Annotated in this window: 102 protein-coding genes and 1 other RNA gene (1 of these 103 running past the window's edge); 40 read left to right on the top strand and 63 right to left on the bottom strand. The window is 61.3% G+C overall.

Going from position 1 to position 115,343, the window contains the following annotated elements:
* The 7 genes from PSV40_RS10610 to PSV40_RS10580 form a co-directional block, all read right to left on the bottom strand.
* On the bottom strand, positions 1-287 hold the 5' portion of the coding sequence (locus tag PSV40_RS10610; protein ID WP_300537421.1) for a Na+/H+ antiporter subunit E. The gene continues 205 nt to the left of window position 1, outside the view; the window shows 287 of its 492 coding nt (coding positions 1-287); its start codon is at positions 285-287; its stop codon lies off the left edge, out of view.
* Positions 287-1,984 carry a monovalent cation/H+ antiporter subunit D gene (locus PSV40_RS10605; protein ID WP_300537241.1) on the bottom strand — a complete coding sequence of 566 codons (1,698 nt, stop codon included), beginning with the start codon at positions 1,982-1,984 and terminating at the stop codon, positions 287-289. Before PSV40_RS10605 ends, PSV40_RS10610 begins: the two co-directional genes overlap by 1 nt.
* Entirely contained in the window at positions 1,981-2,361 is a 381-nt protein-coding gene (locus PSV40_RS10600; protein WP_300537239.1) for a Na+/H+ antiporter subunit C, read from the bottom strand. Before PSV40_RS10600 ends, PSV40_RS10605 begins: the two co-directional genes overlap by 4 nt.
* A complete protein-coding gene (locus PSV40_RS10595) occupies positions 2,361-5,480 on the bottom strand; it encodes a monovalent cation/H+ antiporter subunit A (protein WP_300537237.1) in 3,120 nt (1,039 codons plus the stop codon). Before PSV40_RS10595 ends, PSV40_RS10600 begins: the two co-directional genes overlap by 1 nt.
* Positions 5,481-5,562: 82 nt before the next feature.
* Entirely contained in the window at positions 5,563-6,864 is a 1,302-nt protein-coding gene (locus tag PSV40_RS10590; protein WP_300537235.1) for a TRAP transporter large permease subunit, read from the bottom strand.
* Positions 6,865-6,871: 7 nt separating this feature from the next.
* The gene (locus tag PSV40_RS10585) at positions 6,872-7,381 is read right to left on the bottom strand and encodes a TRAP transporter small permease (protein ID WP_300537234.1); all 510 of its coding nucleotides are present in this window, start codon (positions 7,379-7,381) and stop codon (positions 6,872-6,874) included.
* A 9-nt stretch (positions 7,382-7,390) separates the two neighbouring features.
* Complete coding sequence (locus tag PSV40_RS10580) at positions 7,391-8,359, bottom strand: TRAP transporter substrate-binding protein (protein WP_300537233.1); 969 nt, start codon at positions 8,357-8,359, stop codon at positions 7,391-7,393.
* A gap of 158 nt (positions 8,360-8,517) precedes the next feature.
* Here PSV40_RS10580 and PSV40_RS10575 point away from each other — a divergent pair, with 158 nt between their 5' ends.
* The 3 genes from PSV40_RS10575 (at position 8,518) to PSV40_RS10565 (ending at position 13,407) form a co-directional block, all read left to right on the top strand.
* Positions 8,518-9,057 (top strand): winged helix DNA-binding protein, encoded by a 540-nt coding sequence (locus PSV40_RS10575; protein WP_300537231.1) that lies wholly within the window; start codon positions 8,518-8,520, stop codon positions 9,055-9,057.
* A 21-nt stretch (positions 9,058-9,078) separates the two neighbouring features.
* On the top strand, positions 9,079-12,771 hold the full coding sequence (locus PSV40_RS10570; protein ID WP_300537229.1) for a hydantoinase B/oxoprolinase family protein: 3,693 nt from the start codon (positions 9,079-9,081) through the stop codon (positions 12,769-12,771).
* 90 nt (positions 12,772-12,861) lie between these two features.
* The gene (locus PSV40_RS10565; RefSeq protein ID WP_300537227.1) at positions 12,862-13,407 is read left to right on the top strand and encodes a DinB family protein; all 546 of its coding nucleotides are present in this window, start codon (positions 12,862-12,864) and stop codon (positions 13,405-13,407) included.
* A 112-nt stretch (positions 13,408-13,519) separates the two neighbouring features.
* On the opposite strand, the gene PSV40_RS10560 is transcribed toward PSV40_RS10565, so the two are convergent.
* The 6 genes from PSV40_RS10560 to mtnP form a co-directional block, all read right to left on the bottom strand.
* The gene (locus PSV40_RS10560; protein ID WP_300537226.1) at positions 13,520-14,458 is read right to left on the bottom strand and encodes a succinylglutamate desuccinylase/aspartoacylase family protein; all 939 of its coding nucleotides are present in this window, start codon (positions 14,456-14,458) and stop codon (positions 13,520-13,522) included.
* Between the two features lie 260 nt (positions 14,459-14,718).
* Complete coding sequence (locus tag PSV40_RS10555) at positions 14,719-15,801, bottom strand: methyltransferase domain-containing protein (protein ID WP_300537224.1); 1,083 nt, start codon at positions 15,799-15,801, stop codon at positions 14,719-14,721.
* 33 nt (positions 15,802-15,834) lie between these two features.
* Positions 15,835-16,500 (bottom strand): TIGR04282 family arsenosugar biosynthesis glycosyltransferase, encoded by a 666-nt coding sequence (locus PSV40_RS10550; protein WP_300537222.1) that lies wholly within the window; start codon positions 16,498-16,500, stop codon positions 15,835-15,837.
* Positions 16,501-16,507: 7 nt separating this feature from the next.
* A complete protein-coding gene (locus tag PSV40_RS10545) occupies positions 16,508-17,191 on the bottom strand; it encodes a TIGR04283 family arsenosugar biosynthesis glycosyltransferase (protein WP_300537220.1) in 684 nt (227 codons plus the stop codon).
* A gap of 11 nt (positions 17,192-17,202) precedes the next feature.
* Positions 17,203-18,165, bottom strand: coding sequence for an arsenosugar biosynthesis radical SAM (seleno)protein ArsS (gene arsS / locus PSV40_RS10540; RefSeq protein WP_300537218.1), 963 nt, complete (start codon positions 18,163-18,165; stop codon positions 17,203-17,205).
* A gap of 19 nt (positions 18,166-18,184) precedes the next feature.
* Positions 18,185-19,063 (bottom strand): S-methyl-5'-thioadenosine phosphorylase, encoded by an 879-nt coding sequence (gene mtnP, locus PSV40_RS10535; protein ID WP_300537216.1) that lies wholly within the window; start codon positions 19,061-19,063, stop codon positions 18,185-18,187.
* Positions 19,064-19,293: 230 nt separating this feature from the next.
* On the opposite strand from mtnP, the gene PSV40_RS10530 reads away from it, so the two are divergent.
* The 3 genes from PSV40_RS10530 to PSV40_RS10520 are packed head-to-tail and all read left to right on the top strand — an operon-like array spanning position 19,294 to position 23,370.
* Entirely contained in the window at positions 19,294-21,456 is a 2,163-nt protein-coding gene (locus tag PSV40_RS10530; RefSeq protein WP_300537214.1) for an FAD-dependent oxidoreductase, read from the top strand.
* A gap of 19 nt (positions 21,457-21,475) precedes the next feature.
* Positions 21,476-22,219: a DUF3047 domain-containing protein gene (locus PSV40_RS10525; protein ID WP_300537212.1), complete on the top strand. Its 744-nt coding sequence runs from the start codon at positions 21,476-21,478 to the stop codon at positions 22,217-22,219.
* Positions 22,216-23,370 carry an FAD-dependent oxidoreductase gene (locus tag PSV40_RS10520; RefSeq protein ID WP_300537210.1) on the top strand — a complete coding sequence of 385 codons (1,155 nt, stop codon included), beginning with the start codon at positions 22,216-22,218 and terminating at the stop codon, positions 23,368-23,370. Before PSV40_RS10525 ends, PSV40_RS10520 begins: the two co-directional genes overlap by 4 nt.
* A 123-nt stretch (positions 23,371-23,493) precedes the next feature.
* Here the strand turns inward: PSV40_RS10520 and PSV40_RS10515 are convergent, their stop codons facing one another.
* Complete coding sequence (locus PSV40_RS10515) at positions 23,494-23,985, bottom strand: helix-hairpin-helix domain-containing protein (protein WP_300537208.1); 492 nt, start codon at positions 23,983-23,985, stop codon at positions 23,494-23,496.
* Between the two features lie 197 nt (positions 23,986-24,182).
* On the opposite strand from PSV40_RS10515, the gene PSV40_RS10510 reads away from it, so the two are divergent.
* Complete coding sequence (locus PSV40_RS10510) at positions 24,183-24,635, top strand: CBS domain-containing protein (RefSeq protein ID WP_300537206.1); 453 nt, start codon at positions 24,183-24,185, stop codon at positions 24,633-24,635.
* A 10-nt stretch (positions 24,636-24,645) separates the two neighbouring features.
* The gene (locus tag PSV40_RS10505; protein ID WP_300537204.1) at positions 24,646-24,996 is read left to right on the top strand and encodes a cytochrome C; all 351 of its coding nucleotides are present in this window, start codon (positions 24,646-24,648) and stop codon (positions 24,994-24,996) included.
* Positions 24,997-25,019: 23 nt separating this feature from the next.
* Here the strand turns inward: PSV40_RS10505 and rfaD are convergent, their stop codons facing one another.
* The 11 genes from rfaD to gyrA form a co-directional block, all read right to left on the bottom strand.
* Positions 25,020-26,036, bottom strand: coding sequence for an ADP-glyceromanno-heptose 6-epimerase (rfaD, locus tag PSV40_RS10500; RefSeq protein ID WP_300537202.1), 1,017 nt, complete (start codon positions 26,034-26,036; stop codon positions 25,020-25,022).
* A 16-nt stretch (positions 26,037-26,052) separates the two neighbouring features.
* Entirely contained in the window at positions 26,053-27,000 is a 948-nt protein-coding gene (gene rfaE1, locus PSV40_RS10495; RefSeq protein ID WP_300537200.1) for a D-glycero-beta-D-manno-heptose-7-phosphate kinase, read from the bottom strand.
* Positions 27,001-27,105: 105 nt separating this feature from the next.
* Positions 27,106-28,251, bottom strand: a complete 1,146-nt coding sequence (gene lapB, locus PSV40_RS10490) for a lipopolysaccharide assembly protein LapB (protein WP_300537198.1) — start codon at positions 28,249-28,251, stop codon at positions 27,106-27,108.
* On the bottom strand, positions 28,241-28,513 hold the full coding sequence (locus PSV40_RS10485; protein ID WP_300537196.1) for a lipopolysaccharide assembly LapA domain-containing protein: 273 nt from the start codon (positions 28,511-28,513) through the stop codon (positions 28,241-28,243). The genes lapB and PSV40_RS10485 overlap by 11 nt, the downstream gene beginning before the upstream one ends.
* Before the next feature lie 52 nt (positions 28,514-28,565).
* Positions 28,566-28,877, bottom strand: coding sequence for an integration host factor subunit beta (locus PSV40_RS10480; protein WP_300537193.1), 312 nt, complete (start codon positions 28,875-28,877; stop codon positions 28,566-28,568).
* 69 nt (positions 28,878-28,946) lie between these two features.
* The gene (rpsA, locus tag PSV40_RS10475; RefSeq protein WP_300516432.1) at positions 28,947-30,632 is read right to left on the bottom strand and encodes a 30S ribosomal protein S1; all 1,686 of its coding nucleotides are present in this window, start codon (positions 30,630-30,632) and stop codon (positions 28,947-28,949) included.
* A gap of 150 nt (positions 30,633-30,782) precedes the next feature.
* Positions 30,783-32,765 (bottom strand): bifunctional 3-phosphoshikimate 1-carboxyvinyltransferase/cytidylate kinase, encoded by a 1,983-nt coding sequence (locus PSV40_RS10470; protein WP_300537192.1) that lies wholly within the window; start codon positions 32,763-32,765, stop codon positions 30,783-30,785.
* Positions 32,766-32,775: 10 nt separating this feature from the next.
* Positions 32,776-33,654, bottom strand: a complete 879-nt coding sequence (locus tag PSV40_RS10465; RefSeq protein WP_300537190.1) for a prephenate dehydrogenase/arogenate dehydrogenase family protein — start codon at positions 33,652-33,654, stop codon at positions 32,776-32,778.
* A 38-nt stretch (positions 33,655-33,692) separates the two neighbouring features.
* Positions 33,693-34,775 carry a prephenate dehydratase gene (gene pheA, locus PSV40_RS10460; RefSeq protein ID WP_300537188.1) on the bottom strand — a complete coding sequence of 361 codons (1,083 nt, stop codon included), beginning with the start codon at positions 34,773-34,775 and terminating at the stop codon, positions 33,693-33,695.
* A gap of 83 nt (positions 34,776-34,858) precedes the next feature.
* Entirely contained in the window at positions 34,859-35,446 is a 588-nt protein-coding gene (locus PSV40_RS10455; protein ID WP_300537186.1) for a DUF2059 domain-containing protein, read from the bottom strand.
* Positions 35,446-38,094 (bottom strand): DNA gyrase subunit A, encoded by a 2,649-nt coding sequence (gyrA, locus tag PSV40_RS10450; protein ID WP_300537184.1) that lies wholly within the window; start codon positions 38,092-38,094, stop codon positions 35,446-35,448. Before gyrA ends, PSV40_RS10455 begins: the two co-directional genes overlap by 1 nt.
* Positions 38,095-38,347: 253 nt before the next feature.
* Between gyrA and ompA the strand changes: the two genes are divergently transcribed.
* The 6 genes from ompA to PSV40_RS10420 all read left to right on the top strand — a co-directional run bounded on the left by ompA (position 38,348) and on the right by PSV40_RS10420 (position 43,413).
* The gene (ompA, locus tag PSV40_RS10445; protein ID WP_300537182.1) at positions 38,348-38,983 is read left to right on the top strand and encodes an outer membrane protein OmpA; all 636 of its coding nucleotides are present in this window, start codon (positions 38,348-38,350) and stop codon (positions 38,981-38,983) included.
* A 69-nt stretch (positions 38,984-39,052) separates the two neighbouring features.
* Positions 39,053-39,760: a bifunctional 2-polyprenyl-6-hydroxyphenol methylase/3-demethylubiquinol 3-O-methyltransferase UbiG gene (gene ubiG / locus PSV40_RS10440; RefSeq protein ID WP_300537180.1), complete on the top strand. Its 708-nt coding sequence runs from the start codon at positions 39,053-39,055 to the stop codon at positions 39,758-39,760.
* Positions 39,761-39,773: 13 nt separating this feature from the next.
* Complete coding sequence (locus PSV40_RS10435; RefSeq protein ID WP_300537178.1) at positions 39,774-40,439, top strand: HAD-IA family hydrolase; 666 nt, start codon at positions 39,774-39,776, stop codon at positions 40,437-40,439.
* Between the two features lie 12 nt (positions 40,440-40,451).
* Positions 40,452-40,838, top strand: a transfer-messenger RNA (tmRNA) gene (gene ssrA / locus PSV40_RS10430).
* Between the two features lie 212 nt (positions 40,839-41,050).
* A complete protein-coding gene (locus PSV40_RS10425; RefSeq protein ID WP_300537176.1) occupies positions 41,051-42,295 on the top strand; it encodes a site-specific integrase in 1,245 nt (414 codons plus the stop codon).
* A 338-nt stretch (positions 42,296-42,633) separates the two neighbouring features.
* Positions 42,634-43,413, top strand: a complete 780-nt coding sequence (locus PSV40_RS10420) for a hypothetical protein (RefSeq protein ID WP_300537174.1) — start codon at positions 42,634-42,636, stop codon at positions 43,411-43,413.
* On the opposite strand, the gene PSV40_RS10415 is transcribed toward PSV40_RS10420, so the two are convergent.
* The 3 genes from PSV40_RS10415 to PSV40_RS10405 are packed head-to-tail and all read right to left on the bottom strand — an operon-like array spanning position 43,354 to position 45,491.
* Positions 43,354-44,577 carry a DUF4417 domain-containing protein gene (locus tag PSV40_RS10415; protein WP_300537173.1) on the bottom strand — a complete coding sequence of 408 codons (1,224 nt, stop codon included), beginning with the start codon at positions 44,575-44,577 and terminating at the stop codon, positions 43,354-43,356. The genes PSV40_RS10420 and PSV40_RS10415 overlap by 60 nt on opposite strands.
* A gap of 1 nt (position 44,578) precedes the next feature.
* Positions 44,579-44,926 carry a hypothetical protein gene (locus PSV40_RS10410; RefSeq protein ID WP_300537171.1) on the bottom strand — a complete coding sequence of 116 codons (348 nt, stop codon included), beginning with the start codon at positions 44,924-44,926 and terminating at the stop codon, positions 44,579-44,581.
* Positions 44,916-45,491 (bottom strand): hypothetical protein, encoded by a 576-nt coding sequence (locus PSV40_RS10405; RefSeq protein ID WP_300537169.1) that lies wholly within the window; start codon positions 45,489-45,491, stop codon positions 44,916-44,918. The genes PSV40_RS10410 and PSV40_RS10405 overlap by 11 nt, the downstream gene beginning before the upstream one ends.
* Positions 45,492-45,849: 358 nt before the next feature.
* Here PSV40_RS10405 and PSV40_RS10400 point away from each other — a divergent pair, with 358 nt between their 5' ends.
* The 6 genes from PSV40_RS10400 (at position 45,850) to PSV40_RS22835 (ending at position 50,127) form a co-directional block, all read left to right on the top strand.
* Positions 45,850-45,975: a hypothetical protein gene (locus PSV40_RS10400; protein WP_300537167.1), complete on the top strand. Its 126-nt coding sequence runs from the start codon at positions 45,850-45,852 to the stop codon at positions 45,973-45,975.
* Between the two features lie 63 nt (positions 45,976-46,038).
* The gene (locus tag PSV40_RS10395) at positions 46,039-46,374 is read left to right on the top strand and encodes a glycine zipper domain-containing protein (protein WP_300537165.1); all 336 of its coding nucleotides are present in this window, start codon (positions 46,039-46,041) and stop codon (positions 46,372-46,374) included.
* Between the two features lie 172 nt (positions 46,375-46,546).
* A complete protein-coding gene (locus PSV40_RS10390) occupies positions 46,547-47,515 on the top strand; it encodes a DUF932 domain-containing protein (protein ID WP_300537163.1) in 969 nt (322 codons plus the stop codon).
* A gap of 115 nt (positions 47,516-47,630) precedes the next feature.
* Positions 47,631-48,632 (top strand): lambda-exonuclease family protein, encoded by a 1,002-nt coding sequence (locus tag PSV40_RS10385; RefSeq protein WP_300537162.1) that lies wholly within the window; start codon positions 47,631-47,633, stop codon positions 48,630-48,632.
* A gap of 110 nt (positions 48,633-48,742) precedes the next feature.
* Positions 48,743-49,663 carry a hydrolase or metal-binding protein gene (locus tag PSV40_RS10380; protein ID WP_300537160.1) on the top strand — a complete coding sequence of 307 codons (921 nt, stop codon included), beginning with the start codon at positions 48,743-48,745 and terminating at the stop codon, positions 49,661-49,663.
* Positions 49,660-50,127, top strand: coding sequence for a thermonuclease family protein (locus tag PSV40_RS22835; protein WP_366915005.1), 468 nt, complete (start codon positions 49,660-49,662; stop codon positions 50,125-50,127). Before PSV40_RS10380 ends, PSV40_RS22835 begins: the two co-directional genes overlap by 4 nt.
* 190 nt (positions 50,128-50,317) lie before the next feature.
* On the opposite strand, the gene PSV40_RS10375 is transcribed toward PSV40_RS22835, so the two are convergent.
* From PSV40_RS10375 to PSV40_RS10365, 3 genes are read right to left on the bottom strand one after another with little or no spacing between them, the layout of a single operon-like run.
* A complete protein-coding gene (locus tag PSV40_RS10375; RefSeq protein ID WP_300537158.1) occupies positions 50,318-52,303 on the bottom strand; it encodes a PAS domain S-box protein in 1,986 nt (661 codons plus the stop codon).
* 19 nt (positions 52,304-52,322) lie between these two features.
* Entirely contained in the window at positions 52,323-53,024 is a 702-nt protein-coding gene (locus PSV40_RS10370; protein WP_300537156.1) for a response regulator, read from the bottom strand.
* On the bottom strand, positions 53,021-54,673 hold the full coding sequence (locus PSV40_RS10365; protein WP_300537154.1) for a PAS domain-containing hybrid sensor histidine kinase/response regulator: 1,653 nt from the start codon (positions 54,671-54,673) through the stop codon (positions 53,021-53,023). The genes PSV40_RS10370 and PSV40_RS10365 overlap by 4 nt, the downstream gene beginning before the upstream one ends.
* 178 nt (positions 54,674-54,851) lie before the next feature.
* On the opposite strand from PSV40_RS10365, the gene PSV40_RS10360 reads away from it, so the two are divergent.
* Entirely contained in the window at positions 54,852-55,331 is a 480-nt protein-coding gene (locus tag PSV40_RS10360) for a hypothetical protein (RefSeq protein ID WP_366914999.1), read from the top strand.
* 10 nt (positions 55,332-55,341) lie between these two features.
* Here the strand turns inward: PSV40_RS10360 and PSV40_RS10355 are convergent, their stop codons facing one another.
* Complete coding sequence (locus tag PSV40_RS10355) at positions 55,342-55,662, bottom strand: helix-turn-helix transcriptional regulator (RefSeq protein WP_300537152.1); 321 nt, start codon at positions 55,660-55,662, stop codon at positions 55,342-55,344.
* Positions 55,663-55,906: 244 nt separating this feature from the next.
* Here PSV40_RS10355 and PSV40_RS10350 point away from each other — a divergent pair, with 244 nt between their 5' ends.
* From PSV40_RS10350 to PSV40_RS10335, 4 genes are all read left to right on the top strand, one after another.
* The gene (locus tag PSV40_RS10350; RefSeq protein ID WP_300537151.1) at positions 55,907-56,350 is read left to right on the top strand and encodes a hypothetical protein; all 444 of its coding nucleotides are present in this window, start codon (positions 55,907-55,909) and stop codon (positions 56,348-56,350) included.
* Between the two features lie 69 nt (positions 56,351-56,419).
* A complete protein-coding gene (locus tag PSV40_RS10345; protein ID WP_300537149.1) occupies positions 56,420-56,755 on the top strand; it encodes a hypothetical protein in 336 nt (111 codons plus the stop codon).
* Positions 56,756-56,847: 92 nt separating this feature from the next.
* A complete protein-coding gene (locus PSV40_RS10340; protein ID WP_300537147.1) occupies positions 56,848-57,189 on the top strand; it encodes a hypothetical protein in 342 nt (113 codons plus the stop codon).
* Between the two features lie 7 nt (positions 57,190-57,196).
* Complete coding sequence (locus tag PSV40_RS10335) at positions 57,197-58,333, top strand: J domain-containing protein (RefSeq protein ID WP_300537145.1); 1,137 nt, start codon at positions 57,197-57,199, stop codon at positions 58,331-58,333.
* 313 nt (positions 58,334-58,646) lie between these two features.
* Here the strand turns inward: PSV40_RS10335 and PSV40_RS10330 are convergent, their stop codons facing one another.
* From PSV40_RS10330 to PSV40_RS10320, 3 genes are all read right to left on the bottom strand, one after another.
* Positions 58,647-59,126 (bottom strand): hypothetical protein, encoded by a 480-nt coding sequence (locus PSV40_RS10330; RefSeq protein ID WP_300537143.1) that lies wholly within the window; start codon positions 59,124-59,126, stop codon positions 58,647-58,649.
* Between the two features lie 62 nt (positions 59,127-59,188).
* A complete protein-coding gene (locus PSV40_RS10325; RefSeq protein WP_300537142.1) occupies positions 59,189-59,839 on the bottom strand; it encodes an EcsC family protein in 651 nt (216 codons plus the stop codon).
* Between the two features lie 268 nt (positions 59,840-60,107).
* Positions 60,108-60,548 carry a hypothetical protein gene (locus PSV40_RS10320; protein ID WP_300537140.1) on the bottom strand — a complete coding sequence of 147 codons (441 nt, stop codon included), beginning with the start codon at positions 60,546-60,548 and terminating at the stop codon, positions 60,108-60,110.
* On the opposite strand from PSV40_RS10320, the gene PSV40_RS10315 reads away from it, so the two are divergent.
* Positions 60,547-60,756 (top strand): hypothetical protein, encoded by a 210-nt coding sequence (locus tag PSV40_RS10315; RefSeq protein ID WP_300537138.1) that lies wholly within the window; start codon positions 60,547-60,549, stop codon positions 60,754-60,756. The two genes, PSV40_RS10320 and PSV40_RS10315, sit on opposite strands and share 2 nt — an antisense overlap.
* Positions 60,757-60,760: 4 nt before the next feature.
* Here PSV40_RS10315 and PSV40_RS10310 read toward each other — a convergent pair whose 3' ends face one another.
* Positions 60,761-61,498: an SOS response-associated peptidase family protein gene (locus tag PSV40_RS10310; protein WP_300537136.1), complete on the bottom strand. Its 738-nt coding sequence runs from the start codon at positions 61,496-61,498 to the stop codon at positions 60,761-60,763.
* 283 nt (positions 61,499-61,781) lie between these two features.
* On the opposite strand from PSV40_RS10310, the gene PSV40_RS10305 reads away from it, so the two are divergent.
* Positions 61,782-62,282, top strand: a complete 501-nt coding sequence (locus PSV40_RS10305) for a phospholipase D family protein (RefSeq protein ID WP_366915004.1) — start codon at positions 61,782-61,784, stop codon at positions 62,280-62,282.
* Here the strand turns inward: PSV40_RS10305 and PSV40_RS10300 are convergent.
* From PSV40_RS10300 to PSV40_RS10250, 11 genes are all read right to left on the bottom strand, one after another.
* Complete coding sequence (locus PSV40_RS10300; RefSeq protein ID WP_300537132.1) at positions 62,209-63,153, bottom strand: Sir2 family NAD-dependent protein deacetylase; 945 nt, start codon at positions 63,151-63,153, stop codon at positions 62,209-62,211. The two genes, PSV40_RS10305 and PSV40_RS10300, sit on opposite strands and share 74 nt — an antisense overlap.
* The gene (locus tag PSV40_RS10295; protein WP_300537130.1) at positions 63,150-64,025 is read right to left on the bottom strand and encodes a hypothetical protein; all 876 of its coding nucleotides are present in this window, start codon (positions 64,023-64,025) and stop codon (positions 63,150-63,152) included. Before PSV40_RS10295 ends, PSV40_RS10300 begins: the two co-directional genes overlap by 4 nt.
* Positions 64,026-64,156: 131 nt before the next feature.
* Complete coding sequence (locus tag PSV40_RS10290; protein WP_300537128.1) at positions 64,157-65,824, bottom strand: hypothetical protein; 1,668 nt, start codon at positions 65,822-65,824, stop codon at positions 64,157-64,159.
* A gap of 75 nt (positions 65,825-65,899) precedes the next feature.
* Positions 65,900-67,963: a DEAD/DEAH box helicase gene (locus PSV40_RS10285; protein ID WP_300537127.1), complete on the bottom strand. Its 2,064-nt coding sequence runs from the start codon at positions 67,961-67,963 to the stop codon at positions 65,900-65,902.
* Positions 67,960-69,270 (bottom strand): BREX system ATP-binding protein BrxD, encoded by a 1,311-nt coding sequence (gene brxD, locus PSV40_RS10280; RefSeq protein ID WP_300537125.1) that lies wholly within the window; start codon positions 69,268-69,270, stop codon positions 67,960-67,962. The genes PSV40_RS10285 and brxD overlap by 4 nt, the downstream gene beginning before the upstream one ends.
* The gene (gene pglZ / locus PSV40_RS10275; protein WP_300537123.1) at positions 69,267-71,981 is read right to left on the bottom strand and encodes a BREX-2 system phosphatase PglZ; all 2,715 of its coding nucleotides are present in this window, start codon (positions 71,979-71,981) and stop codon (positions 69,267-69,269) included. Before pglZ ends, brxD begins: the two co-directional genes overlap by 4 nt.
* Positions 71,982-71,983: 2 nt before the next feature.
* Positions 71,984-75,685 (bottom strand): phage resistance protein, encoded by a 3,702-nt coding sequence (locus PSV40_RS10270; protein WP_300537122.1) that lies wholly within the window; start codon positions 75,683-75,685, stop codon positions 71,984-71,986.
* 76 nt (positions 75,686-75,761) lie between these two features.
* Positions 75,762-77,000, bottom strand: a complete 1,239-nt coding sequence (locus PSV40_RS10265) for a DUF6161 domain-containing protein (RefSeq protein WP_300537121.1) — start codon at positions 76,998-77,000, stop codon at positions 75,762-75,764.
* Between the two features lie 28 nt (positions 77,001-77,028).
* A complete protein-coding gene (pglX, locus tag PSV40_RS10260) occupies positions 77,029-80,727 on the bottom strand; it encodes a BREX-2 system adenine-specific DNA-methyltransferase PglX (RefSeq protein WP_300537119.1) in 3,699 nt (1,232 codons plus the stop codon).
* Positions 80,728-80,822: 95 nt separating this feature from the next.
* On the bottom strand, positions 80,823-85,112 hold the full coding sequence (pglW, locus tag PSV40_RS10255) for a BREX system serine/threonine kinase PglW (protein WP_300537117.1): 4,290 nt from the start codon (positions 85,110-85,112) through the stop codon (positions 80,823-80,825).
* Between the two features lie 2 nt (positions 85,113-85,114).
* Complete coding sequence (locus PSV40_RS10250; RefSeq protein WP_300537116.1) at positions 85,115-85,336, bottom strand: helix-turn-helix transcriptional regulator; 222 nt, start codon at positions 85,334-85,336, stop codon at positions 85,115-85,117.
* A 452-nt stretch (positions 85,337-85,788) separates the two neighbouring features.
* Between PSV40_RS10250 and PSV40_RS10245 the strand changes: the two genes are divergently transcribed.
* On the top strand, positions 85,789-86,499 hold the full coding sequence (locus PSV40_RS10245) for a MobA/MobL family protein (protein ID WP_300537115.1): 711 nt from the start codon (positions 85,789-85,791) through the stop codon (positions 86,497-86,499).
* Positions 86,500-86,629: 130 nt separating this feature from the next.
* Here the strand turns inward: PSV40_RS10245 and PSV40_RS10240 are convergent, their stop codons facing one another.
* The 4 genes from PSV40_RS10240 to PSV40_RS10225 form a co-directional block, all read right to left on the bottom strand.
* A complete protein-coding gene (locus PSV40_RS10240) occupies positions 86,630-88,216 on the bottom strand; it encodes a YfjI family protein (protein ID WP_300537113.1) in 1,587 nt (528 codons plus the stop codon).
* A 500-nt stretch (positions 88,217-88,716) separates the two neighbouring features.
* A complete protein-coding gene (locus PSV40_RS10235; RefSeq protein ID WP_300537111.1) occupies positions 88,717-89,463 on the bottom strand; it encodes an AlpA family phage regulatory protein in 747 nt (248 codons plus the stop codon).
* Between the two features lie 509 nt (positions 89,464-89,972).
* Complete coding sequence (locus tag PSV40_RS10230; RefSeq protein WP_300537109.1) at positions 89,973-91,280, bottom strand: bacteriohemerythrin; 1,308 nt, start codon at positions 91,278-91,280, stop codon at positions 89,973-89,975.
* 152 nt (positions 91,281-91,432) lie between these two features.
* Positions 91,433-92,713, bottom strand: a complete 1,281-nt coding sequence (locus PSV40_RS10225) for a phospholipase D-like domain-containing protein (RefSeq protein WP_300537107.1) — start codon at positions 92,711-92,713, stop codon at positions 91,433-91,435.
* 180 nt (positions 92,714-92,893) lie between these two features.
* Between PSV40_RS10225 and PSV40_RS10220 the strand changes: the two genes are divergently transcribed.
* Positions 92,894-93,622, top strand: a complete 729-nt coding sequence (locus tag PSV40_RS10220) for a 16S rRNA pseudouridine(516) synthase (RefSeq protein WP_300537419.1) — start codon at positions 92,894-92,896, stop codon at positions 93,620-93,622.
* Positions 93,623-93,704: 82 nt separating this feature from the next.
* On the opposite strand, the gene PSV40_RS10215 is transcribed toward PSV40_RS10220, so the two are convergent.
* A complete protein-coding gene (locus PSV40_RS10215; RefSeq protein WP_300537105.1) occupies positions 93,705-94,484 on the bottom strand; it encodes an alpha/beta hydrolase in 780 nt (259 codons plus the stop codon).
* 127 nt (positions 94,485-94,611) lie between these two features.
* On the opposite strand from PSV40_RS10215, the gene PSV40_RS10210 reads away from it, so the two are divergent.
* From PSV40_RS10210 to PSV40_RS10165, 10 genes are all read left to right on the top strand, one after another.
* Positions 94,612-95,565: a YncE family protein gene (locus tag PSV40_RS10210; protein ID WP_366915003.1), complete on the top strand. Its 954-nt coding sequence runs from the start codon at positions 94,612-94,614 to the stop codon at positions 95,563-95,565.
* Positions 95,566-95,794: 229 nt separating this feature from the next.
* Positions 95,795-96,601, top strand: coding sequence for a polysaccharide deacetylase family protein (locus PSV40_RS10205; protein WP_300537416.1), 807 nt, complete (start codon positions 95,795-95,797; stop codon positions 96,599-96,601).
* A 4-nt stretch (positions 96,602-96,605) separates the two neighbouring features.
* Positions 96,606-97,574 (top strand): sterol desaturase family protein, encoded by a 969-nt coding sequence (locus PSV40_RS10200; protein ID WP_300537103.1) that lies wholly within the window; start codon positions 96,606-96,608, stop codon positions 97,572-97,574.
* 238 nt (positions 97,575-97,812) lie between these two features.
* Positions 97,813-98,739 carry an EI24 domain-containing protein gene (locus tag PSV40_RS10195; RefSeq protein ID WP_300537101.1) on the top strand — a complete coding sequence of 309 codons (927 nt, stop codon included), beginning with the start codon at positions 97,813-97,815 and terminating at the stop codon, positions 98,737-98,739.
* 16 nt (positions 98,740-98,755) lie between these two features.
* Positions 98,756-99,673 (top strand): molybdopterin-binding protein, encoded by a 918-nt coding sequence (locus tag PSV40_RS10190; protein WP_300537099.1) that lies wholly within the window; start codon positions 98,756-98,758, stop codon positions 99,671-99,673.
* Between the two features lie 234 nt (positions 99,674-99,907).
* Positions 99,908-101,323 (top strand): type I glutamate--ammonia ligase, encoded by a 1,416-nt coding sequence (glnA, locus tag PSV40_RS10185; protein ID WP_300537097.1) that lies wholly within the window; start codon positions 99,908-99,910, stop codon positions 101,321-101,323.
* Positions 101,324-101,471: 148 nt separating this feature from the next.
* Positions 101,472-101,993, top strand: a complete 522-nt coding sequence (locus PSV40_RS10180; RefSeq protein WP_300537096.1) for a hypothetical protein — start codon at positions 101,472-101,474, stop codon at positions 101,991-101,993.
* Between the two features lie 25 nt (positions 101,994-102,018).
* Positions 102,019-103,110, top strand: a complete 1,092-nt coding sequence (gene glnL / locus PSV40_RS10175) for a nitrogen regulation protein NR(II) (RefSeq protein WP_300537095.1) — start codon at positions 102,019-102,021, stop codon at positions 103,108-103,110.
* Positions 103,111-103,158: 48 nt separating this feature from the next.
* Entirely contained in the window at positions 103,159-104,703 is a 1,545-nt protein-coding gene (gene ntrC, locus PSV40_RS10170; protein WP_300537093.1) for a nitrogen regulation protein NR(I), read from the top strand.
* Between the two features lie 193 nt (positions 104,704-104,896).
* Positions 104,897-105,160 (top strand): HNH endonuclease signature motif containing protein, encoded by a 264-nt coding sequence (locus tag PSV40_RS10165; RefSeq protein WP_300537091.1) that lies wholly within the window; start codon positions 104,897-104,899, stop codon positions 105,158-105,160.
* A 41-nt stretch (positions 105,161-105,201) separates the two neighbouring features.
* Here the strand turns inward: PSV40_RS10165 and xth are convergent, their stop codons facing one another.
* The 10 genes from xth to PSV40_RS10115 all read right to left on the bottom strand — a co-directional run bounded on the left by xth (position 105,202) and on the right by PSV40_RS10115 (position 113,366).
* Positions 105,202-105,993: an exodeoxyribonuclease III gene (gene xth, locus PSV40_RS10160; protein WP_300537089.1), complete on the bottom strand. Its 792-nt coding sequence runs from the start codon at positions 105,991-105,993 to the stop codon at positions 105,202-105,204.
* 109 nt (positions 105,994-106,102) lie between these two features.
* Positions 106,103-107,707 (bottom strand): Na/Pi symporter, encoded by a 1,605-nt coding sequence (locus tag PSV40_RS10155; RefSeq protein ID WP_300537088.1) that lies wholly within the window; start codon positions 107,705-107,707, stop codon positions 106,103-106,105.
* A complete protein-coding gene (locus PSV40_RS10150; protein ID WP_300537086.1) occupies positions 107,698-109,038 on the bottom strand; it encodes a DASS family sodium-coupled anion symporter in 1,341 nt (446 codons plus the stop codon). The genes PSV40_RS10155 and PSV40_RS10150 overlap by 10 nt, the downstream gene beginning before the upstream one ends.
* Positions 109,039-109,132: 94 nt before the next feature.
* The gene (locus tag PSV40_RS10145; protein ID WP_300537084.1) at positions 109,133-109,627 is read right to left on the bottom strand and encodes a dihydrofolate reductase; all 495 of its coding nucleotides are present in this window, start codon (positions 109,625-109,627) and stop codon (positions 109,133-109,135) included.
* Positions 109,624-110,028 carry a FosX/FosE/FosI family fosfomycin resistance hydrolase gene (fosX, locus tag PSV40_RS10140; protein WP_300537082.1) on the bottom strand — a complete coding sequence of 135 codons (405 nt, stop codon included), beginning with the start codon at positions 110,026-110,028 and terminating at the stop codon, positions 109,624-109,626. Before fosX ends, PSV40_RS10145 begins: the two co-directional genes overlap by 4 nt.
* Before the next feature lie 112 nt (positions 110,029-110,140).
* The gene (locus tag PSV40_RS10135; RefSeq protein WP_300537080.1) at positions 110,141-110,974 is read right to left on the bottom strand and encodes a thymidylate synthase; all 834 of its coding nucleotides are present in this window, start codon (positions 110,972-110,974) and stop codon (positions 110,141-110,143) included.
* Between the two features lies 1 nt (position 110,975).
* Positions 110,976-111,290 carry a CcdB family protein gene (locus PSV40_RS10130; protein WP_300537079.1) on the bottom strand — a complete coding sequence of 105 codons (315 nt, stop codon included), beginning with the start codon at positions 111,288-111,290 and terminating at the stop codon, positions 110,976-110,978.
* Positions 111,291-111,292: 2 nt separating this feature from the next.
* Complete coding sequence (locus PSV40_RS10125; protein WP_300537077.1) at positions 111,293-111,532, bottom strand: type II toxin-antitoxin system CcdA family antitoxin; 240 nt, start codon at positions 111,530-111,532, stop codon at positions 111,293-111,295.
* 27 nt (positions 111,533-111,559) lie between these two features.
* A complete protein-coding gene (locus PSV40_RS10120) occupies positions 111,560-112,972 on the bottom strand; it encodes an FAD-binding oxidoreductase (RefSeq protein WP_300537076.1) in 1,413 nt (470 codons plus the stop codon).
* Between the two features lie 7 nt (positions 112,973-112,979).
* The gene (locus PSV40_RS10115; RefSeq protein ID WP_300537074.1) at positions 112,980-113,366 is read right to left on the bottom strand and encodes a DUF2069 domain-containing protein; all 387 of its coding nucleotides are present in this window, start codon (positions 113,364-113,366) and stop codon (positions 112,980-112,982) included.
* A 33-nt stretch (positions 113,367-113,399) separates the two neighbouring features.
* On the opposite strand from PSV40_RS10115, the gene PSV40_RS10110 reads away from it, so the two are divergent.
* On the top strand, positions 113,400-114,614 hold the full coding sequence (locus PSV40_RS10110; RefSeq protein ID WP_300537073.1) for a YhjD/YihY/BrkB family envelope integrity protein: 1,215 nt from the start codon (positions 113,400-113,402) through the stop codon (positions 114,612-114,614).
* 153 nt (positions 114,615-114,767) lie between these two features.
* Here the strand turns inward: PSV40_RS10110 and PSV40_RS10105 are convergent.
* A partial coding sequence (locus PSV40_RS10105; RefSeq protein ID WP_300537071.1) for a hypothetical protein occupies positions 114,768-115,343 on the bottom strand: 576 nt, incomplete at its 5' end.

The raw sequence follows: 115,343 nt of genomic DNA, 5'->3' as shown, positions 1-115,343 counted from the left end.
TCCACGAAGCGGGCCTCGATGTCCGCCGTGCGCCGCGTCAGCAGCAGCCGGGCGACCGTCAGTGCCGAATGCAGCAGGTCGCGCATCACCCGCACGCCCAGGCGCAGGGCGATGCCGGGTTTGCGCAGGCGCACGGTGGCGGGGCGCAGGCTGCGGGTCAGCAGCGGCACGACCACGGCAAGAAACGCTGCCATCAGCAAGGTGGCGGCATCGAGGGCCTGGTTCAGCAGCAGCCAGACGACGAACAGCGCCAGCGACAGCGGCGGCGAAGGCAACCAGCGCCGCATCATGGCGAGACCTTCAGGGCGGGCGGATTGGGCACCTGCCGGGCGCCCATCACGGCCTTGCGGTAGGCGGCTGGCCTGAACAGGTTTTGCGCCATTGCGTTGGCGTGCTGCATGACCGGGCCGGCCTCGACGCTCAGGGCGACGCTGGCGGCCAGCAGCGCGGCGACCGGCAAGACCTCGAGGGCGCGCAAGGCCGGCATACTGCTCACGGGCTGCGTCCAGAAGTAGCGGATGCCGGCGCGGCTCAACGCGACCAGCGTCAGAAAGCCGGACAGCAGCAGCAGCGCCAGAAAACTCCAGTTCGCCGGTGAAATCACCGGCGTGTCCAGCAGGGCCGACAGCATGGCGAACTTGCCGACAAAGCCTGACAGCGGCGGCAGGCCGGCCAGCAGCAGCGTGCAGACCACGAAAGACAGGCCGAGGAAGGCAATGCCGGCCGGTATGGCACGGCCGTAGAGCGCCTGCTGTTCGTCGTCGAGGTTCACGTTGTTGATGGCGGTCAGGTCTTCCGACAGAAAGGGCGCATTGCCTGCCTTTTCGTGGGGGGCGATGCTGGCGCCCGCATTGCGCCAGCGTTCGATCATGTCGATCAGCAGAAAGAAGGCGCTGGCGGCCAGCGTCGAGCTGAGCAGGTAATACAGTGCGCCGGCCCACACCGCCGGCTGCCCCAGGCCGATGGCGGTCAGCAGCGTGCCGGCCGAGATCAGCACGGCGTACCCGGCCAGGTGCGACAGGCGCTGCGTGCCGATGATGCCCAGCGCGCTGATAAACAGCGTGGACAGGCCGATGGCCAGCAGCACCTCCTGGCCAAACTGCGCCGACTCGCCGGTGTCCGGCGCGAACAGCACGGTCCACAGGCGCAGCACGGTGTAAATGCCCAGCTTGGTCAACAGCGCAAAGACCGCACTGACGGGCGCCACCGCCGCGCTATAGGCCGGTACCAGCCAGAAGTTCAGTGGCCAGGCGCCGGCCTTGGCAAAAAAGGCGGTGGCCAGAATGGCCGCGGCCGCATGCACCAGACCGCGGTCGGCCGCATCGAGGTTGGCAATGCGCAGGCCCAGGTCGGCCATGTTGAGCGTGCCGGTCACGCCGTAGAGCAGCGCCGCACCCACGAGAAACAGGAACGAGGCTGCCAGGTTGATGGCGATGTAGTGCAGGCCGGCGCCCACCCGCAAGCGCCCCGAGCCGTGCAGCAGCAGGCCGTAGGAGGCCGCCAGCATGACCTCGAAAAAGACGAACAGGTTGAACAGGTCGCCGGTCAGGAAGGCCCCGTTGAGCCCCATGAGCTGCAGCTGCAGCAGCGGGTGAAAATGCACCCCCGCACGGTCCCAGCGCGAGGTCGAATAAATCGACACGGCGAAGGCGATCACGCCGGTCAGCGCCACCATCAGCGTGGACAGGCGGTCGGCCACCAGCACGATGCCGAAGGGCGCGCGCCAGTTGCCCGGCAGGTAGACGCCAATGGAACCGGGCCCGGTGCCGGTGTCCACCGCATTGACCCAGCGCAGCAGCGCCAGCGCGGCCAGCAGGCCGATCAGGCCGGACACCACGGTCAGCGCTGCCTTGGTGCGGCGCCGGTGTTCACCCAGCAGCAGCATCAGCGCGGCGGTGAGCATGGGAACCAGAATGGGCACGGCCACCAGGTGCGGCATGGTGGCCTCGAGCAGGCGGTCCAGCCAGTGCAGGAGTTCGCTCATTCCGGCGCTCCCTTCACATGCACGCTGGTGTCATCTGCCGCGTCGTCCTGGCCGTCCACATGGTCGGTGCCGGCCAGGCCGCGCGAGGCCAGCATCACCACCAGGAACAGGGCCGTCATCGCGAAACCGATGACGATGGCTGTGAGCGTCAGCGATTGCGGCATCGGGTCAGCCGTGTTGGCCAGCGTGGCGGCGATGCCCGATACCAGCACCGGCTCGCTGTCGACCTTGAGGCGACCCATGCTGAAGATGAAGAGGTTGACCGCGTAAGAGATCAGGATCAGGCCCATGATCACCTGGAAGGTGCGCGGGCGCAGCAGCAGGTAGACGCCCGAGCTGGTGAGCACGCCGATGCCGAGGGCGAGGACAATTTCCATCAGGTCTTCTCCGCCGGATCGGTGTTTTTTTCGCCAGTGACATCGCGGATCCGGCTTTGCCGGTCCGCAGGTGTCGCCCCCTGCAGGGGGGAGGCGGCTACACGAAGTGAGCCCGCAGGGGGGGGGAGCGGTGGCTCCCGGCTTTGCCGGTCCGCAGGTGTCGCCCCCTGCAGGGGGGAGGCGGCTACACGCAGTGAGTCCGCAACGGGGGGGCGCCTTTTTTCGGCTTGTTCTTCGGCCCACCGGTGGCTGCGCACCGACTGGTGGGCCAGCGCCGTGAGGATCAGCATGGTGGAGCCCAGCACGATAGAAAACACGCCCAGGTCGAAAAACAGCGCGCTGGGCACATCGATGCTGCCGAGCAGCGGCAGGTGCAGGTGGGCGGTGTGGGTGGTCATGAAGGGGTAACCGAGCACCACCGCGCCGCCGCCGGTGGCCAGCGCAAGCAGCAGGCCGATGGCGATCCAGCGGCGCGGGTAGATGCGCAGGTGTTCTTCCACCCAATCGGTGCCGGAGACGATGTACTGCAGCAGCAGCGCGATCGACATCACCAGGCCGGCGACAAAACCGCCGCCCGGTGCGTTGTGGCCGCGCATGAAGAAATACGCGGACACCAGCACCGAGACCGGCAGCAGCAGGCGCACCAGCACAGCTGGCACCATCAGGTAGCCGACCGCGGTGTTCACCGCGCGGCGCGGGTTCAGCAGGTCGCTGCTGCCGTCGTCGACCTGCGCGCGCTGCTGCACCGGCAGGGCCATGGACTCGATCGCGGGCCGGAAGCGGCGCAGCAGCGCGTACACCGTGAGCGCCACCACGCCGAGCACGGTGATTTCGCCGAAAGTGTCAAAGCCGCGGAAGTCCACCAGCATGACGTTGACCACATTGGTGCCGCCGCCCTCGGTGAGCGCGCGCTTGAGAAAGAAGGGGGAAATGCTTTCCGGAAAACGCCGCGTCATCACCGTCCATGACAGGGCTGCCATGCCGGCGCCGGCCATGACGGCGATGGCCAGGTCGCGCCCGCGCCGGCCCCACAGCCGCAGGCGTGCCCGCATGGGCTGGATGGCCGCCTTGTTGCGCATGGGGAGCCAGCGCAGGCCCAGCAGCAGCAGCACGGTGGTGACGGTTTCCACGAGCAGCTGGGTCAGCGCCAGGTCGGGTGCGGAAAACCAGATGTAGGTGATGCAGCACACCAGGCCGGCGCCCGAGGCCAGCATCAGCGCGGCCAGGCGGTGGAACTTGGCCTGCCAGGCGGCGGCGACGGCACAGGCTGCGCCTATGACCCAGGTCATGGCAAACATCGGTGAGAAAGCCAGCAGCTCGCGCTGGCCGCGTTCGGTAGGCGTCAGCCACAACGAAGCCGCGGCACCAGCCAGCGCGATGACCAGCAGGAGCAGCAACTGCGACTGCAGGCGCCGCGTGCCCAGCAGGTAGCGGCTGCGCCGGCCGGCCTCGCTGACGCGCGCCAAGACGTTCTCGAAAATGCGCTGGCCGTCAAAGCGGTGCAGCAGCGGTGTGTGCGCCAGTTGGCCAAGCGCGCGGCCGCGGCGCTGCAGCAGGTAGAGCGCGGCGCCGCCGGCCATCGCGATAAAACTCATCAGCAGCGGCAGGTTGAAGCCGTGCCAGACCGCGAGGCTGTAGGCCGGCAGTGTGCCGCCAACCACCGGCCGGGCTGCTTCGTCCAGCAGCGGGCCCACCGACCAGTGCGGTGCCACACCCACAACCAGGCAGACCAGCACCAGCAGCTCCACCGGCACACGCATCCAGTGCGGCGGCTCGTGCGGTGTGCGCGGCACCCCGGGTCCGCAGGGCGGACCGAAAAACACGTCGAAAACAAAACGCGCCGAATAGGCCACGCTGAACATGCCCGCCACGGTCGCGATGATGGGCAGGCCCCAGTTGAGCCACCCTGTGGACTGGATGTAGACGGTTTCCGCAAAAAACATTTCCTTGGACAGAAAGCCGTTGAGCAGCGGCACGCCCGCCATCGAGGCGCTGGCAATCACCGCGAGCGTGCCGGTGATGGGCATCAGCCGCATCAGGCCGCTGAGCTTGCGGATGTCGCGCGTGCCGGTTTCGTGGTCGATGATGCCGGCCGCCATGAACAGCGAGGCCTTGAAGGTCGCATGGTTCATGATGTGGAAGACCGCGGCGACCGCGGCCAGCGGACTGTTCAGCCCCAGCAGCAGGGTGATGAGTCCGAGGTGCGAAATGGTCGAATACGCCAGCAAGGACTTGAGGTCGCGCTGGAACATGGCGATGAAGCCACCCAGCAGCAGCGTGATGGCGCCGGCGCCGCCGACCAGCCAGAACCATTCGCTGGTGCCGGAGAGCACCGGCCACAGGCGTGCCATCAGGAACACCCCGAGCTTGACCATGGTGGCCGAGTGCAGGTAGGCCGACACCGGCGTTGGTGCGGCCATCGCGCGCGGCAACCAGAAGTGAAACGGGAACTGCGCACTTTTGGTGAAGGCGCCCAGCAGCACCAGCACCAGCACCATGGTGTACAGCGGATGCGCCCGGATCTCGTCGCCCGAGGCCAGCACCAGGTCCAGGTCGTAGGTGCCGGTGATACGCCCTAGCACCAGCACACCGGCCAGCAGGCACAGGCCGCCTGCGCCGGTGACCGTCAGCGCCATGCGGGCACCGCGCCGCGCGTCGCGCCGGTGGTGCCAGTAACCGATGAGCAGGAAAGAAAACAGGCTGGTCAGTTCCCAGAACATCACCATCTGCACCAGGTTGCCGGACAACACCACGCCGATCATGGAGCCCATGAAGGCCAGGAAGAAGGAGAAAAAGCGGGGTACCGGGTCCGATGCCGACATGTAGTAACGCGCGTACAGCACGACCAGCGCACCGATGCCCAGCACCAGCATGCAGAACAGCCAGGCAAAACCGTCCATGCGCAGCACGAGGTTCAGGCCCAGCGCCGGCACCCACTCGATTTCCTCCCGGATCACATTGCCGCCGGCCAGCTGCGGGAACAGCCAGGCCGCCTGCAAGGCGCAGCCGAGCGCGACCAGCCCTGCCAGCGTCGATTCACGGTTGCGGGCGTTGGCGGGTAACAGGGCGGCCAGTACGCTGGCAATAAAGGGAAGGGCGAGGAGCAGGACGAGGGACATCGCGGCTGATTCTATAGAGCGGCCCCGGCGCAGGCCGCTGGCAAACCTCTGCGCTGTCCAAGGCCTTTGGCAGGCCAGCGTCCTATCGGCTCATCTGCTGCGGTAGCCAGGTGGCGATGCCCGGAAAGACATAGACCAGGGCAACGGCCGCGCTCATCAGGAAAAACATCGGCAAGGTGACCTTGGCAATCCAGGGCAACTCGCGGCCGGTCATGCCCTGCAGCACAAACAGGTTGAAGCCGACCGGCGGCGTGATCTGCGCCATCTCGACGACCAGCACGATGAAGATGCCGAACCAGATCGGGTCGATGCCGGCTTTCTGGATGGTGGGCATCAGCACGCCCATGGTCAGCACCACCATGGAGATGCCGTCGAGAAAGCAGCCGAGTACGATGAAGAAGAAGGTCAGCGCCAGGATCAGCTGGCCCTGGCTCAGGCCCAGCGAGGCAATCCATTCGGCCAGGTGGCGCGGCAGGCCGATGTAGCCCATGGACAGTGTCAGAAAGGCCGCACCGGCCAGGATCAGCGCGATCATGCAGTACAGCCGCGTGGCGCCCATCAGGGCTTCGCGGAAGGTGGTCCAGCTCATGGAACCTTGCAGCGCGGAGATGACCAGGGCGCCCACCACGCCGATGGCCGCCGCCTCGGTGGCGGTGGCAATGCCGGAGTAGATGGAGCCCAGCACCGAGGCGATCAGCACCACCACGGGAATCAGTGCGCGTGAGGCCGAGAGTTTTTGCAGAAAAGTCGTCTTGGCATCGGCCGGGGGGATCTGGCCGGGATTGCGCAGGGCCCAGACCACGATGTAGCCCGAAAACAGCAGGGCCAGCATCAGCCCGGGGAACACACCGGCGATGAACAGGCTGGCAATCGACACCTCGGCCGAGACGCCATACACAATCATGATGATGGACGGCGGGATCAAGAGGCCCAGGGTGCTGGCGCCGGCCAGCGTGCCGACAATCATGTGTTCGGGGTAACCGCGGCGCTTGAGTTCGGGCAAGGTCATCTTGCCGATGGTGGCGCAGGTCGCCGCGCTTGAGCCCGACACCGCTGCGAAAATGGTGCAACCCACCACGTTGGTGTGCAGCAAGCGCCCGGGCAGGGCCTGCATCCAGGGCGCCAGGCCCTTGAACATGTCCTGTGAGAGCCGGGTGCGAAACAGGATTTCGCCCATCCAGATGAACAGGGGCAGGGCGGTCAGCGTCCAGCTCGAAGCCGACCCCCAGATGGTGACGGCCATGGCGTCGCCGGCCACACGCGTGGTGAACAGCTGCATGCCTATCCAGGCCACGCCCGACAGGGTCAGGCCAATCCAGACGCCGGTGCCCAGGATGAAGAAGAGGGAGAGCACCAGCAGGGCCATGATAGTCAGGTCGTTCATGGGGTCCTTATTCGTTGCGCAGCGCTTCGCTGCTGGTCACGGCGGTTCGGCGGCCCCGGATCTCGAGCACCAGCTCGTCGATGAAGGCCATCACCAGGATGACCGCGCCAAAAGCCATGGCCAGTTGCGGAATCCACAGCGGCGTGGCGTCGCTGCCGGTGGAGATGTCGTTGAACACACGCGACTGCCAGGCCAGTTTGCAGCTGTAGGCGGCAAACAGCAGGGCCAGCAGCGTGGCCAGGCCCAGGGCCCAGAGCTCCAATGCCTTTTTCCAGCGGCCGCTGAGGGCGTTGACCAGCAGGGTGACGCGGATGTGTTCGCCGCGCTTGAGGGTATGCGCCAGTGCGAGGAAGCCGCTGGCGGCCATCAGGTAACCGGCGTAGGCATCGGTGCCCGGCACATGGAAATGCAGCTGCCGGCTCACGATGGACAGCAGCACCATGACCAGCAGGCCGATCAAAAAAAGCGCCGCCAGGGCGGCGGCGCTGTCGTAAATGCCGTCTAGCAGCTTGCGCATGTCGGCGGTTTACTTGCGGTAGGTATCTACGATGGCCTGGCCTTCAGGGCCGGCCTTGTCCAGCCACTCCTTGAGCATCACGTCGCCGACTTTTTTCATGTCGGCCTTGAGCGCGGCGGACGGCGGCAACACCTGCATGCCGTTGGTCTTGAGGGTTTCCAGCGTCTTGGTGTTGACGGCCTGGCTGGCTGCCCAGCCGCGGGTTTCGGCGTCTGCCGCTGCCTTGAGCACCGCCTGTTTGGTCGGGCTGTCCAGGGCGTCGAAAGCCGCCTTGTTGACGATCACCGCATTCTTGGGCAGCCAGGCCTGGGTGTCGTAGTAATACTTGAGGTGTTCATACAGTTTGCTGTCCACGCCGGTGGCACCGGAGGTCATGGTGGACTCGACCACGCCGGTCGCCAGCGCCTGAGAGAACTCGGCGGCCTGCACCGTCACGGGCTGGGCACCGACCAGTTCGGCGATACGTGCGGTGGCCGGGCTGTAGGCGCGCCACTTGATGCCCTTCAGGTCGGCAGCCGAGGCCACGGGCTTTTTGGAGTAGATACCCTGGGGTGGCCAGGCCACCGCATACAGCAACTGGATCCCCTGCTCGCCCAGTTTCTTTTGCAGCGCCGGCTTCTGGGCCTGGTAGAGCTTCATGGCGCTGGGGTAGCCGTCGGCCAGGAAGGGCAGGCCGTCCGTGCCGAAGATTGCCCACTCGTTCTGGAAGTTGGCCAGCAGGATTTCACCGGCCTGGGCCTGACCGCCCTGCACGGCGCGCTTGATCTCGGGCGCCTTGAACAGCGAGGCATTGGCATGCACCGTGATCTTGAGCTTGCCGCCGCTGGCCTTGTCCACGTCGTTGGCGAACTGCACCAGGTTTTCACTGTGGAAGTTGGTGGCCGGGTAGGCCGCGGGCAGGTCCCACTTGGTCTGGGCAAACGAGACGCCGGTGGCAAGGGCCAGGCTGGTGGCAAGGGTCAAGAGGCGAAGCTTCATGGTGACTCCATTGGTTGAATTGATGGAAAGGACTTTACGCGGCTAAACAGGGGATGGTGATGGGTGTTTCCCCTAAGTGTCAACAATTCGTTGATAAATTGTCATTCATCTGCCTACAATCTGCTGCATGCAACATCAATGCCAACAGGAGTGGTGCCATGTCAAAAAAGCCGCTGGATAAGGCTGCGGGCCCGGAGCGCTCGCCCATCGTTTCTTCTGCGCATCTGGTATCGCCACACAGCTCGGAGATGAGTGAGTTTGAATTCGGGCTGATCGTGGCGGGCAACGCCTTTCACCGGTGGATCGTGCACTGTATGAGTGCCGCCGGCCTCAAGGACCTGACGCCGCTCGATGTTCTGGTGCTCCACCATGTGACGCACCGTGCGAGAGACAAGCGGCTGGCGGACATCTGTTTCATCATGAACGTCGAAGACACGCACCTGATCAACTATTCGCTCAAGAAGCTGCTCAACCTGGGGGTGGTGGAGTCCAGCAAAAACGGCAAGGAGGTCACCTATGCCTCAACGGAAGCCGGCCGTTCCCATGTGCAGCGCTACCGCGAGATCCGTGAGTCCTGCCTGATTGATGCGATGAATGCAGATGACGGATTGAACCGCGATATTGGCGAGCTGGCGCGTCTGCTGCGCGTGCTCTCCGGCATGTATGACCAGGCGGCGCGGGCGGCAGCCTCCCTTTAAGAAACCCTCAAGGCAACGAACATGGCAACCGAAACGGCAACGGCAATGGAAAAGAAGCGCTGGCAGTTCTGGATAGACCGCGGCGGTACATTCACCGACATCGTGGCCAAACGCCCCGATGGTTCGCTGGTCACACACAAGCTGCTGTCGGAGAACCCCGAGCAGTACCGCGACGCGGCGGTCGCCGGTATCCGGCATCTGCTGGGGCTGAAGGCGGGCGAGGCCATTCGCGCCGACGTGGTGGACTGCGTGAAGATGGGCACCACGGTGGCCACCAATGCCTTGCTTGAACGCAAGGGTGAGCCGACGCTGCTGGTGACGACGCGCGGGTTTCGCGACGCCTTGCGCATTGCCTACCAGAACCGGCCGCGCCTGTTTGACCGCCACATCGTGCTGCCCGAGCTGCTCTATAGCGCCGTGGTCGAGGCCCAGGAGCGTATCGGCGCGCAGGGCGAGGTGCTGCAGGCGCTGGACGAAACGCTATTAGAACAGGAGCTGGTGGCGCACTACCAGAAAGGGCTGCGCAGTGTTGCCATCGTGTTCATGCATGGCTACCGCTATACCGCGCATGAAGCGGCCGCCAGCCGCATCGCCCGCGAGCTCGGCTTCACGCAGGTCAGCAGCTCGCATGAAACCAGCCCGATGATGAAGTTTGTCAGCCGCGGCGACACCACGGTGGTGGATGCCTACCTGTCGCCGATTTTGCGCCGTTATGTGGAACAGGTCGCCGGCGAGATGCCGGGCGTCAAGCTGTTTTTCATGCAGTCTTCGGGCGGCCTGACCGATGCCCATGTGTTCCAGGGCAAGGACGCGATTTTGAGCGGACCGGCCGGCGGCATCGTCGGCATGGCCCGCACCGCGGCGATTGCGGGGCACGCCAAGGTGATCGGCTTCGACATGGGCGGCACGTCCACCGACGTCTCGCACTACGCCGGTGAGTTCGAGCGCGAGTTTGAAACCCAGGTCGCCGGCGTTCGCATGCGTGCGCCCATGATGAGCATCCACACCGTCGCGGCCGGCGGCGGCTCCATCCTCAAGTTCGACGGTGAACGTTTTCGCGTCGGGCCGCAGAGCGCGGGCGCCAACCCCGGCCCAGCCAGCTACCGCCGTGGTGGACCGCTGGCCGTGACCGACGCCAATGTGATGGTGGGCAAGGTGCAGCCGCGTTATTTTCCCAGGGTGTTCGGTCCGAACGCCGACCAAGCCCTGAGCCACGAGGTGGTGCAGCACAAGTTCAATGCGCTGGCAGCGGAAACCGGACGCAGCGCAGAGGTCGTGGCCGAGGGTTTCATCAACATCGCGGTGCAGCAGATGGCCAATGCCATCAAGAAGATCTCGGTGGCGCGCGGCTACGATGTGACGCGTTACACGCTGCAGTGTTTCGGCGGCGCCGGCGGGCAGCACGCCTGCCTGGTGGCCGACGCGCTGGGCATGACCAAGGTGTTTGTGCACCCGCTGGCCGGTGTGCTGAGCGCCTACGGCATGGGCCTGGCCGACCAGAACGTGATTCGCGAGCAGGCGGTGGAGCTCAAGCTGTCGCCGGCGGCCCTGCTGGACGTGGCCGGCAAGCTCGACGCACTGGCTGCCACCGCGCAGGCCGAACTGCAGCGCCAGCAGGTCAGCACCGGCACCATCACCATGCACCGCCGTGTGCATGTTCGCTACGAGGGCAGCGACTCGGCGCTGGTCGTTCCCTTCGGTACGCTGGACCAGATCGAGGCCAGTTTTGAGTCCGCCTACCGCCAGCGTTTTGCCTTCCTGATGCAGGGCAAGGGCCTGGTGGTGGAGGCCGTGTCGGTCGAGGCCGTTGTTGCTGGAGATGCGCCGGCCGAGCCGCGCCACCCCACCCACGAGCCCCGCGAAGTGCCGCGCCGGGAAACGGTACGCATGTATTCGGGCGGCCAGTGGCACGACGCGGCGCTGGTGGTGCGGGAAGACCTGCAGCCCGGCGACATCATTACCGGCCCGGCCATCATTGCCGAGAAAAACGCGACCACGGTGGTTGAACCCGGCTGGGAGGCCGCGCTGACGGCACTGGACCACCTGGTGCTGGACCGGCGGGCGGAGCGTGCGATCAGGTTTGCAGCGGGTACCACCGTGGACCCGGTGCTGCTCGAAGTGTTCAACAACCTGTTCATGAACATCGCCGAGCAGATGGGGCTGCAGCTGCAGAACACCGCTTACTCGGTCAACATCAAGGAGCGGCTGGACTTCAGCTGCGCGCTGTTCGACACCGAAGGCAACCTGATTGCCAATGCGCCGCACATGCCGGTGCATCTGGGTTCCATGGGCGAAAGCATCAAGACGGTGATCCGCGAGAACACCGGAAAAATGCAGCCGGGCGACGTGTATGTGCTCAACGACCCCTACCACGGCGGCACGCACCTGCCCGACATCACGGTGATCACGCCGGTCTACCTGGGCGGGCAGCCCTCACCCCAACCCTCTCCCGGCGGGAGAGGGAGTAACCCGGATTCACTCCCTCCCCCGCTGGGGGAGGGCCGGGGTGAGGGCGGACCCCGTCCCCTCTTCTACGTGGGTTCCAGAGGCCACCACGCCGACATCGGCGGCACGACACCTGGCTCCATGCCGCCGTTTTCGACACGCATCGAGGAAGAGGGTGTGCAGATCAACAACGTCAAGCTGGTCGAACGCGGTGTGCTGCGCGAAGCCGAGATGGTCGCGCTGCTGAGCAGCGGCCAATACCCTTCGAGGAACCCGCAGCAGAACATGGCCGACCTGAAGGCGCAGATCGCCGCCAATGAAAAAGGCGTGCAGGAGCTGCGCAAGATGGTGGACACCTTCAGCCTGGAGGTGGTGCTGGCCTACATGCGCCATGTGCAGGACAACGCCGAGGAGTCGGTGCGCCGCGTGATCACGCAGCTCAAAGACGGCGCCTTCACGCTGCCGCTGGACAACGGTGCGCAGATCCAGGTGGCGATCCGCGTGGACACGAAAAAACGCAGCGCCGAGATCGACTTCACCGGCACCTCGCCCCAGCAGAGCAACAACTTCAACGCACCGACGGCGGTGTGCATGGCGGCGGTGCTGTATGTGTTCCGCACGCTGGTGGACGACGATATTCCACTCAACGCCGGATGCCTCAAACCGCTCAAGGTCATCATCCCGGCCGGCTCCATGCTGAACCCGAACCCGCCGGCCTCGGTGGTGGCAGGCAATGTGGAGACCTCCACCTGCATCACCAACGCACTGTACGGCGCACTCGGCGTGATGGCGGCCAGCCAGTGCACCATGAACAACTTCACCTTCGGCAACGCGCGGCACCAGTATTACGAAACCATTTCGGGCGGCAGCGGTGCCGGCGAGGGCTTCGACGGCACCTCGGTCGTGCAGACGCACATGACCAATTCGCGCCTGACCGATCCCGAGGTGCTGGAGTTCCGCTTCCCGGTGCGGCTGGAAAGTTACGAAATCCGCCAGGGTTCGGGCGGCGCCGGGCGCTGGACAGGTGGCAACGGCGGTGTGCGGCGTGTGCGTTTCCTCGAAGCCATGACCGCGAGCATTCTGTCGAACGGCCGCAAACACGGCGCCTTTGGCATGGCCGGCGGTGAGCCGGGCCAGGTCGGCCGCAATCTGGTGCTGCGCGCCAACGGGCAGACCGAGGCGCTGGACCACATCGGCCAGGCCGAGATGCGGCCTGGCGACGTGTTCGAGATCCACACGCCGGGCGGCGGGGGCTTCGGCAAGCCGTGAGGCGGTGCCCCCTTCACTGATCTGTGGTAAAAAACTCTTCCAGCCCTTATTCCACGGGCGCAAGCAGCTATCAATTCAGGAGCGATTGACATGGGCGCAGCATTCTCCGACAACTACCGCTTCCTGGCAAAGTACAACCGCTGGATGAACCAGCGCCTGTACGCGGCCTGCGACACGCTCGGCGACGAAGAACGCAAACGCGAGCGCGGCGCTTTTTTCGGCTCCCTTCACCGCACGCTCAACCACCTGGTGGTGGCTGACCAGATCTGGCTGCGGCGTTTTGCGCAGTGCGGCCTGGACCATGGCGTCACACTTACCAGCCTGAACGGGGCCGTGCTGGACCTGCCGCCGGGCAGCCAGCTGGACACCGTGCTGTTTGACGACTGGCCGGCCTTGCATGCCAAGCGCGAGCAGCTCGACGCCGCGATGGAGGCCTGGGTGGTGGACATGCCCGAGGGCTACCCGCAGTTCACCATGACCTACAGCAACACCAAGGGCGTGCAACGCGCCCACCCGGTCTGGCAGGCGATGACACATTTCTTTAACCACCAGACGCACCACCGCGGGCAGGCGACCACGCTGCTGACGCAGGCCGGTGTGGATGTGGGGGTGACGGACTTGATTGCGCTGGTGTAAGGAGGGACTCCTTCCACGTTGATGGCGTCTGCCGTCGTTCCCTGTGCTTTCGTGGCTTTCTGAAGTGGCGTTGTCCCGTCCGGGATTTTCTTCACGGGGTGGCCGGACCCCCTCAAATCGCCCGCGTCAAATACACCGCTTCGCGCCCGACAATCGGCTCCCGGGTCGGCATGAACACCGTGCAGCCGTCGCACGGCGAACGCACTTCTTCAGCGCTGCCGTCGGTGGCGATCAGCTCGCCCTTGTGAAAGGTCTCAAAACCGAGCAGGGGCTTGACGAAGCGGAACTCGCTCGTCAGCACCATGCGGGTTTGCAGCAGCTCGAAGCGGCGTTGCGCGGGCAACGCAGACGGCGCTGGGGTGGGTTCGATCAGGCCAAAATGGGCCAGAAAATCCAGCGTCACCTGGGTCGCCACATCGGCTGAACTTTGGGCGAAGTGCTGGCCGCATTCAACCACGAGCGCCGCGCCGGCGTTGCTGCCCGGTTGGCCATGGCGGCCGTGCTGGATCAGGGGTGTGCCTGAGCCCAAACCGTCCGGCATCACCAGGTGGACGACAGGCCGGCCTATGGCTTGCGCGACGGCCGCGTTACGTTCAAAGGCGGGGTAGACCCAGAAGGGCTCAACGGCGTGAGAGGTCGAGTGGATGTCCAGGATGTGGTCGGCCGCTGCAATCACCGGTCGCAACTCGCGTGCGCGGCGCAGCTCGGGGCTGTCTTCGGGGCCGTCCAGCCACTCGTCCGACCAGACGCGGTTGAGGTTGTGAACGACCTGGCGGTTGTCGTAGGGCTGGTCGGGGTTGAACGCGTTGTAGGCCTCGATATGCGCAAAGCTGACGGTGAGCGTGCCGATCAGCGGCCTGATGCCGGCATCCAGCAGATGCGTGGCCGCGACCATGCCGCAGATCTCGTTGCCGTGGGTCAGCGCGTTGACCAGCAGGTGCGGGCCCGGCCGGCCTGAGGTGAAGCGGTGAACGTAGTCGACGCCGGTGTTGCCCGCCCGGTAGGCGGACAGGTCGCGTGGAAGCACTTCGAGGGGCAGTTCAGAGGTCAATGGAGTCCTTGGGTGGTGGAGGTGGCTGGCGCTTTGCGGCGATAAATGCTACATAAATAATAGCTGAATATCGCGTATGGGCTGGCGCGACGGGGCTGCTTTTTTCATCAGGAATGGCTTGTTGCGCAGGCCCCGTGCGACCGCCGGGGTGTTCCTCGGCATGGGTGCAAACACCTCGGGGCAGGCGCCTGCAGGACTGTCGTTGCCGAGGTCAGAAACAGGGCGACGGCGATCAGCAGGTTCCCGTGGCTTGAAGCAAATCAGCAGCAGCCCGCCGGCCCGCAAACACCGGTATTGCCGGCCGACGCGCCGTCGAAAGGCAAGCTGGTGCCGCAGCCTTCAAAAATGCCGTAATGCGTGTCGAAGTTGCCGATGAAGCTGAAGTGCGGCGCCAGCCGCGTGCCCTGCAGCATGTGCCAGGTGTTGCCGCAGACCGGGAACACCTTACCGGTCTGGATGTCGTGGTGTTTGTCGAGCACAAAGCGGCCGGCCTGGCCGGGGATGCTGCCCAGGTAGATCACGGCCTGGCCGTAGTCCTCGCAGGCCGACTCCAGCGCGGCCAGCTTGAAGAGCCGCCAGGTGGCCGAATAAAAACGCAGGTTGCCGGTGCGCGCCGCGAGTTGCGGGTCGGTGATGTCCAGCGGGCGGTCTTCCACCAGGCGCGGGTCGGCAAAGCCGTGGCCTTGCGCCAGGCGTTCGAAGTCTTTCCAGTACAGCGCCCCGCCCAGGCATTCGCCATACAGCACCGGGTCGTTTTTCACCGCGGCCGGCACGCGTCTGTCCGCATACACATCGGAAAAATAGAACTCGCCACCGGGCTTGAGCAAGCGCTGCACGCCGGCCAGCACCGCGTCCTTGTCGGGCGAGAGGTTGACCACGCAGTTGGAGACGATCACGTCGAAGCTGCCGGGCGCCAGCCCGAGCTCGTCCAGCCGCTCGATGTAGCCGTGCAGGAACGCCACGTTGCTGTAGCCGAACAGCTCTGCATGATGGGCCTGGTGCGCGCGTGCCACGGCCAGCTGTTCATCGGTCATGTCCACGCCGACCACCGAGCCGCTGGGCCCGACCAGCTGCGCCAGCGCATAGACGTCGCGGCCCGAGCCGCAGCCGAGGTCCAGCACGCGGCAGCCTTCCAGCAGCGGCGGGCAGACCAGGCCGCAGCCGTAATAACGCGACAGCACCTCGGGGTGGATGCGCGCCAGCAGCGGCTTGAGCCACTCGGGCATGCTGCTGACGTCGCAGCAGGCGCTGGTCTTGAGGTCTGCCGTGCCCTGCAGCTGGCGGCCGTAGTAGTCGGTGACGATGTCGTAGGTATTGCTGTTGCTGTTGTTATCGGTGCTCATGGGGCATTTTTCCGGAAGTGAGTTGCTATGGAATCAGGAGCTGCTGGCGCTTGTTCTGATTGGGCTGGAGGCTGATTTGGCTTGATGTTTCGCGGTCATGAAGCTGGCCGGCAGGTGGGCCAGGTCCGCCGCTTCGTCGATGTCATGCAGCATCGGCCCCTGCCACACGCGCAGGCCCAGCGCGGCCAGGCGGTGCAGCGTTTCGGCGGCGACCGCCGAAGTGCTCCACGCCATGTGCGTAAAGAGTGCGGGGCAGGGCGCCTGCAGGCCGATCAGCACATAACCGCCGTCGGCCACGGGCAGCAGCACGGCGTCGTGTTGCGCCAGTTGCCGGGCCGCCTCGCGCAGGTGGTCGCTGCCCAGGGCCGGACAGTCGGTGCCGATCAGCAGCACCGGGCCCGGGTGCAGGGTGAGGGCGCGCTGCATCGCGCGGTCCATGCGTTCACCGAGGTCGCCCTCGCCCTGCGCCGTGTAGTCCACCCCTGCAGGCAGTGCCACGCTGCGCCAGGCCGGGTCACCGGGCGCCGGGCTCAAACACAGCTCCACCGCGTCCAGGCCGGCCGCCAGGGCCTGTTGCAGCGTGTGCGCCAGCATCGCGCGTGCCAGCGCCGCCGCGCCGTCCGCACCGAGCGCGGGAATCAGCCGGGTCTTGACGGCGCCGGGCTGCGGCGCCTTGGCAAAAATCACGAGACGGGTCATGGCGTGTTCACCGGTACAACTCGGCCAGCCGTTCCGGCGACGCGCCGCGCCAGTAGGCAAAACGCAAGCGCCACATCAGCAGCACGGTGCGCCAGACACCGCGGCTTTCCCAGCGCCGGCCCGAAGTCTGCACCTTGGCTTTGAGGCAGGCCGGGCGCGACAGCTTCAGCAGGCGCCGGGACATTTCGATGTCTTCCATCAACGGCTGGACCGGAAACCCACCGACGGCCTCGAACGCCGCGCGGGTCATGAACATCGCCTGGTCGCCGGTGGCGATGCCGGTCCGGCGCGAGCGCAGGTTCATCAGGGCGGCAATCAGTTTGAGCATGGCGGGGCGGCCCGTGATAAGCACGTCAAAACGGCCCCAGACCCGCGAACCGCCGGCCAGGGCTTCGCTGACCAGCGCGTCGGCGCTCGCGGGCAGCACGGTGTCGGCATGCAGAAACAGCAACACATCGCCGCGGGCCTGCGCGGCCCCGGTGTTCATTTGCAGCGCCCGGCCGCGCGGCGCGTTGACGACTTGCGCGCCGCCGGCCTGGGCCAGTGCGGCGCTGTGGTCGCTGCTGCCGCCGTCGGCCACGATGAGTTCAGCGCCGCGTGCCAGCAACGGTGCCAGCGCCTGCAGGGCCGCGCCCAGGCCCGCGGCTTCGTTGAGCACGGGCATGACGATGGAAAGTCGGTGTGCCGCCATGGGCCAGTTGCTCAGTGCTCCAGCGCGCCGCCGCAGCTGCTGCCCTGACCGGCGGTGCAGCCATAACAGTGGCCCGCCACGCGGATGGACTGCTCATCGATGCCGCTGCTGAGCAAGTCACGCAGATGGCGCTGCAGGCCCGAGGTGCCCAGCGGCAGGCCGAGCTGCTGGTTGAAGTCGCAGTCCGACAGCCAGCCCTGCCAGTCCACACTGACCGTGTTGCGGCACATCACGCCGGGCAGGTTTTGGGGCTGGAAGCTGCCCTTGAGCAAATCCATGTAGCTGTCAAACGTGCCTTTGGACACCAGGGTCGAGCCAAAACGCTGGATCGGCATGTTGGTCAGCGCGTACAGCTCGTTGAAGACAATGCTGAAATGCGCCAGCAGCTCGCGCTTGTAGTCGGCCTGCAGCGCCTGCTGGTCGGGCGGCAGCGACGCGCCCTGCGGGTTGTAGACCAGGTTCAGTGACAGGCCGGAGTCGTTCTGGCCGTAGCCGAGCTGGTTGAGTTTTTGCAGGGCCGCGATGCTGAGGTCGAACACGCCCTCGCCGCGCTGCTTGTCGACATTGGCGGCCGAGTAGCAGGGCATGGAGGCCACGATGTCCACGCCTTGCGCTGCCAGAAATTCGGCCAGCCCCTCCTGCCCGGGCTCGAACAGGATGGTCAGGTTGCAGCGGTCGATCACACGCACACCCTGCGCCCGCGCGGTACGCACCAGCGCGCGAAAGCCCTCATGCAGTTCGGGGGCGCCGCCGGTCAGGTCCAGCGTGCCCAAGCCGCGCGCGGCCAGCACCTGCGGGATCAGCGCCAGGGTGTCCGCGTCCATCATTTCGGTGCGGTTCGGTCCGGCGTTGACATGGCAATGCAGGCAGCTCTGGTTGCATTTGTAGCCGAGGTTGACCTGCAAGGTGTCGAGCCGCGCACGGCGGATGGCCGGGAAGTGCGTTTTTTTCAGCAGGGGAAGGGTGTCGTGCATGAATGGGGTCCGTGGGGGTTCAGGGCAGGAGCGCGGCCAGGCGCGCGCGCACCTCGGGGGCCATGGCGTCGGGCTGGGTGACCAGCGCGTTGTGCAGCGCGGTGTGGGCCTCGCTGGCCGGTTGTTCGGCGCCCAGCAGGCGTATCGCCTCAGCCACCACCTGCTGGGCGCGGCCCGCGTTTTTGAGCAGGTTGGCCAGCGCCATGTTGGCGTTGACCTGGGCCTCGCGCGGGTGCCAGCAATCGAAGTCGGTCACCATGGCCAGTGTGGTGTAGGCGATCTGCGCCTCGCGCGCGAGTTTGGCCTCGGGCATGTTGGTCATGCCGATCACGCCGGCGCCCATGCTGCGGTACCAATGGGATTCGGCCAAGCTGGAAAACTGCGGGCCCTCGATACACACATAGGTGCCGCCTTCGTGCAGGCTGACGCCGAGGCCCGAGGCATCGGCGGCCAGCACGCTGCGCACCGCACGCGCCAGCACGGCGGCGGCGGCGGGGCAGACCGGCTGCGCCATGGAGACATGGGCGACCGCGCCACTGCCGAAAAAAGTGCTGTCGCGGCGTTTGGTCAGGTCGATGAACTGGTCGGGCAGCACCATGTCCAGCGGTTTGAAGTCCTCGCGCAGCGAACCCACCGCCGACACCGAGACGATGTAACGCACGCCGAGCTGCTTCATGGCGTGGATGTTGGCGCGGTAGGGCACCTCGAAGGGCAGCAGGCGGTGGCCGCGCGCATGACGGGCCAGAAACACGGCGGGAACGCCGTGGACGCTGCCGCTGACCAGCACGTCGGAGGGAGCGCCGAAGGGCGTGTCCATCACATGCTCCTGTGCGTTGTCGAGCGCATCCATCTGGTAGAGGCCGCTGCCTCCGATGATGCCTACCAGTGCCTGGGTCATGCTTGCGGGTTCCTTGTTGATTTAGACTGCTTGCGGGCTGCGGCTCAAGACCATCTGCCCCATTGATCGATTTTGAGCGAGTTTTGCAGCCGGCGGTATTAGCCCGGTGTTAAGACCTTCTGACAGCTTGGTCGCCGCCGGGCGGGATTTCTTACACCGCCGGCCCCTGTTTTTGTAAGAACCTGGCTTTTTGTCCGACTGATGGCCTAGAACAACAACAAAGGACAGCCGTGAATTCACGCAAACTTTTTATCGCCGCGCTGCTGCTGGCGGGCATAAGCGCCTTTTTTGCGCTGGATCTGGGCTCTTATTTGAGCCTGGCCTTCCTCAAGGAGAGCCAGTCCTCTTTTCAGGCGGTTTTTGAGCAGAAGCCGGTGTGGGTGACGCTGGTGTTTTTTGCCGTTTACGTTGCCGTCACCGGCTTGTCGCTGCCCGGCGCTGTCATCATGACGCTGGCGGCCGGCGCCGGCTTTGGCCTGGTGCTGGGGACCATCGTGGTGTCTTTCGCCTCGACCCTGGGGGCGACGCTGGCCATGCTGGCGGCGCGTTACCTGCTGCAGGGCAGCATCCAGGCCCGTTTCGGCAAGCGGCTGGACGAGATCAACAAGGGCATTGAAAAGGAGGGCGCTTTTTACCTGTTCTCGCTGCGGCTGATTCCGGTCGTGCCGTTTTTTGCGCTCAACCTGCTGATGGGGCTGACCCGCATCAGGACCTGGACCTACTTCTGGGTCAGCCAGCTCGGCATGTTGGCCGGCACCGTGGTCTATGTGAATGCCGGCACGCAGATCGCGAAGATCGATTCGCTGCAGTCGATTGCCTCGCCGGCGCTGATCGGCTCCTTTGTGCTGCTCGGCGTGTTGCCGCTGGCGGTCAACAAGCTGCTGCAGTTTCTCAAGCGCCGCAAGGTCTACGCGCGCTGGGCCAAGGTGCGCCCGGCGCGGTTTGACCGCAACCTCATCGTGATCGGCGCCGGCGCCGGCGGTCTGGTCTCGGCCTACATCGCCGCGGTGGTCAAGGCCAAGGTCACGCTGGTGGAAGCCCACAAGATGGGCGGCGACTGCCTGAACTACGGTTGTGTGCCGTCCAAGGCGCTGATCCGCAGCGCCAAGCTGGCGCACCAGATGAGCCATGGCGCGAGTTATGGCCTGAGCAACAATACGCCGGTGTTCAGTTTCAAGGCAGTGATGCAAAGGATTCAGGCGGTCATCCGCGCCATTGAACCGCATGACAGCTTCGAACGTTACACCGGCCTGGGGGTGGAGGTGCTGCAGGGCCATGCGCGCATCGTCAACCCCTGGACGGTGGAAATCACCCTCAACGAAGGCGGCACCCAGACCCTGACGACACGCAGCATCGTGATCGCGGCGGGCGCGCGTCCCCTGGTGCCGCCACTGCCGGGGTTGGACGACACCGGCTACATGACCAGCGACACCCTGTGGGAGACCTTCGCGCAACTCGATGAGGTGCCGCGGCGTCTGGTGATCCTCGGCGGCGGCCCGATCGGCTGTGAACTGGCGCAGGCCTTCGCCCGGCTCGGTTCGCAGGTCACGCAGGTCGAGATGGCGCCGCGCGTGATGCTGCGTGAAGATGTGGAGGTGTCGGAACTGGCGCGCCAGGCGCTGGCCGCCGATGGCGTGCGGGTGCTGACCGGCCACAAGGCGCTGCGCTGCGAAACATCCGGTGGCGTGAAAACGCTGGTCGTCGAACACGGCGGCAGCGAACAGCGCCTTGATTTTGACCAGCTGATCTGCGCCGTCGGGCGGGTCGCGCGGCTGGAGGGTTATGGGCTGGAAGAACTCGGCATCCCGGTGCAGCGCACGGTGGACACCAACGACTACCTGCAGACGATGTACCCCAACATCTATGCGGCGGGCGACGTGGCCGGACCCTACCAGCTTACCCATGTGGCGGCGCACCAGGCCTGGTACGCCGCGGTCAACGCGCTGTTTGGCGAGTTCAGGCTGTTCAAGGCCGACTATTCGGTGATTCCCTGGACCACCTTCATCGACCCGGAGGTGGCGCGTGTCGGCCTGAACGAACAGGAAGCGCGGGAGAAAAACATCGCCTTTGAAGTGACCCGTTATGGCATGGACGACCTGGACCGGGCCATTGCCGACAGCGAGGCGCGCGGTTTCGTCAAGGTGCTGACCGTGCCGGGCAAGGACACGATTCTGGGCGTGACCATCGTCGGCACGCATGCGGGCGACCTGCTGGCCGAGTATGTGCTGGCCATGCGGCACGGTCTGGGGCTGAACAAGATCCTCTCCACCATCCACACCTACCCCACACTGGCCGAGGCCAACAAATACGCGGCCGGCGAATGGAAACGCGCGCACCAGCCCAAACGCCTGCTCGAATGGGTGCGCCGTTACCACGACTGGAAGCGGGGTTGACATGAAGCCTGTGATGCCCATGACCAAACGGCTTGGGGCGGGGCTGGCCGTTCTGTTGTGCGCGGGGGCTCCCGCCACGCAGGCGCAGACGTCTGGCCCGGCTCTCACCGCATTTTCATCGGCCCCCGGAGTGCAGCCGCCGGCGCCCTGGCGCGTGGTGGGCGTGCCGGGCGGCAAGATCCCGCTGACCCGTTACGCCCTGGTCGAACTCGATGGGCGCAAGGTGCTGCGGGTCGAGGCGGACAAGTCTTATGGCAATCTGGTGCATGACCTGCCTGCGGCTGTGCCCGAGGCCGGGCTGCGGCTGCGCTGGCGCTGGCGGCTGGACGAAGCGCTGCGCGGGGGCGACCTGCGCCGCCGTGAGGGCGACGACAGCCCGCTCAAGGTGTGTGCGCTGTTTGACATGCCGCTGGCCAGGCTCGGCCTGATCGAACGCAACCTGCTGCGCCTGGCGCGTGCGGCCAGCGGCGAGAAGCTGCCGTCCGCCACCCTGTGTTACGTCTGGGACGGCACGCTGGCGCCGGGGACCCTGCTGCCCAATGCCTACAGCGCACGCGTGCGTTTCATCGTGCTGGACAGCGGCGAGCAGCGGCTGGGCCAGTGGGTCGCCCATTCGCGCGACCTGGGCGCTGATTTTCGCCGCGCCTTTGGCGAGGAAAGTGATACGGTGCCGCCGCTGCAGGCCGTGCTGGTGGGCGCCGATGCCGACAACACCGGCGGCCGCAGCCTGGGCCATGTCGGGGATGTCACACTGTCCCCATGACTTCCACTTCGAATACACGCCCGGGCCTGAAACACCTGGTGCTGCTGGGCGCCGGCCATGCCCATGTGCATGTGCTGCACAGCCTGGCGCAAAACCGGCCGGCGGACCTCAACATCACCGTGATTGCCCCGTATCCGCGGCAGCTGTATTCCGGCATGGTGCCGGGTTTTGTGGCCGGACATTACGCGCTCGATCAGTGCGTCATTCCGCTGGCGGGCCTGTTGGCGGGCTGTGGTGCGCGTTACATCGAGGGCAGCGGCGTGGCCCTCGATGCCGAGGCGAAGACCGTGACGCTGGCCGGCGGTGAAACCGTGGCCTGGGACTGGCTGAGCCTCAATACCGGCCCCGTGATGGACCGCGAAAGCATGGAGGCGCAGATGCCCGGCGCGCGCGAACACGCCCTGTTTGTGCGGCCCATCGAAGCCTTCGGCCAGTTGTGGCCCCAGGTGGCGGCGCTGGGCCGCAGCCGGCCGATTCATCTGGCGGTGGTGGGGGCGGGCGCGGCGGGGCTGGAACTGGCCATGGCCGCAGCCCATGCGCTTCGGAGCGCCGACTACCCGCCGGGCGGCCGCGTGAGCCTGGTCACCGGTGGCCCGCCCCCGGCCTGGAACTACCCGGCTGGTGTGCAGCGCCGGGTGGTGCAGGCCCTGCGGCGCCTGCAGATCACGGTGCTGCCCGATGCCTGCGTGGGCATGTCGGCCGGGGAAATCCAGCTGGCCGGCGGCGCGCGCCTGGCCTGCGACGCTCCCTTGCTGGCCATCGGTGCCCAGGCGCCGGGCTGGCTGGCCGGCAGCGGGCTGGCACTGGACGACGCCGGGTTCGTGGCCGTCAACCGCTTTCAGCAAAGCACCAGCCATGCCCATGTGTTTGCCGCCGGCGATGTGGCCAGCCGTGTCGATGCGCCGCATCCGCGCAGTGGTGTCTATGCGGTGCGTGCCGGGCCGCCCCTGCTGGCCAACCTGCGCGCTGCATGGCAGGGCCAGCCGCTTCTGCCTTACGCGCCGCCCGGACGCACGCTGAACCTGATTTCCTGTGGCGGACGTTACGCGATTGCCGCCTGGGGCAGCCTGCACGTGGAAGGGCGCTGGGTGTGGTACCTGAAAGACCGCATCGACCGCGGCTTTGTGGCCCGGTACACCGCGCCGGCCTGACCCGGAGCATTCGCTGAGTTGCTATATTTTCGATAGCTGCGTGCGCTTGTGGGATAAGGGCTGAAGGCCGAAAAGGCATGAAAAAACCCGCGCAAGGCGGGTTGATGCGCAAGCGGAGGGTGCTTACTTTTTGGCAGGTTCGGTTTTGGCGCCGGCCTTCACATCTGCCTTGACTTCTGCCTTGGTGTCGGCTTTGGGGGTCACGGCGGCCTTGACGTCCCTGGCGGTCTCTTTGGCCGCGTCCTTGGTGGCAATGGCCGCACCCTTGACGGCGTCTTTGGTGGCGACCGCGGCATCCCTGGCTTTTTCAGTGACCGGCTTGTCGGCCTTGACCTCGGCTTTGCCGCTGGCCTTGTAGCTGGTGCCGTTGACGGTCAGGCCATCGGCGGAAAACTTGGCGGCGCTGTCGGTGCCCACACCTTTGACGCGGGTCACAAAGTCATTCCAGTCCTTGAACGGCGCCTTTTTGCGCTCGGAGATGATCAGCGCCGACTTCACCGGGCCAATGCCCTTGATGGCGTCGAGTTCCGCCGAAGTGGCGGTGTTGACGTCGACGGCAGCAAAGGCCATGGCGACATACATGGTGGCGACAAAGGCCAGCAGTTTCTTGAACATCAGGAAGCTCCTCAAATGGGATGGTTGAAGCAGGTGATCCCTCCCGTGCACCGGGATGTCCTGCGTTTAACGGCTGTTGCAGCCGCCAGGTTGACCTGCCCGTGTAGTTGCGCTGGATCAACGCTGCAGGCGCCGGGAAAGGCATAAGCTGCAGTATCGCCACAAAGAAGCCTCCAGGCGGCGAAAAGGAGTTGAAGATGCCTACTCGTTTGAAAGATTTTGCAACCGCCGTGGTGGCTGTGGTCGAGCCCGAGACCTCGGCTTTTGTGGCTGCCCAGCTGATGCGCAAGCACCATGTCGGCGCGCTCGTTGTTGTTGATGCTGCGCAAAAGAGCCGACCGGTCGGCATCCTGACCGACAGGGACCTGGTGCTGGCCCTGATGGCCGAGGGGCTGGACCCCGAGGTGTTCACCGCCGGAGACATCATGTCCGTCGAGCTTGTCCTGGCGACCCCCGGGATGGATGCGGTGGACGCGGTGGCACTGATGCGCAGGCACCGGCTGCGCCGGCTGGTCATCGTCGATGAGGCGGGCCGGCTGACGGGTGTCGTGACGATGGAGGACATCCTGGAGCTGTTGACGCGGGAACTGGCCGATCTGGCAGCCGGGGTGATCGGCGCCAGGGACAGGGAGTTCGAGCAGCGCGCTTGAGGAGAACCCCATGATGAGTAAAAAGTGGCTTGTCGCTCTTGTAATTGTTCTTTGGGGCCATGCCGGGCCTGTGGTTGCCCGGACCAAGACCGATGCCCTGCGCGGGGAACTGCTGTATTCGACACATTGCATCGCTTGTCACAACGCCCAGCTTCACTGGCGCGACAGGAAGGCGGCCAGAAACTGGGCCAGCCTCAAGGCCGAAGTCGAGCGCTGGCAGACAACCACGGGGCTGGGCTGGCGGGAGGAGGATGTCACCGACGTGGCGCGTTACCTCAATGCCCTGTATTACCGTTTTCCCGAGCCGCAGGCCGATGCCGCGTCGACGGCAGACGCCAGCGCGCCGGCACCTCCCCGCTGACGGGGCGCCGGTTGCGAGGCCGGTCAGGCTTTTGCGGCTTCGCCCAGGGTCAAGGCACGCATGTAGGCCGCCACACCGGTCTGCACATCGGCAAAGGCATGCTCGCAGCCGGCCGCGCGCAAGGCCGTCAGGTCCGCTTGGGTGTAGCTCTGGTATTTGCCAACCAGCGCGGCCGGGATGTCGATGTAGTCAATCAGGCTGCCGTGCGCGGCTTCTTCCAGGGTCAGCGGCGCATCGCCCTGCTGCTGGCGCAGGGTGTTGACGACGGCCAGCGCCACATCGTTGAAGGGCTGGGCGCGGCCGGTGCCGAGGTTGAAGAGGCCGGACTTTCCGGGGTTGTCGAAAAACCAGAGATTGACGGCCACGACGTCATCGATGAACACGAAGTCGCGCATCTGCCCGCCACGGCCGTAACCGCCGTACTCGCCGAACAGCTTGACCTTGCCTTCGGCGCGGAACTGGTTGAACTGGTGAAAGGCGACACTGGCCATGCGCCCCTTGTGCTGCTCGCGCGGGCCGTACACATTGAAGTAGCGAAAGCCCGCGACCTGGGTGGCCGTGCCGGAAAAACCGGGCCCCAGTTCACGCCGCAGCCGCTGGTCGAACAGCAGCTTGGAGTAGCCGTAGACATTGAGCGGCTTCTCGAACTCGGGCGACTCGCGGAAGGTGCTTGAACCGCCATAGGTCGCGGCCGAGGAGGCGTAAAGCAGCCGGGTGCGTTGCTCCTGGCAGGCCGCAAACAAGTCGCAGGACAGCGCGTAGTTGTTGTCCATCATGTACTTGCCGTCGCTCTCCATGGTGTCGCTGCAGGCACCCTCGTGGAAAACCGCCTCGACATTGCCAAAGGCGGCGTCGGCAAACAGTTCATAGAAATCGTCGGCGTCGATGTAGTCGGCGATCTGCAGGTCGGCCAGGTTGCGGAACTTGTCGCCGTCGGTCAGGTCATCGACGGCAATGATGTCGTCGATGCCGCGGGCATTGAGCCCCTTGATGAGGTTGGAGCCGATAAACCCCGCTGCGCCGGTAACCACGATTTTCATGTTTGTTCCTTGTCTTTCAGGGCGCGGCAAACAGCTCGCCGTAGCTGACCGTCGCCGTACCGAATTTGCCGACCACGATGCCGCCGGCGCGGTTGGCCACCGGGACGGCGTCGCGCAGGCTCAGGCCGGCGGCGGCCATCGCGGCCAGGGTGCCGATCACCGTGTCGCCGGCCCCGGTCACGTCGAAAACTTCGCGCGCCAGCGCCGGCACATGCAGCTGGCCCTGGGCGTCAAACAGCGTCATGCCTTCTTCACTGCGCGTCAGCAGCAGGGCCTGCAGCTTGAGCGCCTCGCGCAGGTTCTGCGCCTTGCGCTGCAGGTCGGCTTCATCATGCCAGGGGCCGATGACCTGCTCGAGTTCGGCACGGTTCGGGGTGATGGCCGTGGCGTTCTGGTAGCGCGAATAGTCCGAGCCTTTGGGATCGACCAGCACCACCTTGCCGGCGGCGCGGGCCTGCGCAATCATCAGGCCGATGTGCGCCAGCCCACCCTTGCCATAGTCGGAAAACAGCACCGTGTCATGCGCTGGCAGCAGCTTTTCGAACTCGGCCGACTGCGAGGCCAGCACTTCGTTCTCGGGCGTGTTCTCGAAATCCAGGCGCAGCAGCTGCTGCTGGCGGCCGATCACACGCAGCTTGACCGTGGTCTTGAGCTGCGGGTCGCGGCCGAAGCAGGGCGTGATGCCCGAGCCGGCCACCAGGGCCTCGAGCTGGTGGCTGGCTTCGTCGTCGCCGACTACGCTCAGCAGCGAGGCGCGCGCGCCCACGGTCACGATGTTGTAGGCCACGTTGGCAGCGCCGCCCATGCGTTCTTCCTGGCGCGTGACACGCACCACGGGTACAGGCGCTTCCGGCGAGATGCGGTCCACCGCACCGTACCAGTAACGGTCCAGCATGGCGTCGCCGACCACCAGCACGCGGGCTTGGGCGAGTTGCTCAGCGGATGGCGTTAAAGATGTGCTCATTCTGGTGACTCTCTATTCATCAGAGACGCCGCGGAACTGGCTTTGCCAGGCCGCAGGTGTCTGCCCCCTGCAAGGGGGAGGGAGGCGAAGCCTCCACGGGGGTATTCATAGTTCTTCGATCCGGCGTGCAGGGTAGCTGTCCCAGGCCTGACAGCCGGGGCAGTGCCAGAAGTGCTGCGTTGCTTCGAAGCCGCAGGCGGCGCAGCGGTAACGCATCAGGGGTTTGGTGGCCTGGTCGAGCGCGCGCTGCACCATGCTGTGCTCGTGCTCGCTGCCCAGTTTTTCGCCGGCAATCCATTTGGCCGCAGCCACCAGCGAGGCCTCGCGCTCCAGGTGCTGGCCGTACCACCGGCGCGGGTCGGCGGAGGCTGTATCGAGTTTGACGATGGCCTCGACCACGTCAATCGACGGCAACTGGGCGTAGTTGGTCTTCAGCAGGTCCAGCGCGGCCGCTTGCTGGCCGCTTTGCTGCGCAATATTGACCAGCAGGCTTGCCGCCAGCGGCAAGGCCTGCGGCGCGGTTTGCTCCAGCCTGCGCAGGGTTGCAAAGGCGTCCGCATGTTGACCCAGCTGGGCCTGGAGCTTGGCTAGGTCGATCAGCGGACGCGGGGAGGCCGGCGCCATGGCTGCTGCCTGTTGCAGGCTGTCGAGCGCCTGGCCGGTATCGCCGGAGGCCGCAGCCGACACCGCCTGTTCGCACAGGTAGTGGGCCTTGCGGGTGCTGAAGCTTCCGTGGCTGGCACTGTCGAGCTTGGCGGCAATCTCGCTGGCGTGCGTCCAGTCGCGTGAGCGTTCGTAGATTGAGAGCAGGGCCAGCCTGGCTTCCTCCTCGTAGCCCGTGCCTTCAAGTTTGCGCAGCGCTGTTTCTGCCCGGTCCAGCAGGCCGGCCTTGAGAAAATCAAGTGCCAGCGCATGCTGCGCACGGTCGCGCTCGGTCTGGGTCAGATCGCCGCGCGACATCAGGTGCTCGTGCACACGCACGGCCCGCTCGTACTCGCCGCGCCGGCGGAACAGGTTGCCCAGCGCGAAGTGCAGCTCGGAGGTGTCGGGGTCATTCTGGACGGCTTCGATGAAGGCATCAATCGCCTGGTCCTGCTGCTCGTTGAGCAGGAAATTGAGGCCGCGGAAGTAGGCTTTGGGCGCCTGCCGGTTTTCGATCCGGAGCTGTCTCAGGTCCAGCCGTGACGCCAGCCAGCCCAGCGTGAAGGCAATCGGAAACCCGAGCAGAACCCAGGTGAAATCAAAGTCCATGGTGCATGGTGGAAGGGTTCTCGCTGAGCTGGCTCTGCTGGCTGGCGCGCACGTTTTTGCGTTTTTTCCACCAGCGCGGCATCATCATCAGGATGCCGGTGGCCAGCCCGCAGGCAAAGGTGGCCAGCACAACCAGCACCAGGGGCGCCTGCCACAGCGTGCCGAAAAAGAAATACACGGAAACGGCTTGCTGGTTGTTCAGCGCGAACGCAAAAAGCGTAAAAAAAATGGCTGCCTTGAGCAGCCACATGAGGTATTTCACTACAGGTCCCCTTGTGGTCCGGCAATTGTAGCCAGCACCAGGCGGGACGCCGCTATTTGGCCGGAGGGGCCAGCATTTCTTCGGTCCGGGCATCCACCGCTTCGCGCAGGGCCTTGCCCGGTTTGAAATGGGGAACGCGTTTTTCCGGAATGGCAACGCTTTCGCCAGAGCGCGGGTTGCGGCCCATGCGCGGCGGACGCCGGTTGATCGAAAAACTGCCAAAACCACGAATCTCTATGCGGTGCCCACGCACCAGCGCATCGCTCATGGCGTCAAGAATCGTCTTGACGGCATATTCGGCATCGCGGTGGGTCAGCTGGCTGAAACGTGCAGCCAGTTCCTCGACAAGATCGCTTCGGGTCATAAAAATGGGGGGACAGAGAAATGGCGTGCCGTTCCGGGGAGCGGGCACGCCATGTCTCAGGAGTCCGGTTTACTTCTCGTTGTTGTCCAGCTTGGCGCGCAGCAGGGCACCCAGGTTGGTCAGGCCGGCGCTTTCACGCGAGGACTGCTGGCTCAGGGTCGCCATGGCTTCCTGCTGGTCCACGTTGTCCTTGGCTTTGACCGACAGCTGGATGTTGCGGGTCTTGCGATCCACGTTCACCACGACTGCGGAGACTTCGTCGCCTTCCTTGAGCACGTTGCGCGCGTCTTCGACGCGGTCACGGCTGATTTCGCTGGCGCGCAGGTAACCGATGATGTCTTCGCCCAGATCGATCTCGGCGCCCTTGGCATCAACCGTCTTGACCTTGCCGGTCACAACCGCGCCCTTGTCGTTGATCGACACGAAGGTGGTGAACGGGTCGGAATCGAGCTGTTTGATGCCCAGGGAGATACGCTCGCGGTCCACGTCAACGGCCAACACGATGGCTTCGACTTCCTGGCCCTTCTTGTAGTTGCGAACGGCGGCTTCGCCGGGTTCGTTCCACGAGAGGTCGGACAGGTGCACGAGGCCGTCGATGCCGGCAGCCAGGCCCACAAAGACGCCGAAGTCGGTGATCGACTTGATCGGGCCCTTGACGCGGTCACCGCGCTTGGTGTCCTGGGCAAATTCCTGCCACGGGTTGGCCTTGCACTGCTTCATGCCCAGGCTGATGCGGCGCTTGTCTTCGTCGATTTCCAGAACCATGACTTCGACTTCGTCGCCGAGGTTGACGAGCTTGCTCGGGGCCACGTTCTTGTTGGTCCAGTCCATTTCGGACACGTGGACCAGGCCTTCGATGCCCGGCTCGAGTTCCACAAACGCGCCGTAGTCGGCGATGTTGGTGATCTTGCCGAACAGGCGGGTGCTTTGCGGGTAGCGGCGGTTCACGCCCATCCATGGGTCGTCGCCCATCTGCTTCAGACCGAGGGACACGCGGTTTTTCTCGGTGTCGAACTTCAGGATCTTGGCCACGATTTCCTGGCCAGCCGTCACCACTTCGCTCGGGTGACGCACGCGGCGCCATGCCATGTCAGTGATGTGCAGCAGGCCGTCAATGCCGCCCAGGTCAACGAAAGCACCGTATTCGGTGATGTTCTTGACGATGCCCTTGACGGCAGAGCCTTCTTTCAGGGTTTCCATCAGCTTGGCGCGCTCTTCGCCCATGCTGGCTTCGACCACGGCGCGGCGGCTCAGCACCACGTTGTTGCGCTTGCGGTCGAGCTTGATGACCTTGAATTCCATGGTCTTGTTCTCGTACGGAGACAAGTCCTTGACGGGGCGGGTGTCGATCAGCGAGCCGGGCAGGAAGGCACGGATGCCGTTGACCAGAACGGTCAGGCCGCCCTTGACCTTGCCGCTGGTCTGGCCGGTGACGAACTCGCCGGATTCCAGGGCTTTTTCCAGGCTCATCCACGAGGCCAGGCGCTTGGCCTTGTCGCGGCTCAGCAGGGTGTCGCCGTAACCGTTTTCGACCGAGTCGATGGCCACGGAGACAAAGTCGCCGACCTGGACTTCGAGCTCGCCCTGGTCGTTCTTGAATTCTTCGAGGGGGACATAAGCCTCGGATTTGAGTCCTGCATTCACAACCACGTGGTTGTGATCAATACGCACTACCTCGGCGGTAATGACTTCGCCGGTACGCATTTCGGAGCGTTTCAGCGATTCTTCAAAGAGGGCGGCAAAAGATTCGGACATTGATTTTCCTAGTCCACAGAGCAGGTTTCCGACGGCACGATTGCTATCGTTTTTAGGGCTGACTGCGGCGGTTGTGTGCGGGTGACCCGCGGGTTAAGTTAAATGTTCCTGCTGACCGGACACTGGCGTGTCTACACGAAGGTACGGGGGTCAGAAGGGCCGGGTGCCTTGCCACCAGTTCAACACCTGGGCCACCGATTCTTCAATCGACAGCTCGGAGTTGTCCAGTGGCCTGGCGTCATCAGCGGGCTTCAAAGGGGCGGATTGCCGTGACATGTCACGTGTGTCCCTCGCCTCCAAATCCTGCTCAATCGCGGCTATTGTAGCCGGAATTCCCTTTGAAATCAATTGCTTATGGCGTCGTTCCGCCCGATGCCGGGCGCTCGCCGTCAGGAAGATTTTCAGCGCGGCGTCCGGGAAAATCACGGTGCCCATGTCCCGCCCGTCGGCCACCAGCCCCGGCAACTGCCGGAAACCCCGCTGCAACTCGGTCAAGGCGTCGCGCACGGCAGGATGCACCGATACCCGGGAGGCGGCCATGCCGGCGGCTTCGCTGCGGATGGCGTCCGACACGTCTTCCTGGCCCAGGAACACCCGCTCGCCCTGAAAGCGCACCGGCAGGGTGCGCGCGACGGCGGCGACGCCGGCTTCGTCATCGAGCGCCACGCCGGCACGGCCGGCGGCAAAGGCCGTCAGCCGGTACAGCGCGCCCGAGTCCAGGTAGTGGTAGCCGAGGCGGTGCGCCACCAGGGCGGCCAGCGTGCCTTTGCCCGACGCGGTGGGGCCGTCGACACAGATCACCGGGATCAGCCGGCGCTCGGTCACCGACACCGAAAACAGGGCCTCGAAGTAGTCCGGAAAGGTCTTGGCGACACATTTTGGATCCAGAATGCGCACCGGCAGGCGCGCCGGGTTGAAGGCCGCCAGCGAAAAACACATGGCCACGCGGTGGTCGTCGTAGGTATGGATGGCGGCGGTCTGCCACTTGAGCGGCGGCGTGATGCGAATGTAATCGGCGCCTTCCTCCACGCTGGCTCCCAGCTTGCGCAACTCGCAGGCCATCGCGGCGATGCGGTCGGTTTCCTTGACGCGCCAGCTGGCGATGTTGCTCAGCGTGGTGGTGCCGTCCGCGTACAGCGCCATCACGGCCAGCGTCATGGCCGCATCGGGGATGTGGTTGCAGTCCAGGGTGATGGCCTTGAGCGGCCAGGCGCCGCGCGAGATACGCAAGGTATTGGGCGTGCTGTCGATATGTGCGCCCATCATCCGCGCGGCTTCCACAAAACGGATGTCGCCCTGGATGGAGTCCGCGCCCACACCCTGAATCTCTATGCCATTTTGGCCTGTAGCCGCCGCCGATATTGCGCCAAGCGCTATGAAATAGCTAGCAGACGAGGCATCCCCTTCGACATGTATCTCGCCGGGCGAGCGGTAGCGGCTGCCGGCCGGAATGGTGAAACGCTGCCAGCCCTCGCGTTGGACCTGGATGCCGAAGCGCGCCAGCAGGTTCAGCGTGATTTCTATATACGGCTTGGAAATCAGCTCGCCCACCACGTCCAGTGTGATGTCCCGGGTTGCCACCAGCGGCAGGGCCAGCAGCAGGGCGGTCAGGAACTGGCTGGAGACATCGCCGCGTACCCGGATGGGCGCATCCAGGGTGAGCTGGCCGGTACGGATGCGCAGCGGCGGAAAACCGTCTTCGCCCAGGTAATCAATGGCGCAACCCAGGCCGCGCAGGGCATCGACGAGGTCGCCGATCGGGCGCTCATGCATGCGCGGCACGCCCGACAGTTCAAAGTCGCCACCCAGCAGCGCCAGCGCCGCCGTCAGCGGCCGCATGGCGGTGCCCGCGTTGCCGAGATACAGCCTGGCCTGCCTTTGCGCCAGTTGGCCGCCCAGGCCGTCGATGACGGCGCTGCTGCCGCTTTGCGCCACCGCGCAGCCGAGCTGCCGCAGCGCGGCCAGCATCACGGCGGTGTCGTCGGAAGCGAGCAGGTCATGCACCGTGGTGCGGCCTTCGCTCAGCGCCGCGAGCAGCAGGACCCGGTTGGAAATGCTTTTGGAGCCGGGCAGGCGTACGCTGCCGCCGGCACCCGTCAGTGCTGGAATGTCCAGGAACTTGGTATCGAACATGGCCCCGCGCCTATTTGAGGACTTTGGGGGGGGTGATCCGCCAGTTGGCGCGGGTATGGCTGGCATGGTCGATGCCTGCTTCCAGTGCATCGCCGTCGCCGCTGCTGATCAGCTTTTCAAGCGAATGCAGGGTGGCCTGGAAAATCTTCGACTGCTCCAGCAACTCTTCCCGGTTGGCAATCAGGATGTCCCGCCACATTTTCGGGTCGCTCGCCGCAATGCGGGTGAAGTCGCGAAACCCCGGGCCGGCCAGCGACAGGTAGTCCTTGCCCTGGGCCTGGCCGGAGATGCTGTTGATCAGCGCAAACGCGATCAGGTGCGGCAGATGGCTGACGGCGGCATACGCGGCGTCATGCGACTGGGGGGACATCTTGACGACGTTGCAGCCCAGCGCCGTCCAGACATCCACGGCTTTCTGGAGCTGGACCGTGAAGGTGCGTTCGATCGGCGTCAGGATGACCTGCTTTCCGGTGTACAGGTCCGCATCGGCATGTTCGACGCCCGAGACTTCCTTGCCGGTGATCGGATGGGCGGGCACAAAACAGCCGAGGTGGTCGCGCAGTACCCGGCGCGCGGCGTCCACGACATCGCGCTTGGTCGAGCCGACGTCCATGATCAGCGTCGTGGGGGTCACCAGGTGGCGGATGGCCTTGAAAGTGGCCTCGGTGGCGGACACCGGCACGGCCAGCAGCACGATGTCGGCACCGGAGACCGCCAGCAATGCCGAAGGCGCCTCCACGTCGATCACCCCCATCTGGCGCGCGCGCTCGGTCGTGGACGGCGACTTGCTGTAACCCACCACCCGTTTGACCAGACCTGCGCGTTTGAGCGCCAGCGCAAAGGAGCCACCCATCAGGCCGCAGCCTATCAATCCCAGTTGTTCAAACATGTCGGGGGGCTGTGGTTGCTTGCAATTGCGTCATGGTTTCAGTCGCTGACAGGGTAGGTGCCCAGCACTTTGTAGAACGCACAAAGCTGCTGCAGATCTTTCAGGGCCGCTGCCACGTTGGGCTGCGAAGGGTGACCCTGCAAGTCGATGTAGAAAAAGTACTCCCACTGGCCCGAGCGGGCAGGGCGTGACTCGAAACGTGTCATCGACACACCGTGGGTTTTCAGGGGAACCAGGATGTCGTGCACAGCGCCCGGCTTGTTGGGGACCGACACGATCAGGCTGACGCAGTCCTTGCCCGACGCCTGCGGCGCACCCAGCACCTGCGGCAGGCAGATCACGGCGAAGCGGGTGCGGTTGAAGGCGTCGTCCTGGATCGCATGGGCCGCAATGTGCAGGCCGAATTCGGCACCCGCGCGTTCGCTGGCGATGCCGGCCCACGCGGGGTTGCTGGCCGCCAGACGGGCGCCTTCGGCATTGCTGGAGACCGCGCGCCGCTCGGCATGGGGCAGATGCGTGGCGAGCCAGCCCTGGCACTGCGCCAGCGCCTGTGCGTGGGCCAGCACGACCTCGATGCCGTCGAGCGACGCCGTCAGGCGCAGCAGGTTGTGGCGCACCAGCAGGCTGGTTTCGCCCACCACATGCACGGGCGAATTCAGGAACAGGTCCAGCGTGCGCGTCACCACGCCTTCGGTGTTGTTCTCCACCGGGACCACCCCGAACTGCGCGGTGCCGGCCGTCGCGGCGCGAAACACCTCGTCAAAACTGGCGCAAGGCACGTGTTCGATGCTGGAGCCGAAAAACTGCACGGCGGCCTGCTCGCTGAAGGTGCCGGCGGGGCCGAGGTAGGCCACGCGCTGGGGCGCCTCGAGCGCGCGGCAGGCCGACATGACTTCGCGCCAGATGTGGGCGATGTTGTCCCCTTTGAGCGGGCCGGGGTTGCCCGCCTGCAGCCCCTGGATGACCTGGGCCTCACGTTCCGGCCTGAAGACCGGCGAGCCGTCCTGGCGTTTGATCTCGCCGACCTCGTTGGCCAGCGCGGCCCGCTGGTTCAGGAGCGCCAGCAGTTGCTGGTCGACAGAATCGATTTTTACGCGAAGTTGCTGAAGACTTTGGGTCATGGATAAGGCGTCTCAAGCCCGGCGGGCGTCGCACAAGTGGAAGGTTAGGCGACGGCGCGCCGGCTTGGGGAAACAGCCCCGCGTCATTTCTTCGCGGGTTTGGCCGCTGGTGCGGCGCCTGCAGGTTTGGCTGCCGGTGCGGCGCCGACGATTTTGGTGGCGGTTTCGTTGAACTGCTTGGCGCGGGCCTGGATCTCGATTCTGGAGGACTCCACCAGTTTGTTCACGAAGACATTGACCAGATCGGGCGTGGTTGCCTTGTATTTTTTCACGGCGGGAGACTCAAAAAAGGCGGTGAGTTGCTTGAGTTCGTCCAGAGTAAAGCGGTCCATGTAGGCCGGTACCAGGGCATCCCTGTTGGCCTGACTGACCTTGCTGCCGATGATCTTGTTGGCATCTGCGGCGAACTTGGCAAGCTCGGCGTTGAGGTCCTCGGTGGCCTTGGCCTGTTTGGCTTTGGGAACGGAGGTTTCCAGCCTGGATTCCCAGCCGGAGATCAGGTCCTGGGTGGCGCTGCCGGCCAGTTGTTCAACCAGGCTGTCCAGGTCGGGGCCCTGCTGCAGGGCGACGAGCCGGGTGGCCCACTCGAGCTTGGGATCGGTCGTTTGGGCCTGACTCGCGGCCGAGAAGGCGCAGCCAGCAATCAGAAGGGTGGTGAGCAGCTTTTTCATCAATTGGTTTCCGGGTTGGAGGCAGGTGTGCCTGTGTCAGTGTCGGTTTCATTGTCGTCCAGGCTGGCGTCGTTTTCCACGATGCGCTGCAGGCCGCTGAGTTGAGAGCCATCGTCGAGGCCGATCAGCGTGACGCCCTGGGTGGCCCGGCCCATCTCCCGGATCTCGCTGACACGGGTACGAACCAGCACACCCTTGTCGGTGATCAGCATGATTTCATCGTCGGTGTGAACCAGGGTAGCAGCGACGACCTTGCCGTTGCGCTCGCTTTGCTGGATGGCAATCATGCCTTTGGTACCACGGCCGTGGCGCGTGTATTCCTGGATGGAGGTTCGTTTGCCGTAGCCGTTCTGGGTGGCCGTCAGAACACTTTGTTCTTCATCTTCCGCGACCAGCATGGCGATCACGCCCTGGCCGTCGTCGAGCATCATGCCGCGCACACCGCGGGCATTGCGGCCCATCGGACGCACGTCGTTTTCATCGAAACGCACCGCCTTGCCGCCGTCCGAGAACAGCATCACATCGTGCTTGCCATCGGTCAGCGCAGCGCCTATCAGGTAGTCGCCGTCGTCGAGGTCCACGGCAATAATGCCGGCCTTGCGCGGGTTGCTGAAGTCTTCGAGCGGGGTTTTCTTGACCGTGCCCATGCTGGTGGCCATGAACACATACTGGTCCGCCGGGAAGCTGCGTTTTTCGCCGGTCAGTGGCAGCACCACCGTGATTTTTTCGCCTTCCTGCAGCGGGAACATGTTGACGATGGGACGGCCCCGCGAGCCACGCGAGCCGGCCGGCACTTCCCACACCTTGAGCCAGTAGAGCCGGCCGCGGTTGGAGAAACACAGGATGTAGTCGTGCGTGTTGGCGATGAAGAGCTGGTCGACCCAGTCGTCTTCCTTGGTGGCCGTGGCGAGCTTGCCGCGGCCGCCGCGCTTCTGCGCGCGGTATTCGGACAGCGGCTGGCTCTTGATGTAGCCGGTGTGCGAGAGCGTCACCACCATGTCCGTCGGCGTGATCAGGTCTTCGGTGCTCAGGTCGAACGAGCTGTGCTCGACCTGGCTGCGGCGCAGGCCCAGCTTGGACTGGCCGAACTCCAGGCGGATGACAGCGAGTTCTTCGCCGATGATGGTCGAGACACGTTCCGGGCGCGCCAGGATGTCGAGCAGGTCGTCGATTTCCGCCATGACTTCCTTGTACTCGGCGACGATCTTGTCCTGCTCCAGGCCGGTCAGGCGTTGCAGGCGCATCTGCAGGATTTCCTGGGCCTGGGTTTCGGACAGGCGGTACAGGCCGTCGCTGCCCATGCCGAAGTCCTTCTCCAGCCCGTCCGGGCGGTAGTCGTCGGCATTGACCACGCCGCCGTCCGCGCGGGTGCGTGTCAGCATCTCGCGCACCAGGCGGCTGTCCCACGGGCGCAGCATCAGCTCGGCCTTGGCGACCGGCGGTGTCGGCGCGTTGCGGATGATCGCAATGAAATCGTCGATGTTCGCCAGAGCGACGGCCAGACCCTCGAGCACATGGCCGCGCTCGCGCGCCTTGCGCAGTGTGTATACCGTGCGCCGCGTGACCACCTCGCGGCGGTGCGACAGAAACACCTGGATCAGGTCTTTGAGGTTGCACAACTTGGGTTGGCCGTTGACCAGCGCCACCATGTTGATGCCGAAGGTGTCCTGCAGCTGCGTCTGCTTGTACAGGTTGTTCAGCACCACCTCGGGCACTTCGCCGCGCTTGAGCTCGATGACCAGGCGCATGCCGGACTTGTCGCTTTCGTCCTGGATGTGGCTGATACCCTCGATTTTTTTCTCGTGGACCAGCTCGGCCATGCGTTCCTGCAGCGTTTTCTTGTTGACTTGGTAAGGCAGCTCGTCAACGATGATGGACTGGCGCTGGCCCTTGTCGATGTCCTCGAAGTGGCAGCGCGCGCGCATGACCACCTTGCCGCGGCCGGTGCGGTAACCGTCCTTGACCCCGTTGATGCCGTAAATGATGCCGGCGGTGGGGAAGTCGGGCGCCGGGATGATTTCCATCAACTCGTCGATGCTGGCCTGGGGGTTCTTCAGCAGGTGCAGACAGGCATCAACGACCTCGTTGATGTTGTGCGGCGGGATGTTGGTGGCCATGCCCACGGCAATGCCGCCGGAGCCATTGATCAGCAGGTTGGGAATGCGTGAAGGGAGAACCAGCGGCTCTTTTTCGCTGCCGTCATAGTTGGGCCCGAAATCGACGGTTTCCTTGTCGATGTCGGTCAGCATCTCCTGGGCGATCTTGGACAGGCGCACCTCGGTGTAACGCATGGCCGCGGCGCTGTCGCCGTCCACCGAGCCGAAGTTGCCCTGGCCGTCCACCAGCATGTGGCGCATGGAAAAGTCCTGGGCCATCCGGACAATCGCGTCATAAACCGACTGGTCGCCATGCGGGTGGTACTTGCCGATCACGTCGCCGACGATACGGGCCGATTTCTTGTAAGGACGGTTCCAGTCGTTGTTGAGCTCATGCATCGCAAACAGCACGCGCCTGTGCACCGGCTTGAGGCCATCGCGCGCATCGGGCAGGGCGCGACCCACGATCACGCTCATCGCGTAATCCAGGTAGCTGCGCCGCATCTCCTCTTCAAGACTGATGGGCAGGGTTTCTTTGGCAAACTGGGTCATGAGAGGCCTGAAAAGGATATTGCAACGCGCAGGGAGATAAGCCTGCTGATTTTAAGGCCTGAGCCGGGCTTGATCGGGGTGTGGCAAGTCCGCAACAAAAAACAAAGAATCTCGATTCTCTGTCGGACGAAGCCGATAGGGCGCTTGAACGGTCAATGAGCTATGGCACAATAACTGTAACGCTTTGAGTGATGGTCACTTACGGCGTGTATCCAATCGCAGCAAGTCTGCGGCTTTTCTCTAGAGGAGAACCATGAAGAAACTCAACAAAGTGGCAATGTTGTTTGCTTCCGCAGCGCTTGCAACCGCCGCTGGTGCACAAACAATTGACAACTGGAAAAACGGCACCAATGAGCTGGTCTGGAAAAACGGCACCAACGAATACTGCTGGCGTGATGCCAACTGGACCCCGGCTACTGCCGCTCCAGGGTGCGACGGCGCTATCGTTCCTGTAGCAGTTCCTGCTCCGGCTCCCGTCGCCGCAGTTCCTGCCAAGCCAGCTGCTCCCAAGCCGGTAGCTCCTCCTGCAGCGACCAAGGTCACTTACGCTGCTGACGCGTTCTTCGACTTCGACAAGTCTGTGCTCAAGCCTGAAGGCAAAGCCAAGCTTGACGACCTGGTCGGCAAGATCAAGGGCATCAACCTGGAAGTCATCATTGCTGTCGGTCACACCGATGCAGTGGGTAGCGACTCCTACAACCAGAAGCTGTCGGTTCGCCGCTCGGAGTCTGTCAAGTCTTATCTGGTGTCCAAGGGCATCGAGAAAAACCGCGTCTACACCGAAGGCAAAGGCGAGAAACAGCCAGTTGCTGACAACAAGACCAGCGAAGGCCGCGCCAAGAACCGTCGCGTGGAAATCGAAGTGGTTGGTACCCGCGCCAACAAGTAATCCTTCAAGGATCGCTTAAAAAACCGCGCTACGGCGCGGTTTTTTTATGGGCGGGCGATAATCAGATTCATGCACACCACTGAAAACGCAGACCCGGCCGAGTTGGCCAAATTTTCCGATCTGGCCCACCGCTGGTGGGACACCGAGAGCGAGTTCCGCCCCCTGCACCAGATCAATCCCTTGAGGCTTGGCTGGATCGAGGGCCTGGCGCCGCTCCAGGGCAAGCGCGTCCTCGATATCGGCTGCGGTGGCGGCATTCTTGCCGATGCCATGGCCCGCCGGGGCGCCCAGGTTCTGGGCATCGACCTGGCGACCAAGGCGCTGAAAGTGGCGCAGCTTCATGCGCTCGAGGCCAATACCCAGGGCGTCGAATACCGGGAGATCAGTGCTGAAGCACTGGCAGCCGAACAGCCGGGGCGCTTTGATGTGGTCACCTGCATGGAAATGCTCGAGCATGTGCCCGACCCGTCCTCCGTGGTGCGGGCCTGCGCGACGCTGGTCAAGCCCGGTGGCCAGGTGTTCTTTTCCACGATCAACCGCAATGCCAAAGCCTTTCTGTTTGCCATCGTCGGCGCGGAGTACCTGCTGAGCCTGCTGCCGCGCGGCACCCACGAATACGCCAAGTTCATCAAACCCAGCGAACTGGCTGCTTATTGCCGCCGTGCCGGGCTCGATCTGCAGCAGACCAAAGGTATGGAGTACAACCCGCTGACCGGGCATTACTGGCTCAGCGCCGACACCAGCGTCAATTACATGCTGGCCACGCAGAAACCCTGAGGTGATGGGGCCGATGTTCAACGATATTGAGGCTGTGCTGTTCGATCTGGACGGCACGCTGATCGACAGTGCGCCCGACCTGGGCGCTGCCGTCGACAAGATGCGCACCGACCGCGGCCTGGCGTCACTGCCGCTGGCCGACTACCGGCCCATGGCCGGTGCGGGTGCGCGCGGCATGATTGGTATTGCTTTTGGGCTGACGCCTGACGATGACGGTTTCGGCGACCTGAGAGAAGAGTTTTTTGCCAATTACGAAGCCTGCATGACCGAGCGCACCTATGCCTTCGACGGCGTGGCCGAGCTGATCGCGCGAATTGACCGGTCCGGCCTCAAATGGGGTGTGGTAACCAACAAATCGGCGCGCTTTACCCTGCCGCTGACGCGCAGGATGCCGCTGTTTGGCTCCGCGCAGACCATCATCAGCGGCGACACCACCCCGCACGCCAAGCCGCATCCGGCGCCGCTGCTGGAAGCCGCCCGCCAGCTCCAGCTCCATCCGGGGCGTTGTGTCTATGTCGGCGATGACGAGCGGGACATCGTCGCCGGGCGCGCCGCTGGCATGCCGACAGTGGCCGCAGCCTACGGTTACCTCGGTGCGCTGGCCGATACCCGGGGCTGGAAAGCCGACGCCACCATTGTTTATCCGGCAGCCCTCTTGAATTTGCTGCGAATGGCTTAAACTACTTGGCTTGGGGCTGCATTGGTTTCGACGTGGGTTCGGACGCGGTGTGGTGCATGTCGAGCTGAGTGTGCTCGTAAAACTGATTCAAACAAACTAACTGCAAACGACGAACGTTTCGCACTCGCTGCTTAATTGCCAGTGAGCTTTACAACAGCAGGCCGATGGGCTGGGCAAGGGGTGTTTAGCGCAAGTTGAACGCTCCCGGCTGTAAAGATAATTTCATCGGCTGGCTCCGGGCTGGGTACCTTAACCCGGGGCAAGAAAATAGGGTGCTGGCGTCCTGTGTAGCGTGCGACTGCGCGACACAGGTGGCGAGACTCAAATCAGACCGCTAAACATGTAGATCTGCCCGAACAAGGCTTGCGGACGGGGGTTCAAATCCCCCCAGCTCCACCACCATAACGTCCAAGGCCGTTTGCTGACATCCAGCAAACGGCTTTTTTCCTTGTAAAATCAATAACATACGTCCAATGATGTCCGAGCTCAGGTGATGGCATCCTAGCGATAACCGGGGAACAAACCGGGGAACAATCTGGACAAATGCTGGTAAATTCTGAGTTGTTCCCCGGTATCGTCTGGGAATCTGTTCCCCGGCCCTGGAGTTCCCCATGTTGACTGACAAGCATTGCAAAAATGCCGTCTGCCCCCCAGACAAAAAGCGCGCACGTTTCACCGACTCCGGTGGCCTCTATCTGGAAGTGAGCCCCGCAGGTTCAAAGCGGTGGTTCTGGAAGCTGTACGCCAATGGCAAAGAAGGACGCATGGCTTTGGGTAGCTACCCAGTCATGGGGCTGGCTGACGCTCGCAAGACCAGGGATACCGTCAGGCTGCAAAAGGCAGGAGGGTGTGACCCTGTGCAAGCCCGCAAGGTGGAAAAGCTCAAGGCTAGCAATCCAGATGGCGACACCTTTCAGGTGGTTGCTTTGGAGTGGTACGTCAAGCAGGCCCCGCAGTGGAGTCCCGCACATGCCGATCGCTCGTTGCGTCAGTTCGAGCGCGATCTTTTTCCTTGGATTGGTGCGCGACGTATGAGCGAAATTGAGCCCGTGGAACTTCTGGCCACGCTTCGCAAGGTGGAGGAACGGGGGGCCGTGGAGACAGCGGACCGCGGTCTAATGCTCGCCCGCCAAGTGTGGCGTTACGGCGTAGCAACCGGCAGAGTTCACCGTGACATTACAACCGACCTTAAAGGCGCCTTGTCACCCTATCGAGGCAAGCACTTCGCGGCGATTACAGACCCGGTAAAGCTTGGTGAGCTGCTGCGGGCGATCATGGCTTATCGTGGCGGACCGGTGGTCAGAGCGGCGTTACAGCTAGCGCCGTTGCTGTTCCAGCGCCCTGGTGAGTTGCGAGGTGCGGCATGGACAGAAATTGACTTTGAGGCGGCGCTGTGGACTATTCCAGCAGCCCGAATGAAACGAGGCAAAGACGGCAAAGAGAACGGTGACCCGCACCTGGTTCCGTTATCTGTTCAGGCCGTAGAGATACTGCGAAACATCCACCCGCTGACCGGACATGGCACATTGGTTTTCCCTGGTGAGCGGAATCACGACCGTCCAATCTCCGAAAACTCTGTGCGCACCGCTTTAATCACACTGGGCTACACGTCAGAGTTGCATACCTGGCACGGTTTCAGAGCAACAGCCCGCACGATGTTGGCCGAACGTCTGGACTGCGATCCATTGGTAATCGAGGCACAACTGGCCCACGCGGTGAAGGACGCCAATGGACGTGCGTACAACCGAACTCAGTACTTGAAACACCGCACTGAGATGATGCAACGTTGGGCGGATTACTTAGACAAACTGCGAAGGGGGGTAGACGTGCTTGAGTTTCCCCAGCAAGTAGCGTAGCTGTAAGTGGAACTGGCCCCTTCCATGGGCAATCCTGATTAATCGCTGCAGCGCAGCTTCTGCTCAAACCTGTCCAAATGTGTACAAGGCAATGTTCGTCAGAATAGGCGGTGGCCTTACGGAACGTCCGGAGGAAAGCCAAGCGATTAAGATCCCCCTCACCGAAGGGCACAGAGGAGGGAGGCAGGCTTAGATTCGCCAGTTCCTTCAACGCCATACTCCACCTTTTCAGACATACAACTCGCAGGGAATTCATGGCAGAGCCACCATTCACCAAGTTCTGGAAGAACTGGCAAGCGCTGCCACAGACAACTGGGATAGGTGCAGGCCGCTGACATATGTCACTTGAAGCCTTTAATACTTTCGACGAATTTTCGGAAAGTGCCGCAAGTGGCAGATTTGCGGGCCAGGGCATTTCAACGAGCAATTTTTTGCTTGGCCCGATGGCTGAGTTAGTGATTTTTCTGAACCCGCTTCACCCTCGAAAAAACCCAATTCAAATTCGGTATGACTGTGAGCAAGGCGAGCTTTTCAGTCGGTGCCTATCTTCTACAAAATCGATATATTGCTCTGCCGCCAGTATGGGGATCCTTCGGCTAGACCCTGTAGAAATTGAAGCAGACTTACTCGCTACCAACTCATTCATATTGAGCTTGCGTCAGCTTCTGGGGCAGGCGCTGATGCCATCTGCAGCTGCGCAAACCTTATCTGGCGTAGCGGGAGAGTTAATCGACAATATCGCGGTGCATGCCGGCCGACCTAAGTTGAGTTTTGCGGCGTTCAACATTCGACGCGGTGATGCCTGGATCACGGTCGCGGATGCTGGGCACGGGGTCGTAGGCGGTTATGCAATGGACCGTAACCTTCCACAACCTGAGGATGCGCAGGAGGCCCTGCAATGGGCTGTGATTGAACATCGGTCCCGATTTTCCGATTCAAAGCGGGGACTAGGTTACAGGAGGGCGCTATCCGCGTTGAGGTCGCTGGACGCGAGTATGCGCGTACGAAGCGACAGTGCTGGACTTGAAACGCGGGGAGGGGTAAATCTTGATGACTGGTTACTGCGGGAACAGGTGTATTTGGGGGGATTCGTAGTCAGCGTCCATGTGTCCTGGTGACACTTCAACTCGTTCTTCGGACGACCTAGAGAAATCTAGGCTACGTTGAGGGGATGCCATCCGGATCGAGTCGCGATCCACTGAAGCCCGCTGGATCAAGTCATTGTTTTTGAACAACGCGGCGACTTGGTTCATTGAGGTAGTGACTACGGGTTGCCACCGAACTCGTCCAACGTCATCCACAACGGCTTGACGGCGATGTATTGACCGCTGGTAAGCCGTTGAATCGATGGACGTTACTTTATGAAAGAACGGCCGCAACTCAGCTGCAATGGCTGAAGAACCTCTCATGACAAGCGAAAGCTTTCGACCTACGGCTGCTGAAAATGCTTCGAGACGCCGGATATAGCGCTCCCTATCAAGGATCGGCTCTGCGCCCGTGGTGAATTCGAAAGCGACTGCCTGCACAGCAGGTTGCCTTCGGACAAATTCTGCCCATCGTTCGAAGTCGCGGTCCGTTCTTCCGTTGATGTGCAGGGCAGTCGAAATTCCTGCTTGTTGCATGAAATACCACATCCAAGCAATGCGCTTCATTGCGTGCAGGTTGTCGTGGCGGGGGACGTCCGCATAGAGACTGTAGTTGGGTGTTGTCGCGAAGACTACACCGGCGTTACTCATGTCTTGAAGTATTCGCGGAAGATGGTCAAGCCCCCAGATCCTCTCAATAGGTCCGTCGTCATCAGTTCCTGACAATATCCAACCTAAACGCGGTCGAATGCCGGTAACTTCAATCAATTCTTTGGCCGTGCGCGCGCGTGTTTTACTGCCTCGACCTATCAGAGCCCGTGACATGGGGATGGCCAAATAGTCCATCTGCTCTTTGTGTTTGCGAACTCCTTTCCCATGTAGAAGCGGCACGTAATTTCCCAACAGGGGTAGAGAGCGCTTCTTCGCTTTAGGAACATTGTTCAGATCAAAGGAGCGAACTTCTTGCACTCGCTTGACAAACTCCGAAGGACGTTTTTGACAAACGACATCGCAGGCTGCTATATCACTCGCTGTTTGGCACGTACAGTGAGCTAAACACGAATCCACAGCGCCAGCAGGCAGATGCAGACCGCCGCACATCTCGAAATCCAAGCAATTGCTGCATCCCAAAAGAGACTGGCCTCCGCCAACGTCTTTAAGGAAGATGACTTGCTGATGTGCGTTGCGGGAAAGCATGTCAGTCCAGCTTCAAATCAACCAAGGACGAATCCGAAAAGACAATATGAACCGTGGCCGAGGCAACCCCGGAATTGCGTTTTAGATGCCTGAGCACCCGTTCCGATGGGTTGGCGAGAAACCCAATAGGCTTGGCGTCTTTGCTAACCAACACCTCACCGGTAACGACGTGCCTCAACAGTACCGCTTCACCGGCAGCGACTTTTTCTGAGGCATACGTTTGCGCTCGACAGACCTGTTTGATCGGCTTGTCGGCCAAAGAAACCCAGTCCTGGCTGGCGCGGCGCGCCTCAGCGCTGTATGCCTTCCGATGTTTGGTGACCGTATTACGGATGAAATCAATGCCCATAAGTCATTCCCTTCAAAATAGGAAAGTAAAACTTCGTCTTGCTCACTTTGCGCCGCGCTAGAAGACCAAGGTCTTCAAGCGCGGCCAAGCGGTTATTCCACACAGTGACTTGGGTGTTGTCCCTTGCTAACTGGTGGACCGCCTTGGCATCGGCTTCGCCGCTGTCTAGGACAAGCCGGAGCGTCAATGCCATTTTTTCTTCGAGTTGCCCATAAACGATGGGATCTTTGAGGTTATTTTTTAGAAGCCGTGCGCAGATAAACGGCTGCTTGCTGGTATCGGCCACAAGCCTTATCTCATCGAGCGTCACCTCGTCTACGTTGCCCACAATTCCAACGCAGCCACTTTCCCGCAGCCATTTCCACATTGGGACTAGCAGTTCGCGGATTGCGCTCGCGGTACAGATTTGCATTTGACTGAAATCCACCACGACGAGTTGGCCAGGAGACAGGGCCGGAATTGCAGCCCTCAATAACAGGAATGCGGCTTCGCCTCCTTTTGCCCCCGCAAGAATGGGCATAGGTAGGACGGTTGAAAGCTGGACTTGAATTATTTGTTCATTCATATTTGTGAGTGAATATAAGGCATGGGCGCGGGGCTGTCAACACCCGGCCTGGTCAGACACAAAAAAGGCATGCAGTGGCTGGCAAGTGGTAATCCATTTTTTTTCAACCACATATGACGTAGATGTGTCAGTGCCTCACATCTCGGCTATTCCCCTGTGTTGGCCGGAGCAACTGTCCGTAGCCGGCTCTTTGGCGCGTCGCACCATTGCAATGGTTGGTGACCGCAACGCCTGAGCGCATGAATGATGTCCGGCTTGGCTCATAGCCGAGTCGGGCTTTATGCCGTAGACGCCTGCTCACCAGTAGTAACTTTCCATCCAAAAGGGCCTTTCCTTAACTATTAAACAAGGAGCAATCATGACCCCTAACAACTCTCCCCTTGAGTTCCTCTGCGCTTTTGCCATCGTCTTTGCAGCCGGTGTTGTGTCCGTTCTGGGGATGGCCCGTTACATCGACAAAGTCAGAAGGGAGGCCCAACGCTGACCTCCAGCACCGAAATTCCACTCTTTCAATCCGCTTTCTTTAACCTTCATAAAGGAAATCAAAGTGACATTTCTTCAATGTCCACAATGTCAATCGACACGCATCAAGACCAAAAACACTGCAAAAAAAGCCGGCGGCACCCTTGGCGCGCTTGCCGGCGCAGCCAGTGGAGCCGCTGGAGCACTCAGAGGCGCCAGCCTGGGATTGGCGGTCGGTACTCTGGCCGGTCCAGCGGGCTCCCTGTTCGGAACGATTGCTGGCGCTACTTTAGGCGCTCTCTTTGGAGCGGCCTTCGGCTGTGAAATTGGCGCCGCCGTTGGCGAGGTGGTGGACCGCAATATCTTGGACAACTGCTGCTGCAGCGATTGCGGACACACCTTCAGCGAGAAACGCCCTTAGGGGCTGAACCTTTCGCTTCCTTCATCCGGTCTGCCCCCAGCAGATCAAGCCGCTGATCCATCACCGGCATCCCATTCCCCTTTAGTTTTATCCATCAACTCGGGCCAGCCCGCTTTCTGCTTTTCGACGCAGAGGCGCTGTCACGCCCAAACCAACTGAAAGAAATCATCACATGGCACACCAACTTGAAAAAATAGCCTACACCGGCGAAACCCCCTGGCACCAGCTCGGCAACAAACTCCCAGCCAAACAGCCCATTGAGATCTGGGCAGAAAAAGCCGGCATGGACTGGACCATCTGCGAAACACCGGTCCGCTACATGACCGAGCAGGCCGGCTCACTCGGCTCCATCATGTCGTTCGACGACCAAAAGGTGCTGTACCGCAGCGATACCAGGGCGCCACTTTCCGTGGTCGGCGGGCGCTACCAGGTGGTCCAACCCAAAGCAGTTCTGGAGTTCTACCGCGATCTGACCGAAGTTTCAGGCTTCGAGCTCGAAACCGCTGGCGTTCTCAAAGAAGGCAAGAAGTTCTGGGCCCTGGCCCGTACCGGTAAACAGGCGGTGCTGAAAGGCAACGACGTTGTGAAGGGGTACATCCTGCTGGCTACGTCCTGCGACGGCACGCTCGCCACGACGGCAACCCCGACAACCGTTCGGGTGGTCTGCAACAACACCCTGGCCATTGCCCTGAACGGCGCCAGCAGCGCCATCAAGGTGCCGCACAGCACCAGCTTTGATGCCCAAGCGGTCAAAAAGCAACTGGGCATTGCCGTGAGCCAGTGGGACAGCTTCATGTACAGCATGAAAACCCTGTCGGAGCGCAAAGTCAAAACCCATGAGTCCATGAACTACTTCCTCAAGGTCCTGTGCCAGACCGACGGCCACGTCGATCCGGCACTGGGCCTGACGAATGAGCGGGCCTTGAAAAAGGTGCAGGCGCTCTACGACGGCCATGGGCGGGGCGCAGAACTGTCTGCCGCCAGCGGCACGGCCTGGGGATTGCTCAGCGCGGTTACTGAGTTTGTGGACCACGAGAAACGAGCCCGGAGCCAGGAGTACCGACTCGACAGCGCCTGGTTCGGTCAAGGGGCCAACCTCAAGCAACGCGCACTTGACTACGCGCTGCAACTGGCAGCCTGAACAGGCAATTTGCTGACCTCTGTCCATCGGCGAACGCCAGCATAAACCCCGGTTCCTCTTCGGAGGACCGGGGTTTTGTTTTGGGCGAGCCATCAACCAAACGAAAGGAGTTGCCATGAGCAACGTAGCGACGGCTGACAAGCCTATCAAGTCGCGGCCAGCTTTGAAGCTGGTCAAGACCAACGAACTCAGCCGGGATGACTGGCTGACGGTTCGCAAGGGCGGTATCGGCAGCTCTGATGCTGGTGCAGCGGTGGGCCTGAACCCCTACAAATCCCCGCTTGAGCTGTGGATGGAAAAAACCGGTAGAGATGCCGGTTTACCCAAGACAGACCCCAACGACGAAACCAGCCCGATGTACTGGGGCACCTTGCTGGAGCCCATCGTGGCGGCGCATTACACCAAGCGCACCGGGAACAGGGTCAGGCGGGTCAACGCGGTCCTGCAGCACCCCAGTGAGCCCTGGATGCGTGCCAACCTGGATCGGGAGATCGTGGGGGCTTCTGACGTTCAGATCCTGGAGTGCAAGACGGCAGGGATGAATGGCGCCCGGCTCTGGAAAGAGGGCGTCCCTGAGTACGTCCAGCTCCAGGTCATGCACCAGCTCGCCGTGACGGGCAAGCAGGCGGCTGACGTGGCGGTCCTCATCTGTGGCCAGGAGCTGCAGGTGCACCGGATTGAGCGGGACGACACCATGATCGCCCAGCTGATCGATCTGGAGCGTCATTTCTGGCGCTTCGTCGAACTGGATATCGCACCTCCCGCTGACGGCTCGGATTCTGCAGATGTGGCCCTACGGACGCTGTATCCGAACGACACCGGGCAGAGCCTGGATCTGACCGATGACCTGGAGCTGTCGGCAGTGTTCTCGGACCTGCTGGCTGTCAGGCAATCGCTGACGACCCAAACCCGGCTGGAAGCCCAACTCAAGCAGCGCATCCAGCAACGCATGGGGGAGGCCACCAAGGCTGCGTTCGACGGCGGGGAGGTGAGTTGGAAACGCAGCAAGGACAGCGTCGTGCTGGACCTTGAAACGCTGTTGAAAGACCAGCCTGACTTGCCGCAGCGCTATCCCCAATCCAAGCCGGGTTCACGGCGATTTCTTGTGAACGTGTAAACCCGCGCCCCATTCCGCTGGGGCTTTTATGGCCTGCCCCTATGCGGAGGGAAGGGGGCAGGCCTTGGACAAATCAAACCAACCAAATCAACCCACCAGAAGGAAACAATATGCTTAAAGGATTGGCTCTCACGCCACCGGTCGTCGGCCGGATATCAATCGGCAAGGTCGTAGAAAGGGACGGCCGCCGTCTTCCAGAAAAGGACGATGAATTCACCGTCACCAGCCAGGTGCAAAACCCGGATGGATGGGTGAACCATCCAGTAGATCAAACCTTGCGAAAAGCACCCGACGCAAAGCTTCGCTGCATACCGGTCAGGTTGTTGTTCAACGACCCGGACCTCAATCTGCGTGCCAACTACAGCATGTTCGACCGTAAGACTGGTCGGCCGCTGTGTGTCGGTAACGGAGAGACTTGTCGTCGGGTAACTTCAAAAGGCATGGAAACACTGCCTTGCTTTTCACCGGACGGCTGCGAGCTGGCCGTAGGGGGAAATTGCAAGCCCTGCGGACGGCTGAATGTGCGTATCGGTGATGAGGACGAACTGGGAAGCTTCATCTTCCGCACCACGGGCTACAACAGCATTCGCACGCTCTCGACCAGGCTCAAGTATTTCCACGCAGTATCGGGCGGCTTGCTGTCCACACTGCCGCTGGAACTGCGCCTGCGGGGTAAGTCCACGACTCAATCGCATAGGGCACCCATCTACTACGTCGATTTGACGGTGCGAACCGGCATGACGCTAGCGGAGGCGATTGCCGGTGCCAGGGCTGAAGACGGACACCGCAAGGGTGCTGGTTTTGATCAGGCGGCGTTAGAAGACGCTGCCCGGCAGGGGTTTGCCAATGGTGCCTTCGAGGAATCGGAGGAGGAGGGTGTGGATCTGATGGAGGAGTTCTATCCAGATGAATGGGGTAATAGCCAACAAGGTAATTCGATGGAGCGAAGGAAAAAGCCCGACTTGGTGGAAAAGTTGCATAACAAGGTGGCAAACCTCAACGGGGCTGAAGGAACAGCCACTGCGTTCTGATCGAACCCAAGCAGATCTTTGCATCTATCTGCTGGCATCTTACGGTAGAGATCGACGGGAAAAAGATCGACCGCTACGGTCGTCTGGTGGGAAAAGTTTTGGTAGGTGGGCGTGATGCCAATCTAAGTCAAATAGAAGCAGGAATGGCTTGGCATTACAAGCAATACCAACGCGAACAGTCTGTGGCAGACCGAGTAATATATTCCGAGGCTGAAACGAAAGCTGCAAGCAGCAAGCAAGGTCTTTGGATAGAAAATAACCCTGTCGCTCCTTGGGACTGGCGCAAAGATCGCAGCGATAAAAGTAAGCCTGGGCAAACCAGATGGATCCGCCTGAATCCCCGACTGTGCAACTTGTGGGAGCAGAAGCCGTCGTGTCGGTCACGGACAACGGAATCGGCATCCCGACGCATATGCTCTCACATGTCTTTGAGATGTTCACGCAGGTTGACGGCGTGCAGATAGTCCGGCCAAAGTTCAAACTGAACCATCACCGCTGCTGGACGGGAATAGTCGGCTATCAAAAAAGGAGCTATTCAAAAGCTAGGCGGCCTCGCCCTCCGGAACGGCCAACCGCCCGGCCACTTCGTCTTTGGTCAGTACAGAAGGAACCGCCGAACCCGTGTGGGACAGTTGATGTTGTCGAGGCGCAGTTCTAGGCGGGCGCGCCGCCCAGCGTGAAATAAAACGTGGCGCCCTGGTGCGGGGCGGACTCGGCCCAGACCTTGCCGCCGTGGCGCGTTATGATTCTGTACACGGTGGCCAGGCCAATGCCTGTTCCTTCAAACTCCGAGGCGGTGTGAAAGCGCTGGAAAGCGCTAAAAAGCTTCTCTGAATAGGCCATGTCAAAGCCGGCGCCGTTGTCCCGCACGGCATAAACCCACGCACCATCGGTACCCATTTCCCGCTTGAACGAGACCAGGGGTTGCTTCTGTTTGCCACTGAACTTCCAGGCATTGCCCAGCAGATTGTCAAGAACCTGCCGCAGCAGGCGCGGGTCACCCTGGACCACCAGTCCCGGCTGAATAGCCAGTTGCGCCACCCGGTCGGGATCGCGCTCCCGGTAAGCGTTGAGTACCGTTTCGGCCATCGCGCTGAGATCAACGCTTTCCCAGCCCAAGCTGGTCCGCGAAACCTGGGCCAGCGACAACAAGGCGTCAATCAACTCGCCCATCTGCACGACCCCGGCGCGGATACGGGCGAGGTAGTGTTTGCCGCGGTCACTCACCGCACAAGCATCGATTTCTTTGCTTAGCAGGTCGCCAAATCCGTTGATGGTGCTGAGGGGCGAGCGCAGGTCGTGTGACACGGAGTAGGAAAAAGCCTCCAGTTCCTGGTTGGCCATTTGCAGCTGCGCCGTACGGCGACGTACACGATCTTCAAGTTCAGTATTAAGGCGCACAATTTCTTCCTGGGCCTGCTTGCGTTCGGTGATGTCGCGCGTGATACCCAATAGGGCGGCGACTTCGCCGCGCTCGTCGCGCAGCGGCACGGCATGTGTGTCAAGTGTGTGCCGGGTGCCCTTTAATCCGATGATGTCAAACTCCAGCATGCCGGATTCGCCTTGAAAGGTTTTTCGCAACAAGGCGCTGAACGCAGCCCGGTGCTCCTCAACGATGACGCTGTTGATTCCCTCGTTTTGCACCTGCAGGAACGAGTCTGCCTCGATCATCCGCAGGCCGGCGGGGTTCATTTCCAGGATCAGGCCGTCCTTGTCGACCACCTTCACGCATTCCGGCTCATTGTCGATAATGGCGCGCAGCCGGGCCTCGCGCTCGCGCAAGGCGGCCTCGGACTGCAGGCGCTCGGTGATGTCGCGGCCGATGCCCTGCACTTCGATGCGGCCGCCGCTGAGCTCGCTGGAGAAGCCCGTGAACTCGACATCTCGGAATCCTCCCGCGACCGTCCGCACGCGCAGCACGAAGGTCGGCGCGGGCTCCCCGCCCAGCACCAGTCGGAATAGCTCGCCGGCGAGGGTCTGGTCGTCCGGATGGAGGAGATCTTTAAACGGCCGCCCGAGCCACTGGGCCCGCGGCCAGCCGGTGATCGTTTCGAACCCGCGGTTGAGCGTCACGATGGCGCCCATCGGCGCGAGCGAAAAAATGACGTCGGGTGCGCGCTCGAATAGCAGGCGGTAACGCTCCTCGCTCGCGCGCAGCGCTTCAGTTTGCGTCTGGAGTTCCGTGTTCTTCTCCTCCAGCTTGGACACCAGCCGCTCGCTGTACTCCATGAGCACCTCGGCTTCCTTCATCGCCTTGGGTTGCGGCGCGGCATGACCCATGGCTTTGACCTCGTGCACTGCGGCGACGATGGTTTCAAGGGAGACGGGCCTCCTAAGGTATTTGTCCGCGCGCACGTCGCGCACCAGTTTCTCGTCTTCAACAGAGGTGTAGGTGGACGTGCAGAGGATGATTGGCAGGTCGTGCAGGCGCGCGTGCTTGCGGATTTCGTAGCAGAGGCGGTAGCCGTCCATTTCCGGCATGAAGATGTCGGAGATGAGCACGTCCACGCGCTGACGCTCCAGCAGAGCGAGCGCGTCCACGCCGTTGGGGGCCTCGAAGACCGCGTAGCCTTCGGCTTCGAGCTGCGCACGGAGCAGCTTCAGGTTTATGGGGTTGTCGTCAACGATGAGGATGTTCATGGTGCGTCTCTCTCGCCTGCTAGCTGACCGGGTCGCCTCCCTCGGCGACGGCTGTGAGTTGGCCGGACAATTCACGTGTGTCGAGCGGCTTCAGAAGGTAGGCATCGCACCCGGCAGCCAGGGCGGCGGCCTTCGGATATTGTTCGGGATAGCAGGTGACAGCGACGACGGAGATGTCGCGAGTGTCAGGGTCGGCCTCGAGCTTGCCGACCAGCGCAAGACCGTCCATGCCCGGTAGATCGAGGTCGAGGAGGATGGGCTGCGGACGGTCTTGTTTGATTGCGCTGAGGGCCTGCTCGGCAGCCTCGACCGCACTGACATCATGCCCTGCGGTGCTCAGAACAGAACGACATTCGCGAGCCAGAAATCCGGCCACCTGGTCGGGCAGCTTGCGCGTTTCAATGGGCTTGGTGATGTAGCCGTCGCAACCGGCGTCGAACGCCTTCTGGTCGTCGCCTTTCATGGCGAAGGCCGTGAGCGCGACGATGCGGATGCCGCGGGTGCGCTCCTCGGCCTTGAGTTTTCGCGTGAGCGTGAGTCCGTCCATGCCAGGCAGCGCGATGTCCATAAGGATGAGGTCGGGCAGGGTGGCGGCGAGGACGACCTGCGCCTCCTCGGCATCCACCGCCTTGAGGATATCGTAGCCCTCGAACTCGAGCACATCGGAGACGAGCTTGAGATTGGTGGGGTTGTCGTCCACGACGAGGATTTTTGCGCTCATGCCGTCTCCTGTCCCATCATCACCGGCAGGACGACGGTGAACACACTGCCCTTGCCCTGCTCGCTCTCTACGCCGATGTGCCCGCCCTGAAACTCGACGATCTTCTTGGTCAGCGCCAGGCCAAGTCCCGTGCCCTCAAAGCGCCGCGCGATGCCGGAATCCAGTTGCTCGAACTCGGCGAAGAGCCGGTTGATGTCCTCCGCCTTGATGCCGATGCCGGTGTCGCGAACTTGCACTTCGAGCCGGTACGGTTCTAGGCGGCGCACGTGGATGTCCACCTGGCCGCCTTCGTCCGAAAACTTCACCGCGTTGGACAGCAGGTTGTAGAGCACCTGCTTGAACTTGTGCTGGTCGAGCGTAACGGCGTCGAGTCCGTCGCTCACCTCAATGCCCACAGCAATACGCTTCTTTTGGGCGATGCTTTTGATGACCGTGGCGACTTCCTCGACGGCCTTGCGCACGGGAAAGGTCTCTGGGTGCAGCTCCATCTTGCCGGCCTCGACCTTGGCGATGTCGAGCACGTCGTTGATGAGCTGGAGCAGGTGGCGCGCGCTGTTGAGCACATCGCCCAGATACTCCTTCTGCTTGGGGCGGAGCGGGCCAGGCTTTTCGTCAATCAGGAACTCGGTGAAGCCGATGATGCCGTTGAGCGGTGTGCGCAGCTCGTGCGACATGTTGGCGAGGAACTCGCTCTTCATGCGGCTGGCATACTCCAGCTCTATGGCCTGCTTGCGCGCGGTGTTGTCGGTGCCGATCAGCAGATAACCGATAATTACGTTTTGAGCATCGCGCAGTGCCGTGACCGACACGAGCGCCGGAAAGCGACTTCCGTCTTTGCGGAAGTAAGTCAGCTCGTAAATATCTTCGATGCCGCGCGCGGCTTTGAAGACCAGCGCCTCAAAGCCCGGTGTAATCTGGGTTTTGAGCTCGACGCTCAACGCCTTGGCCCGCGCGATCACTTCCTGCGGATCGGAGATGTCGGCCGGCGTGATCTTGTTCATCACTTCGGCGGCCGTGTAGCCCAGCATGCGCTCGGCGCCGACGTTGAAAATTTGAATGACGCCCTTTGCGTCGGTGGCGATACTTGAGAAGTTGGCGCTGTTGAAAATCGCGCTCTGTAGGGCGCCTGCCTGAAGCAGCGCCTCTTCCGCCTGCTGGCGCGCGGTGTTGTCAGTGCCGATCAGCAGATAGCCGATGATGGCGTCCTGCGCGTCCCGCAGTGCCGTCACCGACACCACCGCCCCAAAGCGGCTGCCGTCCTTGCGGATATAGGTCAGCTCGTAGATGTCCTCGATCCCGCGCGAGGCCTTGAACACCAATGCCTCGAAGCCTGGTGTAATGGGGGTGCCGAGCTCGAGGCTCAAGTCCGCTGCCCGCGCGATCAATTCTTTCGGATCGGAAATATCGGCCGGGGTGATCTTGTTCATCACTTCGGCGGCCGTGTAGCCCAGCATGCGCTCGGCGCCGACGTTGAAAATTTGAATGACGCCCTTTGCGTCGGTGGCGATACTTGAGAAGTTGGCGCTGTTGAAAATCGCGCTCTGCAGAGCACCCGTCTTGAGCAGTGTTTCTTGGCGCCGAAATTCCGTGACGCCGTCAGGGCCACCCTGCTTTTCGGTAGTGTCATCACCAGAATGGGTTGTTGGCATTAGCTCTTTCGTTCGAACAATCACGCCAGTGGGTAGCGCCCCGACTCTGTTTCACAAAGACATCACTAGAAACTTATGCTTACATATTAGCGCATTGGCCTTGCCTTGCCTTGCATCGCAAACCCTTCCCTTTTACAAGCGTACCTCAGGATGAACGCTTGGACGCCGGGCGAGTGCTATGAGCGGAGATTTCCTGAAGTTGGGCAGCTTTATCTTCCGCACCACGGGTTACAACAGCATTCGCACGCTTTCGACCAGGCTCAAGTATTTCCACGCGGTATCGGGCGGCTTGCTGTCCACACTGCCGCTGGAACTGCGCCTGCGGGGGAAGTCCACCACCCAGTCGCACAGGGCGCCTATCTACTACGTCGATTTAACCGTGCAATCCGGCATGACGCTGGCAGAGGCGATTGCCGGTGCCAGGGCTGAAGACGGACACCGCAAAGGTGCGGGCTTTGATCAGGTGGCTCTGGAAGACGCTGCTCGACAGGGTTTTGCCAATGGCGCCTTCGAGGAATCGGAGGAGGAGGGCGCGGATCTGGTGGACGAGTTCTACCCGGCAGGAGAGGGGGACCCGGCAGCTGCCAAATCGGCCGCAACCGTCAAGACGATGCGTTTGCAGGACAAGCTGGGTCAGAAAGCGGCGGAAATGGCTTAATCCCAGGTGCCTAAGCCCGTCCCTTTGACTTGCGTGCTGAGGTGTACGGGCGGATCGTTCTGGGCGCGCGAGTAAGGGTTATGTCCAAACCGCGCTGCTCAGGAAGGCCTGGGTGCATCAGCTCGTGGGCTGGTAGTCCCAAAGCCTTTGCAATCAAATCGATGTTGTCTACGGAAATGTTGCGTAGGCCGCGCTCCAGCGTGCCAACGAAAGTTCGGTCCAGGCCAGCTTCGGCTGCCAAGCGTTCCTGGGACATCCCCGCATCAATACGCATCAGCCGAATGTTGCGGGCAAACACCAGGCGAAGGGACTTTGGAACTGCTTTGGGCATGCCTCCTATGTTCGAAAGAAGAGGTGTTTAATACCACGGTGTTTGAAGCTCTTTAACTCTAGAATTGGAATTCCGTGCGAGCTGGACCTAGGTCAGGCTGATGGTCCCTTTCTGCCTCTCAATGGATTTACAACTAGTGTTTTTTATAAAAGGAGCATCAAACACATCTTCATAAATCTCAAGATGGCGTATTGGCCCGTAAAGGCCTGCGACGCTGACCGTACTTACCAACCAACAAAAACAGATGAAAAACGTATTCCTAACAGCTACCGGCGCTGTCGCCATCCTCGTCGGGCTCATCGCGCCGACATTCGCCCATGCCGTCGAGGGGCGATGGATCGAAAGTTTCGGTCAGGGAAATTATGAGTTCTTTGTCGACAAGCAAGGCCTGCGCCTGTACCTGGGCTGTGGCACTGAAGAGGGCTCCAGTTCTTACGTCGCACTCATTCAAATCGACCGCGGGCTTGAAATTCCGCGCTTCATGATCAAGGTCGATGGATTGACTTTCGATGCGCCTTTCGAGACCGCATCGCGCGTAGGGTCCAACAACTACCACGCGCTACTCCAGGCACTGCGCAGGGCACCGGCTACTGTCATTTATCAGGGCAAGACCGTTGTGTTCCCAGTCACAGGCGCAGCCAAGGCCATTCCCGCAGGGGTCAAGGCCACGATCTGCCGAACGTTTTGACTCCCGCAAACATTTTCCTTGCTACCGACCTCTCAGATTTTCTTTAACTTCATACCTCTATCCAACCCCATGAAAACAATTCCCAAGTTCATTCTCGCCATCTTGACCTTCGCCGCCGCTTCAATGGCCATGGCCTTTCCCACCACTGTGCGTCTCACCGCCAATCCTCAGTTCGTTAATGAAGGTCAGGAGGTCGTGATCCGTACCAATAAGGGCTCGGTGACTGCATCAACCGGCCCCGAGGGCAACCAGATCTACCAAGCGTTTACCCAAAAGGGCGCCGTCAAAGGCGCGTGCTTTATCTTGGAAACGGAAAGGGAAACTGACGTGGAATTCAACCTTAAAACTGACAAAAGCGGCGCCAGTAGCGCAAAGAAAGTGAACTGCACATCCGCCAAGCGCTAAGCGTCACGCTTGACCATTGTCGTGTGCAGTGCGACCTGATGGGCGCACTGCATTCGCCACCCCTAAACAGACGCCCAACAACACTCACTACCATGACCTCAACAGAAAATATCGCTCGCGCCTTGCCAATGGCCGTGGCCATCGCGGCGGCGCTGCTGCTGGCCGGGTGCTCCAGCAACGACAGCAAAATCTACGATTCCTTCAAATGCGCACGCGTCGCCGTCATGATGAATCGCCCTGCCGAGGCCAAGGTGGCTGCAGCGAAGGCAGAGCCCTACCTTGCCCAAATCAAGACGAGCGAGAGCCAGTACAGGTTGCTGCTGTCCCAGAAATTCACCGACGACTTGGAGCTTCACCGCTACGACAGGAACGTCGCAGCAAAGATCATCGCCAAAGCCTACGAGTCTGGCACCTGCCAAGCTCTTTACAACTGAGCCCCACATGACGAGCCGAACTCCTCACGATGTGCTTGGCGTGCGTCCAAATGCCTCTGGCGCAGAGATTGAACTGGCCTATAAGGGCAGAAGGACTCAGTACCATCCTGACAAGTACCAGGGGAGCGATGCCGAAACCCTTCAGTGGGCGACTGAGCAAATGCAGCAGGTCAATGCAGCCTATGCTGCGCTGTCTGGCAGCAAGGAGGAGGAGTTGGCATCGCGCCAGCAGCAGCAGCAGCAGACGGCAGCATCTTCCTATCGCCCAAATGCTGCTTCGGACGAGCAGCCGACCCTAGCTGAGGCGTTGCAGAAGTTCTGCTCCCGCTACACAACCTCGTCACGGGCGTATTTTGCGCCCAACATTCCGACAAAGAAGCTCAACGGTGCCCTGCAAAGCTATGGCGTAGGACTCCATCCGTCAGAGGTACTGTTGGTGATCGACACCACGGTATTCGGCGGGGCAAAGGAGGGGATGTTGGTGACTGAACAAGGCCTGAGGGTCAAGGAATTGGCCTCATCCTGCAGCTCCATCAAGTGGCAGCAAGTCCAACAGATCGAAGTCAACGGCAGTGACTTTTACATCAATGGCCGCAAGTTCGGGGATTGCACCATGGCCGACCCAGACGAGTTGGTGCGATTATTTTTTTGCATTCAGGATTATCTTGACCGTTTGCGGGCCATTAAAGAAGCGTCACCTGAAAACGCGAATCCAACGTCGCAACCGGTTGAAAAGGATGGAGAGTCCTCAGTAACGCTGAGAGAGTGCACCGAGATGTTCAGCATGGCCAAAGCACAACTTCTGGACCTTTGCGAAACGATCGTGCCGCTTGAGCAGCGGTTAGGCCAGGATCTCATCGATCGAGACGACGCAGTCAATTATTTCGGGGTTTTGGAGGAATGTATGCGCGATCCTGGCGGCATCCATTTCGCCTTCGTGACGCTGGGCGAGATTGCGATGTTGAGCCAATGCGCCGTGTCTTACCAAAACGATCCCAAAGGCGAGGTTCCAGCTGTCCTGCTGCAAGACAAAGACGATGATTCCCGCCTCGTTGCAGAGTTACGGGTGGTTTTGCAGACCATGGTGGAGGCCCGCGCAGGTGCGACACAGCAGGCCCGAACCAGTGACTTTTTTAAGCGCTGATGCGGGCGAACAGCGGGCTAACTGGTGGATGCATGCGCCGGTCAAGTTGACCACCCAGGGCCGGTAATTGATGACCATAAGGAAGGATATATCTGGTATTGTCAAAATGTCTAGGTTGGATGTGGGCATGCAACAGACTTTGCGCTGATCGCTATAAAGATCCCCGCTTTGCTGCGATTGCGGCAGTTGCACCACGACGAAAGCAGGCGTTTGATACGTCGCCCAGGATCAGGTTTAACGTAGAGGCGACCGCCGCCTTACGCCAAAAACGCGTGTAGCGTGTGGAGGTCGCAAGGTCCGTGATTACGATACTTTAGCCCTTATTCCAGTCCTCCCTTCCAGCACTCCTTCGAGGGATTCGATCACCAGCCATGACTCCAGCGGATAGCTGCTTCAACGCTGCATTAGGAAATGAGAGCAGAGCCTTGCCGATGCCAGATCGGTGCTTGTACTTCTCGAAAACCAGATTCCCCGGACCGTTGAACACCTCTTCAAAACGACCATCCCTATACAACTTGAATCCCAGCAAAAAGTCCGGTGTACCTTTGAACGTGAGACTATCGGCAAAAGTCGCCTTGATCTGAACTCGACGTCCAAGACTGGTGCCGTCATACAACGGCTGGGATACCACGTCTAGTTCAATGTCGTACTCCAACGCAGCAATGACTTCGCCAATGTCCCCGACTAATCGGCCATCGATTGTAAATCTGCGATTCGGGAACTGTTCCTTGAGGCCTTCGATGCCTTGGAAGATCAGTGCCAACGACTCCTTAATCGCTTGGTGCTTCGACATGAGCGCTCTCGTTTGAGTTCTGCGGTCTGCCAAAGGCAGTCCGTAGGAATTACGGGTTGGACTTACTTGACGACCCCGTCGATAAATGTATTCCGAGCCACGTTTCCGATGATATTGGTGGTCGAGGCATCTATAGTTCCTCCGATTATTCCTCCAAGGATAGGAACCATTTTCCCCATGTTCACCACACCCTTTTCACCGAACTTGGTTAGTAGCCGGAAACCAATCTTCTGGTTTATCGCGACGATTGTTTTGCCAGCTATATTTTCTATCGCTTTTGCTCCGATCTTCATTCCAACAACTAGCCCTGCGTCCTTCAAAATATCCTTAATTGCGTTTCCAGTGAGGCACGCATAGACGAGCGACCTGACTCGATCATCCTTGACGTTGTGTCCGCCCATGATCGCTATTGCGGCGATCATCCGAACTTGCACATACATCACTGAAGCGACGTTTGCAGGAATCGTGACGGGAAGCACGATCAACCCGCCAAGTCCAGATAAAAACCCCGAGGTACCTGCCTTTGTTACCTGCCATCGAATGAGGGAATTCACTTGTTCATTCAGAGTATCCGTACCCCTTGTGTACTCCGATGCCATTTCCTCTGCGGAATCGAGACCAGGAAAGCCCATAAGTGTCTTCTCATAGGCCCAGTTCAGTGCGGTAAGCACCTTTCCCTGGGGAGTTGCTTCTGGGGGTTCCTCGGCAGTCATGCATATTCCTAGTGTTGAAAATGGGGGGCAGGTCTTTTGTGAGGTCAACTATAAATCGATCTACCTATAAAAAATCCGACAAACGACGCGAGGAGTTTCACGGAGTCTAGACAAGCATGCGGTGCTCGAATATCCTAAAAATTGGTGATTTGCCAACTATTCACGGCGCCAACGACATCTATCGAGGAACGCCGTGACTGCCGCAATCATGCTGGTAAATGACGGTTTTCGTGCGTGTTGATTTTGACGCATCGAGTCTCTCAATTGACTAAAGGTCCCGGTCATCATCGACCGGATCAAACCCACTCGCCGCGGCAACGGCAAGCCTACGTACGCTACGCTCCTTCAGCTTCTGCGCATTCAAGACCGCCGGTGCACCAACGTGCTTGATCACCCAGCGGACTGAAAAGTGATTCACCTTGGACTTGCTCGCGCTTGGGCGCTCAGCCGACGTGACAGTTCCCTCTATCGTCATTCCCAAGCTGTTCATTGCGACAAGCCGCACATACTGCATGGCAGGTAGTAGCTCCTCTTGGGTGCCGGGTCGGTACAACGCAGCCACGATCCCCCTGTCCCTGCCAGTAGGCGTGAGGATGAGTTCACCCGTACTTGCCCCAGCACTGAGCGAGTCCACGGGGTCACCTAGAAAAACATAGACATCAAAAAGCACTGGATAAGCATACAGTGTTTCTGTTAAGATTTCCTCCATGGAAACGCTGTTACCTTCTCAATGGGTCGCCCAATGCGCAGTAAAGCTTCACGAGCGCTGGACCACAGTCGATCAGGCGACGTTAGAAGAAGTCGCGATGGAGCTGTGGAAAAACACGGAGTACCGGGTAATGGAACCTGTCGAAGCGGCGTCCATATGGTTGACTCCTATTGCCGCCCCAATCAGCCAAGCCCAATCGGCGGGGTGATGAATTACTCAGCGAACAAGTCGGGCACTGCAGTTTGAATTTGGCCTTGGGCGGCTGGTCCGGGCAATGGCAAGTTTTTGGCGGGATCGCCTGCCCCATGGCGGAAGATGTCCATCGGCGGTAGCTGAATCAGAGCCTCTGCCTGCTCAACACTTCCATGCAGCCATTCGTCCCACCGATCCCGCTCCAGCGGCACCACGGCTCGCTTGTCCTGCTCAGTGGCCGGCAACAATTGCCCTGTCTTGTCGACCTCGGGGCGGTGCATCAGCGACATGAGGGGATGGCTGTCGCAGTTCTGCGTGATCATGGAATAGTTCGGCAGCACCTCGCCGGTGACAGGGTCGATCCACTCCGACCATATGCCCGCCAACGCCCAAGGTTCTCCGTCGGCCCGCGCAAACCGCCAACTGATGCTCTTGGCCTTTGGATCATGGCCGGGGTAATAAGGCTCGGTGAAGTCCTCTGCCGGTATCAGGCAGCGCATGCCGTTCAGCCAGGACGGTGCGTAGGTCTTCTTGCTGGACAGCGATTCGCGCCGGGCATTGTTGGTGGCGCCGAAAGGCTTGCTGAGCTTACTGCCGGGTGGGATCATTCCCCATTGCCCAACCTTCACCTCGCCCGCTTGCTTGATGTACGGGCCCAGCTTGAGCGGCGCTACGTAGGCAAGCCAAGTTTGAACCATCTCCTTGCCGAGCTGGGCGTTCAAGCGATGAGCGGAAACAGGGGTGTAAAGATTACACATGCCGGATATTTTGCCGTGAGTGAGGAAGCACGATGACACCTGCAGAAAAGGCCGCGGATCACGTAACCGACGCAAGGCAGGGCAGGGCAGGGCAGGGCAGGGCAGGGCAGGGCAGGGCAGGGGTGGCAAATCCCGCTAAGCAAACAGTCGGTCATGAACTATGTCGAATTCATGCCCGTTCCGGTCAGCCGCACGCTGTAGTTTCGTTGGCCTTGATGGCGACTACGGCATAGTGGAGTAAATGCTCAAACCGCTCATCCTTTTTTTTGCGCTGGCGCTTCCCATGGGGTGCGCCGTACAGTCGCAGTCTGGTTCGAACACTTCCAATATAGAGGTAGCGTTTTCTCCTGAGGGGGGTTCGGAAGCACTCATTCTTAAGGTAATTGGCGCCGCGCGCCGGTCCGTGAGGATTGCAGCTTATTCGTTCACCTCGCCCGCAGTGGTGCGGAGTCTGATGGATGCCAAACGGAGGGGCGTGGACGTGAAGGTACTCGTGGACGACCGAGGAAATCGAAGTCAATCGAGCATCGCAGCCATGAGTTTATTGGCTGGAGCGGAAATTCCTCTGCGAGTCATATCCGCTTATGCCATTCACCATGACAAATACATCGTGGTTGATGAGCGTCATGTGCAAACAGGTTCATTCAACTACAGCCGGGCGGCTGCGAATACGAATTCAGAAAATGTGATTGCCATCTGGGACAACCCGGCTATAGCAGTGAAATATTTGGATCACTGGGAGAATCGGTGGGAACAAGGCAGGACGTTTGATCAGAAATACTAGCATGTCCAGCCTCAACAGGCAGTAGTTGCCGTAAAAATGCGTCAATCCCGCGCAAGGCTTCGAGAGAGCCTGTGGCGATCCCAATGTCCATCGAACTTGGCACTTTGGATTCACTCGGATTGATACGAATGATGCGTGCACCAAATTCATGACTCATTCGGTGGCTGAAGTGTCGAACCGAGGGGATTGCCGTGCCAGCACCTATTTCAACAACCACGACACGAGCTTGTGAGTCCGCCACAGAATCCAGCCATTTGGTTTCGCGACGCGCTTGCGATTCGCTACGCTGAGGCAGCCAGTTCCAATCGCTGAACATCAAAACATTGGGTCGAGCCAGATTTGCACAGTGTGGGCACTGAGGCGGCGAACTCATCAATCGGCATGTTTCTGTATCCACAACGGGTGCAAACCCATCGGCTGACCAAAAGTCAGACTTGCACTGGTTAACGCACTGCAGGTGGTGAATCGAACCATGGCACTCGTGAATCTGTTCTTCTGAAAACCCGGCCTTCTGAAATTGCCCGTCCACGTTGCTGGTGAATACCCAGGCGCCAAGCAGCATGCGCTCCCCCCACTGACGCAGGATGTCAAAGCCCTGCTGTGGAACAGTGTCGCGGTACAAGGCCAGCCGATGCCCGTAAAAGCCCCAGGCAAGTCCTGGATCTTCTTCAAAGGCCCGCGGGCTGGCTATGTCGCTAAAGTCGAGCTTGGCCCTGGAAAGCGCCGGGTAGGCTTGCCAAAACCCTTCATTGCCTCTGAAGTCTGGCAGGCCGGAGTCCACCCCTATTCCGGCGCCGGCAGCGATCGCCAAGGCGTCAGCCCCGGCAATCAACTCGGCTGCATGAAGGAAGTGGGTCTCAATATCTTTCATCGATTAAAACTCGCATTCGCTTCTGGAGAGACGACAACCAGATTGATGATCTTGGCTGGCTCAGGAAAATCCTGGTCAAGCTGCTCGCCCAGATGGTCCCACAGGGTCACGCACTCGTGCACACACTGACGATGCAAGGTGGATCGAACGCTGGGTGGCATGGCCTCCAGCCATTGGCCATCCCGGGCTTGTTGGGCGACCAGGCGAGATGCGTCGGCAGGATCGGGCCAGTTTTTGAGTTGCGGTACATCAACTTCATAAATAGACCAGAGTGCGGTCAGACGCATCCTGTTGTCCAGCAAACGATCTGTAAGCTGCGTCCGTTTCAGTTGGTTGAGTATCTGGCCCATAGCCGCCAACATGTCGTAGGTATCCCATACGGGCAATTCGCCCACTTCTACCGGGGCGCCCTCCTGAGCCGGGTGTACACCAGCATCCCACCACGCGACCATCAGCTTGGTCGTGCCATCAGAGCGGGTGCGCAGTAGTTCCTGGGCTGCAGTAGTCAGACTTAGTGCCTCTTCAAACAAATGGGCTGCCCTGACATGAATGAACTCCCAGAAGACCTTTTTGTCTTCGTCACTCCAATCGGCTGAAAACTTCTCATGCTGGCTTAAACGGTATCCGCTCGACACTGCTTCCAAGCCGGGTGGTCGAGGCAAGGATTTTTCGAGAAAGTCACTGTCTTTTTGTTCTGGGCCTACCGGCGCTTTTGGCACGAGCCACAGTACGTCCGTATAGGGATAAATATCGGCTTGAGCGCGAATTGCGAGAACCTTCTGCACCTTCAACGGGCTGTCGGCGTCATTTAGCAACTCGTCTCTAATGTTGATCTGGATAGCCACCTGACGGCCACTGGGTAGCATGGGCATGGGTAATCCTTGGGCAAAAGAGGAAGGAGCCGATGGTCACACGCAGCTTCCGCAACGACATCCAAACTACCCGCCAGCATAAAGGAGCGCAGGCAAGTAGGATGAACTTGGTTGGCAGTGGTGCATATATTTCAGCCCCAGGCAGGAAACCCAGTCGACAAAATTGCCTGCCGCATCTCTCCTGACAACCTGACGCCATGCACTGCGTACAGCAGCTCATGGGCTCCGTCCGGCACAAACTGCCTGGCGTCTTCAAGCGTAGGAGCCGTACCCAACAGCTCATTTTCCGCTGTGTAAACCTCGTACCCGTCCTCGGATTGCTTGATGCTGAAATTGGCGGGTACAAATACCCCGAGTTCTTCGCAAACAACGCCGAATGGCTTGATCATCCGGTTGACCTCCCGTGGCAATATCTGGTCATAAAGCTGCTTCAGGCCCTTTGCGCCAAGGCCTTTGTAGCGAAAAGCTTGATGCGCTCCCCGCGTCCAAGCGACGGCATCGAGCCCTTGATGCGCAGCATGCAAAAGCACCAACTTCATGGTCAATGCGGCCCACTCTCGCCAAAACGGAGGGAACTGGGGATGCTCCTCGTCTACCTCAAGGAGGTCGATGGCTTGGCGCAAACTCTTGGCCCAGTCGCTTTGTACTTCCTGAATCAGCAGCACGCGTTCACCGTCAGCCCCATCGCGCACGTCGCAGCGAACATGTGCCAGCACGTTGCGTACCGTGAAATGGTTCGAGAAATAGCTCTCCGGGTAGTACGGAAGGGTAATCAGCCACTCGCAATAGTCCTTCCCGCCTGACCAGGCCAAATGACTCCAACGCCCCAAGGTTAGGCGCTTGGGGAAGCGTAGTTTGGCGTCGCTTGCGGCTAGTGCCGCCGCAGATTCAGCCGTGGCCAGCAGATTGCGATTAGTGACGTTATTGACCACTCGACCATCGTGCGATACAGCTTGCCAGTGACTCTCCGTACCCCACAGGGCTTGGTGTTGGATCTTTTCAAGGCGGTAACCCAATACGGGGTCGGTTTCGACCACAGTGCGCGTTTGCCCTGACTGCGCGTTGGGCAGCTTCTTCGCCCGCTTTAAGGGGCGTGTGGTGGCGGGAGTAAACCGCAATTGCCGCTGCGCGTCATTGACCACCGGTATCACTGACAGCCGCATCGGTGCAAAACTGCACATCTCCACAATCTCGTCGGCAGTCGCTTGGTGGCCGTCAAAATCCAGCGCCAACAACTCAGGCACTACGCCGGAACGATTTAACTCGTCTGCGCGCAGTCCCTTTTTCTCAAAATTTTTAATCGTGGCTATCCACTGCTCCCCTTTTGCCTTGGTTTTTCCGAGAGCTTTTAGGCAACGCTGCAAGGTGCTGTGGACAAATGGAAGTCCAAAGGCATCGCCCGCCTTGGCTGCTGGTAGAAACTGGTGGTTCTGATTGCGTGTGGCCTGCCGCATCCCGCAAAGATCAAGATGGCTCGCGACCTCACGGACGAACTCCAGTACAGCCGGGGATTGCGCGCTGCTGAGGTCTAATACAAAGTCCCCAGCATCCGCATGTCTCACAGTCTTTCCCGCCTTCCATTCGGCCAAGGTCACACCTACTAGTGATAGGCCCGAGGCGTACATCAAGGCTACATCGATAAAAACCTCAGGTTCGTTGCCACCTCGCCTCGCTCGAATAGGCGCCCCGAAAACGTTGATTTGGCCCAGCTCGGTGTGCTCCCATAAGCGACGCGCAGACAGGCCGTAGGCGCAGTCCCCGAACCTCAGCTCTAATTTTTTTTGACTTAAAGTCATCATGTCACGCTGATATGCGCTGGGCCAAAAGGATATTCCCGGTCGAGCGATTGTCAAGATAGCCCGACCAAATTTGCATCAATTTGCAGGTTGCCCAGTGGGGAGCCTATCTGCTGCACTCTCAAATTGCCGCATGCGAACAATCTGAACCAGCAATGACGCCGGCAGGCACTCTGAAAACTTGATGGGCTTCGCGAGATCTTCGATCTCACCCGCCGAAAACTGAATTTCCGCCGCCAGGAGTTCAGCGCTCAGCTCGCTTGGGTCGATGGGGGTTTTCAGATCAATACCCATAGCATCAATGCGTTTGACCTCCACCAGCGACTGAATCTGTTTGGCGATGGTGCGATTGGCGCGGGTGCCGGCAAAGGTCCATAGACGTGACACCACCGAGTCGGTCCTGGTGACTGATAGAGCCCCATTGTTTTCAGCGTCCGGTACGTCTTCAATGATCTGTTCAATTTCAAGGCGGGCACGTTTTGAAATGACCGTGTGTTCACCCGTTCCATGCCTCAACGCGCGCAGAATGCCTTGGGCTATCTCGCGACTCAGCGACCGCCCACTACCTATCCAACGCGCCTTGCCACCTTCTTTCACTGGTTCCAGCCAAACCGTTTGCCGTTTCCAGTCAACGTCAGCGATACGCCAGCTCTTCCCCGCCAGCAATATCAAGCGATTTTCCTTTTTTCCGGCCAGCATTGTGGGGTCGATGTAGCCCACTTCGACGCTGCCGAAGCGACCCAACAGCAGTTGGTTCGCTGAAAAGGAAGCCAGCAAGTCCATGTAGTGCGCTCGACCAAATTGCTTTTCAGTGGTGGGACCAATTTGAAGGATGTTCTCTGTTTCCATCAAGTGACCTGTATCCACCATGTGCCCAATCACATTGCAGATGCCTTGTTTATCTGATTCAGGAAATGCTCCACCGAGTAGCGAAACCAGTTCTTGTCGTGGCCATTGACCGCGTTCCAGAGTTGCCGCCATGGCTTGCTGGGCCACGAGAGCCCAAGGAGCGGGGGGTGGGTAGGCCGCTTCAACCCAAGCTTCGCCCCACAGCCGACAAATACCCATGGCCAACATCAACGAATCGTCATTGGTGCACAGGAACAGGCAACTGCGCTTTGCGCCGGGCCTGCGGCCAGTGCGCCCCATTCGCTGTAGGAACGAGGACACGGTCGCCGGTGCGTCGATCTGAATCACATGATCCAGATCCCCCACGTCGATGCCAAGTTCCAGAGTAGAGGTGGCCACAATCACGCAATCCTTTTCTTCAGCAAAGGCCGTTTCAGCAAGCTTTCTCTCAGAGTGGCTGAGCGAGGCGTGGCTTAGAAAGGCGCGCACATCCTGGCCACGCAGCATGCTGGTCAGTTGCTCCGCACTGCTGCGTGAATCGCAAAAAACCAGGCGCTTACTGCCGCGGTGAAGTCGGGCTATGACCGTACCTGCGTTTACCAGCGAGCCAACGAAATCCACGGTGACGTCAGCATCGGTACTCACGGAAGCGCTACCTACAACCTGTTTTGTTCCCGTGGGTGCAAACCATTCCAGCAGTTCGTCAGGATTGCTCACAGTTGCAGAAAGACCCAGCCTCTGCATTTCGTGGGGTACATATTGCTGCAGGCGGTGCAACACAGCCCGCATATGCCAACCACGGTCATCGGCTGCAAACGCATGCAGCTCATCTGCAATTAGCACCCGCAAATTCCCAAACCAGGCCATGCGGTCGATGCGGGTGGAAACCAGCATGCCTTCGAGTGACTCTGGGGTAGTCAAGAGTATGTCTGGGGCATCCTTAAGGGCATGCCCTTTTTTGGATTGGGAAACATCCCCGTGCCACACCGCCACACGCCGGCCAACGAGACCTGCGTAGTAGGACAAACGTTGTTCAAGGTTGTTCAACAGGGCCTTGATCGGGCATACGTAGATCACGCTCACGCCGGGCCAAGCATGAGTCATCATCCGAGACAAAACGGGAATGATGGCGGCCTCGGTCTTACCCCCTGCTGTGGGCGCCAGCAAAAGACAGTGCATGCCGGACAGGATGGGTTCTATCGCCTGCAGCTGGGTGGGTCGCAGGCTACTCCAGCCCAGCGAATTGACCACATGGTATTGCAGCGCCGGGTGAAGTTTTTCGAATTCGCTCACAGCTCTATGTCGTCCACACTGGTGGCGCCAGCTGCGGCACGCTCATTGGCTGTCATCTCATTTTCATTGAGCGTGAGGCTGTAATGCAGCCGCGGGTCAAAGCTCTCATGCAAGTCGACACGGTCAAGGACATCGGCCACGAGTTTCTTCAGAAACAAGCGTGGTGCCACGCCTACTTTGCCACCAAGACCACCCGCAACGGAACGGGCCAAGACCTCGATGTAAGAATCATCGACCACGCTGCGCAGTCGAGCCTCATTCGGCTGTGTCTGCGCATAGATGTCCCGTACTCGCTTGCCCACGGCCAACAGTGATCCTTGGTCGAAAGGGGCGAGACGGATCTGAACAGCTCGGGGATTGTCAAATTTCCGGTCGGTGCCAAAGTCCACATGTAGCCGTTGTGCCAGCGGTGCGAGTCGCTGGACCCCTTGGGCACCGTCATAGAAGGCCGGGGTGCCTGTAATAACCAAGTACAGGCCTGGGAATCTCCCGGCATCTATTTCATCGATCAACTGGCGTAGCGCATTCAAGCCACGTTCCCGCGTGTCAGCCCGCATGCGCTGCAGCGTTTCCACTTCATCCAGCACGAGTACCAGGCCGGGAAAGCCACTGTCACGCAGAATTGTCAGCAATCCGATCAGGAAGTTGACAGCGCCGAAATGGTCCAGTTCGCCTTTGATGCCTGCCGCACGCTTCACGCTCGCTGCAACATTGGGCTGACCAGCCAGCCAACTGATCAAGCCCTCAGCAAGCTGGTTGTCGCCATCCGCCAAGGCTCGCCGGTAAGTTCGTAGCACCGCAGAGAAGGCAGGCGCGGTTTTGCTGATCGCCGTCAGCTTGGTTTCCATGAGCGTGGCTGTACGCTCCAGCAGCGCTGTTGCGTCACTGGAGTCAAACGAATTGTCTGCCAGTACATCCTGTTCTAGTGCAAAAAACCAGCCATCGATCACGCCGCGAAATGCGCCGATGCTGCTGTCTACTGTGCCCAGGCGCTCGATCAGGCGGCGATAAATGGTCTCTAGGCGGTGCAGGGGTGTTTCCGTCTCATTGATTTGCACTTCGCTGGAGGCAAAGCCTCTCGTCCGTGCTCGCTCCTGGAGCCAGCGACCAAAAAACGTCTTCCCAGTGCCGTACTCACCACGCACCGCCTTGAAGCCACCACGCCCTGACGAAACTGTAGCCAGCTCTTCGTACAGCGTGGGTGCGAATGACTCGATTCCCACTGCCAACGCGTCTAATCCAGAGCTCGGGACGGTGCCGCGCCTTAAAGCGCCAATAATGTCATCACGGCGTGCAGCGCTGATCATCGGCTACCTCCTGCGAGCGTGATGCGAAATTGCTGCAACAGCAACATCCGGTTCAGCTCCACGGTGCCAGCGGCTTCATCCAGCAGCAGTACCGTAGCCTGGTCCACATTCAAGATTCGCCGCGCTGCGCTCAGCATGCCGTTCAATCGAAGTTCGGGTACTGACAGCCTCTGGGCCAATGCGGCCCGTGACAGCTTTCCGCCTCTGTTCGCGAGTGCTGTTAGCAACTTGCGCATCTGTTCATCGGGTGGTGCCACGCGCGCCGCCAACGAACGCTGAGCGGCATACACTTGGCTTCGCAGCAGGGATTCGATCCAGTCCTCGGCTTGAGTTTGCAAAGCCCCCGGAATTGCTGTCGCAGGGGCGTCAAACAACTGGTCTTGCGCAGGCGGCGGTATCGCTGCTCGGCGCGCGGTCGCGCGAGCCGTCGGCAAGACTTCGGGCAAAGCGGGCGGCTGCGATACAACGTTGGGCAAATCCCACCATTCCGGTTGGGCGGGCAGTGCAGGTTGCCAGTCGGGCAAATTCGTGCCGAACGGCACTAAAACGCTCAGCGGCACGGTCACCTCTTGCAGTGACACCCCACCGTGGTAACCGTTTTTTCGACCCGCGTACCTAAAACTTTCGCTCCACAAACAGGCTACTGCTGTAGCCCCGTTGGCAGTCCTAACGCGTCCAGCGGTCAAAACAACTTCGCTACTGTTCCCAGCATTGGTGGTATCAACGCTATTTCTCCACCGATCACTCTCACCGCCGCTGATTTGCGTTGTGCCATCTTCTAGGAGATGCCCATGATCCGCGGTGATGATGACGACGCGGCGCGCGTCTTTCGCTTCCCGCAAAATGGGGAGAATCAAACGCAAATCTTCCAGCGCCCAACGCTGATTAAGCTGGTCGGGACCGCTCAAATGGTCATCGACGGCGTTGTAAACCAGGCCGACGACGCGCTGATGCGGGTTGGCAATTGCCGTCCGCACTTCATTTGAGAGATTCGTGGAGTCACTCAAATCACCCTTGTGAAACAACTTTGGCGGGGCGTCTGCGCGCGAATGGGCCAGCAAGGCCGTGTGAGTCGAGAACCCCGTCTTTTCCATAGAAGATGTGCCGGTGGTGAGCTTGCCGCACAACAGGGTTGCACGGCTCACCTCAGTGACGGTCGGAAATGCAGCCACGCCGGCCATCGGCCTGGCCAAAGTGGCCGGCACCATCTCAGCCCAACCCAAGCGCTCGGGCCGGACAAATAGTTCCCTAAAAATGCTGGTACTCAGGCCATCAATCACCAGCAAGAGGACTGGTTGAAGTGCTGCAAGCGGAGCTACCACCCGCTCCAGCACATATTCCAGGGGAACGACTCGGCCCTCAGAAGCTGGTGCTTGTGTGTTCCAGCGCTGCAAACTTTGCGCAAACTGCTGTCCGGAGGCGTTTCGCCGCGCGATGACTGCTTTGCGCACAGCTTCGTAGGCTTGAGACACTTCCAGTAGTTCATCACCCCCCAGTAATCTGAAACGTGCCCAGTCCACAAACGAACCTTCATCGGCCTGCCAACATACCAGGTCAGCCACGGTAGCCGCGCCTGTTGCAGGTCGCACCAGCCAGCGGGCCATGCGCCTTGCCATTTCCACCCGGTCGGCTCGCTGTGCTTGGGTGGCTGCTAGTACGTGGCCCAAGACGCGATTGGCAGCATCTTCCACGTCTGCCAGCGTTTCTTCAGTGAGGGTTTGAACGTGGTCGGTGAGTTTCTGCGCAAAGGCGCGCAGGCGTTGGTCAAATCCCAACGGCAAAACATCGCTCAGATGAGCGAATTCAGCCACACGCAATTCATTCAACAATGAGTCCGCCCGATCTAGGGCTGCACGGTAAACATCTGGTCCGCTGTCGCGAACCAACTGCTGTGCCGCCTGCGCCCAAGCGCGACCATCCGTAACACCGACATGCGTTTCGTTCACAAACCGCTCTAGCCTGATGGCTGCGTGACCCAAGGCGGCCTGGCCTTCGCCGGCGTTAGCGTAGAGCACGCCACACACCAGCCCCAATGCCACGGCGTCACCCGTTCGCCCCGCTTCAACGCAGGCCAGCACCATATGCCCTGCCGTTCCCGCAGATTCTCCTAGCCAGGCAAGTGCATCAGGCCGCGCAATGGCGGGCAGCAAGCTGAGCGAGGCATCGGCGGTGGGTTGCATCGTCCATCGCAGCAGTGCGGTGGCATCAGGCCGAGCCGTATCCAACTGCAGGAAGCGCCGCAACAGTTCCTTCCAAGCTGTTTCAAGATCAAGAAAACCGTTTGCAACAGGGGTGTATGCGCCTTGGGCAGTTCCATCCACCAAGACTTGTGGCATCCAACTGAAACGCCCCAGACGGGCATCGATTTCTTTCGCACCAAAGAGCTGTCGCACGATTTGCCAGCCCTCAGGCTGGAAGATACGGCCTCGTGCCAGTCGCGCCGCGATGTCCTCCGCTATCTCGTGGGTCCCCAACGGCGTCAGCACCACCAGGCCGGTATCCGCTGGAGTGGCGTGTTCGATATCGCTCAAGGCCTCGCGCATGGCTAGCATCGAGTCACACCAACGTAGTGAAAACTGGCGCCCGCGCTGGGTAACAATGTCCGGCCAGGCCAGCTTGGTCTCAGACCGAATCGCGATCGCGAATGCGTTTGGCTCACGCGCCAGCACCGACTCCAGTTGCGCAGCAATTTGCGGCACCGAAAGAGTCATGGTCAAGAACTCCGGCGCTGAAGGCGCCAGCTCAAACTCAGTTCAAGCTCATGGTCACCCTGGAGCTTATCTTGCAGGGTCTTCAACACCGCCGCTGCAGCATCGGTGTGCAAGTTGACCTCTTGGGCCTCTTCCACCAGCACGGGGGTTGCAGGCTGAGCTTCTGTGCCTGAGGAAGGGGGGGGCGCAGGTATCACAGGCATCGGCAGTGGCGCCCGACCTGGCGGGGTGGGTGAGGGCGGAGGCGCAATGACAGTCAGCAAGCGCACAGCGTCTCGGTCGAGCTCCTCCAGTTTTGATTTCAGCGGGATGACGTGCTCTTCGCTTTCAAGCGCTTCGATCAAGCGGGTCAGAATGGATGCTGCCGCGGTCTGACGATGATCTTGCAGGTCGCGCATCGCATCAAAAATGTTCCACTTTGTGCTGTTCAAGGCGTCGGCCACAGTTTGGGCTTGCCCCATGCAACGGCTAACCGCCGCTTCCGAGGTCTCGATGGAGGCACCGGCCAGGGCCTGTACTAATTCGGCGTCCGTTGCTGCCTGCAAGGTTGCGAGCAGAGCCTGTGCTGATTCGCTGGTGCGCACGCGCCCGGCAGTTGACGCACCGTAGCGGGTTGCGCGGTCGCGCAAGGTCACAACCAACTTGCCTACGGCTTCTCGTTTTCCACCGGCCTCGCGGCGCACATCATCCACCAGGCGCCCCACATTGCCCGCGTTCAAGGTCTGCGGCACTGTCAGCCCAAACAGACTTGCCGCACGGTTCACCGCCTTGGACCACTCGTCAGTCGGAGGGAGTGACTGTTCACGCAGCTCAAGTTCATCGGCCAGGTTGTCAACCGTAGGTTCCACCGGGCCACCGCGTTGGATAAAGCGGCGGTTGGTTAGGGCTGCAAAACTCAGAATGATCAAGTTCTGCAATTCCAGGGGCAAACCCATTGGGTTGGGCAAGTCGATCCAGCGGCGCAATTGCGCAACGGTCATGGGGCCTCCGCCATCGCGCGCATGGCTTTGTGCAAAACGGGAGCGCCAATGGTCTTCCACCAGCAAATGCGTCTCTCCCATCTGCCCCAACTGGCACGGGTTCACGATGGAGCGTACCAGTCGGCGCGTGGCGGAGTCTTGCACCAAGCCTCGTCGGTCCGTCGCTTCAATGGCGCGTTGTACCTCAGGCCAGATTTTGCGAATGACCGCGGGTTTGATGTCCGTGTCAAACTCTGGATGGGCCGGATATTGGTGCGCAAAAAGCTGGCCCAATAGTGCCTCAAAAGCCTCCTTGAATGTGGCCCCCACCGGTGGCCGGGGCGACAAGGTGGGGTCCAGAGACTGAAACTGCTGGTCCGCGGTGAGTGCGTTGGTCACTGCGTCCCGCGGCTCAGTGCTGATGCCAAAAGCCACTTCCAGCTGGCTGCGCAGCTTGCTACGCAACGAATCGAGTTGATTCCTGGCCAGGGCTTTGGCCTGCACCCGGTCCACAAAACTAAGGTGTGAGGCGTAGCTCTCAAACCGGTCGCCTGAAAGAATATGGTCCAACACGACCAAGCGTCTAAGGTCGGCCAGCGCCTTGCCGCTAAAAAATGATGGTAGCCACACCAGGGTTTTGGTGTCGCCGCCGCGGTAGGCCGCTAGCCGGGCAATGTCGTCGGCAGGGCTCCGGTTGGGTTCGTCGAACGGGAAATCCAGCACCACGGTCCACGCGCCAGATCGGCCGCGCAGCCGCTCGTCGGTCATTTCACGAACGTTTTCGTAAAGCAATTCCACCTCGCGGCGGGTGCCACGCCAGGTGAATTCGTAGGTGGTGAACAGGGCACCGTCATCGGGGATGCCCAACTCCGCAAACAACGATTCCCTGATCTTCTTGCGCCGATTACCGGCGTTGTCATTAGCTTCGGCGGCTCGCAGGATGGGCTCAATGTCCACGCCCGTGACCTGTATCGATACCACCGGGTTTTGGTCTTCGGTGATTTTGATCTCGCCAATTTCTGATGCCCAGTCCCGGCATTTACGCAGGACGTCTTGTGCTTCCCGGCCGGGGATGGGGGATTTGAAGGTGCCGTGGTTCAAAGCAGCCAGGCGCTGCGCTGTCAACCCCTTGAGGGATTCCACTTCTGGCACGAGCGCGCCCAGCAACAGCGTTTTGAGCAAGCGTCCATCGTTTCGCAGATTTTTTGCCGCAGTGGCGTCAGCCTGACCTAGCTTGATAGCCTCCCAGGTCACGTTGTGTTGGCGCTCCAGCATGGGCAGTAGGCGCTGGGTGTAAAGGCGTTTGGCATTGTCAAAGTGGAGACGCATGCCTTCTGAGAACGGCTCATCCCCTTCGCTGATCGCATCGTATAAATCGCCCACCGGGATCAGTTGGCCCAGCTCAAGGTCCGCACGGCGGTCCACCAGCAACTGCATCATCAACTTGAGAGCGGTCCTCTCGCGCTGTAGCGCGGCTGACACAGCTATCAAGGTTTGCACTAACGCTGGTGAAAACGGATAAACCTTCTGGAACATGTCCCGGTCAGCCGACGTGGTCAGCAGCGTGTCCAGTACATCCTTGCGCACCCGCAAAACCTCCTCAAATGCAGTCTGTAAGGTTTGGCGCGCGGCCTCGTCGATGGGGCGCAGAACCCGCTTTTCTGCGATGGCGGGCAGGTTTCGATCTTCCAGCGTGATTCGGTGAAAACGTGCTTCCCAGTGGCGCAGCACATCGCTGAATTGCGCCTGCACTGATCCAGCCAGGTTTTCGCCCACCAAGTCGCGCAAGTCACGCTGTCGAGCCACAAAGCTCACCAGGGGAATCGGCCGGTCTGCATTGGTGGCTTCCACCAGTTTTACCAGTTTGGTGCCCTCGCGGCTCACGAAGCTCACGTCGGCGGCATGGCTGGCCAGCCATAACACCAGCTCATCCAGAAAAAGGATCACTGCGTCATAACCCAGTGCCTGTGCATGCCGGGTCATGATGCTCAGGCCATCGTCCAGTGACACATACGACTCCCCACCACCTGCCAGAGCCCGGTAGGCAGAAAAGAATTTACTGATCAGGTCACCTACCAAGCGTGATCGCTCTTCGCCATTGGGTGCTTCCAAAGTGGCGGTGTCAAAGCTCGTGGCATCCCAGCCTGCGTCCATATCCCCCCAGCCACCACCTCCGGTACTGCTGCTGCCGTCTGTGGCTTCTGGTCCTTCATTGAGTTTGGCAAAAAAGGCTGCATCGCCCATTTGCTCGCGCATGCGTTGTGCATCGGCAAACAAACCTTCGGCCAAGTAAAAACCTGGCACCGGTGCGGTGGGGTGCAGTTTGCGAACAAACTCTGCGTACTGTCCCAGGATGGCGCTTTCCATATCTCTGGCGCCGATCATGTGGTACGGCACCAGAAGAAACTTCTTGCCGTGCGTCCAACCATGCCGCGCGACCACGCTGGCCAGTTCGGGGATGGAGCGTGCCTGCGTATTGCCTGCCAGCACCAGGTTCAATACAGCCATGAAATGGCTTTTACCCGAGCCAAAACTGCCATGCAGATAAGCAGCTTTGCTGCCGCTGGATTCCACCGATTGCTTGATGAAGCCTAAGGCATTGTCAAAAGCGTCCACCAGCTGTGGCGTCACCACGTAGTCGCGCAAGGTGGCATCCGCGTGGGTCACGCCCTCGGAAAGCTTTAGTACAAAGTCACCCTGGTGCACACGTTCCGGGATGTTGATCAGGTCTCTTAGAAAAGTCATGCTTTTACTTCTTTGTGGTTGCTGGCCAGAGGCGGGCGAGGAGACTGTCGAGTGACTGGTTGCGTCTAAACATGGATTAGCCCTTGGATTGCCGAGTCAGGAACTCGAACATTGATGGTGGCAGGCCCTCATCTTTGACGATTCCGTCTGAAGCTGGTCTGAACAGGGCCTGAAGAATGAGTTGTCGATCTTCGCCCCCTGAAAGGCGGTTGCCTTCCAAAAGGGAAAGATACGTCCGCACCATCACTACCCTTTCAGCAGCATCGGTGGACAGATGCAGGTTGCTCAGAAACATGCGCACCAACAGGCGCACGCCCCAAACGGTGAAAAGACCGATCAGCACTAGCATCGCGACTTTCCAGGATTCTGGTGCAGTACCTTGAGGCGTTTTACCCAGTAGATCGTGAACGAAAAAGCCCAATCCGATTGCTGCTCCTGCGATTGATGCAAATGACAAGCCGCCGGTAATGCGGCCCATCAGCTCGTGGCCTCGGCGCTTGGTCTCCCAGTATTCAGCGGGCGCACGCAGCGCGATCTCTTCACGGAAAGTTTTTCGCAGCTGCTCCATTTCCTCTTTGTGCTCAGTGACCAGTTTCTGAAAATCTGTATCGCGCTGAGTTTGCGCATCACTGAAATGGATGACCTGCTCACTAGCAGCAGCTTCAATGTCATTTGCCAATTTTTCGTAGTCACGGTGGAGCGCGTCGACGGTTGTTGTCTTTTCACCCAGGAGCGCCTCCGTCTTGGCTCTCAGCAGCTCAAACGACTGGTCCGCAGCCTGCTTGCGTCCTTTTTGTGGCGCATTGGCAATGTTGAAGCGATCAATCAAGCCTTCTATCAACCCGCGCCATGCGGGCAAGTTTTGCGGCTGAAAGTGATGTCCTTGCTGTGGGGGTAAGAAAACCGAAGCGAAAAAACTGCCAGCTTGGTCATCGGTACTTTGGCGATAGTTGTCGATTCGCTTAGCGAGCGGAGTCGAACTGTGTGGCAACTTGCGGTCAAGAAATACATCTCTCAACTGCCTTTCAATCGTCTGAACCTGGTGTTGGAATTCCTGCGGGTTGGATGCCTGGTATTGCTGGGCCTGGTTGATGTTGCTGATGGACTGGATCAACAATTGATACGACTGCTTCACCCCTTGATCCTGATTTCCAAATTGCCCGGATTGAATCCACGACCAAAAACTTTGCTCCCGCTCGATCCATGATCTCGCTTCTTCGAGTGTTGTTGGCGCAAAAAGGCCGCCATTCTCGGCAAGATCAAGTTGAAACAACGGTTCTGACGGCGCCGTGCGTGTAGGTGCGTCCTCGGTCATGAAGGTCCTTTTCTTTGCTTTTCTAGCTTTAAGCTGGCACCTTGCGCCGGCCGCGAGTTGCCGTTGTCGCAGCAGGCTTCCAGGCGCGCAAGTCATCCTGCGTGAAGACCTGGGCACGGGCTTCTTCTGTGACGAAGCCCTTGTAGTAGTGGTCCATGCGCTCTCCGTAGACGGGGTCAACTTCGTTGTGCCATTGTTCCAGCCAGGGCACCAGTTCCAGCAGACCCGCCAACAGGGGTTGAAGGCGCTCGGGTGCCCAGCCCTCGTTGTCCTTCATGTCCAGGTAGTAACTGGCGATGGCAGTGGCTTGTTGCAGGTGGTCCCAACCGGCCCAGGCGATGGGCAGGCTACCGTCGGCACCGCGTTCGCAGCCGGGGTAGCTGATCCAGCGCTCCTTGGGCACGTCCAGCCCGCCGCGCAGTTGCCAGACCGGGGCTTTGAGGTAGTCGGCGCTTTTGTATTTGGGCGGCACGGGGATGCTGCCTACGTCCTCGCCCGCGTCCTCGCGGCGCTGCAAGGCCCAGGTGGCTTCCCACTGTTCGCGTTTGCGCAGACCCGCCTCGGTGTAGCGCAGCACCGGCAGAAACGGTGCGGCCTCGGCGGTGACCAGGGTGGCGACGAGCTGGCTCACGTCAAAGTCGGCATGGCCCGCATAGAGCGCTGCCATGTGCATGAAATCGGCATCGCGCAGGGCGGCATCGGCCAGGCGGGAGGTAGAGGTGAGTTGGGGTGACTGGTCGGCGCTGGTGGGCCAATAGGCGGGCGACTCCAGCCGGGCCAGCAGCCAGTCGCGCAGGGCGGCTTGCTCTTGCACTTTCCATTGCGGGGTATTCCAGCGGCGCTTGTACTCGGGCCGCTCGATCAGGCCGATGTTGCGGTCGGACTCAATCAGGTCAATGCGGCGCTGCACCACCTGGCGGTAATCTTCGGGCCAGTGGCTGGGGATGTCGGTGATGGGCGTGGAGCCGTGGCGCTCGAACCAAGTGGTGGTCTCGGTGCCAGCGGCCAAGCGGCGGGCCAGCACGATCTCGAAGGCGCGCTCTCCCAGGGCGACTTCGGGCGGATTTAGGCATAAAAACGGGCTGTAGCCCCCGTCAGATGTGCGCAACAGGCTATAGAGTTCATAGCAATGCCAATCCAGTTCTTCTTGCGTAGCAATCATCTGGCGGCGCAGACTGGCGGCTTGGGCGCGGGCGGCGTCCAGACTGGCGCGGGTAGGCAGGGGTAAGGTTGTAAGGGCCGTTTCTGCATCAAATTGGCTTGTAGCCCCCGTAGAACGTGCGTGAGTAGCTACTGAATTGATGGCAAATAATGCGGCGGGCAAGGTGGCGGTGAGATATTGGGACTGGGTGTCAATGCGAGTGGCGAGGTCGATGGGGCGTTGGTCGATAAGTGGAAATTCGGCTACAACAGTAGAGTTGTGGACATAGAACTTTTCCCACAGCTCGGCAGCAATACCCCCACCTATTCCACCGCTACCTTTGCAGTGGCCAAACTGCTTCAACCAAAAACACGCAACCGACGAGTTGAGCAACCCAAGTAGTCCCAAATGCGCGTCTTCGCTGGCCCCAGCCGGTAGCTTGATTACTGGAGCCGTCTGTTTGAAAGCCTTGCCGCCCCGGTCGAGGACGAAGTGGTTGTGGGTGGCGATTTCGGCGAAGGTGATGGCATATGGATATTGCAGTCGGCTCACGCTGATTTGGTGCCAACTCCACCAAGGGCGACCTTCTTCAAAGTATGTCACGTTGCCGAAGGCTGCCCGGTTTCCCAAAATAGTCCGAGTGGGCCACAGCCAGCGGTGGGCCGCAGGCATTTCGTCAATGTGCCGAATCCCGTTGGATGAGTAAGGTGTCAGGATTGCATCGCTGGCTGCTATTTCCCAATCCCGCACTTGATCGCCTTCAACCAACGGGAATAAATCTGATTTTTCAACTTGTTTGCGCTTGAAAGCGACTGAGGGAGCAACCAGCACGTCGTCCGCGCTTGTACGTCCGGTGCCGCTGAAAACCTCGGACAACTGTCCAAGGCGTTGGGATGAGGCTGCAGAAATAGCATCCGCAATGTCAGTTGCGCCGCCGCCGCCAATGCTCCAAGGGTGCCTTGCAAACGTAGTGCGCGGAATGTCCGTTACGCTTATGAATTCGCTTTGCGATCCAACCCGTGCAACCTGCGCCAAAATAGCTGACCACACCAGTCCGTGCGCCGGGTCAGCTGGTGCGCTGGGTTCGCCCTTGATGCCCATGACCGTACGAATCGGCTCGTCCTCCGACACCGGTGGCCGGTGCCGCCCAAACAAAATCACCGTGGGTGTGCCGTGGCCGGGGATGTAGGCCCCCGAGGTGTCAATCACATGCGTCAAGTCCAGCCGGGGCAGCACCTGCTCAATCAGCTTGCTGCCGAACTCACGTTTCATGAATGAGTTGGCGGTGATCTCACCCACAAAACCTGCTGCCTGGTCCGAGCGCCCAGTGATGGCCAGCTCAAAGAAACGCTCGGTAAACGGTGCGCCCAGCGAGTATTGACGGTGGCAACTGGCGTATTGCGCCCGGTACGCTGCATTCAGCGCTGCATCCTTCACCACGATGTAAGGTGGGTTGCCCACTACTGCGTGGTACTGCCGCCCCAAAATCTGCTGCACCTGGGCCAGGTCCTCGCTGGCGTAGGCGTGGGCCAGGCCGGTGTCTGCATGGCTTTGGCCTGCGTCAAACAGTTCATCGGACTGGATGCCAGACTGCCCCGACAGACCAAAGCGCTGACCGTGCAGCAAGCTGTCGCCAATGGCGACGTGGATTTTGAAATCAGGCGCTTCGCTCAGGCGATGCACATCGCTGGCTTGCAGCGCAGCCAGTAGTAGGCGAAAGCGCGAGATGGCTACGGCAAAGGGGTTCAGGTCCACACCCGCCACCGCATCTAGCGCTTTCTGAGCTACGTCACGCCGGTTGCGGTTGGGCTCGTTGCGTGACCACTCGTCCACCATGCGGTGAAAGCCACCCAATAAAAAGTGACCCGACCCGCAGGTGGGGTCGATCATGCGAACGACTTGGTAGCCAAACTCGCGGATGGCTGGGGTGAGCGTGCGGTCGAGGATGAACTCTTCCACAAACTCGGGCGTTTGCAGCAGAGCGTAACGCTTGCGAGTAGCCTCGCTCAGGTCTTGGTACAAGTCGCCCAGAAAGCGGGTGTTCCAGGTAGGGTCGGTGAAGTCGTGCAACAGAGCGCCAGTGTTGGGGTCTTGCTGTTGCCAGAACTGGCGCAGGCCCATGGCGGCGTCGCCGCTGATGCCCAGCCTGAACACGGGGTTGTGGGCGGCATCGAAAAAGGTGTGCAGGCCGGGTAAGCTCCCCGCCTCGGTGAAGCAGGCCAGCAGGTATTCGCGGTCGCTCTCCAGTGGGTTGGCTCGAAAGTAGGCTTCATGTCTGTCGCGCGCCAGGGCAAGGCGGCCGCTGTCAGGCGTGCCACCAATCCAGGGGCGGTCTACCAGCGAATTGTCTTCAATGAAGCGCAAGAAAACGCAGCTCAGGAGCCAGTGCACCCCTGCCTGGGTAATGACCTGGTCGCTCCAGCTTTCAAACGTCTCTGCCGTGCGCTTGGCATCCCGGGCAGTTTGCCATTCGGCCTGCAGGCTGGCTTTGAGGTCAGGCAGGGCGTTGATGCGTTCGCGCAGGTCGACTTCAAGCGCTGCAAGGCGGCGTTTGAGGTCGGCTAGCAGCTGGGGGGCGTCGATCATGTCTGTGATTCCCTGAGATTCTTTTTATTAATGCTATTTTTTTAATAGCTAGCTATGTTTAATGACGTGGGATACAGGCATATTTGGCATGTGAATCAAGACGCAACTGCCGCGCGGTGCTTGTTTTCGATCCAGGCTTGCGGCAGCCCAAAAGCCTGCGTGCTATTCACCAAAGGCACGGATTCACCATCGATAACCGGCAGGCCCTGATTGTGGGAGGGCAGCAGCAACCACAGCGATGGGGTGTGACCCGGTCGACCGGCAGAGGCGTCAATCTCGGTAACCAGCGCCATGAGTTTGTATCGTGCGAGCAGGCCCACGTTAGTCAGCAGCAGCGGGGCCGGGCTGTTAAGTAGCAGGGGTCTGATGGTGCTGAGGGTCCGTTGCACCAGACGCTGCAGATTGGCCCAATCGCGGCTGCCGGGTTCTGCGGCATCGGCACTGAGCACCTTGCTCCAGTCCACTTTGGCGGCGGTGGCCTCTGTTCGCAAGGCTTTGAGCAAAAGGGAATCAAAGCTTGTTCGTTGCAGTGCGGGGCTTGTCGCTGAGTCGGGGGCAAAACGGCGCAGTAATTCGGTTTCGGCGCGCTGTGCCTGGCGTGGCTGCACCGTCAACACCAAGAGTCCACCTGATTTGAGGGAGCGTTGCAAGCGATCTTCGGTGTTACGAGCGTCCGAAATCAGCGCATCCCCATCGACTTCCGGTGGGTTCACCCGGTAGCCGCTGGCCGCTGTGCCCAAGAATGTGGATTGCCGTGAAAAAAATGTCGTGGTGCCAGCCGTGGGGTTGCTGCCCAAAGAGGCGCTCAGGTAAGCGCCTGCTCCCTCGGAAGCGGTAGCGCTCCATTGCAAGGGCGCGCCGACTTCTTCAAGCAACCGATCCAGCTCGGGCCGGCCGGGCAGGGGGGTTGCCTCGGGGTAGCGGCCGCGCACACGGTCTTGCAGCTCGCGGGTGCGTAAGGTGGGTGCGCCGACAAGCGCTCCTAAGGACTGGCGCAGAGCCTGCAAGGCTGGCATGCCACGGCTGTAAATTTCTTGTCGGCTGGACAGCGCGGCATTGCGCGAAGCAGATGTGGCCAAGCGAAGCAGCCTGGTGCTGGCCATAGGGGCTGAGCTTGCGTCCTGGCCTGGGCCGCCACCCATGGCACTTTCGGCTGGTTTGACGGCTTCAAGCGCTTCCAGGACCCTTGAAGGCGGCATTAGGGGTTCGGCCAAGGCGCAGGTGTCTGCAACGGTGCCCAGCTGGCGGGCGTAGTCGGCCCAAGCCGAGCTGGTGGCGATCAGAGGTGAAGGTTGATGGTCGAAGTATTCAAAGCGGGGCTGGTCTAGGTGGGATTCCGCCTCCAATGCCGCGCGTAGTACGGCGCTTGAAAGCTGGATCCGTTCAGCATCGTCTTGAATAGCGCAGCCGCGCAGGGCGAGCAGGGCCAAAGCTGCTTCATTGGCGGTCATGACTTGGCCCTGGCTGCGCACAAGCTTGTCAAGTTGCAACCGGACTTCGGTGAACGCCGGATTCTTTAGCCAGCGTTCTCTGGCTTTGATTAAAGCTGCAGTGAGGGTGCCGCGATCAACGCCAGCTGCATGTGCTGAATCGCCGAGGGTGGGCCATTGGCTGGCCTGGCTTGATATGTCAGTTGGCGCTACGTTGTCATCTAGTCCCAGGTCAAGCCCGAGGTAATGTGCCAAGGCGGTTTCTTCAGGCCGGTCGTCTCCAGCGGGTCTGCGTGGAAGGAGTTGTACCGCCAATTCGTTAACACTGATGGCACCCCCGGTCGCTGCGTCGTCTTCAGAGTCGTGCAGCGTTGTGCGGCCTCGGGTGAGGTCTGGCCGCAAGCGGGCAAGCTCTTTAGCGGTGAGCCTGATCTCTTTGCGAATTTTGTCTCCGACGCCCTTTAAGTACCGGAAACGAACGCGATCAACCTCAAGCAGTTCCCGGGCGTTGTGGACCGCCATACGCTCCAAAACATCTTGCGCCTCCAGGGTGTAGCCCAACTCTGCCATGGTGGTCGTGGGCGTGGCGGTAAGGGCTATGGCCTCAAAGCCCTGGGCCTGGGGCGGATGCACCGTCTGCCGGGCAGCAAATATGGCGCGCCAGGCACGGAGCATTTCTTCAGCGTTGTCAAAGCGCGCCTTGAAATCTCGACGCAGTGCCTTGGTGAAAAATGCAGTGAAACCTTCCCGCGTGACGGGGTCGAAAACATCGCTGGCGATGGTCACCTCGACTTCCAGCATGGCTGGCGATGTCTGGCCATCGCCCCAAACGGGTGGTTTGCCAATGGCCATCTCGTACAAAGTGATCGCCAAGGCGAACCGCTCTGCATACAAATCCCAGCGAGGTGGCTTGCGCAGACTCAGGAAAGGGTCAAGGTAGGGGTGTGTGCCTGCGGTAATGTTGTCGGTTGAGGTGCGGCACAAGGAGAAATCGAACAGTACCAGCTGCAATTTGCGGGAGCTGGCCTCGCGGATGCCAATGTTTTCAGGTTTGAGGTCGCGATGGGCAACCCCGTGGTCTTCCAAATGGATGACCACTTCGATCAGTTCCTCCCCAAAACGCTGCAACAGGTCAAGAGACAGGCGACCGTCGTCCTTGATCTTCTGCGCCAATGTCTTGGGCCCGGCGCTGCGCATCAACAGGGCGGTACGACCTGCCACAGACAGCGTGCGACGGTGCTCTACGATATTTTGGTGGCGCAGGTTAGCCAGAACGTCACCTTCTGCCACCAAGCGGTCGTTGTGCGCCAAATCACAGGCTACTTTGAGAATCAGGTCCTCTTGCGCGCCGTCTTCGCGCACCAAAAGAACATCGCTTGATGAGCCCCTTCCCATCCGTTTAGCAACCGTGAAGCCGCCATCGAGACGATCACCTTGAACTGCAATACTCGGGTCTACCGTGGCTTCTGGATCGGGCGAGGTAAGTTCTTCTTCAACTTTGACCAAGTCATCCAAGAAGCCTTGCACCACGTCATAGCGGGCCATGACATCGGGGCTGGTTGCGAATTGAATCAGCTCCTGCAGACGCATGCCACAGCCGTCCATGACGTCGGACAACCGTAGGCCTTGGCCAAGACGCAACTTTTCAGCCAGCTCCAACACCGACTCGGCCGGCGCCTGGCCGGAAAACACGTGATACGCAATGGCGCCCAGCGAGAACACATCAAGGCTGGGTCCGTGGGTAGGATCAGCGCGGGTGGTCTCTGGCGCCAGGTAGACCAAGCCGGGGTCTTCGACATAGTCCTCCACATGCCGGGTACCCGTGGTGCGATGTGCGGTGTCAGGATTGCTTGCCTCGCGCGACGCAGTTTGCCAATTCATCAGCCGGGGTGCCAGTGCAGTGCCGTCTGCCCCGTAAATCATGATGCTTTGCGGCCCCAATGCCCGGTGGTACAAGCGCTTGGAATGGGCGAATTTCAGTGTTTCTGCAATGTCACGGACGAGCTGCAGGCGTTGGTCTACAGTAAGCTGAGCGCCGCGGTCGCGGAGTAAGTGATCAAGGCGTTGGGCCTTGGTGTCATGGTCAAACACCAGCGCTGGACCCATGTCGGTCTCTGTGTAGATGTTCGCTTTGAGGATGCCTGGGTGGCTGATGCCTTGTAAAACCTCAAATTCGCGTCGAGCCAGACGAACCCGGGCGGCACGCACCTCTGGGCTGGAAGCGTTCGCCAAGGTATATATACGAACTCGTCCTTGAGTGCTTTCAATGCTGACGTGTTGACCCTGCCAGTCCTGGAAGCTTGCGCCTTCGGCAATCAGCTTGATGAGCTTGTAGTCGCCGACCTGCCGATGTTTGTTTGAAGGGCGGACGCCTGCTTCTGCGAGGCCGCGCGCAATGGCTCTGGCTTGCTGCCCGTCCACTACGTGGGCGGGGTTGGCATTTATGCCGTTGATAAGAGCGGCAATGATGCCTTCGTCACCCGGTGATCCGGGCTGACCCCGCAGAAAGGTGGCCGTTTTTGCTGTCCCTTGCAAACGGCTTTTTAGACTGGTCGATGAGAGAAAGATCGCTGGCTCTACAAATGGGAGACGAATCTTGGCTTTCGTGATGGCCGGTTGCCGTCGCAGCAGGCTGGCCAAACGCTTGGATTTGCGGTTGGTCAGTATGAGGGGGTTGTCATAGGTGTACTCGCGCCCGTCGGTCGTCCAGGTCCAGGTGTGCGTATCACCATCAACCGTGCCGGGGCGGCTTTTGATTTCGACGAGGAATAAGCCGGCAGGCGACAGCACCAACGCGTCAACTTCGCTGATTTTTCCTTCGTCATCAATAAACTCGAAGTTGGTCCAGACATTCCAGGGATCCCGGTCTGGCAGCTGGGCGCGGAGCCACTCCAGTGCCTCTCGCTCCCAGGGGAAATTTGACTCTGCAATGACATGCCAACGGTTGCTGCCCATGCTCATTGGCGGACCTCAGGTTTAGATAGGACGATTTCAAATAGCTCCCCCACTTGGCACTGGAAAAGCTCGCACAAGCTCTCTACCGCAGGAAGGTCAACCCTGGTGGCCGTTTCGTTGTAAAGCGCTGTGACCGTGCTTCGATTTAACCCAGTGCTCTTCGCAACATCAGAGATGCGAAGTTTTTCCCGGCCCATAAGAGTTGATAGATGGCAGCGGATCATTTTCGTGAGTTTTGTCTAAGGGTGTTGCGCAGCGTAGCAAAAATATGTGCTGCGCGCAACCCCTTGAGTAATCTGGAGCCAAGCGGTTCAAGTTCACTGCTGTATGAGTGTCTGTGAGGTAGAGCACAAGCTGACGACTTGAGGGAACTGTTCAAGTCAAGACTAATTGGTAGGCAGGTCGGTCTGGTGTAGTGGTCTTCAAATATGCAAGTAGTTACGCGAACTGTAGCTACCAGGATAGTCATCTGCCATGGCTGGCAGTGATGCTCTGCTTATTTTTTATCACCATACCTACATGTATTGGAGGATGGCAGTCGACTACTAACTTACGTGGTAGGAGAGGATAAAAGCAGACGTGCACTTACCCTTTCTCCTATCTCTAGGGAGGCGGAACTATCCTCCAAGCAAATTCGCCCCTGGGGTGACCACTATTTAAGTAATGGAGAAAAATCATGGCATTAATGCACATTGAAATAAAGAGCGGCAAGCCTGGAAAAGCGGCAGATCACGCTCAATACATTTTGCGAGAAGGAAGTCATAGAAAGGGTATCAAAGCCAAAGATATTGTCGCCAGAGGCCATGGAAACCTTCCCGTTGGAATTCAGGACCCGCTCACATTTTGGAAAGCTGCCGACAAGGGCGAGCGAGTGAATGGAGCAGCCTATCGAGAGATAGTCATCGCACTGCCATGCGAGCTCACACCTGCACAACGCCGTGGATTGGTGGAGGAATTCATTGACAGGGAGGTGCGCGAAAAGCCCTACGAATTTGCCCTTCACTGTCCGAATGCCGCATTAGGCGAGGGGGAACAGCCTCATGCACATGTCATGTTTTCTGACCGCATACCGGACGGAATTTTGCGTAAACCTGAGTGCTTTTTCCATCGCTACAACGCCCGACACCCTGAAAAGGGCGGCTGCAGAAAAGACAGTGGGGGAAAGGATCCCGTCACATTCCGCCAAGAGGTCGTGAGGCAGCGCGAGAGCTGGGCGTCGCTGCTAAACGAGTATCTTGTCAAATACGGACACGAGTCAAAAGTCGATGCCCGGAGCAATCGCGACCGTGGAATAGCTCGGGAGCCTGAACGTCACCTGGGACCTGCTCGAATACGAGCGCTGACGGTCGCGGAAAAAGATGAAATCCAACAGGCCCGTAGCGCTTAAGCAGGCACAAAAAAAGTCCCCTGACGGTGTCGACCAATCAGGGGACTTGGGGTTGCTTTTTCCGCTAATTTAGCTACCAGTAGCGAAATTAGCTAAATTTGCAAGGTGCTCAGACCGATTAAGCGCTAATTCAGCTCAGGGGTGGCGGCTGCTGAGGGTGATGCGGTGGGATGTAGCCGCATTGGTTCACTGCCGGAAAAAAGTACGGGTTCAGCGCTACCAAGATCGTTTTTTTGTCAATATGTACGGTAATTTTTCCTTGCTCCCAAAGCACTTGGAGTGCGAGATCCAAGCGAGCTTTTTTGCGGACGGCATTGGGTCCGTGGGTAAACAAATACTTCTTTGGTACCCACTGCTGCCCTGGCCGAGCGGCAGAAAAGCTGGCGATGCACCTCTCCAACGCCATGGCATCCTGTAATTCCAATGGCGTTTCTGGCGATTCCGCGAAAAGTCGCTTGAACTCAAGCATGTGCCAGGTACAAATCTCCACAGCCCGCCTGAGGGTGTCACCGCTGATCGGCCCTTCATTGCCTTCATAGTAGTGAAACAGACCTCCCAATCGAATTGCGTGTTCCGCTACTTTAGAGGCGAAGTCCTTAATATCTGACAGAAACCGCCCCGGCGCAATATCTGCCTCTACTTGATCAGAGAAGATTTTCAATGCCACTTGAGCATCCAAAGACAGTGTCAAAACTTTGCGTACTAGGCTGACCCCATCCTCGGGAATTCCGCGCATCAGAATTTCGAGCAAACGCGACTGCAACGCCTCGTGGTTCTCCCAGGATCCAGTTGCAAAAGCCCCAAAACGGGTTCCTTCCAAAGGAGTTGGATAACAAACCAGAAACCGTGCCAGAAATCCGTTGTCTCGGGAAAGGCTTCCTTGCGTCGACAAAAATTTGGCAAAGGTTTTTTCTTGCACCATCAGTGAGATGGTCAGCCGAGGGCCTGTGACGACATAGCTTTCAGAACTCGCCCTGTCTATTCGCAGGTCATCCCCGTCCCAGAGGCTGCTAAAAAATCCCAGATTAGACATCGTACGACCTCCCAGCAGCGCCCCCGCTTCGCTGGTATTCAGCAATGCTGAACGCCAAGCGCTAAGGCCTTTTGCGATAGCTTCTGGGGTAGCATCCCGATATAGAATTTTAGGAATTGGTGACTGTTTCGGCTCATTAAGTAATAGTGTTTCGAGTTCGAACTGAATTTCTTCGGCACACATGTCATGGTCGGGATCACCTTTTAGTTTTTTTTTCAGCCGTTCAAGGTCAAATTCCCAAACTAGCCGTTTTGCCTTTTCGGCGGCTAGCTGCGGCTTCATTTTTTCAAGTGCTGCTTTCTCAAAAACAGAGAAAACTTTCATCAACATTCTGTCGATAGTGGTCTTGCGTGATCCGGACCCTCCGACCACCCAAGTATTAACCGAACAGGGCACGCGAGATCCCGGTATTCGTTCCACGTCTACCTTGTCCTGTATCGCTGCAGAAAGGGCGCCGATCACGCTTGCCGCGATAGTTGGGAATGGCGCTTCGTTGTTGTTCCACTGCTCCAAAATAGCGGCCTGAAGCTTTGGCGGAAATGCCCACGTTGGATAGGCGGAACTCTGACTATTCATCAGGGTGCCTCCACCGAAGGCAGTCGTTCGCGAACGTGTAATCGCGCTAGCTTTAAAATATTTCATTTCATTCACCATTTCTAAATGGATGGATCTAAATGTGTCCATCCGGGATTAATCTCCGGCATAAAACCGGGGCAAAAATAAGCGTGCATGGCTGCAGAATGCTGGCCACGCTTGTGTTGTGTTTGTCAGCTCTGCTGAGCTAGTAAGTGGCAACTGCCTGTGCGATTGCTAGACGCTGACGCTGGATACGCGAAAAACGTAGCCGTTGCCAGGTAAGTAGGCTGGGACTTTTACACCAGAACTGATGATGTCGGCGCGGCTAGCGCATAAGGCTTCATCGGGACGTTAGAGTCGCAAGCGGTACGGCTTGGACCCCATTGATAGCGACATTGAGTATGTCGGTACAGTACGCAGCTGCGTTCGGATGTGAATCCTAGCGTGCCGGATTGGCGATCTGTCCAGAGTACTGGGGGATCGCTAGTAGTGGCGATCACCACAGGGCTGAGTGATCGCGAGTAGCGCCGATTCTATGCCAAATTGAATTGACCTGGCGTGACTTGCAAATCTTGTCGTGTAGAGCGAGTAATGCCTCCCAGCTCCGACTACTTAAATTTCTGCGTTCGAGTGAGGAAGTTTTTCCCCCGGCTGTTGATCCATATAAGTACGCCGCCTTTCGATTTGGAGCTTGGTTGCTCGTAAAATTCAAACAAGCGTTCAATCTGCTCTTGGACAAAGACGTCCGGATTGGCGTATGAGTAGCCCAGTTCCGTTGCAAGCCGGAAAAATCCGTCACTAGGCCGACTGTTCCCGTTCAAACTCTCTTGGACGAGCACGCCAAAGAGCCCTTTTCCTTCGAGATGAGATTTTCTGGTGACACGCTCCAAAATTTGCTCAACTTGAACGCGGTCCTTCGGCAAATCTGGCCAGAGCCTAACCGGGTCCATAACCTGCTTATACGGCATAAAAGTGCCAGTTTTGGCGTGCCTTTCGAGCAGATCGTAGACTACCGCGACATCAGAACTTCTTGCACTATCTGTTTGCGTCGACTTCTGCGTGGAGGTTGCCGGGGCTTCTTGCAATTCCGGTTTTGGTGGGGCGTGGTCTTGCACGGAAGCTGGTAACGACCGGTTGGCATGGATTCGCGTCAATATCCAGCTGTCCAACGCAGATTCCTCCCAACCGATTGCGCTAAGGCCAAGCTTTACCCTGGGTGGAAAGGTCCGATCATGGCGCGGTGACTTCGGGTCCATCTTGTCGTAAATCGTTGACCTAGACAGCCCTGTCCGATCAATAACCTCGTCTAGACGAACGATTCTGTTGCTGTCAGGATTCTGGCGTTTTTCCGGCATCGTGGTCTATTCAAGATGAGCTATGAGTTCTCTTGATCGTACATTGTCCGAAGGCGTCCAATTCGGATCCAACGGGCTCCGATGCCGTCCATATCTCTCAACTGGATCTCAGCTTGAGAAACAGGGAGGGGCACCGATAATGACCGGACTTCTGAATCGGCGGAGTGCTTTATATGTATTCTTCTATCATTAGTGGACGGCTCGCTCAGCTGTGTCAGTGAATCGATTCGGAGTGGACTATCCGGCCATGGTCGGGCAAGACGTTAATTGGTACTTTCAGGTGTCTGTATGCAGCGGTCCCCGGACCGGGGAACAAACCGGGGAACAAAATAAAGATTGAATTGAGAAATCTTATATTTCATGCGGCTTGCAGGGGATCATTAAGTAGACCCCAGCCCACCATATGCCGATACAAAGGCCGCTTACTAGAAATAGTCAGCGGCCTTTTCTTTGGAAAATCAACTGCTTGTCGTGCTGCGCGGTTGGCCTGGGTCCTGTCGGCGGCCCGTTCAAGCAGCCGAGCCATCCGCCAGACCGGCCTTTTGCTGGTCCAGAAAGCGCCCGAGCTGCCGGTCTGTTCCGGTGGTGTGGTTGATGAACCAGTCGACCAGGCACAGATTGGCGCGGAAAGTGACGAGCAAGGGGTCGTGTTGTCCCTGTTCAAAGTCGGTCTTGAAGCGCTCCAGCACTTCCGCATAGCGCGCGTGCTCCAGCTTGTGTTGCCGGCGTAGCGGGTAGCCGGACTGGTCCATCAGCGCTTCCTCCTCGGCGAAGTGCCATTCGATGTAGCTGCGCAGGTAATCGAACAGTTCTGGCAGGCCTTGCTGCTGCCCGGACTGCAGGCGCTCAAACAGGGCCGCAAGGCGCTTGCACCATTCCTGATGCTGCTCATCCATCTCGTCCACGCCGGTGTCATAGTCGTGGCTCCATTCGATCTCGCGGCTGATCTCGCCCGTGCCGTGGTGTTGCCCGGTTTCACCGAAGGCTTGGCAGCGCTCCAGGTAGACTTGGGCCGGCCGGTCGTCCGGGCATTGGGCGCACAGGCGCGCAAAAATCGCGCGCGCCTGATCGACTTTCAGTAGCTGGTAATAGGCCACGGCGCGCTCGAACTCGGCACGCGTCGCCATCTTGAGGGTGCTGGCCGCGTCGGTGTCGGGGCTGAAAACCTCGTAGATGGAAACCGGCCGCATCTTGCCCTTGACGCGGATGCGGTCAACAAAGCGGCTGGCAGGCGCTTGCGGGTGATTGAGCGCGTACAGGACGTTTTCGCTCACCAGAATCTGCGCCCCGTACTCGCGGGTGGTCGATTCCAGCCGCGCCGCCAGGTTGACCGAATCGCCAATCACGGTGATTTCAAGGCGCTGCTCGGTTCCGATGGCGCCGATAGTGACCAGACCGGTATGAATGCCTATCCCGATGCGTATGGGCTGCCTGCCCTGCGCCGCGCGACTGGCATTGAAATTGTCCAGCGCCACGGCAAGCTCAAGCGCGCAATGGACCGCGTCGTCGGCATCTTCAGGGAACAGCGCCATGATCGCGTCGCCGATGAACTTGTCAACGACACCGCCATTGCGCTGCACCACCGGCTCCATGGCGCCGAGGTAGCTGTTGATGAACTCGAAGCTCGCGGTGGAGCTGTGGTCTTCCGCGAGCGTGGTGTAGCCCTGGATGTCGGTGAACAGGATGTGGATCTGGCGCTCCACATGTTGCCCGGACCGGACCTGCTCGATGCTGTCGGCGCCAATCAGCTGCAGCATGCGTTGCGGCACAAAGCGGTCGCATGCGGCAAGAAGCTGGTCGAGGTCGGGCTGGTTCATGACATGGGAATAGAGTTCACGTCATTATCGGGTCAGCGAAGCTCAAGACATCAGTCCATCAAAGTAACGGAGGCAGGGCGCAGGGGGTGTATGAACTCGCGCAGGCGGTTTTGTCGTGCCCGCCAGCAACCCGCCCGCTTCTGCTGCTTCTGTCAAAGCTGGGACTCCAGCAGCAGAGCCAGCCGTTCCATGAATTTTTCCTTCAGGGGGCGGCGGGCCCATTCCTCGTAGGTGATCTGCCGGGAGCGCTTCAGGTCGTCCTCAAACACCCGGGTCTGCCGTGCGGCAAAGGTTTCGTCGTAGACATTGAGGTTGGCTTCGTCGTTGAGGCGGAAGGAGCGGTTGTCGAAGTTGGTCGAGCCGACCGAGACCAGAAACTGGTCCACGATCATGACCTTGCAGTGGTACATGGTGGGCTGGTACTCGTGGATCTGCGCGCCGGCCTGCAGCAGCGGCCCCCAGCTGCCGCGCGACGCCGCACGCACGGTGTCGGTGTCGATGATTTCTCCCGGCGTGATGATGCGGATCTTCACGCCGCGTTTCAACGCATCGGTCAGCGCCCGGGTGGTGAGCTCGTCGGGGACAAAGTAGGCGCTCGACAGGTCGATGCTGCGCGCGGCCGCGGTGATGGACAGCTGGTACATCAGTTGCATGCTTTCGCTGCCGTCCGAGGGTGAGCTTGAGAACACCTGGGCGTCGCTGCTGCCGACCGCCTGAAGGGCCGGGAAGTAGGCTTCGCCGTGCATCACCTTGCCCGTGACCTTGAGCCAGTTGTCCATGAACACCGCCTGCATCTGGGCGACGGCCGGGCCCTCGATCTGGAAATGGGAGTCGCGCCAGTGGTCGGCGTCCTGGCCGGCGCCTGTCCACTTGGGCGCAATGCCCACGCCGCCGGTGAAGCCGGTTGTGCCGTCAACGACCAGCAGCTTGCGGTGGGTGCGGTTGTTCATGCGCGCCAGGTTGTACCAGTGCGGTTTGTGAAACTTGCGGATCTCCACGCCGGCCGCTTCCATTTCCTGCAAAAACGACGCGTCGATCTTGCTGCTGCCGACCCAGTCCAGCAGCACATGTACCTTCACGCCGGCCCGGGCGCGTTCTGCCAGCGCGTCGGCAAACTGCTTGCCAATCTCGCCTGACCAGTAGATGTAGGTTTCAAAGGTGATGCTGCGCTGCGCGCCGTGGATGGCCTGCAGCATGGCGGGGAAGATCTGGTCGCCGTTGAGCAGCTCCCGGGCCCGGTTGCCGCCCACCAGGGCGGGGCCGAGCAGGGCGCCCATGGCGCGGCGGAACTGGGGATCCTGCGTGGCATACAGGCGGGGCAGCTCGCGGTTGACCTTTGTTTCCCCGGTGCTGAAATTCAGGATGAGCAGCACGCCAGCCACGGTGATCAGGAAGGTGAGCAGAATGGTCAGCACAGGGCGGTATTTTTTCATCATGGGTCGGAAAACGGGGCCGTGATGCGGCGGACGGCGCGGCCAGGCGTGCCAGAGTCCCTTGCATCGATCAGCAAAAGCTTAGCCAGACGTCCTAGCGACCCCTGAAAGCCGATGGGCTGTTGCGCGGTAGGCCGGGACCGTGTCCGCCCGGGCGACAATAGGCGCATGGCAAAAAACATGCAAATGCAGGACATTCTTTTCTCCCAGGGTTTTGGCACGCGGCGCGTCTGCGCCGGCCTGATTCAACAGGGTTTTGTAGCCGTAGCCGGCGTCCCCTGTACGGTGCCAGCTATGGATTTTGTAGCGGAGGGGCTGAAGTTCACGGTGCAGGGCGTGGACTGGGAATACCACGAGAAGGCCTACCTGATGCTGCACAAGCCGGCCGGCTACGAGTGTTCGCAAAAACCCAGCACCTACCCGAGCATCTACACCCTGCTGCCGGCGCAGATTCGCCAGCGCGGCGGCGGCGCGGCGGCCGGTGTGCAGGCGGTCGGGCGGCTGGACCAGGACACCACCGGCCTGCTGCTGCTGTCGGACGACGGCAAGTTCATCCACCGCATGAGTTCACCCAAGCACCATGTGCCCAAGGTGTACGAGGTCACGGCCAAACACCCGGTGGATGACAAACAGGTCCAGAAACTGCTGGGGGGCGTGGTGCTGGACGACGACCCCAAGCCGGTGCGGGCCGCGGCCTGCGAAAAAACCGGCGAGCAGACCTTGCGCCTGACGATCACCGAGGGCAAGTACCACCAGGTCAAACGCATGATTGCGGCGGTGGGCAACCGGGTCGAAGACGTGGCGGGCCTGCACCGCTCGCGCATCGGGTCGCTGGATCTGCCGGCCGATCTGAAACCCGGCCAGTGGCGCTGGCTGACGGCGCAGGACCTGGCGGCCATTGCTGGCTGAGTGCCAAAAACCCCGTGTCTGATGGTGGAAACTGCCTTTAGCCCTTATCTGACGGGCGCTTGTAGCTATTGAAACGATAGCGTCACGGCAGCGGCTGCAGGAAAGCGGCAAGCGCTTCCAGCGTCCGGTCGGGCTGGTCGCGTTGCGGCGAATGGCCGCAAGCTGACAGCCGCAACTGCACGGTCTGCGGCGCGGCCAGGGCCAGCTCATCGAGCTGCGCCATGCTGCCGTATTCGTCGCCCAGCCCCTGGATGGCCAGCAGCGGCGCGCTGATGCGGCGGCAGTCGGGCCGGATGTCAAAGCTGCGAAAGCCGGTCGACAGCCAGACGTCGTTCCACTGCCAGAAGGCGCTGTCCACATCGGCATGGTGGCGGGCCAGTTTTTCCCGCAATCCTCCGGACTCAAAGGCAGCCGTTGCTTCGCCAATCGCCTGCACGGCGATGTCCTCGACCATCAGGTGCGGCGCCATGACGATGACGGCGCTCACCGGGTGCCGGCTCGCATGGAGCAGGGCGAGGCTCGCGCCGTCCGAGTGGCCCAGCAGCACGGGCTGGTGGATGCCCTGGCTGGCGAGCAGGGCCGGCAACACCTCCCAGGCCTCGCGGTGCATGTAGTCGGGCGCCAGGCGGCCGGTGCCGCGCACATCGGGCACGGGGTCGGACCGGCCGTAGCCGCGCCGCGAATACACCAGGCCGGCACGGCCGGCGGCCTGGCAGACTGCTTCGGGCCAGTTGCGCCCGCGCTGGGTCCACAGGCTGACCGAGCCCAGGCCTTCGTGCAGAAAAACAATAGGCGCCAGGCCTGCCGATCCGGCGATGGACTGCACTTCAAGCCGTGTGCCGGCGATCTCAACAAAACTCATCACCTCATCGTAAGGGATGTAAGCGGACCGGGCCCCTGGCGCGTTGATAAAGGCCTGCCAGTAAACTTGCTGGTTGTCCGAAGAAAGCCGCTGCGTGAATTTCCCCTTCCGTTTGTTTGCCGCCGTCCTGTGCACCTGTCTGGGCGCAGCCGCTGTCCCGGCCGTGGCCCAGACCATGCCCCTGCTGGTGCTCAATTCGCTCAGTGACAGCGTCAGCGTCATCAATCCGGTCGACTGGACGGAAACCCGGCGCATTCCCACCGGCAAGCAGCCGCACCACCTGTACCTCACGCCTGACGAAAAATCGGTGATCGTGGCCAACGCCCTGTCCGACACGCTGACCTTCATAGACCCCCGGACCGCCGACGTCCAGCGGGTGGTGCGCGGCATCATCGACCCTTACCACCTGCGTTTTTCGCCCGACATGAAGTGGTTTGTCACGGCGGCCAACCGGCTCAACCACATCGACATCTACCGATGGGATGGCACCGATGTCACCCTGGTCAAGCGTATCCCCACCGGCAAGACACCCAGCCATTTGTGGATAGACAGCAAAAGCACCACGGTGTATTCGTCGATGCAGGACAGCGACGAGCTGATCGCGATCGACCTGGCCACCCAGACTGTCAAGTGGCGCACGCCGACGGGTCTGACGCCCGCCGACGTGTTCGGCACGGCCGACGACAAATTCCTGCTGGTCGGACTGACCGGCAGCGACTCGGTCGAGGTCTACGACGTGAGCGGCAAGCAGCCGCAGCGCACCCGCCTCATCAAGACCGGTGCGGGCGCCCATGCCTTTCGCGCGCTGGGCGACGGCCGCCATGTGCTCGTCAGCAACCGGGTGGGCAACAGCATCAGCAAGATCGACCTGCAGACCATGGCCGTGGTGGATGTTTACCCGGCGCCCGGCGGGCCCGACTGCATGGATGTCTCGCGCGACGGAAAATTCATTTATGTCACCTCGCGCTGGGCGCGCAAACTCACGGTGATCGACATGGCCAGCCGCAAGGTGGTGCGCCAGGTCAATGTTGGAAAGAGCCCTCATGGTGTCTGGACGCTGGATCACGCCGCTAGACAGTGAGCCCCCACGGTCGCTCACTGCGTGTAGCTCCCGAGGCCTTGCAGGCCGCCGCTCGCCGGAGGCTTCGCTTCTGTCGCCTGTCCAAAGCTGCGCAGGCAGCTTTAGAGCCGCAGGCTCCAGCCCCTCGGGGGCCGCTGCGCCTGCGGGCTGGCGAAGCCAGACCCGCGGCCCCTGCTTGAATGGGAGAACAGCTCGGTCGCTCGTTGCGCTCTTGATTGCTATAGTTTTCATAGCTGCTAGCGTCCGTCCCGTAAGGGCTGAAGGCTGTTTTGATGCGCAAGACAAGCCCGGCAAACCGGTGTACCTGACGCTGGACACCGGCCACATGGACGTGGCGCCGCTGATCGCGGACATTCTCAACAAACACCAGGTCAAGGTCACTTTTTTTGCCGCCAACGAGCGGACAAAAACCGGGGACGGCAGCCTGGGCGCGGCCTGGGCGCCTTGGTGGAAGGCGCGCGGCGCCGAGGGCCATGAATTCGCTTCCCACACCTGGGAGCACAGCTACTGGCGCGCCGACGTACGGCCGGCGGCGGGCGGGCCGACACAATTCCGCATCAAACCCTCGGCCGGTCCGTCCGAAGGCCGGGAGTTCACCTGGACGGCCGCGCAGTACTGCGAGGAGATCGGCCGTGCCGGCGCGCGGCTGGAGGCCATCACCGGCAAGAAGCCGCTGCCGCTGTTCCGGGCACCGGGCGGCAAGACCTCGCCGGCCTTGCTGGCGGCGGCCAAGGCCTGCGGTTATGAGCATGTGGGCTGGTCGCCCGCCGGTTTTCTGGGTGACGAATTGCCCAGCGGCCCCTACCCCAATGACCTGCTGCTGAAAAAGGCGCTGCGGGACATTCGGCCGGGCGACATTTTGCTGGCCCACCTGGGCATCTGGTCGCGCCAGGACCCCTGGGCTCCCGCCGTACTGGAGCCGCTGATCGTCGGGCTGAAGGAACGCGGCTTCTGTTTTGCGACGCTGCGCGAGCACCCGCGCTACAAGAGCTGGGTGGCTGCCAGCGGGCCGGCCACGGCGCCCGCGGCAAAATAGCAGCATGGACAGCTTGATCAACGCGGTGAGCAACGGCTTTTCTGCCGTGCAGCAATGGCTGTTCGAGGCCGTGGTGCAGCCGGCCCTGTTCGCGCTGGGCCTGGCCAACTTTCTGGAGGACGCCTTTGTGGGGACGGCCTGGTTCATGGTCGGCGCCATCCAGATCCTGGTGCTGCTGGCGGTGTTCGGCCCGCTGCAGCGCTGGCGACCGGTGGAGCCGGTGCGGGACCGCGCGACCGTGCGCACCGATATCCTCTACACCCTGATCCACCGGCTGGGCCTGTTCCGCATTGCCTTGTTTCTGACGCTGGAGCCGGTCTTTGACGAACTGTTCGGTGTTCTGCGCACCGCCGGCTACGGCACTTTTCACCTGGACCAGCTCTGGCCCGGCGTCACCGATGGCGCGGTGGCCAGCTTCCTGATTTACCTGGTGGCGTTTGACTTCCTGGGCTACTGGATCCACCGCGGCCAGCACCAGTGGGGTGTCTGGTGGCGCTTGCACTCGCTGCACCATGCGCAGCGCCAGATGACGATGTGGAGCGACAACCGCAACCACCTGCTCGACGACATCGCGGTCGACTGCCTGCTGGTGCTGGCCGCGCAGCTGATCGGCGTGGCACCCGGCCAGTTCATCGCCATCGTGGCCCTGACCCAGCTCAGCGAAAGCCTGCAGCATGCCAATGTGCGGCTCTGGTTTGGGCAGGTGGGCGAGCGCCTGTGGGTCAGCCCGCGTTTTCACCGGATGCACCACAGCATAGGCATCGGCCATGAGGCGGCGGGCAAAAACACGGCCCGAGGCCACAACTTCGGGGTCTTGCTGCCCTGCTGGGACGTGCTTTTCGGCACCGCCAACTTCGAGCAGCGTTACGACCCGACCGGCATACGCGACCAGGTCGAGCAGTCGCGCGACTACGGCCACGGTTTCTGGTCGCAGCAATGGCTGGGGCTGAAGCGCTTGATCGGCAAAGCCTGATCCATTCGCTCGACCACGGATTCCATGCCAGCAGGGGCCGCGGAACCGGCTTTGCCGGGCCGCAGGCGCAGCGGCCCCCTCGGGGGGCTGATGCCTGCGGCTCCGAACCTGCTTGAGCCGGTTTGGACAGGCATCAGAAGAGAAGCCTCTGGCGAGCGGCGGCCTGCAAGGTGCAGGGAGCTACACGCAGTGAGCGACCGTGGGGGCTTTTATACAGCGTGGGGGCTACACTTCCTTCATGAACAAGCTTCTTGATTCGTTCTGGCGCGCAACCATGTACTGCCTGCACCCCCGGGTGATTGCGCTGTCATTTTTGCCGCTGATCATCATGGTCGTCATCTCGCTCGGGGTGGGCTACTTCTTCTGGGAAGACGCCCTGGCCGCCGTGCGCAGCGGCCTGGAAAGTTATGAGCTGCTAAGCACTATGGCGCGCTGGCTGGAGGGCTTGGGGCTGGGCAACCTGCGGGTGGTGCTGGCGCCGGCGCTGCTGCTTTTCATGGCGATTCCGGTGATCGTGATTGCCGCGCTGCTGTTTGTCGCGCTGCTGATGACGCCGGCCATGGTGGCGCTGGTGGCCGAGCGCCGCTTTCCGCTGCTGGAGCGGAAAAAAGGCGGCTCATTCGTGGCGAGCGCGCTCTGGTCGCTCAGCTCGACCCTGCTGGCCGCTATCGCGCTGGTCGTCTCGATGCCGCTGTGGCTGGTTCCGCCGCTGATACTGATCCTGCCGCCGCTGATCTGGGGCTGGCTGACCTACCGCGTGATGGCCTACGACGCGCTGGTCGATCATGCGAGTGCCGAGGAACGGCGCGAGCTTTTTCGCCGCTACCGCGGCAGCCTGCTGGGCATCGGCGTGCTCAGCGGCTACCTGGGCGCCGCGCCCAGCCTGATCTGGGCCTCGGGGGCGATGTTTGTCGCCATGGCGCCCATCCTCGTGCCGGTGGCGATCTGGATCTACACCCTGGTGTTTGCCTTTTCATCCCTCTGGTTTTCCCACTACTGCCTGGCGGCGCTGGAGCAGCTTCGCAAGCAGAACAATGCCCCAGCTCCCGACCCTCTTGCGCAAGATGCTATTGAAACGATAGCGGATGAACTCCTGCCCCAAGGCCCCGCGGGGCCTGCGCCGACACTCGGTGCGCCGGATGGCCGGCCCGGTTCCCTGCCATGACGTTCCTGTTTTTCCCATGACCACACACTTCGGACTCATCATCGTCGGCGACGAAATCCTGTCGGGCAAACGCGCCGACAAACACCTGCCCAAGGTCATCGAGCTGCTGGCGGCACGTGGCCTGCCGCTCAGTTATGCCGACTACGTGGGCGACGACCCCGAACGCATCACGGCCACGCTGGCGCGCGCCTTCGCCGCCGCCCGCGCCACGGGTGATGTGGTCTTCTGCACCGGCGGCATTGGCGCCACGCCGGACGACCATACCCGCCAGTGCGCCGCGCGGGCGCTGGGTGTGGAGCTGGCGCTGCTCCCCGAGGCCGAGCGCCTGATCCGGGAGCGCATGCAGGACATCGCCAGAGAGCAGGGCGTGCCCTATGAGCCGGACCGGCACGACAACATCCACCGCCTGAACATGGGCATGTTTCCGGCAGGCGCCGCCATCATTCCCAATCCCTATAACAAGATCCCCGGCTTCAGCTGCTTTGTGGATTCTTTAATTCAGCCGGGGCCGCGGAACGGGCTTAGCCCGGCCGCAGGCGCAGCGGCCCCCTCGGGGGGCAGCGACCCACACGCAGTGGGGGAGCGTGGGGGTCTTCATTTCATGCCAGGGTTTCCGGTCATGGCCTGGCCCATGGTCGAATGGCTGCTGGACACGCACTATGCCGGCTTGCACCAAAAATTGGCCTACGCGGAAAAGTCGGTGATCGTGATGGGGTCCATGGAGGCTGCGTTGACACCACTGATGCTGGCCATAGAGGCCCGCCACAGCGGGGTCAAGGTGTTCAGCCTGCCGAGTGTGGACCACCCCGAGTACGGCCGGCACATCGAGCTCGGCGTCAAGGGCGCGCCCGATGCCGTCAACGCGGCCTACCCGGCGCTGCTCGCGGGTCTGCACACTTTTAATGCCAAGTTGGGCCCTGAATTGGTGCGATAAGTTATTGCACCGATAAGGTGCAAACCTGTTTTGCACTTATTTGGTGCGTTAATTTCTCGCTGCTTTTGCGGTTTTGCCGGCCCGGCGCTGCCCAAACGGGGGCCGGATGACGGCACAATCAGGGGCTTGGCTTTAAATCACCCGCAAACACCCGCCAGGGAGGTTTGGCACAAAAAGTGCATTCGACCACGCCGAAACAATTTTTTAACCACCATCCAGCAACAGGAGATTCTGATGGCAAAGACCGTCGCAGACGTCATGAAAATGGTCAAGGAAAACGAAGTCAAGTTTGTTGACTTCCGTTTTACCGACACCCGGGGCAAAGAGCAGCACGTGACCGTGCCCGTGTCCCACTTTGACGAAGACAAATTCATTTCGGGCCATGCCTTTGACGGCTCTTCTGTGGCAGGCTGGAAAGGCATTGAAGCTTCCGACATGCAGTTGATGCCTGACCCGAAAACGGCCAACATCGACCCCTTCTTCGAAGAAACCACGCTGTTCATGAGCTGCGACGTGCTCGAACCCAGCGACGGCAAGGCCTATGACCGCGACCCGCGCTCCATCGCGCAGCGCGCCGAGGCCTACCTCAAGGCGTCCGGTCTGGGCGACACCGCCTATTTCGGTCCCGAGCCTGAATTTTTCATCTTCGACGACGTGCGCTGGAACACCGACATGTCGGGCACCTTCTTCAAGATCGAAGAGTACGAAGCCCCCTGGAATTCGGGCGCCAAGCTCGAAGGCGGCAACCGCGGCCACCGTCCTACCGTCAAGGGCGGCTACTTCCCGGTGCCCCCGGTCGACAGCACGCAGGACATGCGCGCCGAGATGTCCCTGATCCTCGAATCGCTGGGCATTCCGGTTGAAGTGTTCCACCACGAAGTGGCCGGCGCCGGCCAGAACGAAATCGGCACCAGGTTCAGCACGCTGGTGCAGCGCGCCGACTGGACGCAGATCCTCAAGTACGTGGTGCAGAACGTGGCCAATGCCTACGGCAAAACCGCCACCTTCATGCCCAAGCCCATCGTTGGCGACAACGGCTCCGGCATGCACGTGCACCAGTCGATCTGGAAAGACGGCAAGAACCTGTTTGCCGGTGACGGCTACGCCGGTCTGTCTGATTTTGCCCTGTACTACATCGGCGGCATCATCAAGCATGCCCGTGCGCTCAACGCCATCACCAACCCCGGCACCAACAGCTACAAGCGCCTGGTCCCTGGCTACGAGGCCCCGGTCAAGCTGGCTTACTCGGCGAAAAACCGCTCGGCTTCGATCCGCATTCCTTACGTCGCCAACCCAAAAGGCCGCCGTATCGAGGCACGTTTCCCCGATCCACTGATGAACCCTTACCTCGGCTTCTCGGCCCTGATGATGGCTGGTCTCGACGGCGTGGAAAACAAGATCCATCCCGGCGAAGCCGCGACCAAGGACCTGTACCATCTGCCGCCCGAGGAAGATGCCAAAGTCCCAACCGTGTGCCACAGCCTGGACCAGGCGCTGGACTGCCTCGACGTCGGCCGCAGCTTCCTGACCAAGGGCGGTGTGTTCACCGATTCCATGATCGACGCCTACATCGAGCTGAAAATGGGTGAGGTGACGCGCCTGCGCCAGGCCACCCACCCGATCGAGTTCGAGATGTACTACTCACTGTAAGTTCTTACAGTCTGTGGTCAAAAAAGGACGGCTTTTGCCGTCCTTTTTCATTGGGCCGCATGGTTATCCTGTCGCTGATTTTGCTTTTTGACACCTTTGCGGGATACTGGCAGACCGTCCTTGCCCTAACAGGCGCTTGGGGTTACGCATGAAACCTACAGTACTTCTTTCAATATCAACCCTTCTTCTCGCCAGCAGCGTCTCTGCCGCGTTCGCGCAGGAGCGCATCTACCGCTGTGGCGGCAAGGAAGGTGCTGCGCCCGAATACATCAACAACGCCAAGGAGGCGCAGTCGCGTGGCTGCAGGCAGATCGAAGGCGGCAATGTGACGGTGGTCCAGAGCCTGCCCCAGAGCCGGTCGCCTGCGGTGCGTGTGGCTGCCGCGGCGCAGGCATCGCCTGCCGCTGGCAACGAAGCGCAACGCGCCCGGGACAGCGACACACGCGCCATCCTGGAGTCTGAACTCAAAAAGGCCGAGCTTCGGCTCGCCGAGCAGCAAAAAGAGTACAACAACGGCCAGCCGGAGAAGCAGGGCATCGAAGGGCGCAATTACCAGCGCTACCTGGACCGTGTGGCTGAAATGAAGGAAAGCATCGCCCGCCACGAAAGCGACATCGCCGGCCTGAAGCGCGAAATTTCCCGTTTACCCGGAAACACCATCCGTCAGTAAGACGTTCTGCGTGAGAATAGAAGGCTTGAAAAAGCCCACTCTTTCCGCGCCCGCGGCCGCACCGGCCACCCCCCGTTTCCAGTCCTTTGACCTGCTGGCCACACTGGTCGCCGTTGTGCGCACCAACGGCGTGGTGGTGTTTGCCAACGCGGCACTCGAAGACGCGCTCGGCACCTCGCGCCGCACCATCGAAGGCTCCCAGCTCCCCGACTGCTTCACCGAGCCGGCCATCTTGCACAACGCACTCGAAGGCGCGGGCAGCAATGAATTTGCCGCTCTGCGTTATGACGCCTGGCTCAAGCCCCTGAACCGCGAACCCATGCCCGTGCATGTGGTGGTGGCGCAGACCGACACACCGGGCGAGGCCATCGTGGAGCTGCTGCCGCTGGAGCAGCAGGCCAAGCAGGACCGCGAAGAGCGCCTGATCGACCAGGCGCAGGCCAACAAGGAGCTGATCCGCAACCTGGCGCACGAGATCAAGAACCCGCTGGGCGGGATTCGTGGCGCGGCGCAACTGCTGCAGATGGAGATCGAGTCCAGGGAGTTGACCGAATACACCCAGGTCATCATCCACGAGGCCGACCGCCTGCAGTCCCTGGTGGACCGCCTGCTGGCACCGCACCGCCGGCCGCACCTGGTGGGCGACGTCAACATCCACGAGGTGTGCGAACGTGTCCGCTCGCTGATCCTGGCGGAGTTTCCGCGGGGCCTGCGCGTCATGCGCGACTACGATGTCTCGATTCCCGACTTTCGCGGTGACCGCGAGCAGCTGATTCAGGCGGTGCTCAACATCGCGCACAACGCCGCACAGGCGCTCGCCGAGCGTGTTGCCGCGGGTGATGCGCAGATCACTTTCAGGACAAGAATTGCCCGACAAGTAACTTTTGGCAAGCAGCGCTATCGCTTGGCACTGGAATTGCATGTTATCGACAATGGACCGGGTGTTCCGGACTCCATCAAGGACCGTATCTTCTATCCCCTGATCTCGGGGCGCGAAGGCGGTTCCGGACTGGGGCTGACATTGGCGCAAACCTTTGTTCAGCAACACCACGGCTTGATTGAGTGCGAGAGCGTCCCCGGCCGCACGGATTTCAAGTTGCTGATACCTCTGCCTTGACATCCGTTGTCTTTCACGGATAACCGGTAGTACCAAAGGGACGAGAACATGAAACCGATCTGGATTGTGGACGATGACCAGTCCATCCGGTTTGTGCTGGAAAAAGCCTTGCTGCGTGAAGGCCTCCCGACGCGCAGTTTCACCAACCCGCGTGAAGTGCTCAGCGCGCTGGAAGTCGCCACCGAGGAAGACGGCCCGCAGATCCTGGTCAGCGACATCCGCATGCCCGGCGGCTCGGGCCTGGACCTGCTCGAGAAGGTCAAGGAAAAGCTGCCCGGCCTGCCGGTCATCATCATGACGGCCTTTTCCGACCTGGACAGCGCCGTGTCGGCCTTCCAGGGCGGGGCTTTCGAATACCTGCCCAAACCGTTCGATCTGCCCAAGGCGGTCGAGCTGATACGCCGCGCCGTCGAGGAAAGCCAGCGCGAGGAAGTGGCCGAAGAACGCATGGCCGCCACGCCCGAAATGCTGGGCCAGGCACCGGCGATGCAGGACGTGTTCCGCGCGATCGGCCGCCTGAGCCAGAGCATGGTGACGGTGATGATCACCGGCGAGTCCGGTTCCGGCAAGGAACTGGTGGCGCGAGCGCTGCACAAACATTCACCGCGCGCCAACGGGCCTTTTGTGGCCATCAACACGGCCGCCATCCCGAAAGACCTGCTCGAGTCCGAACTGTTCGGCCATGAGCGCGGCGCCTTCACCGGCGCGCAGACCATGCGCCGCGGCCGTTTCGAGCAAGCCGACGGCGGCACGCTGTTTCTCGACGAGATCGGCGACATGCCGTTTGACCTGCAGACGCGGCTGCTGCGTGTGCTCAGCGACGGCAACTTCTACCGCGTCGGCGGCCACAACGCCGTCAAGACCAATGTGCGCGTGATTGCCGCGACGCACCAGGACCTGGAGCAGCGCGTCAAGGAAGGCGGTTTCCGGGAAGACCTGTTCCACCGCCTCAACGTGATCCGCCTGCGCCTGCCGGCGTTGCGCGAGCGCCGCGAAGACGTCTTCATGCTGACGCGCCACTTCCTGCAGCAAAGCGCCAAGCAGCTGGGCGTGGAGCCCAAACGCATTTCCGATGCGGCGTTGCAGCAACTGAGCACCTTCAGTTTTCCCGGCAATGTGCGCCAGCTCGAGAACATCTGCCACTGGCTGACCGTGATGGCGCCGGCCCAGGTCATCGAAGCCAAGGACCTGCCGCCCGAGGTGCTGGGGGCCGTGCCCGAACCGGGCAGGGCGCCGGTACTCGTCGAAGGCGGCACGGCGCCGCAGCGGCCCCTGTCCGTGCCGGCCGAGTTGCCGCGGGCAGCCGCGGCAGACGTGTTGCATGCCGGCGCCGCGGCGCCGCTCGCGGAGGCCGGCAGCCCGCCCGGGGCGGCCAACGGCAGCAGCTGGGAAAGCGGGCTCGAGGCTGAAGCCATGGCCTTGCTGGCGACCGGCCGCAGCGACGTGTGGGATGTGCTGACCCGGCGTTTTGAGTCCAAGCTGATCCAGACGGCGCTGCTCAACACGCGCGGCCGCCGCATCGAAGCCGCGCAGAAGCTGGGCATAGGCCGCAACACCATCACGCGCAAGATTCAGGAGCTCAATCTGGAGTAGAAGAGCCCCCACGCTTGTCGCTTCGCGTACTGCGCTGCCCCCCGAGGGGGCGCTGCGCCTGCGGGCCGGCGGAGCCGGACCCGCGGCCCCTGCTTGAATGAAGATCACCTGCGCTTGCATTGCGGGGTGAATTCACGCTTATCGGGCATGCGGATCTGGCGCCGGACGCGTGGACCTGATTTAAAGTCCAGCCATGAGCCGCTTATCCCTGACCCGCGACAAGATCTACAAAACCGTGGCGCGCCAGCTGCACGGCAAGGTGCCCTGCTGGGTCTGTGGAGAACATGTCATGCCGGCGGCCGCGACACTGGAGCACATCCAGCCGCTCAGCGAGGGCGGCAACAGCCACGCGGAGAACCTGGCCATCAGCCACGAGGTCTGCAACGGCCAGCGGCATGCGCGGGGGCAGGTGGTCGAATCGGCGCAGTCACCCGGGCGGGTGGTGCGCCGGGTATAGGTCAAAAATGGATGTAGCCCTTGATTGGTGGGCGCAGGCAGCTATGTTATTGATAGCAAATCGAACTCGGCGATCACCGGCACGTGGTCGCTGGGCCGCTCGTTTTTGCGCGGCAGCTTGTCGATCACGCAGCCCTTCACCGCGGGCTTGAGCATCTCGCTGACCAGGATGTAATCAATGCGCAGGCCGCGGTTGCGGCGGAAGGCGAACTCGCGGTAGTCCCACCACGAGTAACTTTTGTCCGGCTGTTCGAACAGGCGGAAAGCATCGTGCAGGCCCAGCCCCAGCAGCGCCTGCAGGTGCTCGCGCTCTTCGCTCGTGTGGTGGATGGTTTCGCGCAGGCCCTCGGCGTCCCAGGTGTCGCGGTCGTCCATCGTGATGTTGAAGTCACCGACCACCACCAGCCTGGGGTGGGCCGCGAGTTCTGCCTTGAGCCAGGTGCGCAGGCCGTCCAGCCAGCGCATCTTGTATTCGAACTTGTCGGTGCCCGGCGCCTGGCCGTTGACGAAGTAGCCGTTGACCAGCCGCAGCTCGCCCTGCGGCGTGTCCAGCGTGGCGGCAATCACGCGCGACTGCTCGTCGCTGAACCCGTTAATGTTTTTGACGATGTCGCGCGGCGGCGTGCGGCTCAGGATGGCCACGCCGTTGTAGGTCTTCTGCCCGAAGAAGGCGCATTGGTAACCGGCGGCCGCCAGCGCCTCCAGCGGAAACTTGTCATCACTGAGCTTGAGCTCCTGCAGGCACAAGGCATCGACCGGGTTGGCGGCCAGCCAGTCGAGCACCTGCGGCAGCCGCACCGCCAGCGAGTTGACATTCCAGGTGGCAATTTTCATTTGAACTCCACAGATCAATTTTTTGGCCAGCACCTATTGCGCAGGCAGGCACCGAGTATCCCAAAAAGCCGGCGGCCGACAGCGTGAAGGTGTCTGGCGTCCGGGCGGGTCAGGTCGGCGCCGGTTCTTCGGAAACCGGCCAGCGCCGGCGGGCCTTGGTGGCTTGCTGCGCGGCCCGGCGCAAGGCGCTGTAGCGTCGCAGGGCGTCTTCCGCCTCGGCGAAACGGGCGTAACCGGCCGCCACGGCGGCCAGCAGGCCGACCTTGAGCGCTTCGTAAGCGTCCTCCATGCCGAGCGCAGCGGCATCCAGCGCGGGGGGCTCCTCCGCCTGCGGATCGCACAGCGCCAGCAGGACGTCCGCGGACTGTACAAAGCGGTCGTGCAGCGTCCGGACCTCGGCGCTGCTGCCCGCCGGTGCCTGGACGGGGGCCGCGGCGAAAGCCTGTTCAACGGTGGTTTCGTGGTAGCGCAACACTCGGAGAACCCTGGCGAGCTGTTCGCTGGCGTGCTGGGGCATGGCGCTGCGGTTCATGCGTTCGACGAACGACTCCACTGTGTCATCGAGCTGCATGACGATGGCCTGGTCGCGCACCAGCGCCGCGGGTGCGGCCCCACCCGAAGCCCGCCGTGCCAGACGCACAGCGGTATGGCCAATGCGCGCCACTTCGCGCTTCAGCGCACCGACGGCAAGCGTGGGGACCTGCAGCACGTTGTCGTCAAGATAACGGGGTTGTGCCTCATTGTCTTCCCGTGCCCGGAACCGCTTTTGCAGCCAGCCGGTCAGGTTGCCGGCCATTGGCCACATCAGGATGACACCGAGCACATTGAAAACCGTGTGAAACAGTGCGAGTCCGGCTGCAGGCTCGGACGACAGGCCCAGCCACTGCGTGGCCGAGGCCAGCGCCACCAGCAGCCACGGCAGCAACGCCAGTGCCACACCTGCAGTGACGAGGTTGAACACCACATGCGCGGCGGCAGCGCGGCGTGCATTCGGCGTGGCGCCGACGGCCGCCAGCAGGGCCGTCACGGTGGTGCCGATATTGGCGCCAATGACCACCGCTGCTGCTCCCTGCATCGTCAGCAGTCCGCCCTGCGCGGCCGTGAGCGCAATGGCCATCGCTGCGCTTGACGACTGCATCAGCACCGTCATCAGCACGCCGATGCCAACCTGGGCCGCAACCGGCAAGGCGCCTTCGCCCTGTGGCAGCGTGATCTGATCCGCCGGGCCGGTGAAAGACTGCTGCAGCAGGGCTATACCCATAAACAGCAGGCCGAACCCGGCCAGTGCAGAGCCCAGGGCGCCGCGGCGTTTGCCTTCGCCGGTCAGGCGCAGGACGACACCCACACCGATGAGCGGCAAGGCCAGGGCCTCAATCTTGAACTTGAGCCCGGCCAGGGCAACCATCCAGCTGGTCATGGAGGTGCCCACATTGGAACCGAAAAGCACCCACAGGGCCGGGCCCAGCGAGAGCAGCCCCGCGTTGACAAAACCGATGGTGGCTACGGTCACCGCGCTGGAAGACTGAACCACCGCGGTGACCAGCACGCCGGAGCCCAGGGCGTGCAGGCGCGTGCGTGTTGCACCTGCGAGGATCCGCTCAAGCGCAGGCCCGGCGGCCAGTTTGAGCCCGTCGGTCATCATCGACATGCCGAGCAGAAACAGGCCCAGCCCGCCGGCCAAGCCTGGCGCCAGTGTCCAGAGGTTCACCGCCATGCGCCCATCGCCATGGCAACAATCGAGCCGATGCAGACCAGGTTGAGCACCAGGCCGCAGCGCATCATCGTCGCCTGCGGCACTTTCTCCGTGGCGAAGACGATGGCGTTCGGTGGCGTCGCCACCGGCAGCATGAAGGCGCAGGACGCCGCCACGGCAATGGCTGCGGCCATGGCCATGGGCGGTAGACCGAAAGCGGCGGCCACTGGCAGGAACACGGGCAGCAGCAGCGCGGTGCTGGCTGTGTTGCTGACCATTTCGGTGAGGAAAACGACGAAGGCAACCATGCCAGTGATCATCAGCAACGGCGGAACCCCCACCGTGGCGTCCAGCAGGGCCTGGGCAAGGAAGTTGCTGCCGCCGGTGGTACTCATGACTGCGCTCAGCGCCAATCCTCCGCCGAACAGCAGCAGCACGCTCCATTGCGTCTGTTTTTCGAGGTCGCGCCATTGCAGCACACCGCTGGCTGTCAGCAGCACAATGGCGGCCAGCGCCACCATGGTGTCGATGTCGGCGGCGATGCCCAGCGCCCGCGCCAGCGGGACGCCGCCCACCCAGCCCGCGGTGGTGGCGCCGAAGATCGCGACGGTAACCACGCGGTTGCGCGTCCACACCAGAGGCTCCGCCGGTGGCGTGCTGCCACCACCCAGCCTGGGACGCAGCAGCAGGAACAGCACGAGCAGCATGAGCGGCCAGAGCAGGGCCGCCATCGGCAGGCCATAACTGAGCCATTGTGAAAAACCAATCCCTGTCTGGGCGGCAGCTATGGCATTCGGCGGGCTGCCGACGAGCGTTCCGATGCCGCCTATGCTGGCACTGTAGGCCAGTGCCAGCAGGACGAAGGCGTGTTCGCGCGGCCCCGCGGCAGGGGCGCCGTTTTCACCGCGCAGCAATCCCAGTGCCAGCGGCATCATCATGGCCGCCGTGGCTGTGTTGCTCATCCACATCGAGAGCACGGCTGTCAACCCGGCAAGCAGCAGCACCGCCGGCAGCATGCGGCCACCGGCCAGGCGCAGCACTGCATTGGCCAGTGCGCGGTCCAGCCCCTGGCGTGTGAGCGCTGCGGCAAGGGCGAATCCGCCGAGGAAAAGAAAGATGACAGGATGCGCAAAGGAGACCAGCGCATCGCGCGGTGACATCAGACCCGCCAGCACCGCCACCAGAGGCACGGCCAGCGCGGTCACCGCCAGGTGAAGCGCCTGGGTGACCCAGAGACTTCCGATCAACACAAAAAGCGCCAACCCCGCGCGCGTGGCCTCAGGGGCAGGCACGGCAACCCAGACCAGCCCGGCCATCGCAGCGCACAAAGCCAGACGCCAGGAGGTGCTCATGCCGTGTCCGGAGGTTTTCTGCGGCAGACCTTGCGCGGCAAGGCCGGGGCTCCAAGCGGACGCAGCCATATTTCCCGGTGCCTGGCCGATCGGGTCATGGGCGCTCCAGGGTCACAAAACTGTAGGGCAGGCCACTCGCGGCCACATGGGCTTGGCGGGTGGTTTCGCGCCAGCCTGGGCCAAGCGCCGGGGCATGGGCATCGCCGTCAAAATCCGCGGCAATCTCGGTGACTTCGATGCGGCCGGCCAGCGGTTCGGCCTGCGCATAAATCTGCGCACCGCCCATCACCCAGACCTCGGGCGCTGGTCCGGCCAGCAGCAAGGCTTCTTCAAGGCTGCCTGCGCGCTGTGCGCCTTCGGCCTGCCAGTCCGCTTGCCGGGTGATCACGATGTTGGTCCGCCCCGGCAGCGGTCGGAATTTCGGCGGCAGCGAGTCCCAGGTCTTGCGGCCCATGAGGACCGGGCAGCCCTGGGTCAGTTGCTTGAAGTGCGCCAGGTCTTCCGGCAGATGCCAGGGCATGGCGCCGTCCTTGCCGATGACGCCATTGGCGGCGCGGGCGTAGATGAGGTTGATGCGGGGAGATGTCATGCGTTGTACTGCCTGAGCCGTTCTTCAAGTGTTCCTGTGTGCAGCTCAAACAGGTGGTTGTCGAAATCGTAAAAATAAAGCGATTGACCCTCCCCGGGGACGCGCGGCCTGGCCGGACGAACCTCCGCGCCTATGGCTCGCAACCGGGATGCAAAGCCGGGCAGCTCGCTTGCTTCCACCTTCAATGCCAGGTGCCGGTAGCTGCGCTCGGCCGGTGGGTCGCCCTCCATGGCTGCCAGCCAGGTGTCGCCAAGCATAAAAAATTTTTCCCGTGACAGCGAAAAATTCCTGGCCTTGCTGTCGTAGACCTCTTTCGCGCCCAAGCCCTCGCAAAGAAACAGCGCCATACGATCAAGGTCTCGCACAATGAAGGTGATGTGGCTGACACCCTGGACAGGCATGGCTATACCGTCGCCTCCCGAATCAAGTAGTTTCCACAGGACGCAGGTGTCGGCGCCCGGCGGCATTGCGGCGTGTCGATCCCCGCTGCGCGGGGCCCCTCGCCAAGCGCCTTCATACCGCCACCGGCGCCTTGATCGCCGGATGGTGTTCGTACTCGAGGAACTCGAAGTCGTCGAACTCGTAGTCGAAGATCGATGCGGGTTTGCGCTTGATGTTGAGCGTCGGGTAGGGGAAGGGCGCGCGGCTCAGTTGCAGCGCCACCTGGTCGGCGTGGTTGCTGTAGATGTGGCAGTCGCCGCCGGTCCAGATGAAGTCGCCGATGTCCAGGTCGCACTGCTGCGCCACCATGTGGGTCAGCAGGGCGTAGCTGGCGATGTTGAAGGGCACGCCGAGGAAGATGTCGGCGCTGCGCTGGTAGAGCTGGCAGCTGAGTTTGCCCTTGCCGCCCGGCTCGGTGGCCGGCGCCACGTAAAACTGGAAAAACGCATGGCAGGGCATCAGCGCCATCCTGGAAAGATCGGCCACGTTCCAGGCGCTGACGATGATGCGGCGCGAGTCGGGGTTGGTTTTCAGGGTCTGGATGACTTCGGCAATCTGGTCGATGTGGCCGCCGTCCGGCGTCGGCCAGCTGCGCCACTGCACACCGTAGACCGGGCCCAGGCTGCCGTCTTCGCGCGCCCACTCGTCCCAGATCGTCACGCCGCGTTCCTTGAGCCAGTTGTTGTCGCTCGATCCCTGCAGAAACCATAGCAGCTCGTGCACGATGGACTTGAGGTGGACCTTTTTGGTGGTCACCAGCGGAAAGCCCTCGTTCAGATCAAAACGCATCTGGTAGCCGAACACACTTTTGGTGCCGGTGCCGGTACGGTCGGCCTTGAACACGCCGTGGGTGTCCACATGGCGCATGAAATGTTCGTACTGGGAGCGGATGGGGCGGGGCGACACTTTAATAAGCTCCAAACAGGCAGTCCATGGCGGCAACGATGAGTTCACTCTGGTCTTGCAGACCGGCAACGCGTTTTTTCAATTCCCGCGCCGGAAACGCGGCGAGACCGGCGGTGTCCAGTACCACCACTTTACCGCTGACTTCGAATACCGGGTTCAAATCGCGCATGGGATGCGGGTACAGCGCGGCTGGACGCATGGGGATGACAACGCGTGAATCCAGACTGTTGATGTAATCGTTCTGGACATCCAGCAAAAAGGGCGCGATCTTGCGCAGCGTGGCATCGGGGTTCGCATAAACATCGTAACGTGCCATCGCTAGAAGGTCCGGTAGTTTGCCAGCGGCAGGCCTTCGCTGGCGATGCGTGCGTTGTACTCCGCGACCGCCTCCCGGTTTTCCTCGTTCCATTGCGCCCAGTAACGGCGTCGCACCTCGGCGGCCAGCAACGTGTCCACGGTCTGGGAAACATTCATGCCCATCTCGCGCGCCATTTCCAGTACCTTGGCATTGAGCGACAGGTTGGTGGCCTTTTTAGGTGCGTTGTCAAATTTCAGCATGGCGCATCTCCATGAATCATGCGCATATTATATGCGCAGCACCCGCCCGGGGTTCATCAGGTTCTCGGGGTCCAGGCCCCGCTTGATGGCCCGCATCAGGCTAAGGGCCACCGGTGATTTGTGCTTTTCGAGCTTGTCGAGTTTGAGGCTGCCGACGCCGTGTTCGGCCGAGATCGAACCGCCGAAAGCCTGCACCGAGTCGTAGACCAGGGCATTGACGTTTTCTTCCTGCTCGCGCAGAAACGCGGCCGCGTCGCCTTCGGCCGGGGCCTGCACGTTGTAGTGCAGGTTGCCGTCGCCGAGGTGGCCGAAGTTGACGAGGCGCACGCCCGGGATGGCCTTGGCGAGCAACTGGTCGGTGACGCGCACAAACTCGGGAATCAGCGAGACCGGCACCGAGATGTCGTGTTTGATGTTCAGGCCTTCCTCGGCCTGCGCCAGAGGAATGCTTTCGCGCACATGCCAGAGCTGGTGCGCCTGCTGCAGGTTTTCCGCGACCACGGCATCGGTGACGCAGCCGTCTTCCATGGCGGTTTCCAGCAGGCGCTCGAACTGCTCGCGTGCATGGCTTTCCGACTCGTGGTCGGAGTTTTCCAGTAACACGCAAAATGCCGTGTCCTCGTACAGCGGCACACGCTGCTGCTTGAAGTGTTTGGCCACCAGGCTCAGCGCAAACCGGCCCATGACTTCAAAGCCCGTCAGGCCCGCGCCCAGGTGGCGGTGCGCCAGCCCGAGCAGGGTGACGGCGTCCTCCATCGACGGCACGGCCGCCCAGGCGGTGAGCTGCGCGGCCGGCATGGGGTAGAGCTTCATGGTCGCGGCGGTGATGATGCCCAGTGTGCCTTCGCTGCCGATGAACAGGTCGCGCAGGTCGTAGCCGGTGTTGTCCTTGCGCAGGCCCGAGAGGCCTTCCCAGACCTCACCCTGCGCGGTGACGACTTCCAGCCCGAGGCAGAGGTCGCGTGTATTGCCGTAACGCACGACCTGCGTGCCGCCGGCATTGCTGCCGAGGTTGCCGCCAATCGTGCAGCTGCCTTCGGCGGCCAGGCTCAGCGGGAACAGGAAGCCGGCTTTTTCGGCGGTTTCCTGCAGGGTCTGCAAAATGCAGCCGGCCTCGACCGTCATGGTCAGGTTGGCGCTATCGATGGCGCGCACCGCGTTCATGCGCTGCAGGCTCAGCACGACCTGGCGGCCGGAGGCGTCGGGCGTCGAGCCGCCGACCAGGCCGGTGTTGCCGCCTTGCGGCACCATGGGCACGCCGGCCGCTGCGCAGGCGCTGACAACAGCTGCCACCTGCGCCGTATCGGCGGGGCGAACCACGGCCAGCGCCTTGCCGCGCGCGCGTTTGCGCCAGTCCAGCTCCCAGGCCGAGAGGTCGCCCCCGGTCAGCACATGGGCGTCGCCGACGATGGCGCGCAAGGCATCGAGAATCTTGTCCATAAGTATTTCAGGCAGCAGGTTGAATGGTTTTTACGCCGTTTTTCAGGCGGATGCGCACATGCAGGGCGCAAGCGGTGAACAGCAGCAGGCACAGCGCTACTTCGGCCATGGCCAGGTAGTTGCCGGGCGGCTTGTCGCTCCAGGCGCGCACCGCGCCCTCGGTGAAATACAACCAGACCATCAGGCTGAGCCAGCGGTAGGTGTACATGCGGTTTTTCAGCAGGCCGGCCAGCGGAATACACAGCGGCAGTACCTTCAGGGCCAGCAGCGAGCCGCCCGGCCGCAGCGGCGCCAGCCACATCTCCCAGGCCAGGCCGAGAATGATCAGGGCGGTCAGGCTGCCCACGGCCAGCCAGCGTGTGGCGTCTATCTGTGTTGTTTTGTCGATGGTCATGTTGATGCTTGTGTCGATGGCATGATACCGGGGATGAAATTCCAGCAGTCCCTGCAGCAGTTATTGACGGACCTGTCCCGCTTTCCCTGGCGCGACACCGCCATCACGCTGCGCGAGCGGTTCCGCGACGACCACATGGGCCTGACGGCCAGCAGCCTGACCTTTACCACCAGCATCGCGCTGGTGCCGTTTTTCACGGTGGCGCTGGCCATTTTCACGGCCTTTCCGATGTTTTCCAAGCTGCAGGGCACGCTGCAGGTGTGGCTGGTCAACAGCCTGATTCCCGACAACATCTCGCGCCAGGTGCTCGGTTACCTGACGCAGTTCGCCAAACAGGCCAACAAGCTCGGTGTCGCCGGCCTGGCGGTGCTGCTGGTCACGGCGATCGCGATGATCCTGACCATAGACCGCACGCTCAACGGCATCTGGCGCGTGAAAAAACCGCGGCCGCTGGCGCAGCGCGTGCTGATTTACTGGGCGGCCATCACGCTGGGCCCGCTGGTGCTGGGCGCCAGCCTGGCGGTGACGTCTTATGTCATTTCCGGTTCGCGCGGCGTGGTGGGCGACATGCCCGGCGGGTTGCGGGTGCTGCTGGACGTGCTGCAGTTTTTCCTGCTCGCCGGCGGCATGACGGCCCTGTACCGCTATGTGCCCAACACCTTTGTGCGCTGGGGCCACGCCTGGGCCGGCGGCCTGTTTGTCGCGGCGGGCATCGAGCTGGCCAAGAAGGTGCTCGCGCTGTACCTGAGCAGCGTGCCGACCTATTCGCTGGTGTACGGCGCTTTTGCCACCTTGCCGATTCTGCTGGTCTGGATTTACGTGGCCTGGGTCATCGTGCTGATGGGCGCGGTGATTGCCGCCTACCTGCCCAGCCTGCTGGCCGGCGTGGCGCGCCGCGGCAGCGCGCACGGCTGGCAGTTCCAGCTGGCGGTGGAACTGCTGCAGCAACTGCACCGGGCGCGCAGCACCACGCGCATCGGGCTGGAGGCTTCCGAGCTGGCCAGGGCGCTGCAGGTTGACGTGTTGCAGCTCGAACCCGTGCTGGAGACGCTGATGGCGCTGGACTGGATAGGCCAGCTCACCGACCCGGAGAACGAACTCGAGGCGCGTTACCTGCTGCTGGCCGATCCGGCCTCCACCGCGCTGGAGCCGCTGATGGCGCAGCTGCTGCTGAGCCAGGAGCCGCCCATGAAAAATTTATGGGAAAACGGGCGTTTCTCGGCGCTGCGCCTGCGCGACGTGTTATGAAAATGATAGCAACCGGAGGGGGTCCTCAGGAAAGCTGATGGGCTGTCATCCCGGGCGTGACCGGGGATCCATCGTCATGAACCCCTGTTGCTGTGAATGCGGCATGAGTTGCGGGTCAGGCCCGCAATGACAAACGGCTAAGCCGCAGCGGCCTCACTGGCTGGTTTTTTTCGCCGCTTCGTAACGCGCCCTGTTCTCCGCGTTGGGCGGGTACAGGCCCGGCAGGGCCGCACCCTTGTCCACCTCGCTCATGATCCAGGACTCGAGCCGCTCCTGTTCGGGTGCCAGCAGCAGCATCTCCTCCAGCAGCGCCGCCGGGATCAGCACCGCGCCGTCATCATCGGCCACCACCACGTCGCCCGGGAACACCGCCACGCCGCCGCAGGCGACGGGTCGCTGCCAATCCACAAAGGTCAGGCCCGCCACGGAGGGCGGGGCCGCGGCGCCGCTGCACCAGACCGGCAGGCCGGTGCCCATCACGCCGGCCTGGTCCCGCACCACGCCGTCGGTCACCAGCGCCGTCACGCCGCGCTTTTGCATGCGGGCGCACAGGATGTCGCCAAAAATTCCGGCGTCACTGACACCCATCGCGTCCACGACGGCGATGCAGCCCGCCGGCATGTCCTCGATCGCCGCACGTGTCGAGATCGGCGACGACCAGGACTCGGGCGTGGCTAGTACATTGACACATAAATAACGAAACATATGTAAACTCTCGTTGCCGCCATT

This window comes from Polaromonas sp. (genome assembly GCF_029945925.1).
Classification (GTDB): Bacteria; Pseudomonadota; Gammaproteobacteria; order Burkholderiales; family Burkholderiaceae_C; genus Polaromonas.
This window is presented reverse-complemented; position numbering and strand designations above follow the sequence as displayed.

Coding starts and splice junctions, on each gene's coding strand:
- PSV40_RS10605 (WP_300537241.1), bottom strand. CDS start 1,984: ATGAGCGAACTCCTGCACTGGCTGGACCGCCTGCTCGAGGCCACCATG.
- PSV40_RS10600 (WP_300537239.1), bottom strand. CDS start 2,361: ATGGAAATTGTCCTCGCCCTCGGCATCGGCGTGCTCACCAGCTCGGGC.
- PSV40_RS10595 (WP_300537237.1), bottom strand. CDS start 5,480: ATGTCCCTCGTCCTGCTCCTCGCCCTTCCCTTTATTGCCAGCGTACTG.
- PSV40_RS10590 (WP_300537235.1), bottom strand. CDS start 6,864: ATGAACGACCTGACTATCATGGCCCTGCTGGTGCTCTCCCTCTTCTTC.
- PSV40_RS10585 (WP_300537234.1), bottom strand. CDS start 7,381: ATGCGCAAGCTGCTAGACGGCATTTACGACAGCGCCGCCGCCCTGGCG.
- PSV40_RS10580 (WP_300537233.1), bottom strand. CDS start 8,359: ATGAAGCTTCGCCTCTTGACCCTTGCCACCAGCCTGGCCCTTGCCACC.
- PSV40_RS10575 (WP_300537231.1), top strand. CDS start 8,518: ATGTCAAAAAAGCCGCTGGATAAGGCTGCGGGCCCGGAGCGCTCGCCC.
- PSV40_RS10570 (WP_300537229.1), top strand. CDS start 9,079: ATGGCAACCGAAACGGCAACGGCAATGGAAAAGAAGCGCTGGCAGTTC.
- PSV40_RS10565 (WP_300537227.1), top strand. CDS start 12,862: ATGGGCGCAGCATTCTCCGACAACTACCGCTTCCTGGCAAAGTACAAC.
- PSV40_RS10555 (WP_300537224.1), bottom strand. CDS start 15,801: ATGAGCACCGATAACAACAGCAACAGCAATACCTACGACATCGTCACC.
- PSV40_RS10550 (WP_300537222.1), bottom strand. CDS start 16,500: ATGACCCGTCTCGTGATTTTTGCCAAGGCGCCGCAGCCCGGCGCCGTC.
- PSV40_RS10545 (WP_300537220.1), bottom strand. CDS start 17,191: ATGGCGGCACACCGACTTTCCATCGTCATGCCCGTGCTCAACGAAGCC.
- arsS (WP_300537218.1), bottom strand. CDS start 18,165: ATGCACGACACCCTTCCCCTGCTGAAAAAAACGCACTTCCCGGCCATC.
- mtnP (WP_300537216.1), bottom strand. CDS start 19,063: ATGACCCAGGCACTGGTAGGCATCATCGGAGGCAGCGGCCTCTACCAG.
- PSV40_RS10525 (WP_300537212.1), top strand. CDS start 21,476: ATGACCAAACGGCTTGGGGCGGGGCTGGCCGTTCTGTTGTGCGCGGGG.
- PSV40_RS10520 (WP_300537210.1), top strand. CDS start 22,216: ATGACTTCCACTTCGAATACACGCCCGGGCCTGAAACACCTGGTGCTG.
- PSV40_RS10515 (WP_300537208.1), bottom strand. CDS start 23,985: ATGTTCAAGAAACTGCTGGCCTTTGTCGCCACCATGTATGTCGCCATG.
- PSV40_RS10510 (WP_300537206.1), top strand. CDS start 24,183: ATGCCTACTCGTTTGAAAGATTTTGCAACCGCCGTGGTGGCTGTGGTC.
- PSV40_RS10505 (WP_300537204.1), top strand. CDS start 24,646: ATGATGAGTAAAAAGTGGCTTGTCGCTCTTGTAATTGTTCTTTGGGGC.
- rfaD (WP_300537202.1), bottom strand. CDS start 26,036: ATGAAAATCGTGGTTACCGGCGCAGCGGGGTTTATCGGCTCCAACCTC.
- rfaE1 (WP_300537200.1), bottom strand. CDS start 27,000: ATGAGCACATCTTTAACGCCATCCGCTGAGCAACTCGCCCAAGCCCGC.
- lapB (WP_300537198.1), bottom strand. CDS start 28,251: ATGGACTTTGATTTCACCTGGGTTCTGCTCGGGTTTCCGATTGCCTTC.
- PSV40_RS10480 (WP_300537193.1), bottom strand. CDS start 28,877: ATGACCCGAAGCGATCTTGTCGAGGAACTGGCTGCACGTTTCAGCCAG.
- rpsA (WP_300516432.1), bottom strand. CDS start 30,632: ATGTCCGAATCTTTTGCCGCCCTCTTTGAAGAATCGCTGAAACGCTCC.
- PSV40_RS10470 (WP_300537192.1), bottom strand. CDS start 32,765: ATGTTCGATACCAAGTTCCTGGACATTCCAGCACTGACGGGTGCCGGC.
- PSV40_RS10465 (WP_300537190.1), bottom strand. CDS start 33,654: ATGTTTGAACAACTGGGATTGATAGGCTGCGGCCTGATGGGTGGCTCC.
- pheA (WP_300537188.1), bottom strand. CDS start 34,775: ATGACCCAAAGTCTTCAGCAACTTCGCGTAAAAATCGATTCTGTCGAC.
- PSV40_RS10455 (WP_300537186.1), bottom strand. CDS start 35,446: ATGAAAAAGCTGCTCACCACCCTTCTGATTGCTGGCTGCGCCTTCTCG.
- gyrA (WP_300537184.1), bottom strand. CDS start 38,094: ATGACCCAGTTTGCCAAAGAAACCCTGCCCATCAGTCTTGAAGAGGAG.
- ompA (WP_300537182.1), top strand. CDS start 38,348: ATGAAGAAACTCAACAAAGTGGCAATGTTGTTTGCTTCCGCAGCGCTT.
- ubiG (WP_300537180.1), top strand. CDS start 39,053: ATGCACACCACTGAAAACGCAGACCCGGCCGAGTTGGCCAAATTTTCC.
- PSV40_RS10435 (WP_300537178.1), top strand. CDS start 39,774: ATGTTCAACGATATTGAGGCTGTGCTGTTCGATCTGGACGGCACGCTG.
- PSV40_RS10425 (WP_300537176.1), top strand. CDS start 41,051: ATGTTGACTGACAAGCATTGCAAAAATGCCGTCTGCCCCCCAGACAAA.
- PSV40_RS10420 (WP_300537174.1), top strand. CDS start 42,634: ATGTCACTTGAAGCCTTTAATACTTTCGACGAATTTTCGGAAAGTGCC.
- PSV40_RS10415 (WP_300537173.1), bottom strand. CDS start 44,577: ATGCTTTCCCGCAACGCACATCAGCAAGTCATCTTCCTTAAAGACGTT.
- PSV40_RS10410 (WP_300537171.1), bottom strand. CDS start 44,926: ATGGGCATTGATTTCATCCGTAATACGGTCACCAAACATCGGAAGGCA.
- PSV40_RS10405 (WP_300537169.1), bottom strand. CDS start 45,491: ATGAATGAACAAATAATTCAAGTCCAGCTTTCAACCGTCCTACCTATG.
- PSV40_RS10400 (WP_300537167.1), top strand. CDS start 45,850: ATGACCCCTAACAACTCTCCCCTTGAGTTCCTCTGCGCTTTTGCCATC.
- PSV40_RS10390 (WP_300537163.1), top strand. CDS start 46,547: ATGGCACACCAACTTGAAAAAATAGCCTACACCGGCGAAACCCCCTGG.
- PSV40_RS10385 (WP_300537162.1), top strand. CDS start 47,631: ATGAGCAACGTAGCGACGGCTGACAAGCCTATCAAGTCGCGGCCAGCT.
- PSV40_RS10380 (WP_300537160.1), top strand. CDS start 48,743: ATGCTTAAAGGATTGGCTCTCACGCCACCGGTCGTCGGCCGGATATCA.
- PSV40_RS10375 (WP_300537158.1), bottom strand. CDS start 52,303: ATGAACATCCTCATCGTTGACGACAACCCCATAAACCTGAAGCTGCTC.
- PSV40_RS10370 (WP_300537156.1), bottom strand. CDS start 53,024: ATGAGCGCAAAAATCCTCGTCGTGGACGACAACCCCACCAATCTCAAG.
- PSV40_RS10365 (WP_300537154.1), bottom strand. CDS start 54,673: ATGCCAACAACCCATTCTGGTGATGACACTACCGAAAAGCAGGGTGGC.
- PSV40_RS10360 (WP_366914999.1), top strand. CDS start 54,852: ATGAGCGGAGATTTCCTGAAGTTGGGCAGCTTTATCTTCCGCACCACG.
- PSV40_RS10355 (WP_300537152.1), bottom strand. CDS start 55,662: ATGCCCAAAGCAGTTCCAAAGTCCCTTCGCCTGGTGTTTGCCCGCAAC.
- PSV40_RS10350 (WP_300537151.1), top strand. CDS start 55,907: ATGAAAAACGTATTCCTAACAGCTACCGGCGCTGTCGCCATCCTCGTC.
- PSV40_RS10345 (WP_300537149.1), top strand. CDS start 56,420: ATGAAAACAATTCCCAAGTTCATTCTCGCCATCTTGACCTTCGCCGCC.
- PSV40_RS10340 (WP_300537147.1), top strand. CDS start 56,848: ATGACCTCAACAGAAAATATCGCTCGCGCCTTGCCAATGGCCGTGGCC.
- PSV40_RS10335 (WP_300537145.1), top strand. CDS start 57,197: ATGACGAGCCGAACTCCTCACGATGTGCTTGGCGTGCGTCCAAATGCC.
- PSV40_RS10330 (WP_300537143.1), bottom strand. CDS start 59,126: ATGTCGAAGCACCAAGCGATTAAGGAGTCGTTGGCACTGATCTTCCAA.
- PSV40_RS10325 (WP_300537142.1), bottom strand. CDS start 59,839: ATGACTGCCGAGGAACCCCCAGAAGCAACTCCCCAGGGAAAGGTGCTT.
- PSV40_RS10315 (WP_300537138.1), top strand. CDS start 60,547: ATGGAAACGCTGTTACCTTCTCAATGGGTCGCCCAATGCGCAGTAAAG.
- PSV40_RS10320 (WP_300537140.1), bottom strand. CDS start 60,548: ATGGAGGAAATCTTAACAGAAACACTGTATGCTTATCCAGTGCTTTTT.
- PSV40_RS10310 (WP_300537136.1), bottom strand. CDS start 61,498: ATGTGTAATCTTTACACCCCTGTTTCCGCTCATCGCTTGAACGCCCAG.
- PSV40_RS10305 (WP_366915004.1), top strand. CDS start 61,782: ATGGGGTGCGCCGTACAGTCGCAGTCTGGTTCGAACACTTCCAATATA.
- PSV40_RS10300 (WP_300537132.1), bottom strand. CDS start 63,153: ATGAAAGATATTGAGACCCACTTCCTTCATGCAGCCGAGTTGATTGCC.
- PSV40_RS10295 (WP_300537130.1), bottom strand. CDS start 64,025: ATGCCCATGCTACCCAGTGGCCGTCAGGTGGCTATCCAGATCAACATT.
- PSV40_RS10290 (WP_300537128.1), bottom strand. CDS start 65,824: ATGATGACTTTAAGTCAAAAAAAATTAGAGCTGAGGTTCGGGGACTGC.
- brxD (WP_300537125.1), bottom strand. CDS start 69,270: ATGATCAGCGCTGCACGCCGTGATGACATTATTGGCGCTTTAAGGCGC.
- pglZ (WP_300537123.1), bottom strand. CDS start 71,981: ATGACTCTTTCGGTGCCGCAAATTGCTGCGCAACTGGAGTCGGTGCTG.
- PSV40_RS10270 (WP_300537122.1), bottom strand. CDS start 75,685: ATGACTTTTCTAAGAGACCTGATCAACATCCCGGAACGTGTGCACCAG.
- PSV40_RS10265 (WP_300537121.1), bottom strand. CDS start 77,000: ATGACCGAGGACGCACCTACACGCACGGCGCCGTCAGAACCGTTGTTT.
- pglX (WP_300537119.1), bottom strand. CDS start 80,727: ATGATCGACGCCCCCCAGCTGCTAGCCGACCTCAAACGCCGCCTTGCA.
- pglW (WP_300537117.1), bottom strand. CDS start 85,112: ATGGGCAGCAACCGTTGGCATGTCATTGCAGAGTCAAATTTCCCCTGG.
- PSV40_RS10250 (WP_300537116.1), bottom strand. CDS start 85,336: ATGATCCGCTGCCATCTATCAACTCTTATGGGCCGGGAAAAACTTCGC.
- PSV40_RS10245 (WP_300537115.1), top strand. CDS start 85,789: ATGGCATTAATGCACATTGAAATAAAGAGCGGCAAGCCTGGAAAAGCG.
- PSV40_RS10240 (WP_300537113.1), bottom strand. CDS start 88,216: ATGGACACATTTAGATCCATCCATTTAGAAATGGTGAATGAAATGAAA.
- PSV40_RS10235 (WP_300537111.1), bottom strand. CDS start 89,463: ATGCCGGAAAAACGCCAGAATCCTGACAGCAACAGAATCGTTCGTCTA.
- PSV40_RS10230 (WP_300537109.1), bottom strand. CDS start 91,280: ATGAACCAGCCCGACCTCGACCAGCTTCTTGCCGCATGCGACCGCTTT.
- PSV40_RS10225 (WP_300537107.1), bottom strand. CDS start 92,713: ATGAAAAAATACCGCCCTGTGCTGACCATTCTGCTCACCTTCCTGATC.
- PSV40_RS10220 (WP_300537419.1), top strand. CDS start 92,894: ATGCAAATGCAGGACATTCTTTTCTCCCAGGGTTTTGGCACGCGGCGC.
- PSV40_RS10215 (WP_300537105.1), bottom strand. CDS start 94,484: ATGAGTTTTGTTGAGATCGCCGGCACACGGCTTGAAGTGCAGTCCATC.
- PSV40_RS10200 (WP_300537103.1), top strand. CDS start 96,606: ATGGACAGCTTGATCAACGCGGTGAGCAACGGCTTTTCTGCCGTGCAG.
- PSV40_RS10195 (WP_300537101.1), top strand. CDS start 97,813: ATGAACAAGCTTCTTGATTCGTTCTGGCGCGCAACCATGTACTGCCTG.
- PSV40_RS10190 (WP_300537099.1), top strand. CDS start 98,756: ATGACCACACACTTCGGACTCATCATCGTCGGCGACGAAATCCTGTCG.
- glnA (WP_300537097.1), top strand. CDS start 99,908: ATGGCAAAGACCGTCGCAGACGTCATGAAAATGGTCAAGGAAAACGAA.
- PSV40_RS10180 (WP_300537096.1), top strand. CDS start 101,472: ATGAAACCTACAGTACTTCTTTCAATATCAACCCTTCTTCTCGCCAGC.
- ntrC (WP_300537093.1), top strand. CDS start 103,159: ATGAAACCGATCTGGATTGTGGACGATGACCAGTCCATCCGGTTTGTG.
- PSV40_RS10165 (WP_300537091.1), top strand. CDS start 104,897: ATGAGCCGCTTATCCCTGACCCGCGACAAGATCTACAAAACCGTGGCG.
- xth (WP_300537089.1), bottom strand. CDS start 105,993: ATGAAAATTGCCACCTGGAATGTCAACTCGCTGGCGGTGCGGCTGCCG.
- PSV40_RS10155 (WP_300537088.1), bottom strand. CDS start 107,707: ATGGCGGTGAACCTCTGGACACTGGCGCCAGGCTTGGCCGGCGGGCTG.
- PSV40_RS10150 (WP_300537086.1), bottom strand. CDS start 109,038: ATGAGCACCTCCTGGCGTCTGGCTTTGTGCGCTGCGATGGCCGGGCTG.
- PSV40_RS10145 (WP_300537084.1), bottom strand. CDS start 109,627: ATGACATCTCCCCGCATCAACCTCATCTACGCCCGCGCCGCCAATGGC.
- fosX (WP_300537082.1), bottom strand. CDS start 110,028: ATGCCTGTCCAGGGTGTCAGCCACATCACCTTCATTGTGCGAGACCTT.
- PSV40_RS10130 (WP_300537079.1), bottom strand. CDS start 111,290: ATGGCACGTTACGATGTTTATGCGAACCCCGATGCCACGCTGCGCAAG.
- PSV40_RS10125 (WP_300537077.1), bottom strand. CDS start 111,532: ATGCTGAAATTTGACAACGCACCTAAAAAGGCCACCAACCTGTCGCTC.
- PSV40_RS10120 (WP_300537076.1), bottom strand. CDS start 112,972: ATGGACAAGATTCTCGATGCCTTGCGCGCCATCGTCGGCGACGCCCAT.
- PSV40_RS10115 (WP_300537074.1), bottom strand. CDS start 113,366: ATGACCATCGACAAAACAACACAGATAGACGCCACACGCTGGCTGGCC.
- PSV40_RS10110 (WP_300537073.1), top strand. CDS start 113,400: ATGAAATTCCAGCAGTCCCTGCAGCAGTTATTGACGGACCTGTCCCGC.